The organism is Desulfotomaculum sp. OF05-3 (genome assembly GCF_003435535.1).
In the GTDB taxonomy this organism is placed as follows: Bacteria; Bacillota; Clostridia; order Lachnospirales; family Lachnospiraceae; genus Pilosibacter; species Pilosibacter fragilis.
Map to the genome: position 1 here is coordinate 1 of NZ_QWGO01000006.1, position 110,999 is coordinate 110,999.

133 protein-coding genes (1 of these 133 running past the window's edge) are annotated in these 110,999 nt (G+C 49.1%); 13 read left to right on the plus strand and 120 right to left on the minus strand.

The window, feature by feature from the left end; all coding sequences use genetic code 11:
- Window positions 1-31 precede the first annotated feature (31 nt).
- From DXA87_RS04680 to DXA87_RS04695, 4 genes are all read right to left on the minus strand, one after another.
- Window positions 32-2,593, minus strand: coding sequence for a glycyl radical protein (locus tag DXA87_RS04680; RefSeq protein ID WP_117469581.1), 2,562 nt, complete (start codon window positions 2,591-2,593; stop codon window positions 32-34).
- Between the two features lie 258 nt (window positions 2,594-2,851).
- Window positions 2,852-3,427: a DJ-1/PfpI family protein gene (locus tag DXA87_RS04685; protein WP_117469580.1), complete on the minus strand. Its 576-nt coding sequence runs from the start codon at window positions 3,425-3,427 to the stop codon at window positions 2,852-2,854.
- Complete coding sequence (gene eutP, locus DXA87_RS04690) at window positions 3,424-3,894, minus strand: EutP/PduV family microcompartment system protein (RefSeq protein WP_117469579.1); 471 nt, start codon at window positions 3,892-3,894, stop codon at window positions 3,424-3,426. Before eutP ends, DXA87_RS04685 begins: the two co-directional genes overlap by 4 nt.
- 49 nt (window positions 3,895-3,943) lie before the next feature.
- A complete protein-coding gene (locus DXA87_RS04695) occupies window positions 3,944-4,324 on the minus strand; it encodes a BMC domain-containing protein (protein ID WP_117469578.1) in 381 nt (126 codons plus the stop codon).
- Between the two features lie 351 nt (window positions 4,325-4,675).
- Here DXA87_RS04695 and DXA87_RS04700 point away from each other — a divergent pair, with 351 nt between their 5' ends.
- The 3 genes from DXA87_RS04700 to DXA87_RS04710 all read left to right on the plus strand — a co-directional run bounded on the left by DXA87_RS04700 (window position 4,676) and on the right by DXA87_RS04710 (window position 7,213).
- Complete coding sequence (locus tag DXA87_RS04700) at window positions 4,676-6,031, plus strand: 4Fe-4S dicluster domain-containing protein (RefSeq protein ID WP_117469577.1); 1,356 nt, start codon at window positions 4,676-4,678, stop codon at window positions 6,029-6,031.
- Window positions 6,028-6,573, plus strand: a complete 546-nt coding sequence (locus DXA87_RS04705; protein WP_117469576.1) for a BMC domain-containing protein — start codon at window positions 6,028-6,030, stop codon at window positions 6,571-6,573. The genes DXA87_RS04700 and DXA87_RS04705 overlap by 4 nt, the downstream gene beginning before the upstream one ends.
- A gap of 115 nt (window positions 6,574-6,688) precedes the next feature.
- The gene (locus tag DXA87_RS04710) at window positions 6,689-7,213 is read left to right on the plus strand and encodes a heme-binding protein (RefSeq protein ID WP_242992145.1); all 525 of its coding nucleotides are present in this window, start codon (window positions 6,689-6,691) and stop codon (window positions 7,211-7,213) included.
- A 360-nt stretch (window positions 7,214-7,573) separates the two neighbouring features.
- On the opposite strand, the gene DXA87_RS04715 is transcribed toward DXA87_RS04710, so the two are convergent.
- The 6 genes from DXA87_RS04715 to DXA87_RS04740 all read right to left on the minus strand — a co-directional run bounded on the left by DXA87_RS04715 (window position 7,574) and on the right by DXA87_RS04740 (window position 16,272).
- On the minus strand, window positions 7,574-9,727 hold the full coding sequence (locus DXA87_RS04715) for an ATP-binding protein (protein ID WP_117503434.1): 2,154 nt from the start codon (window positions 9,725-9,727) through the stop codon (window positions 7,574-7,576).
- A gap of 9 nt (window positions 9,728-9,736) precedes the next feature.
- The gene (locus DXA87_RS04720; RefSeq protein ID WP_117469574.1) at window positions 9,737-10,429 is read right to left on the minus strand and encodes a response regulator transcription factor; all 693 of its coding nucleotides are present in this window, start codon (window positions 10,427-10,429) and stop codon (window positions 9,737-9,739) included.
- A 102-nt stretch (window positions 10,430-10,531) separates the two neighbouring features.
- Window positions 10,532-11,833, minus strand: coding sequence for a citrate:proton symporter (locus DXA87_RS04725; RefSeq protein WP_117503435.1), 1,302 nt, complete (start codon window positions 11,831-11,833; stop codon window positions 10,532-10,534).
- Between the two features lie 96 nt (window positions 11,834-11,929).
- Window positions 11,930-13,114 carry a M20 family metallopeptidase gene (locus tag DXA87_RS04730; RefSeq protein ID WP_117503436.1) on the minus strand — a complete coding sequence of 395 codons (1,185 nt, stop codon included), beginning with the start codon at window positions 13,112-13,114 and terminating at the stop codon, window positions 11,930-11,932.
- Window positions 13,111-14,859 carry a M28 family peptidase gene (locus DXA87_RS04735; RefSeq protein ID WP_117503437.1) on the minus strand — a complete coding sequence of 583 codons (1,749 nt, stop codon included), beginning with the start codon at window positions 14,857-14,859 and terminating at the stop codon, window positions 13,111-13,113. The genes DXA87_RS04730 and DXA87_RS04735 overlap by 4 nt, the downstream gene beginning before the upstream one ends.
- Window positions 14,860-14,877: 18 nt before the next feature.
- Window positions 14,878-16,272, minus strand: a complete 1,395-nt coding sequence (locus tag DXA87_RS04740) for an AbgT family transporter (RefSeq protein ID WP_117503438.1) — start codon at window positions 16,270-16,272, stop codon at window positions 14,878-14,880.
- Between the two features lie 177 nt (window positions 16,273-16,449).
- Here DXA87_RS04740 and DXA87_RS04745 point away from each other — a divergent pair, with 177 nt between their 5' ends.
- Window positions 16,450-17,337 carry a LysR family transcriptional regulator gene (locus tag DXA87_RS04745; RefSeq protein ID WP_158553020.1) on the plus strand — a complete coding sequence of 296 codons (888 nt, stop codon included), beginning with the start codon at window positions 16,450-16,452 and terminating at the stop codon, window positions 17,335-17,337.
- 315 nt (window positions 17,338-17,652) lie between these two features.
- Here DXA87_RS04745 and DXA87_RS04750 read toward each other — a convergent pair whose 3' ends face one another.
- From DXA87_RS04750 to DXA87_RS04800, 11 genes are all read right to left on the minus strand, one after another.
- Entirely contained in the window at window positions 17,653-18,402 is a 750-nt protein-coding gene (locus DXA87_RS04750; protein ID WP_117503492.1) for a YoaK family protein, read from the minus strand.
- 155 nt (window positions 18,403-18,557) lie between these two features.
- Window positions 18,558-19,799 (minus strand): peptidase T, encoded by a 1,242-nt coding sequence (gene pepT / locus DXA87_RS04755; protein WP_117503440.1) that lies wholly within the window; start codon window positions 19,797-19,799, stop codon window positions 18,558-18,560.
- A gap of 164 nt (window positions 19,800-19,963) precedes the next feature.
- Window positions 19,964-20,839, minus strand: a complete 876-nt coding sequence (locus DXA87_RS04760) for a protease modulator HflC (protein ID WP_015554456.1) — start codon at window positions 20,837-20,839, stop codon at window positions 19,964-19,966.
- Complete coding sequence (hflK, locus tag DXA87_RS04765) at window positions 20,840-22,003, minus strand: FtsH protease activity modulator HflK (protein ID WP_117503441.1); 1,164 nt, start codon at window positions 22,001-22,003, stop codon at window positions 20,840-20,842.
- Window positions 22,000-22,557 (minus strand): Holliday junction resolvase RecU, encoded by a 558-nt coding sequence (locus tag DXA87_RS04770; protein WP_117503442.1) that lies wholly within the window; start codon window positions 22,555-22,557, stop codon window positions 22,000-22,002. Before DXA87_RS04770 ends, hflK begins: the two co-directional genes overlap by 4 nt.
- Window positions 22,558-22,657: 100 nt before the next feature.
- A complete protein-coding gene (locus DXA87_RS04775; RefSeq protein WP_117503443.1) occupies window positions 22,658-23,653 on the minus strand; it encodes an RluA family pseudouridine synthase in 996 nt (331 codons plus the stop codon).
- 11 nt (window positions 23,654-23,664) lie between these two features.
- Entirely contained in the window at window positions 23,665-24,237 is a 573-nt protein-coding gene (locus DXA87_RS04780) for an O-linked GlcNAc transferase-like protein (RefSeq protein ID WP_242998011.1), read from the minus strand.
- Window positions 24,238-24,298: 61 nt separating this feature from the next.
- Window positions 24,299-25,063, minus strand: coding sequence for an SDR family NAD(P)-dependent oxidoreductase (locus DXA87_RS04785; RefSeq protein ID WP_117503444.1), 765 nt, complete (start codon window positions 25,061-25,063; stop codon window positions 24,299-24,301).
- A gap of 77 nt (window positions 25,064-25,140) precedes the next feature.
- Window positions 25,141-27,111 carry a YgiQ family radical SAM protein gene (locus tag DXA87_RS04790; protein ID WP_117503445.1) on the minus strand — a complete coding sequence of 657 codons (1,971 nt, stop codon included), beginning with the start codon at window positions 27,109-27,111 and terminating at the stop codon, window positions 25,141-25,143.
- Window positions 27,112-27,169: 58 nt separating this feature from the next.
- Complete coding sequence (locus tag DXA87_RS04795) at window positions 27,170-27,826, minus strand: HAD family phosphatase (protein WP_117469564.1); 657 nt, start codon at window positions 27,824-27,826, stop codon at window positions 27,170-27,172.
- Window positions 27,823-28,569: a pseudouridine synthase gene (locus tag DXA87_RS04800; protein WP_343220151.1), complete on the minus strand. Its 747-nt coding sequence runs from the start codon at window positions 28,567-28,569 to the stop codon at window positions 27,823-27,825. The genes DXA87_RS04795 and DXA87_RS04800 overlap by 4 nt, the downstream gene beginning before the upstream one ends.
- Before the next feature lie 378 nt (window positions 28,570-28,947).
- On the opposite strand from DXA87_RS04800, the gene DXA87_RS04805 reads away from it, so the two are divergent.
- Window positions 28,948-30,015, plus strand: coding sequence for a hypothetical protein (locus DXA87_RS04805; RefSeq protein WP_117503446.1), 1,068 nt, complete (start codon window positions 28,948-28,950; stop codon window positions 30,013-30,015).
- Between the two features lie 43 nt (window positions 30,016-30,058).
- Here DXA87_RS04805 and DXA87_RS04810 read toward each other — a convergent pair whose 3' ends face one another.
- The 35 genes from DXA87_RS04810 to DXA87_RS04980 form a co-directional block, all read right to left on the minus strand.
- A complete protein-coding gene (locus DXA87_RS04810) occupies window positions 30,059-30,649 on the minus strand; it encodes a vacuolar family H+-ATPase subunit H (protein WP_117469561.1) in 591 nt (196 codons plus the stop codon).
- 21 nt (window positions 30,650-30,670) lie between these two features.
- Entirely contained in the window at window positions 30,671-31,168 is a 498-nt protein-coding gene (coaD, locus tag DXA87_RS04815) for a pantetheine-phosphate adenylyltransferase (protein ID WP_117503447.1), read from the minus strand.
- A gap of 114 nt (window positions 31,169-31,282) precedes the next feature.
- On the minus strand, window positions 31,283-31,843 hold the full coding sequence (rsmD, locus tag DXA87_RS04820; protein ID WP_117469560.1) for a 16S rRNA (guanine(966)-N(2))-methyltransferase RsmD: 561 nt from the start codon (window positions 31,841-31,843) through the stop codon (window positions 31,283-31,285).
- 246 nt (window positions 31,844-32,089) lie between these two features.
- Window positions 32,090-32,302: an alpha/beta-type small acid-soluble spore protein gene (locus DXA87_RS04825; protein ID WP_117469559.1), complete on the minus strand. Its 213-nt coding sequence runs from the start codon at window positions 32,300-32,302 to the stop codon at window positions 32,090-32,092.
- Between the two features lie 197 nt (window positions 32,303-32,499).
- Complete coding sequence (pgeF, locus tag DXA87_RS04830) at window positions 32,500-33,366, minus strand: peptidoglycan editing factor PgeF (RefSeq protein ID WP_117471780.1); 867 nt, start codon at window positions 33,364-33,366, stop codon at window positions 32,500-32,502.
- A 51-nt stretch (window positions 33,367-33,417) separates the two neighbouring features.
- Entirely contained in the window at window positions 33,418-33,771 is a 354-nt protein-coding gene (locus DXA87_RS04835) for a YraN family protein (RefSeq protein WP_117471779.1), read from the minus strand.
- Between the two features lie 96 nt (window positions 33,772-33,867).
- Entirely contained in the window at window positions 33,868-34,512 is a 645-nt protein-coding gene (locus DXA87_RS04840) for a ribonuclease HII (protein ID WP_117469556.1), read from the minus strand.
- Between the two features lie 137 nt (window positions 34,513-34,649).
- Window positions 34,650-35,513, minus strand: coding sequence for a ribosome biogenesis GTPase YlqF (ylqF, locus tag DXA87_RS04845; RefSeq protein WP_117469555.1), 864 nt, complete (start codon window positions 35,511-35,513; stop codon window positions 34,650-34,652).
- A 24-nt stretch (window positions 35,514-35,537) separates the two neighbouring features.
- Window positions 35,538-36,083, minus strand: a complete 546-nt coding sequence (gene lepB, locus DXA87_RS04850; protein WP_015554341.1) for a signal peptidase I — start codon at window positions 36,081-36,083, stop codon at window positions 35,538-35,540.
- Window positions 36,084-36,461: 378 nt separating this feature from the next.
- Entirely contained in the window at window positions 36,462-36,809 is a 348-nt protein-coding gene (gene rplS / locus DXA87_RS04855; protein WP_015554340.1) for a 50S ribosomal protein L19, read from the minus strand.
- Between the two features lie 390 nt (window positions 36,810-37,199).
- Window positions 37,200-38,006: a tRNA (guanosine(37)-N1)-methyltransferase TrmD gene (gene trmD, locus DXA87_RS04860; RefSeq protein ID WP_117471778.1), complete on the minus strand. Its 807-nt coding sequence runs from the start codon at window positions 38,004-38,006 to the stop codon at window positions 37,200-37,202.
- A gap of 11 nt (window positions 38,007-38,017) precedes the next feature.
- Window positions 38,018-38,533, minus strand: a complete 516-nt coding sequence (gene rimM, locus DXA87_RS04865) for a ribosome maturation factor RimM (protein ID WP_117503448.1) — start codon at window positions 38,531-38,533, stop codon at window positions 38,018-38,020.
- 65 nt (window positions 38,534-38,598) lie between these two features.
- Complete coding sequence (locus DXA87_RS04870; protein ID WP_015554337.1) at window positions 38,599-38,826, minus strand: KH domain-containing protein; 228 nt, start codon at window positions 38,824-38,826, stop codon at window positions 38,599-38,601.
- A 14-nt stretch (window positions 38,827-38,840) separates the two neighbouring features.
- Window positions 38,841-39,083, minus strand: coding sequence for a 30S ribosomal protein S16 (gene rpsP / locus DXA87_RS04875; RefSeq protein WP_015554336.1), 243 nt, complete (start codon window positions 39,081-39,083; stop codon window positions 38,841-38,843).
- Window positions 39,084-39,162: 79 nt separating this feature from the next.
- The gene (ffh, locus tag DXA87_RS04880; protein WP_117469553.1) at window positions 39,163-40,527 is read right to left on the minus strand and encodes a signal recognition particle protein; all 1,365 of its coding nucleotides are present in this window, start codon (window positions 40,525-40,527) and stop codon (window positions 39,163-39,165) included.
- Between the two features lie 18 nt (window positions 40,528-40,545).
- Window positions 40,546-40,887 (minus strand): YlxM family DNA-binding protein, encoded by a 342-nt coding sequence (gene ylxM, locus DXA87_RS04885; RefSeq protein ID WP_015554334.1) that lies wholly within the window; start codon window positions 40,885-40,887, stop codon window positions 40,546-40,548.
- Window positions 40,888-41,108: 221 nt separating this feature from the next.
- Window positions 41,109-41,528 carry a hypothetical protein gene (locus DXA87_RS04890; RefSeq protein WP_015554333.1) on the minus strand — a complete coding sequence of 140 codons (420 nt, stop codon included), beginning with the start codon at window positions 41,526-41,528 and terminating at the stop codon, window positions 41,109-41,111.
- 20 nt (window positions 41,529-41,548) lie between these two features.
- On the minus strand, window positions 41,549-41,776 hold the full coding sequence (locus DXA87_RS04895) for a hypothetical protein (protein WP_117469552.1): 228 nt from the start codon (window positions 41,774-41,776) through the stop codon (window positions 41,549-41,551).
- 22 nt (window positions 41,777-41,798) lie between these two features.
- Entirely contained in the window at window positions 41,799-42,767 is a 969-nt protein-coding gene (locus tag DXA87_RS04900) for a serine hydrolase (RefSeq protein ID WP_117469551.1), read from the minus strand.
- A complete protein-coding gene (locus DXA87_RS04905; RefSeq protein WP_021904367.1) occupies window positions 42,767-43,162 on the minus strand; it encodes a methylglyoxal synthase in 396 nt (131 codons plus the stop codon). Before DXA87_RS04905 ends, DXA87_RS04900 begins: the two co-directional genes overlap by 1 nt.
- An 11-nt stretch (window positions 43,163-43,173) precedes the next feature.
- Window positions 43,174-44,304, minus strand: a complete 1,131-nt coding sequence (locus DXA87_RS04910) for an FtsW/RodA/SpoVE family cell cycle protein (protein ID WP_117469550.1) — start codon at window positions 44,302-44,304, stop codon at window positions 43,174-43,176.
- A 3-nt stretch (window positions 44,305-44,307) separates the two neighbouring features.
- Window positions 44,308-44,592 carry a cell division topological specificity factor MinE gene (gene minE / locus DXA87_RS04915; protein WP_015554329.1) on the minus strand — a complete coding sequence of 95 codons (285 nt, stop codon included), beginning with the start codon at window positions 44,590-44,592 and terminating at the stop codon, window positions 44,308-44,310.
- Entirely contained in the window at window positions 44,593-45,384 is a 792-nt protein-coding gene (minD, locus tag DXA87_RS04920) for a septum site-determining protein MinD (RefSeq protein ID WP_117469549.1), read from the minus strand. It lies immediately after the preceding gene.
- A 213-nt stretch (window positions 45,385-45,597) separates the two neighbouring features.
- Window positions 45,598-46,263, minus strand: a complete 666-nt coding sequence (locus DXA87_RS04925) for a septum site-determining protein MinC (protein ID WP_117469548.1) — start codon at window positions 46,261-46,263, stop codon at window positions 45,598-45,600.
- Window positions 46,264-46,377: 114 nt separating this feature from the next.
- Window positions 46,378-49,257 (minus strand): penicillin-binding transpeptidase domain-containing protein, encoded by a 2,880-nt coding sequence (locus DXA87_RS04930; RefSeq protein ID WP_117503449.1) that lies wholly within the window; start codon window positions 49,255-49,257, stop codon window positions 46,378-46,380.
- Entirely contained in the window at window positions 49,250-49,780 is a 531-nt protein-coding gene (gene mreD, locus DXA87_RS04935) for a rod shape-determining protein MreD (RefSeq protein ID WP_021904363.1), read from the minus strand. The genes DXA87_RS04930 and mreD overlap by 8 nt, the downstream gene beginning before the upstream one ends.
- Window positions 49,773-50,618, minus strand: a complete 846-nt coding sequence (mreC, locus tag DXA87_RS04940; protein ID WP_015554325.1) for a rod shape-determining protein MreC — start codon at window positions 50,616-50,618, stop codon at window positions 49,773-49,775. Before mreC ends, mreD begins: the two co-directional genes overlap by 8 nt.
- Window positions 50,615-51,322, minus strand: coding sequence for a DNA repair protein RadC (gene radC, locus DXA87_RS04945; RefSeq protein ID WP_117503450.1), 708 nt, complete (start codon window positions 51,320-51,322; stop codon window positions 50,615-50,617). Before radC ends, mreC begins: the two co-directional genes overlap by 4 nt.
- A 59-nt stretch (window positions 51,323-51,381) precedes the next feature.
- Window positions 51,382-51,633, minus strand: a complete 252-nt coding sequence (locus tag DXA87_RS04950; protein WP_015554323.1) for a DUF4321 domain-containing protein — start codon at window positions 51,631-51,633, stop codon at window positions 51,382-51,384.
- A gap of 131 nt (window positions 51,634-51,764) precedes the next feature.
- Entirely contained in the window at window positions 51,765-53,045 is a 1,281-nt protein-coding gene (locus DXA87_RS04955; RefSeq protein ID WP_015554322.1) for a methionine gamma-lyase family protein, read from the minus strand.
- Window positions 53,033-54,010, minus strand: a complete 978-nt coding sequence (gene miaA / locus DXA87_RS04960) for a tRNA (adenosine(37)-N6)-dimethylallyltransferase MiaA (RefSeq protein WP_117471774.1) — start codon at window positions 54,008-54,010, stop codon at window positions 53,033-53,035. The genes DXA87_RS04955 and miaA overlap by 13 nt, the downstream gene beginning before the upstream one ends.
- The gene (gene mutL / locus DXA87_RS04965; RefSeq protein ID WP_117471773.1) at window positions 54,010-56,034 is read right to left on the minus strand and encodes a DNA mismatch repair endonuclease MutL; all 2,025 of its coding nucleotides are present in this window, start codon (window positions 56,032-56,034) and stop codon (window positions 54,010-54,012) included. Before mutL ends, miaA begins: the two co-directional genes overlap by 1 nt.
- A gap of 97 nt (window positions 56,035-56,131) precedes the next feature.
- Complete coding sequence (gene mutS / locus DXA87_RS04970) at window positions 56,132-58,765, minus strand: DNA mismatch repair protein MutS (protein WP_181968004.1); 2,634 nt, start codon at window positions 58,763-58,765, stop codon at window positions 56,132-56,134.
- Between the two features lie 91 nt (window positions 58,766-58,856).
- Complete coding sequence (miaB, locus tag DXA87_RS04975) at window positions 58,857-60,224, minus strand: tRNA (N6-isopentenyl adenosine(37)-C2)-methylthiotransferase MiaB (protein ID WP_348982205.1); 1,368 nt, start codon at window positions 60,222-60,224, stop codon at window positions 58,857-58,859.
- 150 nt (window positions 60,225-60,374) lie between these two features.
- A complete protein-coding gene (locus DXA87_RS04980; protein WP_022119794.1) occupies window positions 60,375-60,593 on the minus strand; it encodes a helix-turn-helix transcriptional regulator in 219 nt (72 codons plus the stop codon).
- A gap of 191 nt (window positions 60,594-60,784) precedes the next feature.
- Here DXA87_RS04980 and DXA87_RS04985 point away from each other — a divergent pair, with 191 nt between their 5' ends.
- The 4 genes from DXA87_RS04985 to DXA87_RS05000 all read left to right on the plus strand — a co-directional run bounded on the left by DXA87_RS04985 (window position 60,785) and on the right by DXA87_RS05000 (window position 62,213).
- The gene (locus DXA87_RS04985; RefSeq protein WP_117469634.1) at window positions 60,785-61,021 is read left to right on the plus strand and encodes a hypothetical protein; all 237 of its coding nucleotides are present in this window, start codon (window positions 60,785-60,787) and stop codon (window positions 61,019-61,021) included.
- Between the two features lie 151 nt (window positions 61,022-61,172).
- Complete coding sequence (locus DXA87_RS04990; protein WP_117469541.1) at window positions 61,173-61,625, plus strand: hypothetical protein; 453 nt, start codon at window positions 61,173-61,175, stop codon at window positions 61,623-61,625.
- 43 nt (window positions 61,626-61,668) lie between these two features.
- Window positions 61,669-61,893, plus strand: coding sequence for a hypothetical protein (locus tag DXA87_RS04995; RefSeq protein ID WP_117503452.1), 225 nt, complete (start codon window positions 61,669-61,671; stop codon window positions 61,891-61,893).
- 38 nt (window positions 61,894-61,931) lie between these two features.
- Window positions 61,932-62,213: a hypothetical protein gene (locus DXA87_RS05000; protein ID WP_117469540.1), complete on the plus strand. Its 282-nt coding sequence runs from the start codon at window positions 61,932-61,934 to the stop codon at window positions 62,211-62,213.
- 292 nt (window positions 62,214-62,505) lie between these two features.
- Here the strand turns inward: DXA87_RS05000 and DXA87_RS05005 are convergent, their stop codons facing one another.
- The 60 genes from DXA87_RS05005 to DXA87_RS17920 form a co-directional block, all read right to left on the minus strand.
- A complete protein-coding gene (locus tag DXA87_RS05005; RefSeq protein WP_117503454.1) occupies window positions 62,506-64,293 on the minus strand; it encodes a glucosaminidase domain-containing protein in 1,788 nt (595 codons plus the stop codon).
- A 3-nt stretch (window positions 64,294-64,296) separates the two neighbouring features.
- On the minus strand, window positions 64,297-64,620 hold the full coding sequence (locus tag DXA87_RS05010; RefSeq protein WP_022119801.1) for a hypothetical protein: 324 nt from the start codon (window positions 64,618-64,620) through the stop codon (window positions 64,297-64,299).
- A 37-nt stretch (window positions 64,621-64,657) separates the two neighbouring features.
- Window positions 64,658-64,921: a hemolysin XhlA family protein gene (locus DXA87_RS05015; RefSeq protein ID WP_117469537.1), complete on the minus strand. Its 264-nt coding sequence runs from the start codon at window positions 64,919-64,921 to the stop codon at window positions 64,658-64,660.
- A gap of 55 nt (window positions 64,922-64,976) precedes the next feature.
- Window positions 64,977-66,104, minus strand: coding sequence for a reverse transcriptase/maturase family protein (locus DXA87_RS05020; protein WP_117503455.1), 1,128 nt, complete (start codon window positions 66,102-66,104; stop codon window positions 64,977-64,979).
- Between the two features lie 843 nt (window positions 66,105-66,947).
- On the minus strand, window positions 66,948-68,009 hold the full coding sequence (locus tag DXA87_RS05030; protein WP_117503456.1) for a hypothetical protein: 1,062 nt from the start codon (window positions 68,007-68,009) through the stop codon (window positions 66,948-66,950).
- Window positions 68,002-68,361 carry a hypothetical protein gene (locus DXA87_RS05035; RefSeq protein ID WP_114002346.1) on the minus strand — a complete coding sequence of 120 codons (360 nt, stop codon included), beginning with the start codon at window positions 68,359-68,361 and terminating at the stop codon, window positions 68,002-68,004. The genes DXA87_RS05030 and DXA87_RS05035 overlap by 8 nt, the downstream gene beginning before the upstream one ends.
- On the minus strand, window positions 68,358-68,531 hold the full coding sequence (locus DXA87_RS18105; RefSeq protein WP_181824097.1) for a hypothetical protein: 174 nt from the start codon (window positions 68,529-68,531) through the stop codon (window positions 68,358-68,360). The genes DXA87_RS05035 and DXA87_RS18105 overlap by 4 nt, the downstream gene beginning before the upstream one ends.
- Window positions 68,531-69,022 (minus strand): hypothetical protein, encoded by a 492-nt coding sequence (locus tag DXA87_RS05040; protein WP_117469533.1) that lies wholly within the window; start codon window positions 69,020-69,022, stop codon window positions 68,531-68,533. Before DXA87_RS05040 ends, DXA87_RS18105 begins: the two co-directional genes overlap by 1 nt.
- A gap of 16 nt (window positions 69,023-69,038) precedes the next feature.
- A complete protein-coding gene (locus DXA87_RS05045) occupies window positions 69,039-69,371 on the minus strand; it encodes a hypothetical protein (protein WP_114002348.1) in 333 nt (110 codons plus the stop codon).
- 17 nt (window positions 69,372-69,388) lie between these two features.
- Window positions 69,389-70,246, minus strand: coding sequence for a phage tail protein (locus DXA87_RS05050; RefSeq protein WP_158553022.1), 858 nt, complete (start codon window positions 70,244-70,246; stop codon window positions 69,389-69,391).
- 40 nt (window positions 70,247-70,286) lie between these two features.
- Window positions 70,287-71,444, minus strand: a complete 1,158-nt coding sequence (locus tag DXA87_RS05055; protein ID WP_117503458.1) for a baseplate J/gp47 family protein — start codon at window positions 71,442-71,444, stop codon at window positions 70,287-70,289.
- The gene (locus tag DXA87_RS05060; RefSeq protein ID WP_022118182.1) at window positions 71,437-71,745 is read right to left on the minus strand and encodes a hypothetical protein; all 309 of its coding nucleotides are present in this window, start codon (window positions 71,743-71,745) and stop codon (window positions 71,437-71,439) included. The genes DXA87_RS05055 and DXA87_RS05060 overlap by 8 nt, the downstream gene beginning before the upstream one ends.
- Before the next feature lie 14 nt (window positions 71,746-71,759).
- Window positions 71,760-72,149: a phage tail protein gene (locus tag DXA87_RS05065; RefSeq protein WP_022118181.1), complete on the minus strand. Its 390-nt coding sequence runs from the start codon at window positions 72,147-72,149 to the stop codon at window positions 71,760-71,762.
- 17 nt (window positions 72,150-72,166) lie between these two features.
- A complete protein-coding gene (locus DXA87_RS05070) occupies window positions 72,167-72,658 on the minus strand; it encodes a hypothetical protein (protein ID WP_117503459.1) in 492 nt (163 codons plus the stop codon).
- Between the two features lie 12 nt (window positions 72,659-72,670).
- Window positions 72,671-73,936: a LysM peptidoglycan-binding domain-containing protein gene (locus DXA87_RS18345; RefSeq protein WP_242981986.1), complete on the minus strand. Its 1,266-nt coding sequence runs from the start codon at window positions 73,934-73,936 to the stop codon at window positions 72,671-72,673.
- A 3-nt stretch (window positions 73,937-73,939) separates the two neighbouring features.
- Window positions 73,940-74,149 (minus strand): tail protein X, encoded by a 210-nt coding sequence (locus tag DXA87_RS05080; protein WP_117469528.1) that lies wholly within the window; start codon window positions 74,147-74,149, stop codon window positions 73,940-73,942.
- Between the two features lie 15 nt (window positions 74,150-74,164).
- Entirely contained in the window at window positions 74,165-78,298 is a 4,134-nt protein-coding gene (locus DXA87_RS05085) for a phage tail tape measure protein (protein WP_117503460.1), read from the minus strand.
- A 129-nt stretch (window positions 78,299-78,427) separates the two neighbouring features.
- Window positions 78,428-78,832: a phage tail assembly protein gene (locus tag DXA87_RS05090; RefSeq protein WP_117503461.1), complete on the minus strand. Its 405-nt coding sequence runs from the start codon at window positions 78,830-78,832 to the stop codon at window positions 78,428-78,430.
- A gap of 19 nt (window positions 78,833-78,851) precedes the next feature.
- A complete protein-coding gene (locus DXA87_RS05095) occupies window positions 78,852-79,367 on the minus strand; it encodes a phage major tail tube protein (protein WP_117469526.1) in 516 nt (171 codons plus the stop codon).
- Window positions 79,367-80,839: a phage tail sheath family protein gene (locus tag DXA87_RS05100; RefSeq protein WP_117503462.1), complete on the minus strand. Its 1,473-nt coding sequence runs from the start codon at window positions 80,837-80,839 to the stop codon at window positions 79,367-79,369. Before DXA87_RS05100 ends, DXA87_RS05095 begins: the two co-directional genes overlap by 1 nt.
- A gap of 5 nt (window positions 80,840-80,844) precedes the next feature.
- A complete protein-coding gene (locus DXA87_RS05105) occupies window positions 80,845-81,108 on the minus strand; it encodes a hypothetical protein (RefSeq protein WP_022118240.1) in 264 nt (87 codons plus the stop codon).
- Window positions 81,101-81,568, minus strand: coding sequence for a hypothetical protein (locus DXA87_RS05110; RefSeq protein ID WP_117503463.1), 468 nt, complete (start codon window positions 81,566-81,568; stop codon window positions 81,101-81,103). The genes DXA87_RS05105 and DXA87_RS05110 overlap by 8 nt, the downstream gene beginning before the upstream one ends.
- 3 nt (window positions 81,569-81,571) lie before the next feature.
- Window positions 81,572-82,159, minus strand: coding sequence for a phage tail protein (locus DXA87_RS05115; RefSeq protein ID WP_022118238.1), 588 nt, complete (start codon window positions 82,157-82,159; stop codon window positions 81,572-81,574).
- Window positions 82,156-82,482, minus strand: coding sequence for a hypothetical protein (locus tag DXA87_RS05120; RefSeq protein WP_117503464.1), 327 nt, complete (start codon window positions 82,480-82,482; stop codon window positions 82,156-82,158). The genes DXA87_RS05115 and DXA87_RS05120 overlap by 4 nt, the downstream gene beginning before the upstream one ends.
- Window positions 82,483-82,493: 11 nt before the next feature.
- Window positions 82,494-82,892 (minus strand): hypothetical protein, encoded by a 399-nt coding sequence (locus DXA87_RS05125; protein WP_117469520.1) that lies wholly within the window; start codon window positions 82,890-82,892, stop codon window positions 82,494-82,496.
- An 18-nt stretch (window positions 82,893-82,910) separates the two neighbouring features.
- A complete protein-coding gene (locus DXA87_RS05130) occupies window positions 82,911-83,942 on the minus strand; it encodes a major capsid protein (RefSeq protein ID WP_117469519.1) in 1,032 nt (343 codons plus the stop codon).
- A 15-nt stretch (window positions 83,943-83,957) separates the two neighbouring features.
- The gene (locus DXA87_RS05135) at window positions 83,958-84,347 is read right to left on the minus strand and encodes a head decoration protein (protein ID WP_117469518.1); all 390 of its coding nucleotides are present in this window, start codon (window positions 84,345-84,347) and stop codon (window positions 83,958-83,960) included.
- A gap of 1 nt (window position 84,348) precedes the next feature.
- Window positions 84,349-85,575, minus strand: a complete 1,227-nt coding sequence (locus tag DXA87_RS05140; RefSeq protein WP_117503465.1) for a head maturation protease, ClpP-related — start codon at window positions 85,573-85,575, stop codon at window positions 84,349-84,351.
- Window positions 85,559-87,175, minus strand: coding sequence for a phage portal protein (locus DXA87_RS05145; RefSeq protein WP_117503466.1), 1,617 nt, complete (start codon window positions 87,173-87,175; stop codon window positions 85,559-85,561). Before DXA87_RS05145 ends, DXA87_RS05140 begins: the two co-directional genes overlap by 17 nt.
- A gap of 16 nt (window positions 87,176-87,191) precedes the next feature.
- Complete coding sequence (locus DXA87_RS05150; RefSeq protein WP_114002364.1) at window positions 87,192-87,431, minus strand: DUF6148 family protein; 240 nt, start codon at window positions 87,429-87,431, stop codon at window positions 87,192-87,194.
- A 13-nt stretch (window positions 87,432-87,444) separates the two neighbouring features.
- Window positions 87,445-89,298: a phage terminase large subunit family protein gene (locus DXA87_RS05155; protein ID WP_117469515.1), complete on the minus strand. Its 1,854-nt coding sequence runs from the start codon at window positions 89,296-89,298 to the stop codon at window positions 87,445-87,447.
- A complete protein-coding gene (locus tag DXA87_RS05160) occupies window positions 89,285-89,845 on the minus strand; it encodes a hypothetical protein (protein WP_117469514.1) in 561 nt (186 codons plus the stop codon). The genes DXA87_RS05155 and DXA87_RS05160 overlap by 14 nt, the downstream gene beginning before the upstream one ends.
- A 358-nt stretch (window positions 89,846-90,203) precedes the next feature.
- A complete protein-coding gene (locus DXA87_RS05165) occupies window positions 90,204-90,764 on the minus strand; it encodes a site-specific integrase (protein ID WP_114002367.1) in 561 nt (186 codons plus the stop codon).
- Between the two features lie 284 nt (window positions 90,765-91,048).
- Window positions 91,049-91,498 (minus strand): hypothetical protein, encoded by a 450-nt coding sequence (locus tag DXA87_RS05170; RefSeq protein WP_117503467.1) that lies wholly within the window; start codon window positions 91,496-91,498, stop codon window positions 91,049-91,051.
- Between the two features lie 115 nt (window positions 91,499-91,613).
- A complete protein-coding gene (locus DXA87_RS05175; RefSeq protein ID WP_114002369.1) occupies window positions 91,614-91,799 on the minus strand; it encodes a hypothetical protein in 186 nt (61 codons plus the stop codon).
- A complete protein-coding gene (locus tag DXA87_RS05180; RefSeq protein WP_147326518.1) occupies window positions 91,768-91,986 on the minus strand; it encodes a hypothetical protein in 219 nt (72 codons plus the stop codon). Before DXA87_RS05180 ends, DXA87_RS05175 begins: the two co-directional genes overlap by 32 nt.
- A 4-nt stretch (window positions 91,987-91,990) precedes the next feature.
- Window positions 91,991-92,545, minus strand: coding sequence for a hypothetical protein (locus DXA87_RS05185; protein WP_117503469.1), 555 nt, complete (start codon window positions 92,543-92,545; stop codon window positions 91,991-91,993).
- Window positions 92,542-92,817, minus strand: a complete 276-nt coding sequence (locus DXA87_RS05190) for a hypothetical protein (RefSeq protein WP_022118892.1) — start codon at window positions 92,815-92,817, stop codon at window positions 92,542-92,544. The genes DXA87_RS05185 and DXA87_RS05190 overlap by 4 nt, the downstream gene beginning before the upstream one ends.
- A gap of 3 nt (window positions 92,818-92,820) precedes the next feature.
- Entirely contained in the window at window positions 92,821-93,084 is a 264-nt protein-coding gene (locus DXA87_RS18350) for a DNA N-6-adenine-methyltransferase (protein ID WP_117503470.1), read from the minus strand.
- Complete coding sequence (locus DXA87_RS18355; RefSeq protein WP_117503471.1) at window positions 93,036-93,254, minus strand: DNA N-6-adenine-methyltransferase; 219 nt, start codon at window positions 93,252-93,254, stop codon at window positions 93,036-93,038. The genes DXA87_RS18350 and DXA87_RS18355 overlap by 49 nt, the downstream gene beginning before the upstream one ends.
- A 138-nt stretch (window positions 93,255-93,392) precedes the next feature.
- On the minus strand, window positions 93,393-93,581 hold the full coding sequence (locus DXA87_RS05205; RefSeq protein WP_117469507.1) for a hypothetical protein: 189 nt from the start codon (window positions 93,579-93,581) through the stop codon (window positions 93,393-93,395).
- Window positions 93,582-93,589: 8 nt separating this feature from the next.
- Complete coding sequence (locus tag DXA87_RS17910) at window positions 93,590-93,766, minus strand: hypothetical protein (RefSeq protein WP_158553023.1); 177 nt, start codon at window positions 93,764-93,766, stop codon at window positions 93,590-93,592.
- Window positions 93,763-94,578: a hypothetical protein gene (locus tag DXA87_RS05210; protein WP_117503472.1), complete on the minus strand. Its 816-nt coding sequence runs from the start codon at window positions 94,576-94,578 to the stop codon at window positions 93,763-93,765. Before DXA87_RS05210 ends, DXA87_RS17910 begins: the two co-directional genes overlap by 4 nt.
- On the minus strand, window positions 94,553-94,816 hold the full coding sequence (locus DXA87_RS05215) for a hypothetical protein (RefSeq protein WP_114002375.1): 264 nt from the start codon (window positions 94,814-94,816) through the stop codon (window positions 94,553-94,555). Before DXA87_RS05215 ends, DXA87_RS05210 begins: the two co-directional genes overlap by 26 nt.
- Window positions 94,817-94,832: 16 nt before the next feature.
- Complete coding sequence (locus DXA87_RS05220; protein ID WP_022118886.1) at window positions 94,833-95,027, minus strand: hypothetical protein; 195 nt, start codon at window positions 95,025-95,027, stop codon at window positions 94,833-94,835.
- Window positions 95,027-95,458, minus strand: a complete 432-nt coding sequence (locus DXA87_RS05225) for a single-stranded DNA-binding protein (protein ID WP_117469505.1) — start codon at window positions 95,456-95,458, stop codon at window positions 95,027-95,029. Before DXA87_RS05225 ends, DXA87_RS05220 begins: the two co-directional genes overlap by 1 nt.
- Window positions 95,455-96,072, minus strand: coding sequence for a hypothetical protein (locus DXA87_RS05230; protein WP_147238633.1), 618 nt, complete (start codon window positions 96,070-96,072; stop codon window positions 95,455-95,457). Before DXA87_RS05230 ends, DXA87_RS05225 begins: the two co-directional genes overlap by 4 nt.
- 25 nt (window positions 96,073-96,097) lie before the next feature.
- On the minus strand, window positions 96,098-96,790 hold the full coding sequence (locus tag DXA87_RS05235; RefSeq protein ID WP_117503473.1) for a DUF2786 domain-containing protein: 693 nt from the start codon (window positions 96,788-96,790) through the stop codon (window positions 96,098-96,100).
- Window positions 96,783-97,112, minus strand: coding sequence for a hypothetical protein (locus DXA87_RS05240; protein ID WP_114002379.1), 330 nt, complete (start codon window positions 97,110-97,112; stop codon window positions 96,783-96,785). Before DXA87_RS05240 ends, DXA87_RS05235 begins: the two co-directional genes overlap by 8 nt.
- Window positions 97,109-97,972 (minus strand): ATP-binding protein, encoded by an 864-nt coding sequence (locus DXA87_RS05245; protein WP_114002380.1) that lies wholly within the window; start codon window positions 97,970-97,972, stop codon window positions 97,109-97,111. Before DXA87_RS05245 ends, DXA87_RS05240 begins: the two co-directional genes overlap by 4 nt.
- On the minus strand, window positions 97,857-98,930 hold the full coding sequence (locus DXA87_RS05250) for a phage replisome organizer N-terminal domain-containing protein (RefSeq protein WP_117503474.1): 1,074 nt from the start codon (window positions 98,928-98,930) through the stop codon (window positions 97,857-97,859). The genes DXA87_RS05245 and DXA87_RS05250 overlap by 116 nt, the downstream gene beginning before the upstream one ends.
- A gap of 13 nt (window positions 98,931-98,943) precedes the next feature.
- Window positions 98,944-99,978, minus strand: a complete 1,035-nt coding sequence (locus DXA87_RS05255) for a hypothetical protein (protein ID WP_114002382.1) — start codon at window positions 99,976-99,978, stop codon at window positions 98,944-98,946.
- Between the two features lie 65 nt (window positions 99,979-100,043).
- Complete coding sequence (locus DXA87_RS05260) at window positions 100,044-100,301, minus strand: hypothetical protein (protein ID WP_117469500.1); 258 nt, start codon at window positions 100,299-100,301, stop codon at window positions 100,044-100,046.
- 104 nt (window positions 100,302-100,405) lie between these two features.
- Complete coding sequence (locus DXA87_RS17795; RefSeq protein WP_117787541.1) at window positions 100,406-100,636, minus strand: hypothetical protein; 231 nt, start codon at window positions 100,634-100,636, stop codon at window positions 100,406-100,408.
- Between the two features lie 102 nt (window positions 100,637-100,738).
- Window positions 100,739-100,912 (minus strand): hypothetical protein, encoded by a 174-nt coding sequence (locus DXA87_RS17915; RefSeq protein WP_158553024.1) that lies wholly within the window; start codon window positions 100,910-100,912, stop codon window positions 100,739-100,741.
- 12 nt (window positions 100,913-100,924) lie between these two features.
- Window positions 100,925-101,437 (minus strand): hypothetical protein, encoded by a 513-nt coding sequence (locus tag DXA87_RS05265; protein ID WP_117503475.1) that lies wholly within the window; start codon window positions 101,435-101,437, stop codon window positions 100,925-100,927.
- A gap of 63 nt (window positions 101,438-101,500) precedes the next feature.
- A complete protein-coding gene (locus DXA87_RS05270; protein WP_117503476.1) occupies window positions 101,501-102,472 on the minus strand; it encodes a hypothetical protein in 972 nt (323 codons plus the stop codon).
- On the minus strand, window positions 102,469-102,708 hold the full coding sequence (locus DXA87_RS05275; RefSeq protein ID WP_117503477.1) for a hypothetical protein: 240 nt from the start codon (window positions 102,706-102,708) through the stop codon (window positions 102,469-102,471). Before DXA87_RS05275 ends, DXA87_RS05270 begins: the two co-directional genes overlap by 4 nt.
- 4 nt (window positions 102,709-102,712) lie before the next feature.
- Entirely contained in the window at window positions 102,713-103,585 is an 873-nt protein-coding gene (locus DXA87_RS05280; RefSeq protein WP_117503478.1) for a hypothetical protein, read from the minus strand.
- Between the two features lie 84 nt (window positions 103,586-103,669).
- Window positions 103,670-103,834, minus strand: coding sequence for a hypothetical protein (locus tag DXA87_RS17920; protein ID WP_158553025.1), 165 nt, complete (start codon window positions 103,832-103,834; stop codon window positions 103,670-103,672).
- 109 nt (window positions 103,835-103,943) lie between these two features.
- Here DXA87_RS17920 and DXA87_RS17925 point away from each other — a divergent pair, with 109 nt between their 5' ends.
- The 4 genes from DXA87_RS17925 to DXA87_RS05295 all read left to right on the plus strand — a co-directional run bounded on the left by DXA87_RS17925 (window position 103,944) and on the right by DXA87_RS05295 (window position 107,592).
- Window positions 103,944-104,120, plus strand: coding sequence for a hypothetical protein (locus tag DXA87_RS17925; RefSeq protein WP_158553026.1), 177 nt, complete (start codon window positions 103,944-103,946; stop codon window positions 104,118-104,120).
- A gap of 211 nt (window positions 104,121-104,331) precedes the next feature.
- Window positions 104,332-104,784 (plus strand): helix-turn-helix transcriptional regulator, encoded by a 453-nt coding sequence (locus tag DXA87_RS05285; RefSeq protein ID WP_158553027.1) that lies wholly within the window; start codon window positions 104,332-104,334, stop codon window positions 104,782-104,784.
- Window positions 104,785-105,038: 254 nt separating this feature from the next.
- Window positions 105,039-105,398, plus strand: coding sequence for an SWIM zinc finger family protein (locus tag DXA87_RS05290; RefSeq protein WP_117503480.1), 360 nt, complete (start codon window positions 105,039-105,041; stop codon window positions 105,396-105,398).
- A gap of 187 nt (window positions 105,399-105,585) precedes the next feature.
- A complete protein-coding gene (locus tag DXA87_RS05295) occupies window positions 105,586-107,592 on the plus strand; it encodes a recombinase family protein (protein WP_117503481.1) in 2,007 nt (668 codons plus the stop codon).
- A gap of 30 nt (window positions 107,593-107,622) precedes the next feature.
- Here DXA87_RS05295 and DXA87_RS05300 read toward each other — a convergent pair whose 3' ends face one another.
- The 4 genes from DXA87_RS05300 to DXA87_RS05315 all read right to left on the minus strand — a co-directional run.
- A complete protein-coding gene (locus DXA87_RS05300; RefSeq protein WP_117503482.1) occupies window positions 107,623-108,363 on the minus strand; it encodes a hypothetical protein in 741 nt (246 codons plus the stop codon).
- A gap of 141 nt (window positions 108,364-108,504) precedes the next feature.
- On the minus strand, window positions 108,505-109,635 hold the full coding sequence (locus DXA87_RS05305; RefSeq protein ID WP_117503483.1) for a hypothetical protein: 1,131 nt from the start codon (window positions 109,633-109,635) through the stop codon (window positions 108,505-108,507).
- Between the two features lie 64 nt (window positions 109,636-109,699).
- Window positions 109,700-109,858: a hypothetical protein gene (locus DXA87_RS05310; protein WP_199537904.1), complete on the minus strand. Its 159-nt coding sequence runs from the start codon at window positions 109,856-109,858 to the stop codon at window positions 109,700-109,702.
- 334 nt (window positions 109,859-110,192) lie between these two features.
- Window positions 110,193-110,999, minus strand: partial view of a glutamate-5-semialdehyde dehydrogenase gene (locus DXA87_RS05315; protein WP_117503484.1) — the 3' portion only. The gene runs 435 nt beyond the window's last position; 807 of the gene's 1,242 nt are visible here — the last part of the coding sequence; the start codon falls outside the window, past its right edge; its stop codon occupies window positions 110,193-110,195.

The following is a 110,999-nucleotide window of genomic DNA, read 5'->3' on the forward strand; positions in this document are numbered from 1 at the left end:
TATATTATTTTATCTAGCACAACAGGTTAATTTAGAAGGACTGCTCGGTACGGCTGATGATATCGTCCTGAACTTCCTTTGCAAGTACGGTGAACTGTGCACTATAGCCTGCTACACGAACAACCAGATCCTTGTGCTCTTCCGGATGTCTCTGAGCTTCCAGAAGGGTCTCTTTATCGATAACGTTGAACTGTACGTGCATTCCTTTGTGATCAAAGTAGGTACGAACCACCGCTGCGAATCTCTTTAAGCCCTCATCGCCTGCCAGTGCGGACGGAAGGAACTTCTGATTGTAAAGAGTACCGTTGGAGTAGTTCTCATGGTCAAGCTTTGCAACGGACATAGCTGCTGCAGTAGGACCATTGGTATCTTTACCCTGTCTCGGGGAAACGCCGTCTGCTAACGGAGCATGAGCTAAACGTCCATCCGGAAGTGCTAATACATCTTTACCGAATAATACGTTTGCAGATACCGGATAGCATCCTGCCTGGAACTGACCGCCTCTCGGGTTCTTATATTTCTCAACCTCGTAGGAGTAGATCTGACCACATTTTCTAGCCAGCATATCTACTTCGTCATCATCATTACCGAACCACGGAGTGTTCTCCATAATTCTCTTGATCTTAGCGAACTGCTCATTGGACGGCGCCGGATTTCCTGCTGTGTAATTCGGTCTTCCGCTCTCCCATCCGCAGGTGCCTGTGCTTAACTGTGCCTGAAGCTCTGCAATGTTGATAGAACCGTTGTTGCTTAAGATTCTCTTCACTGCTTCGTAGATCTTCGCTTCATCATCAGCCGGAGCTGCTGCCGGAGCGCCTGCTGTGCAGCTGTAACCAAAGTTGTTAGCCAGAGCTTCTTTTAACTGCTCCATGGTAACTTCTTTATTCTCAAATACATGTTTCTTAATTGCGCAGATGGAGTCACCGGAGTCAGCAACACCAAATGCCTGCGGACCTGTGAAGTTATAGATAGCGCCGCCTTCCTGAACACTCTTACCTCTTCCGATACAGTCATCAACCAGAGCGGAAAGGAACGGAAGCGGAGCTCTCTCAGCATGAGCAAAGTCTACACAGTTGTCAGCCTCTGCCAGGTGGTATACGAAGTATTCCATCTGCTTCTTGTAAGCTGCAAAGATATCATCTACGCTGTGGAAGGAAGTCATATCACCGGTCTGCGGTCCTAACTGCTTGTCGCCGACTTTACCATTGTTCAGTGTGATCTCAAGAACCTTAGCAATGTTGAAGAATGCTGCGTCATGCCATCCCTCTGTCTTATGCGGGCACTGCGGCTCTACACAACCAATGATACAGTAACTTCTTGCATCTGCCAGGGAAACGCCTCTGTTGCAGAGTGCCGGAATGATAACTTCGTCATTGTACATAGCCGGAACACCAAGTCCTAAACGTGTAACCTCGCAAGCTCTGTATAAGAACTCGTCCGGTGTATTCTGATGAACACGGATGGAGAAGGACGGTGCCGGAAGTTTAACGTGAGCAACTGCCTCCATACACATATAGGAAACTTCGTTGGTAGCGTCAAGTCCGTCTTCGGTTTGACCACCTACGATGAGGTTCTGGAATACTGCGTATCCAGCGAATGCCTGAGCGGAGATTTCATCTCGTGTCTTGTTAACGTCGTTCAATTTAACCCAGATACAATCTACCAGTTCCTGAGCGAACTCTTTGGAAATAGATTTATCCATAGCCAGGTACGGATACATATACTGGTCAAAACGTCCCGGGGAAATGGAGTGGCCGTTTGCCTCAATCTGAAGAAGAATCTGTACGAACCAGAATGCCTGGCAAGCCTCGTAGAAGTTGGTTGCTCCTCTTTCCGGAACACGGTCACAGTTAGCTGCGATCTGAAGCAGCTCTGCTTTTCTTACCGGATCCGGACAGCCGGCTGCCATCTCTCTTGCCTTTGCTGCATAACGATGAGCAAAGTTGATAGCTGCGCTGTAGGTGATCACAATTGCTTCGTAGAAGTTTTTCTTCTTAATATACTCCGGATCCATCAGATCCATCTGATTCATAGCGTCGATAGCCTGTTTGATGATTCCGGTAAAACCGATCTTTAATACTTTGCCGTAATCAACACAAACATGACCAACGCCGCCGTAGAAGTAGTTTCCTACTGTGAATACGCCATTTGCGATACAGTCCTTGGTCTCCTGAGACATATAGGAATCTGCCAGTGCGCTGGTGGTTTTGCCTTCCCAATATTTGAAAGCTTCTCTTAACTCATTGGCGGTATCCTTCGGAATCTGGAACGGGTCAGCCATTCTGGTTCCCATGGTATCGAACTCTTTTTCAACCCAGTCATAGGAAAACTCCGGGCAGATTTCTGTAGAACGAAGGTTCTTGGTGATTGCTCCGACGATCAGCTCGTCCTCGTGGATCGTAATAGGAAGATTGTTAAAGATCTTCTCTGCAGCTTTCGCACGGCGCATGATCGGGGACAGACCTTCGGTCTCTTTGTAAGACTCCGTTACCAGAACTGCTCTCTCGGACTCTACATACGGAATCGCATCCACAATCGCTTTTTTAAGTCTCTTGACTCTGTCGGTCGGCTCTGAAAAACCTCTTGAAATCATAAGTATCCTCCTTAAAATTTATTGTATAGTTTGAGATTTTGTTAAATCTCTGACGCTCATATCCTTATCATACGATAAAACAGATAAAATGCACGAATACATATAAAACCGTTTCTATGTAAAATTCAGACATCCGTGTATTTTTTTATTACTATTTATAACTATTCAGCCATGCCGCAAAGTCACATACCGCTCTCACTTATATCCGTGCAGACAGGCCTTTTTATGGCGAATTAATTTCAACCGGCTGCAGGCATCCTATGAGAAAATCCGTACTCCCAGAAGCACTAAGAAGCTCTTAAGGATCTCCGGATTTCCCGGCCAAGCAGGAGATGTCGTAAGATTTCCATCTGTCACAGCCTCCCACGGCTCTTTCTCCACATAGATTCCTCCGGCCATCTCCACCTCCGGTTTTACTGCCGGATAAGCAGTTAATGTCTTTCCCTTTACCACACCGGCTGCAGTCAATATCTGGACGCCGTGACAGATCGCCGCCACCGGCTTTTGAAGCTCCATAAAATAACGTGTGATATCTAACACGCGGCCATCAAGCCGCAGATATTCCGGTGCTCTGCCGCCTGTCAGAAACAGCCCGTCATACTCTTCCAGACGCAGATACGCAAAGGACGCATTCAGTGTAAACTTATGTCCCGGCTTTTCTGTATAAGTCTGATCTCCTTCAAAATCGTGGATCGCCGTTTTTATGTTATCCCCTTTTTCCTTTTCCGGGCATACAACATCCACAGCAACCCCTGCCATCAAAAGAGCCTGATAGGGGACCATGACCTCATAATCCTCTGTGAAATCCCCAGCAATCATCAGTACCTTTTTCACTGTGTCTCATCTCCTCCTTTCTCCCATGGAAGCACATCCCCATCCTCTCTCAGATAGTCAAGAATATCTCCTACGCCTTCTCCATCAATGGAATTGACATAGAAGATCTTCTTGCACCCTGCAAGTTCCAGCCACATGGTTGCCAAATCAACCCGCGCATCTTCCCGGTCTATCTGAGTGACGATTCCTATCACGTCGCGGGTCGCTAAAGAGACGATATTGGGGCTGTAAAGAGAGTAGTCCTCCACCGCACTCATCAAAAGCCCTACCACATCCGCTTCATAGGAGTAGATCACCAGGGCCCTGGCTAAAGTTTTGTTCTCCGCATACTCCCCCGGTGTGTCAATAATCACATCATAATTGTTGATGTACTGGGTTTTATGATAAGTAATCTTTTTCCCCTTCATCGCCTGGGTAAGCGTCGTCTTTCCGGCTCCGCTTCTCCCTACCAGCATAATTTTTTTCACGTTTCCACCTCCGCAGGCAGGGATATTTCCTGTACACACCTAAGGCGTTTTATGCCTTCGTGATCGGGCAGACTGTAAATCCAAGTTCCCGTTTTGTGTACTCCAAAATTTTTTCAAATGCGATCGCCACATCTGAAATCGTCCCTGTGATGATCAGCGTTCCGCTGAAACGGTCAATAAAACCGATCTCGATCGCTGCAGCCTTAAGGGCCAGATCTGCGGTGATAATGGCTGTCTCGCTGGGTGTCTGGGTCAGAACACCGATCGCTGCCTTTTTGTAATCAATCCTCGGGTCCAGTCCAAGCTTTTTATAGATCACCGGATCCGGACTGGAAATAATATGAGCCATTGTGATCTGCTTGCCGGGAACGGATTCCTGGATGATCCGCATCAGATCATTCTGGCTTCCGTTCCATTCCTTGATCTCCATATAAAGCCTCTCCTCCTCTCCTTATATTCTCTGTTAAGAACATTTTCACTTCGATCCGCGGAATCACTTATCAGGTCCTGCATACGTCCCACGTACGTTCTATATAAGTCCTTCCTGTATACTCTATTTATTCTATCATGGGTCTCTGGCACCTTTTTTACAGGAATCAAACCTATTTTATGTATTTTTAAGACTTTCCAGCTCACTATTCTGTTTATCCTTATATTTCAATTTTACCTTTTTTTCGTTTTCCCTGTAAATTGCGCAAGGGTCTGCAGCCCCGTATAATAAACTTATATCAGACCGCCCTCCCGTTGTCTTTTACATGGCGGTCAGCAAGGAGGTTTTCCCATGACACTTCTAAAGCAGATTGAAGCTGCCGGAATTGTCGGCTGTGGAGGAGCAGGCTTCCCCACCCACAAAAAGCTGAACTGTAAAGTTGAATACCTGATCGTCAATGCTGCAGAATGTGAGCCTCTGCTGCGCACCGACCGTTGGCTTATGGTAAATAAGGCGGAAGAGATCGTGACCGCTGCAGCCATGACCGGTGCTATGACCGGCGCTGCCCACATCTACATCGCATTAAAGGAGACTTACGATGAAGAAATCAACGCACTTACGGAAGCGATCAAGAAGACTGCTTCCCCGGTTAAGCTCTTCCGGATGAAAAACTTCTACCCGGCAGGTGATGAGCAGATCATGGTATGCGATGTAACAGGAAGAACCGTTCCTCCATCCGGTATTCCTCTGGATGTTGGATGTGTAATTTCCAATACTGCTACCATGTATTCCATCTATCAGGCTTCCCGGGATCAGATCTTTACCCGCAAATACCTGACCATGACAGGCGCCGTGGCAAATCCGGTCATTGTTCATGCTCCGCTCGGCGCATCCTTTGCCGATTGCCTTGCCATGGCAGGCGGTACATCCCTTGAGGATTACCATGTACTGGTCGGCGGTCCTATGATGGGTAAGCTTTATACAAAAGAAGAAGCGAAAAATCTGGTCGTTACAAAAACCACCTCCGGATTTGTGGTGCTTCCGGAGGACACAGAGCTGATTCATAAAAAATCTGTTCCGGTTGCACTCTCATTAAAACTTGCTAAAACCAGCTGTATCCAGTGTTCCTACTGTACCCAGATGTGTCCGCGTTATCTCACCGGACATCCGTTAAAGCCTCACATGATCATGCGGAAACTGGCCTTCTGTGAGGATCCGGAAACACTTCTTTCCGATAAGGATGTGCAGCAGGCTATGATCTGCAGCGAATGTGGTTTATGTGAAAATTATGCCTGTCCGATGGGAATCTATCCGCGCCAGGTCAATCTCTACATGAAAGGGCTTCTCCGCAAACAGGGCTTCCGTTACCAGAAGCCGACCGAACCACTGCAGCAGCTTCCGGAGCGGGAATACCGCCGCGTTTCTTCCCACCGGATCGCTACAAGGCTCGGCGTGGATGCTTACTATGACTATAAGATCACAGAATGCCTCGAGCTTCAGCCTGAGCAGGTATCTATCCCACTGTCACAGCACATCGGAGCGCCATGCGTTCCTGTTGTTGTTGCCGGTCAGACCATATCCGAAGGAGCGCTTGTCGGTCAGATGCCTGAAAACAGCTTAGGCGCACGGATCCATGCAAGCATCGAAGGAATCGTTACAGAAGTAACGGATCGCTTTGTCGTAATTAAAAAAGGAGGCGGACAATGATTACCATAGGTTTTCTTGAATTAAACAGTATCTCGAAAGGAATTCTCGCTGCCGATGAAATGATCAAGGCAGCAGACATTGCTCTGATCGCCGCCCGTCCCAGCTGTCCGGGAAAGTACCAGATCTTAATTACCGGCGAAGTCTCTTCCGTAGAAGCGGCTCTTGACGCAGGTCAGGCTGCTTCGTCCTCAAATGTGATCGACCGCCTTATCCTGCCTAGGATCCATCCGCAGGTCGTTGAAGCCATCAATATGTCTTCTGCCCCGGAGCGGCTTCGTGCATTAGGGGTTATGGAGTTTTTCTCTGTCACAGCTGCCATTCTGGCTGCCGATGCTGCAGCGAAGGCTGCGGATGTGGATCTTCTGGAAATCCGGCTCGGAACCGGTATCGGGGGCAAGTCCTTTGTCACCATGACCGGTGATGTATCCGCTGTCACCGCCTCCGTGGATGCCGGAATAAAATCGGCAGAAGGCACCGGTATGGTCTTAGACAGTGTTGTCATTGCCCATCCGGATCCTGAATTATACAGACATCTGCTGTAATCATAAGTTCTTTCTCTTAGTCGGGGATCGACTCTAACCGTGACAAGTTTGTAACGCAATCGTAAGGTACGAAACCGTTACACACAATCTTTGAAATCGACAGGAGGTGTTTGATTTGAATGATTCTGATAAGCAATGTAGATTTGAAAATAGGATTCCTGGCATATCTGACAGCAACACAGATCTGAAGCTGTTTGCAAAAGCTATACTGAAAGCAGCCGGAAAAGAACGAATGTGCCTGGAGCAGGCGAAGCATCTCATTTTAGCCGGAGAGCAAAAAGCAATCCATATCGGCGTTCCCATGGTACTCGCCGTAGTGGATGAGGGAGGAAATCTGACTGCCCTGCACCGGATGGACGGAGCTCTTCTTGCAAGTCTTTCCATCGCTCAGGCAAAGGCCTTTACCGCTTTGGCTCTCCGGTCTCCTACAGGAGAATCCGCTGCCTCCGTTTTGCCCGGACAACCTCTGTATGGTCTCCAAAATACCCACCCAGGTCAATTTTGTCTCTTTGGCGGCGGCATTCCTTTATTCTCAGGAACGTGCTGCATCGGAGCCATCGGCGTATCCGGCGGCACCGTTGAACAGGATACAGCCGTTGCGGAAGCAATGACTCAGGCATATCAAGATGAACATATGTGAGACCCCATGAATGGTTCTAATCAGTGAAAGCTGACAGAAAATCGAGTAGGACGGGAGTGATTAGCTCCCGTCCTCTTACACCACTTATCCCGGCTTTGTGATTATCAGGAATTCTGGCGGAATACACCGTTTTTCTGTGAAAATATCTCAAAAAAGTCGGGATAATCTTTTACATCAAACCATAAAGCTTCTTAAGTGTTTCTTCATCATCTTTGAATGTGAAGTCGATCTGCGAGATGAGAATAGGGTTGAGGTCTGCGGTTGCCTTTTCGATTGCTTCCTTTTTCATTGAGGTGGGATACTTCCTGCAACGGAGTCAGGTCCTGCCGCTCCCGTTTTCCACAATGGATTCTTCTCTGTTTACCCTTCAAACATCTCCGCAAATTCCTCCGCAAACTCATCTTTCAGCATAAACCGGTCGATCATGCCGTTGTTCAGGTACCATTCGAAATCGGCTCCACCCTGTTCCGCGATCAGGATCAGACGGATCTCCGGATTGATGCGGCGGACCACCTCACACAGTTCGATTCCGTTCATGGTCGGCAGTGTGTACTCCGCGATCAGAAGATCATAGGCTGACGGATCTTTCTGGACCCGGTCAATAAGGGCCGCCGGGTGTGCGTACAGATCTACCGTCTTCTGACTGTGTGATACCGCTGCTTTCCATGTCTTTGCGGACTCTTCGCTGGAGACAATCGCGATCTTTTGGACATGCTTCAACCGTTTCCGGCCATCATCTTCTACCTCTGTGCTGTTCTGCGGGATCTCCAGGATAAATGTGGTTCCCTCGCCCGACTTACTCTCCACACGGATCGTTCCACCCACCGATGTCACCATATTCCGAACCACCGAAAGACCGAGTCCTGTACCCTGTCTCGATCCTTTTGTTGTGTAGAACGGTTCAAAGATCTTCTGCATGGCATCATCTCCGATTCCGCAGCCGGTATCAGATACCTGCAGGCGGATCGAATCGTTCCCTTTTGCCGCCAACCGGATCCACAACTCCTTTCTCTCGGTCTTTTCCATGGCCTGAAACGCGTTTTTGCAGAGATTCATCAAAATGTGCTCCGCCATCCGTCTGCGTCCTAACACATATAGCGGTTCCTCCGCGATCTCTGTTTTCAACGTGATCGCCGCCGGGGCAAGCTGTCGCACGATGGATACCGCATTCCTGACTTCTTCCGTAAAGTTCAGTGGTTCCAGCCGCACACCGGTATCCTGTCTGGAAAAGGCGAGCAGTTCTTTTGACAGATTCGATGCCTGATCCACCGACTTTGTGATCTCATGGATCATCTCCTGATTTTCGGAAGAGATGGATTCATCATTCTCAAGAAGCTCCGCATAGATCAGCACCGGTGTCAGATAATTGTTGAATTCATGTGCAATGTGGCTCGCCATCATTCCCAGCGACTGGATCCGTTGGTAATGTCGGATCTCGTTGTTTTTCTGGACCAGCATCTCCATTCCATGATTGATCTCTTTTAGATACGTGATCTCCTTTTGCTGGGATTCCGCCAGAAAACGGTTTCTCAGGAAAAATACCATGATCACCGCAAGGATCAGCATGTACAGGATCATCACGCCGATCAGCATGGTCATCATGCTCTCAAGCGGTCCCGAAAGTTCATGGACCGGCAGTGTGGAATTGACGATCCAGCGTTCTCCCTGAATCGAGATCGCCTGAAACGCAACGACGCGGCGGACTCTTTTTAATTCAGGATCATCCCATACATATGTATCGATCACACCGGTTCCGGAGTTCTCATTTTCCTGCCTCATGATCCAGGCATTCAGGCTGCTCATGTCAAGATATGGATACCTCTCAATACGTCCATCCACCGCTTCAAGACCGATCTGGTTCTTTACATGGTGCATGATGATGTTCATATTCTGGTCTTTGACGCTGGAATATCCGGCTTCTCCGATCTTTACCGGCGCGACGATCTTCTCATACAGCGCTCCAAGGTCCATGGCAAATGTGAGCATATAGACCTCAGATCCGACAGGGACATTCTTCTCAATATAAAGCTCATACCATCCCGTCTGATCCGATATTTCCTTTCCCGTGATCTCTGCAGGATGATTTCCGTCCTGCGAAGCCACTGCTTTCACTTCTCCGTCCGCAGATTCCCGAAACGTCTTTTTCCCCGGTTCATACCGGAATTTTGTTCCATCCGGTTCCGTTACAGTAATCCAGTTATAGACCCCTACATTTTCCTTTAAAAAGTAAGCTGTCCTCGCATTGATTCCGCCATACTCCGCCCAGACATTTTCCGGCATTCCTTCCTGGGAATAAAACAGGTCAATCTCCTCAAGCTGCTGTTCCATGTAGGAATTGAGGTTATTTCCGACGATTCCCGCCATGGTTAAAAGCTGACTTTCCTCCGTCCGGATCACCTGCTCCCGGTATTGACTGTAAAGCCGGGAACCTGCAAATATCACAACCACTGATAAAATGATCAACAGACTGACCGCCACCAGTCTTGATTTCCTTTTATTTAAAAATTCTTCCATTTTTTATTCCTACACATTCAGCATATATCCGATTCCACGTACCGTCTTCAGATACCGGGGCTGCTTCGGGTCATCCTCGATCTTGTTCCGGATCCGTTTCACATAGACGGTGATGGTATTGTCATCCACCACCGCCTCATTCCATACCTGGGTATAAAGCTGTTCCTTCGTAAACACCTGTCCCGGATGCTCCATCAAGAATCGGAACAGGGTCATCTCTCTGGCAGTAAAATTTAACGGCTCACCGTTTTTCAGGCACTCCATCTTTAAGGTATCTACCGTAAACGGACCCTTACGGATCCCGGTGTCTCCGGATGCTCCCTGGCTGTAGATCTGACTTCTGCGGATCAGCGCCTTTGCTGTCTGGATCAGGATCGCAGTATGAAACGGCTTTGTCAGATAACTGTCCGCGCCAAAGCCGAGCCCCAGCACCTGATCCATCTCATCGGATTTTCCCGACAGCATCATGACCGGCGTGTGGTCTCCAGCGGCGCGCATTGCCTGCAGCACATCATAACCACCCACATGTTCCATCATTACGTCCAGGATCACCAGATGGAACTGTTGTTTCTTTAAAAGCTCCAGAGCCTCACTTCCATCGGCTGCCTCCGTCACCTGCATTCCTTCACGGGTCAGGGCGGTCCGCACAGCCAGCCGGATCGCGCGCTCATCGTCCACCAGTAGGATTTTTTCTGTATTCATAAACTTTCTCCTGCATCATTTTTCTTTCATTATAGCAAAAAATCCTGTTCTGCGGTACAAGATCCGTACTGCAGAACAGGATTTTCATTCGTTATGTATCATTTAGATGGCAACAACGCCAAGAATCACACCGAATACCAGCATGATAAGGCTGATAATGTAGTACGGCGGAATGCTGAATTTCATATGATCTTTCAGCTCTGTTCCGGTCAGACCGATCGCAAGGTATGTTGCCGGTACTAACGGGCTTACCATTAACGCAAGGTTCTTACCGATCAGCATGGTCAGGGCAGTATTCAGGGAAGCCACGCCATAGGTTTCGCCTACCTGCATAACTAATGGCATGATGCCATAGAAGTATGCGTCTGTTCCAACACAGAGACCAAGCGGAAGCGCAAGAATACCAAAGATGATGTGAACGTACTTTCCAAGAGCTGCCGGAATGATCGCCATGATCGCATTTGCCATTGCTTCCAGCATACCGGTTCCGTCGAAGACACCTACCATAGCACCTGCGGCAAACAGTGTTGCGGAAATGATCAGGGCTGCCGGAGCATGCTTCTTGATCAGCTTGTCCTGAAGCTTCTGGTTCGGGTAGTTGACAGCCAGAAGGATGCAAAGACCAAGCATGAAGATTACATAGGATTTACCGATACCTGTGGATAACAGGGCAATCACACCTACTGTAAGTAAGAAGTTGAAGATCAGGTACGCGTTGGATTTTCTTAAATCAGCCGCCTCTTTCTTCTCTTTCTCGTCAGACTCCACCTCTACGCCTTTTCCAGCGCCGGCACCATGCCTGATCGCAAACATGCCGAGAAGTACAGCAAGAACGATGTTCATCATCAGGCCGACAACCTGAAGCGGGATCAGCATGTGCCATAACTCAGTGGCATCCATAGCGAGTACCGTAGCCGCTCTCGCTGTCGGACCGCCCCACGGAAGCAGGTTCATAACGCCCATGCAGGCACCTGTCAGGCAGAGAAGGATACGGGAGTCAATGTTCATCTTCTTATATACCGGATACATCGCCGGGATCGTAATGAGAACGGTGACAGCCGTAGTACCGTCCAGATGAGCGATCGTTGCGATCAGCGCTGTAACTACAGTGACCGCGATCACATTGTTTCCGGCTTTTTTTACCAGCCAGCCTACGATAACATCAAAGAGTCCGGTGTCTGCCAGAACACCAAAATAAATTACTGAAAAGATAAATAAGATACCATTGCTTGTGGTGGTTTTGATTCCATCCGCAATGAAGTCCATGACCTCTACCGGGGAGAAGCCAAGGATCAGGGCTGCAATGACCGGAATCACCGCAAGTACCACGATCGGAGACATTTTGCCCTTTAAGAGCAGTGCTACGATCGCAATGATCATCAGAAAACCAATAGCTGCTGTCATAATCATCTTCCTTTCTGGATATTTGTTAAATTCCTTACAGTTTCATATTTTACAGACAGCAGTTTAATTGTTCATGACTGGAAAATGACAATTTTGTCATATTTTTGCGGTTTCTTCCTGTTTCCGCTTCTGAAACTCCTCTTTGATCTGTTCCAAAAGCTCTGGTCTTTCAATCATGTCGATGCATGTTCCCGCAAGGATCTCCGAACCGGACCGGATCGCTTCATGAGCCCGCTCCGTCTTTCCCGCATCGAGATATTCCTGCGAATGCGCCGCGGTACCCTCTGGCACAAACGCTGTGCGGATGCAGCATCCGGGCACATCATACATAACATTTCCAAAGTCCGTGGATCCCGTCTTTTCACGCGGTCCGGCGAGCTGTGGTGCCTCGAATTTTCTTGCATTTTCCATGATCAGATCATTCAGGGTCAGGCACGGGATCTTTGCCTGAAACGGGTAGCTTCTCTCTATCTCACAGGTCGTTCCCGTCATCAGGCATGCCCCCTTTATAATGTCCTGAAATCTCGGAACGATGACCTTCTCTAAGTAATCCGTACTATAAGAGCGAAGTGTATACTCTGCCTTTGCCGTTCCCGGAACGATGTTCGATGGACCGCCGGCATCAAGGACCGTATAATGCATTCTGGAATCCTCAAGAACATGTTCCCTCATAAACTCGATCCCCTGAAAGGAAAGAAGCGCGGCATCAAAGGCGCTCTTCCCTTTGTGCGGGCTCATGGCGGCATGGGCCTCTACCCCATGGAAGGTAACGTAAAAGCACTCAAGGGCCATACAGCGGACATCGACGCAGGTATTGGGAGCTGCATGCATCATGAGCGCAAGATCAATATCCTGAAAGCATCCTTTCTCCTTCATAATGATCTTTCCGCCGACTGTCTCCTCCGCCGGTGTCCCATAGATCACGATCTTATAGGGCTGATCCTTACAGAGATCCCGAAGTGCCAGAGCAGCTCCGATCACAGACGGTCCCTGCATGTGATGACCGCAGGCATGACCGATCCCTTTCAGTGCATCGTACTCTGCCAGGAATCCAAAAGAAGGTCCTCCTTTTCCCTGTTCATAGACAGCACGGAAGGCGGTCGGAAGACCCGCGATCCCACGCTCGATCTGAAATCCCTTTTTCTCCAGATAATCTGTAAGGATCGCACTGGAGCGGACTTCCTCAAGCCCCGGCTCAGCCAGATCATAAATCCTGTCTGCCATTTGGGTAAGCTCTGCCATGTAAGGCGCAACGGCCTGCTTTATTGTTTCTTTTTTCATATCTCCATTCTCCTGTCACAATTTCGTGAAGATCCAAAGCGATCCGATCCATTCCTGAATTCCAAATCGATCTCTTTCAGCAGTTTTCTAAGCTCCGTCACCATCCGGTTTCTCTGTCTCACGAATGTTGTCTGATAGAACAGGCTCCAATCCGCGGGACTGTTTTCAGGGAGCGCCTTCGCGGAAGCTTTAAGAAGCTGAAGCGGACCATACGCAAAAGAAGTATCCTGTTCATACGCGGAGCCTGTGGAGTGCATAAGACGGCTGAAAACTCCTCCGACGAGACGGCAAAGGCGGTTATGTTCTTCGATCTTCTCCGTTCCCCATATATGTTCAAGCGTTTCACAACGATCAAGAACCTCTTTTAGAAGTGTTTCGATCTCATCCGCCGCCTGTTCATGCTCCTCTGAATTTTTTAACGTCTCAAAGTATGGGAGCCAGGTTTTTGCATAGCCGCGATAATCGGCAGGAAGCTTCTCCTTCGAGAGGAGTTCATACAGCAGAACGCCCACGACTCTCCCATCCCGCAAAAGCCCGTCAAGATCGATCTTGTCAAAGGTATCGTCGATCGTATGCCACCAGTACACGCCGGGACCCGGAGCATCCGAGTGTTTTCGTTCTTTTTTCGCCTCATAACGGGGATTGATGTGATATGGGATCTCTGCGCCCCAGAGCGACTGGTCCGCTCCCCGCCCGATACGCCCAAACATCATTTCCGCCGCCGGATCTACCTTCCGCACCTGCTCTTTCAGCCATTCCTCGCCCTCAAGCCCTGCTGTCCGGATCGCAAGCGTATGGTCTGCTCCTTTTGATCCCAGAAGATCAAGATTCAGGTGAGCGATGCAGTGCTCCTCAAGCTCATCCCAGTGGTAATCACAATACCAGGTGGATCCCATATAGCGCCCATTGGAATGTCCCGGCCACCAAGCGATCCGCAGGGAATAGAACATCTCATCCTGATGTTCTTTCATATAACGAGCAAGCTCCAGAGCCAGCGCATTTGCCGTGCAGTTGTCAAAAGCGCCACGATACCAGGTATCATAGTGACCGGAGAGCAGGACAAAATCCCTGCTCTTTCCGGGGATCTCGGCGATCGGCAGCGCGACGTTTTTTACGCATGTGTCCACCTCGCTGGAAAGCTGCGCAAAAAGCTGTTTTCCTTCTGCCTCATATATTTTCAACTTCCGGATCAGTTTCTCCCCGCAGGGCTTTGAGACGGCGACCACCGGCATCCGTAACTGGAACAGAGACGAGTCCATATCCGGAGTTCCCCAGACAGGACTTACCGTGTCCTCATGGACCGCATCCTCGTCGGAGGTCCAGATCTGGATCCACCCGGCCGCACCATGCTGCTCCAGCAATTTTGCGTAACGCTCATCAAACCCATACCCGAGGACAAGCTTTCCGGCAACCGTTTCCATAAACCGTTTCTGCTCTGAAAGGGAGACTTCTGTTTTTGTTCCGGGATCGTAGATCAGTGGAACCTCGATCATTTCTTTTGTGCTCTCCGAGAAAGATCTTGGACGGCATGGGAACTCCTCACCATCCGCGATAAGGACACTGCTCACCGGATTGCTCAGATAAGCCGGAAAATCCTCCTCATGGCAGGAGATCCCGGATTTTTCCAATACATCAAGAATATACCTGACCGCGCGATACGCCTCCGGTTCACCGGAAAGCTTGTCGAACGAACAAAGGTACTCCAGATGTTCTCTTAAACGCTCCTTCACTTCAAAATCCTGCATCTTCTCTTTTCCTCCGTCTTAATAGCCGATCATGAGTGCCCCCAGCATGAACAGACATCCGAAGAATGTCCAGATCAGGAATAACGGCATCATGAATTTTAACCATTTTACATACGGGATCTTCGAAACGACGAGATACCCCATCAGCGCAGAGGATGTCGGAAGAACAGAGTTTGAAAATCCGTCTCCGAGCTGGAACGCAAGAACGGCTGTCTGTCTCGTGATACCGATCAGATCCGCAACCGGTACCATAAGCGGCATGGTAACTGCGGCCTGTCCGGTACCGGAGGTGATCACACAGTTGACAAGGGACTGTGCGAGGAACATTCCGATGGCTTTTAAGGACTGCGGAAGAATGTTTACGATACTTGCGATCGCATGGACGATGGTGTCAAGGATCATTGCGTCAGATAAAGCAAGCTCAACACCGCGGGCAATACCGACGATCAAAGCTCCCACAACGATTCCCTTCGCTCCGTTTCCGAACGTAGCGGCGATCTTGTTTGGGCTATAGCGGTTCACGATACCGCAGAGCACACCCATCGCGATGAAGATCGCAGACATCTCCTCAAAGTACCAGCCGAGTTTACTGAGTCCATAGATCAGAACTGCAAAGCCTGCTACGATCACTGCCAGAGTCAGGCCATGGGTCAGGGTCATCGCTTCTTCCGTATCATCGAAAACAAATTCCTGATCATCCGGCTCTCCGTAAATGATGCTCTTTGTCGGGTCCGCTTTCACGCGCTTTGCGTACCAGGTAATGTAGACCGTATCGATCACCAGAAGAACTCCGAGAATAAAAATACGGTAACCCATACCGGAAAACATCGGGATCTCCGCAATATCCTGGGCAACACCGACATTGAAGGGATTCAGGATTCCGGCTGTAAATCCGGATGCGGCGCCCATAGCGATCATTGCGGTACCTGTCACTTTGTCAAGTCCCAGAGATGCCGCAAGGGCAATTCCGATCGGCACAAAGATCATGACCTCAGCAGACATTCCCATCGTTGTTCCAAAAACAGAAAATAACAGCAGAAATGCAGGGATCACAAAATACTCGCGGCCGCGGAAGGCTTTCGCCATCTTCTTACAGAGAACTGTGAGGATCCCTGTGGATGTGATGATCTCAAAAGAGCCGCCGATAATAAGGATAAACGTAACTGTGCTTGCCGCCTTTACGATCGCCCTGTAGATCAGTGCCGGAACGGTTAAAAAGCTTACCGGATGAGATTCGACATAATGGAAGCTCCCCGCTTCCACGAGGGTTCTGTTTGTCGCCTCATCCGTATACCGGGTATACTCTCCGGCAGGCACAACATAAGTGGCTGCGACTGCCAGAAGGATCAGCGCTACAAGGATCACAAATGTGTGCGGTGCCTGAAAAGGCTTTTTTTCTTTTAATGGTTTCATACTTTCAATCCTTCCTTGATTTGTTTTCTTTCTTAGACTATAATCAAGATATAAAATTAAAGCAAGTTTAATATTTTTATTGTTTTATTTAATATTATTTATTTTTATGCGTGATTACAAATATTTATTCAGGGAAAGGACCAGCGAAACGCCATGGATATGCGGGAACAGCTCTATATGCTCGAAATTGAAAAACACAGGGGAATTAAGGATGCGGCCCAGGCCCTGCACATCTCTCCGCCTGCACTCAGCATATTTTTAGGAAATCTTGAAGAACGCACCGGGACAAAATTTTTCGACCGGATCGGGAAACAGTTTGTCCCAACCGAGGCCGGAAAGATCTATTTGGAACATGCAAAAGAAATGATAAAAATAGAAGCCCATTATGAAAATGAGCTTCAAAAATACATGGGTGGCTCTTCGGGAACGATCCGTTTCGGAATCCATCCCAGAAGAACACTTTATCTTCTTGCGAAGGCACTGCCTGTTTTTTCCGCCCGCTATCCGGATGTGAAGCTGGTCCCATACGAGGAATCTACTGAGCAGATGATCCGGCATCTGCTTGCCGGAGAGCTTGATTTTGCCATCGTCAATGAATCCTCCAGCCATCCGCTGCTGGAATACTGTCCTCTCTATGAGGACTATATGGTCGCTGTTGTCTCCGCCGATCACCCACTGTGCGCGGGCGCGGCAAAGAAAAGCCGGAAAGATCCATGTCCAAGGATCGATCTCAAACAATTTAACGGGGAACGTTTTATCCTGCAAAAGCCGGAGCAGTCCTCCAGACACTACACAGACCTTGCCATTGCTTATGATCACGCTGAACCGGGACAGGTCTTTCTCCTTGAAAATCTTGAATCTGCCTGTCAGCTCGCAGCAGAAGGCTATGGAATCGCATTCAACTTCTACCAGTACATGAAAAATTTCCGCTATCCCAAGCCTGTCCGCTGCTTCCGGATTGGAAATCCAGCTGATACTACCAGCTACTCCATCGTTACGCTGAAAGGAAAACAGACACTTCCGGCGATGGAGGAGCTGATCCGGCTGCTGCAGGAGTCCGCGTGAGGGCTATTGATTGTTCATAAGCATAAAAGAGTGGATAGTGCCCCGTTCAACTACGGCAGGCAAAATGCCCAACACATAGCGGCTGCATCTATCCACTCATATTATAAGTATACGCAAAATAGCGGAGAATTGCAATGGGGGTATGGATTTTTTGATTCACGTGAAAATTTCAAAAGTAAATTCCGTTTACTATCATTCGCACATTCGTGTCTTTTTGTGTACCAGGAAATTTTTCGGCATTTCCCGATATACAAAACAGGCAGCCGACCCATCCCTGAATCAACTGCCCATTCCCGTTCATCAAATATCCAATTTTTAAATTTTCTTCTTCTCTTCCTTCTCCAAAATCTTCGCCTCTTCCATCATCTCTTCTGCCTCCTCCTCTGTCTCCTCCGGAGTCTCATCTTCTATCGGAAGTTCACCGATGCTGATAAAGATCCGCGCGACAGCAAGGGGAATAAAGCCTACGCAGGCACCGAGGGCGTTGCCGAAGGCAGCTACACCGGTGACACCAAGGAGGGCGCCGAGAAAGAACATAAGTACCGTGTTGCTGTAGAGCACGGCTTTTCTCTTAAATTCTTTATCTTTTGTCAACGCATACTGCGTCCAGCCGAGGACGGATTGTTTGAAGTTGTTTGTGATGAAGACCGTCGCGCTGTTGAAACCATCTGCGCCGGAATATACACCCCACTGGAATGCTGAACAGAAAAAGATCGGGTAAACACCCGCAATCGGCGAGAACCAATCCGGCAGCAGGGCCGTAAGTCCAAGACCGGCCGCATCCACCCAGATCGCCAGCTTCCGCATATGTAAGTTTGTATAGTTTGTCAGCATATAGGAAGCGATCACACCGCAGGCGAAGATCACCATCGCCAGAAGACGAAGTCCCAATTCCTCCCATTCCATAAATCGGACGTTCGAAGCCATCTCCATCAGGTTTCCTGTCTGTGCAGAGCCGAAGACTCCGACATGGGAAAGGATTGCATAACCGCCGAGGAAACCGCCCACAAAGGAAATATTCCAATGCAGGATCGCGTCCAGACGTCTTTGAATCATTTTTATCATAATCTGTACCGCCTTTCTGCGCATGATTATATCATGAATGCTCTGCCCCTTCAACATAAAGACATGTTCTAAATTGCGTTCATACATCCAAAAAAGCGGGAAGCGATATCCAGCGCCTCCCGCATTTTCTAAACAGCCATATCCTGATCCGGATTTTATGCCTGCTTCTCAACCTTCGTAAACTTTTCCGCGATCTTAAGAAGCAGCTCCACTGTCTTCTCCATGGACTGAATGCAGATGAACTCATACTTTCCATGATAGTTATGTCCGCCGGTACAGAGGTTCGGACATGGAAGTCCCATGTAGGAAAGCCTTGATCCATCCGTGCCTCCGCGGACCGGATTGATCGCCGGAGTCTCGATGCCAAGCTCCTTAAATGCCTCAGCAGCCACATCCATCAGGTACATATGCGGACGGATCTTCTCAGCCATATTGTAGTAGGTATCTGCGATCTCCACCTCGACGGTTCCCTCACCGTACTTCGCGTTCAGGAACTCGCCGATCTTCTTTCCGAGCGCTTTCCTCTCCTCAAACCGCGTCATATCATGGTCACGGACGATATAGTGGAGAGTTGTATTCTCCACATTTCCACCGATGTGGTTTAAGTGGAAAAATCCCTCGTACTTCTCAGTATACTGCGGCTTCTCGTTCTCCGGCAGCATCGACTGGAATTCCAGACCGATCAGGATCGAGTTTTTCATCTTGTTCTTTGCGCTTCCCGGATGAATGTTGCTTCCATGGATCGTGACTTTCATGGATGCCGCGTTAAAGGTCTCATACTCCATCTCGCCCCAGGCGCCGCCGTCAACAGTGTAAGCCACATCTGCGCCCCAGCCGGGAACATCAAAGAAGTCAACGCCGTGTCCGACTTCCTCGTCCGGTGTGAAAGCGATCTTGATGGTTCCGTGCGGGATCTCCGGATGTGTCAGAAGTGTCTCTGCCATGGTCATGATCTCGGCAATTCCCGCCTTGTCATCTGCACCTAACAGTGTCGTTCCGTCGGTGGTGATCAGATCCTGTCCCACATAGTTTTTTAAGAATGGGAACATCTTTGTTGTCATCTTCACTCCGAGCGCCTTATTTAAAGTGATATCCTTTCCGTCGTAGTGTTTGACGAGCTGCGGGCGGACATTCTCATCCGGACAATCCGGTGAAGTGTCCATATGCGCAAGGAAGCCGACAGTCTGGCAGTTATAATCCCCGTTTGCCGGAATCGTTCCGTACACGTAACCGTGCTCGCTCATGGAGACATCCTTCACCCCGATATTCTTTAACTGTTCGGACAGAAGCTTCGCCAGAGCGAACTGTTTTTGCGTACTCGGAACTGTTCCCGCATCCTCTGCGGACTGCGTATCGAATGCTACATACTTGAGGAAATAATCAACTACTTTTGACATAACCCTTCTCCTTTACCGTATCATTATTTATCAGACATCCACGACCTTTTTTACTGACCGCGGTTATGTCCCGCAGCAGCCTGCTTCGTCCGGATCGTTCCGGGTCCACAGCATTACTGCTTCACAGGAATTTTCCGCTGTTGCGGTTTTATCCTGGCCGTTCCTTAATAGTTTCCCCTGAGGATCTTCGCAAGCTCTGAATTTTCATCCAGAATGATCGTCTTATTGTCTCCCTTGAGACTCGCCTTTAGCGCGTCCAGACTGCGGATATAATTATAGTAATCGGCCTTTCCCTCGTCATTGTACGCGCCGGAAAGGATCCTCATATACTCTGCCTCGCCTTCCGCCCGGATCTTCTCCGCCTGGGCCTGCGCCTCGGAGATGATGATGGAGACCTCTTTATCCGTACTGTTCTTGATGACATTGGACTGGTACTCACCGTCTGCGATATATCCGGCAGCGATATTCTGCCGTTCGGAGATCATACGCTGGTAAACAGCCTCCTTGTTGGAATCCGGGAGGTCTAAAAGCTTCGTCTCCACCTTTTTTACCTTGATTCCGTAGCTGTCCAGAGAAGAACCGATCTTTTCTGTGATCATCTCTGCCAGCTTTCCGTCACGGCCGGAGATCACATCTGCCTGATCCGTGGAGGAAATGACATTTTTTACAGCATTATATACAACGACGGAAATTCGGCTTTCCGCATTTGCTTTGTTCGCTCCGAGTCTGGAAAGGTATGCCAGCGGATCTGTAACACTCCACAATGCAAAGGAATCCGTTACCATCACCTTTTTATCCCTTGTATTAACCTCACTCGGAATAAGGTCATAGATCATCTCATAATTAGGAATCGACTGTGTTGTCTGAAGAAACGGGATCTTAAAGCTGAGACCCGGCGTCTCGACCACCCGGACCACTTTTCCGAACTGGAGAATGAGCTTATACTCGTCATTGTATGTGCTCACCATACTTCCCTGAAGCAGAACAACGATCAGAAGAAGAACAACGATTCCTATGATTCTTTTTCCTGTCTTTTTCATTTAGTTCCCTCCTCCCGTCTGTGCTGCGCTGCCGGAAACTGCCTCTGAAAATGGTTCTAACGGCAGCAGCGTCTGTGTGCCGTTTCCGCCGGTGATGATGACCTTGAGATCCGGAAGAACTTCCTCCATAGTCTCATAGAACATACGCTTTTTTGTGATCAGCGGGTACTTCACATACTCCGCGTATGTGTCCTCGAAACGCGCCACCTGACCGTTTGCCTCGTTGATCCGCTGTTCCTTGTATGCCTCGGCATCCTGCAAAAGCTTATCGGCCTTTGCCTTCGCCTCCGGAATGTTCTCAGACTGATATTTCTTTGCGGAGTTGATCGCCGTCTCCATGCCCTGTTTCGCATCCTCAACCGCCTTGAACGCATTCGCCACATCATCTCTCGGCATTTCCGTATCCTGAATCGACACGTTGTAGATTCCATATCCGATATTTTCCTCGACAAGACGATTTGTGAGCTGCTCTTTGATCCGCTCCTGAATCTGAGTCTTTCCGGTAGTGATCACATCATCAACATTATAAACTCCGACGGTATCGCGGATGTAGCTCTGAGCCAGGTTCTTGATGATAGACTCGTACACACTTCTGTGGCGCACCGCCTGAACCGGATCTGTGACCATGTATTCCACATAGAAATCCACGTTTGTGAGATTGAAATCCTTTGTGATCATCAGGCTCTCGTTCTCGATGGATACCGGATTGTCTATGGAGGCGCCGTCCGCCCGGGCCGGGTCCGTCGTGTAGCCGATCTGCATACCCGTGATGGCTTTGGAAACCTTAGTCACGCGCTGGATCACCGGAATTTTAAAGTGAAGACCTGATGCCTCCTCCACCGACGGTTTTCCGAACGTGGTAACCACCGCCATCTCCTCCTCGGAAAGAGTATAGAAGCTGTCAAAGGAAAGCACTGCCGCCGCGAGGACGATCACAACCGCAGTCACCGCAAAACCTGTGTGCTTCGGAACCCGGATCCCCGGCCCCTTTTTCTTCTCCTTCTTCCCGGAGCCTTCCTCCGGCTGTTCGTACACCACGCGCTCTGCCTTATTTTCTTTCCGCTTCTTTGCCCCCGCAAATAGTTCGTCCAGTGTCCCATTCTGTTTTAACGCACGGAACACAAACGCCGCAATCACAACGAGCCATATGACCATTTCAATCATTCGCTGTCTCCTCCTTTTTCTTCCTTCCGGTCAAGATCCTGCTGGATCCCTTCCAGGTAATGGACATACATGTCCCGGTGGCTCCGGATCCTGTATGCTTCCGGCACCACTTCATCATAGGTAAAGCTTTTTCTTCCGCCCTCTTCCATCCGTTCCCAGAAACGGTTCACCGCATCAAAAGGAACATAATAGATCTCGTTCTCCGCTGTGAAGGAGAGGATAATGAAGGCAACTCCGCCCTGGGCTTCAAATTCCTTCATAAATGCGATCTGGTGCGGGTGGATGTTCTGAAGTGGGAACGTACTCACCGCACATTCCTTCGCGTCAAAGCAGACCGGAATCCCCTGAACCGCGCCGATATAGTCGACCGTACTTTTCATATCGAAGTACGCCAGCGTGATATGACGGCTCTTTTTGTCGATCTCGATGGGCGTGATCGGGGTCGGGATCTTCTGGATCAGGGCCAGCTTCTTTTCCCGGTAGCTGTCATTGGTCCGGTTGATCAGATCTTCCAACGTGGAACCACGAAGGCCCCTGGTTTTCCATGTTCCCATAGCTGTTCCTTATCATCAATGTAAATATTTTTGAATGATTTACATAAGTTTTTTATGTCAACCATTTGTTTGTCACATGCCTGTCCGGTGCTGCCAAGTTTTACAACCTGATCCCGGTCTCTTTCAGTACCGAACCGAAATATCCCGGCAGCGGCGCCTCAAACACCTTCATAGAAAGATAGGCAAACGGTTCCGCAAGTTTCGGAAACTCCAGACGGTAAGAATGTAAGAGCTGATACTTCACGGTCCGCCCTGATGGGTTGACTTTCGAAACTCCGCCGTACTTGAAATCCCCTACGATCGGATGCCCAAGAGATGCTAAATGGGCGCGGATCTGATGGGAACGTCCGGTCAGAAGTGTCACTCTGAGCAGCGTAAACCTTCCATCCGTTGCGATCGGCTCATATTTTGTCCGGATCCGTTTCGGCTCCTCGTCTCCGCCTTTTCCTTCAAATCGTTTTGCCTCCACATCCGTGAGGATCCGCACCTGATTCTTCTTCTCATCCTTTAAAAGCCAGCCGTCCACCGTCTTCACGTCCCGGATCTCGCCGGATACAAGACACTGATAATACTTATGGATCGAGCGGTCTTTAAACACGCCGGAAAGCATCTGAAGCCCCGCCAAAGATTTTCCTGCAGCCACGATACCGCTGGTATTCCGGTCCAGACGGTTGCAGACCGAAGGGCGGAACGCGCGGAGCCCGCTCTCCGTGAGCTTGCCGCTCCCCAAAAGATAATCGATCAGATACTCCACCAGAGATTCATCGGTCTCCTTAGCCTTCTGCGACAGCATACCCGCCGGTTTGTTGACCAGAATGATCTCGTCATCCTCATAGAGAATATCGAGATCTACTTTCTTTACCTCCTGCACCTGAACACTGGAAAATTTTTCGATGGTGTCCTCCGCAAGAAACAGCTTCACGACATCGCCCTCGGCGAGTTTTTCATTTCCCTCACACTTTTTCCCGTTCAGCGTGATGTTCTTCTTGCGCATCATCTTATAGAAAAAGCTCTTCGACGCCTCATTCATGTACTTCGCGAGAAATTTATCCAGGCGCTGTCCCGCCTCGTTCTTTTCAATCACGATCTCTCTCATTTTTTATTCCCCTACATGGAAAGACTCTTTAATAACTTTAAAACATGCGGAGCGCTTCCGTCATCCTCTTCCTCTGTGACGGTCTTAAGCTCAGAAAGCCTCCGTAGGAACTTTTTCTCCTCGTTCATGACCTTCGCATTTCCGTCCAGCTTCCAGCCCACCAGCATCTCGTTTAAGAATTTTTCCGCCTTCCTCCTGTCCACGTTTTTGTTCGGACAGTAGAGGTAGACCCCGGTCGGATGGACGACCGCAGCGTCCACCGGCATGATCAGGTCATTCGATGTAATGATCAGATCGTATAAGATCGGAAATTTCTCCTCGTATGGAACACACGCGTCGTGAAATTCCGCCGGGACCTCCGGGATCCTCGCTGCAACCACCAGTGGGGACGCGAGGTTTGCCATCGGCAGCACCGTGAGGATCGCACTGATCGTGACAAGATTTTTATAGATCTGCTCCGTGATAAAGTTTCTTAAAATAAGCTGCGCAACAATCGCCAGAATAAACAGTACCACAAAGAAAAGCTGACGTTTCTTGTGGGCGGTACGGTAACGGTAAGTTCCTTTTTCCAGTCGTAATTTCAAGTTTTTCCCTCTTTTCTGCTATACTTTGTAAATTTTCAGTGCTCTGTCCCGCAGTCGGAGGTTACCAGTTGATAAACCCCATCAGGATCTCATGCGGAACGATCCGGCAGAGAACATAGAATGCTTTCATCCACGGGCCATATACCGAGATCCGTTTGCCCTTCATACTGTCCAGGAGAGCTTTTTTCACTACTTTTTTCGGATCTGCCATCGTGAGTTTCTTGATAGGTGCAAGCTTTCCTCCATTGAGTGCGATCCCGAAAAACTCCGTCTCGACCGGTCCCGGACAAACCGCTGTCACATAGATCTCCCTCTTTTTTAACTCGGCAGCCAGAGCCCGGCTGTAGCTCAGCACAAAGGACTTTGACGCGGCATAGACCGCGAATCCCGGCTGCGGCATAAACGCCGCTGCGGAGGCAAACTGGATGATCCGGCTGTTCCTTGAGATATACGGAAGTACCATCTCCGTCACCGCCACCAGAGCTTCATCGTTTAACCGTACCATTCCGGTGGAAAGACCGCGCGAGATCGTTCCCGCGGCACCTGTCTTTCCGTATCCCGCGCCGTTTACAAGGATCTTCACATTCGGCTGTTCCTGCTCTAAAAGTCCGGAAAGCATGCGAAGGTCTTCCTCACTTGAAAGATCGAACGACAGGATCCGCAAGGACACAGGAACCTTTCCAACAAGTTCCTCCAAGCGGTCCTTTCGTCTGGCGATGACCCAGATCTCCTCCAGTGCCGCAAAATGATCCGCAAGGAGATACACCATCTCTCTTCCCATTCCCGACGACGCGCCGGTCACGATCGCAATCTTTTTTCCACTCATGAAATCTGCCTTTCTAAAAAACATGGTCGAGCTGTATCAATGCTCATCTTTTTACAGATCCGTGCAGGATAACGCCGTTATTTCTTTCGTCCTCCCTGCTTCGGCTTCGGTCTTCTCCCACCGGTCTGTCCGGCCATTCCCTTTGCTCTGCCGGATAAGACCTGGCGACCTTTTCCTTCCGTTTTCCCGTTCCCGGGCTTTTTTCCGGTCCTCGTTCCGACTTTTTTTCTATCTGCGATGTCCTTCGTCATCTTCCTTGGCTTGATCAGGCATTTCTGGTCAAATCCGATGAGATCCTCTCTTCCGGCCTTGATCAGTGCCTCTTTTACAAGATCATAGTTGTCCGGATTCCGGTACTGGATCAGGGCACGCTGCATCGCCTTCTCATGCGGGTTCGTCGGCACATAGACCGGTTCCATCGTCCGCGGATCCAGCCCTGTATAGTACATACATGTAGAGATCGTCGACGGTGTCGGGTAAAAATCCTGTACCTGCTCCGGCATGTATCCAAGATCCCTTAAGTGTTCCGCAAGCTCCACCGCCTCTTTCAAGGTGGAACCCGGGTGGGAGGACATCAGGTATGGAACGAGATACTGCTTTAAGCCCAGCTTCTCATTCATCTTTTTATATTCCTGAGCAAACTTCTCATAGACGGAATTCTCCGGCTTTCCGAGAAGTCTGAGCACCTGATCCGAGACATGTTCCGGGGCAACCTTCAGCTGTCCGCTGACATGGTACATGCAGAGTTCTCTTAAAAAATCCTTTTTCTTGTCCGCGAGAACATAGTCAAAACGGATGCCGGAACGGATAAATACCTTCTTCACCTTCGGCAGCGCCCGGAGTTTTCTTAAGAGGGCGATATAATCCGTATGATCCGCGATCAGGTTTTCGCACGGCTTCGGGAAGAGGCACTGTTTTCCAGGACATGCTCCGTATTTCAGCTGTTTTTTGCAGGCCGGAAAGCGGAAGTTCGCCGTCGGGCCGCCCACATCGTGGATGTATCCCTTAAAATCAGGTTCCTTTGTCAGGTATTTCGCCTCATCGATGATCGATTCGTGGCTTCGTACCTGAATAATACGCCCCTGATGGAACGTCAGCGCACAGAAGCTGCAGCCGCCGAAGCAGCCACGGTTGCTGATCAGGCTGAATTTCACCTCCGAGAACGCCGGGATCCCGCCTGCCGCATCGTAGGACGGATGCCACCGCCTCATATAAGGAAGTGCGTAGACATCATCCATCTCCTGAACAGAAAGCGGTTTTGCCGGTGGGTTCTGGACAACATAAAGGTTGTCCCGGTACTGCTCCACAAGACGTTTTCCCGAGAAGGCATCCGTATTTTTATACTGGATATTGAAGCTTTCCGCATAACGTCTCTTATCTGTTTTGATCTCATCATAGGACGGCAGGGTAACCGCATCGTATACGGAATCCAGACTGTCCGTCTTATAGACAGTTCCGTCGATAAATGTGATATCCTTCACATCAAGACCGGAGTTCAGCGCGTCCGCGATCTCAACGATAGACTTCTCGCCCATTCCGTAGGAGATCAGGTCTGCCTGGGAATCCACAAGAATCGAGTGCTTCACCTTGTTCGACCAGTAATCATAGTGGGCCAGGCGCCGTAAACTCGCCTCGATCCCGCCGATCACGATGGGAATATCCTTATAAACGGAACGGATCAGGTTGCAGTAGACCACTGCCGCGTAATCCGGCCGCTTTCCCATAACACCGCCCGGCGTGTAGGAATCCTTATCGCGGCGTCTCTTTGAGACGGAATAATGGTTTACCATGGAGTCCATATTTCCGGCGCTCACGAGGAAGCCGAGACGCGGTCTTCCGAGAACCTGGACGCTCTCTTTGTCCTTCCAGTCCGGCTGGGCGATGATCCCGACCTTGTATCCGTAGGATTCCAGCACACGGCTGATGATTGCGGAACCGAAGGACGGATGGTCCACATAGGCGTCTCCGCAAACATAGACGAAATCGCACTGGTCCCAGCCTCTTTTTTCCATATCTGCCCGGCATACCGGGAGAAAATCATGTATCATATGTTATGTCCTTATTCATTTTATCGTTGAACCGGCAAATGAGCCAATCTTATAAAAACTATAGTAATTCTCTGTAATCGGAGATCACCGCATCCGCAAGCGCTCTCTTCTCATCCATCAGATCTGCCGAAAAATCATCCTCCATGGCGATCACCGGCATCCCCGCCGCTTTGCCTGCCATGATCCCCGCCGGGATATCCTCAAACACGAGGCAGTTCTCCGGTTGCACACCAAGACGTTTTGCGACTTCGAGGTAGATATCCGGCTCCGGCTTTCCGTGAGCCACCTCACAGGCTGTCACCACCGCATCAAAGTATTCTTTCACCTTCAAAGATGTCAGGACCGCATCTACGATCTCGCTTCCGTTGCTGGTCCCGATTCCTGTGCGGATCCCGTTCTCCTTGCAGTATTTCAAAAATTCCAGCACACCCGGCTTCAAGGGTACTTCATGACGGTACTTGTCGATCGACATCCGGGTCCAGACTGCCTTAATCTCGTCAAGGCTTAACGGGAGATCAAACCGCTCCTTAAAATATACCGCCGTCTCCGAAAAGCTCATTCCCTCGATCGCTCTCTGGATATCGTCCGGGCATTCATAGCCGTAAGCTCCCAAAAATTCGATATCGATCGCCTCCCACATCCACATGGAATCCACCAGAGTCCCATCCAGATCAAAAAGCACCGCCTTTTTATTTTCCAAAAAATTCTTTATCATAAGTTTTCCAACAACTCCCGTTCTTTATCCGTCAGTTTCCGGTATTCCCCGGTCTTTAAAGCATCATCGAGCTTCAGCGGCCCCATAGACAAGCGTTTTAAGTGAAGCACCGGACAGCCGGTCTCCTCCATCATGCGCTTAACCTGATGGAATTTCCCCTCGTGAAGCGTGAGCCGCACGAGACTCTCCGCCGCTGTCCCCGTCTTCCGGTCCTCCGCTCTTCTCTCTAAGATCTCCAGCTCCGCAGGCATACAGGAAAGTCCGTCCGCAAGCGTCATTCCTTCCCGGAACTTATCTACCGCCTCATCTGGGACAAAGCCCTCGCATCTCGCCTCATACACCTTATCCACGTGATGTCCCGGTGAGAGAAGACGGTGGGCCAGCGCCCCATCGTTTGTGATGAGAAGCAGACCTTCTGTATCGATATCAAGACGGCCCACCGGGAACAGGTCTTTTCGGCTTTTTTCATCGATAAGATCCACCACGGTCTTTCTGCGGCGGTCCTCCGTCGCGGAGATCACGCCCTGAGGTTTATTTAAAAGGTAATATTCCAGTTCCACGTATTCTACCGGCGCATTGTCAAGACAGATCGTGTCTTCGCCTTTCTTTATCTTCGTCTCAGGCTTTTTTACAATCACACCGTTCACCGTGATCCGTCCTCTCCGAATCATCTCCTTGAGCTCCGTCCTCGTCCCTTTTCCCATATCAGCCAGATATTTATCCAACCGGATTGCTTTTTCCAAGTATTTCTCTCCTTCCGAATCCCGTGCTTTTCTGGTCCAGTCCGTATTCATTCTATTGGGAAATGCAGAATTCCCGGAAAATATGGACTTTTAAATAAAAAAGCACACTATCTTTATCATATCAAAATTCCGGTGAAAGTACAATGAAAATAATAGAAAGAGTTTATCTGGTGTTACAGTTCAGCCATGCGCTGGTTTGAATGAGAAAGTGTGTTGCAAGCTTGCTTGCATAAGCACTTTTTCATCCAAATCAGCATATGGTGGAACCACCAGGCTTCTTGTTTTCATGAATATGAAAACAAGAAGATGTAATGGCTGAACTGTAACTATCTGGGGCACCCGGTAAACCTGATCTAAATATCCTCATTAGGAGTATTTATGATAAAGACATCAATCCTGGCTCTTTTCTCCCTGCTTTTTATGATCTTTCACGCGGGCCTTGTGACAAAAGGTGCAGCAGCAGGACTTCTTTTGTGGTATTCTGCAGTGGTACCGGCGCTGTTTCCATTTATGGTTCTGTCCTCCATTCTCTCTGCCTCCGGCGGGATCTCCTGGCTTATGCAGCCGTTTACGGTGGTTTTCCGTTTCTGCGGGCTGTCAGCAGACGGATGGTATGTTCTCCTCACAGGGCTCCTCTGCGGCTGCCCTATGGGCGCAAAAACGTGCGCAGACTTTCTCGCGGAAAGGCGGCTCAGCTCCAGCGAGGCAAAGTTTCTCTTCGCCCTCTGTAATCACCCGAGTCCCATGTTTCTCGCAGGTTTCGTTTATCCCATGTTTGCCGCTCAGTTACCGCTTTTTTGCTTTGTCTTTGCCATTTACATGCCGCTCCTGCTGCTCGCTATCCCGGCACACTTCATTTATCACGCTCCTTTTAGTCCTGAATCCATCCCGGAAAATTCCGGTATTTCCCAACAACATCCAACTCCGAATTCCGCCAATGCGTTTTCTTCAAAGCACACACGATCAGATAAATCGTCCAGTTCTGCACTTTCCCTGGATGCCGCGATCCTGAATTCCGCAGAGATTCTTGTAAAGATCGGCGGCTACCTGATCTTTTATTCCATTTTGATCCTTGTGATCCGGAATACTCCTGAGATTCCAGCCCCAGCCCGTCTGTTTTTCTCTGGCGCAATGGAGATCACAACGGGGATCCGTACTGTCAGCGATTCTCTTACATATCCATATTCCGCTATCGCAGCTGCTGCCATATTCTCTTTCGGCGGCTTTTCCGCCATGTCGCAGACAAATGCAGTGATCCGGATACACCGATCCTCATCGGGATCCGCCGGCAGGACGATCTCCTGCGGCGGCCGGCAGAATTCTGTGCACGAAAAAACTGCCGGACTCTCCATCCGGCAGTATCTTCTCTGGAAAATTGCCCACGCCTCCCTGACAGCTGCCGTCATGGCAGTCCTCACCGGTGTTCTGCGTTTTTCCATATTTTAAATTCGTTTTGTTTCCATCAGCGATTCTGTACAGACTGACTGCATTAAGCGTTCTTACCATCGGTCTCCGGCGCAGCGTCTTCCTCTTTCTCTGTGATGATTCCGGAGGAAAGTTCCTTTCTGTTGGAGGAAACGATATCGTAGCTGGACTTCATGGAGTTCATGAACGCGTCGAAGCGGCCCTGGGCGCCTTCCATTGTGTGGTTCATAATTGTCTGAAGGCTCTTTAACATATCATCTGTGTACTGGATAGATCCCTGACGGACACTGTTTGCGTCAGCGACTGCGTTGTCAACGATAGTCTGGGCCTGGGCCTGGGCCTGCTCGATGATCTCATTTGCCTGGGCGTAAGCTCTCTGCATGATCTCGTGCTCGTTTACAAGCTCGTTTGTCTGGGCCGTTGCCTCTGCGAGCATTGCGTCTGCCTTGCTGTGGGCATCAGAGAGGATCGCATCCTGGTTGCTGATGATCTTCTGATACTGCTTGATCTCATCCGGGATTCTTAAGCGAAGCTCCACTAAAAGCTCGTCCAGCTCCTCTTTGTTTACGATGATCTTTGTTGTAGATAACGGCTGAAATTTACAGCTGTCGATATATTCCTCAATTTCATTGATTAACTGTTCAATTCTGCTCATGTCGTTTCCTTTTCCTTTCCCTTACACCTGACTGCCTTGTCTCTCACACAGTCTCTTATGTACTTCATCCGCCACATAAGGTGTTACAAAATTCGAAATATCCCCGCCGTAAGCCGCAACTTCCTTTACGGTACTGGAACTTAAGTACGCGTACTCAAGGCTCGTGGTCAGAAATACTGTGTCTATGCTGGTATCCATCACGCGGTTTAACTGGGCGATCTGGAGTTCATATTCGAAGTCAGTGATCGCGCGGAGTCCACGGACAACGGCGTTGGCGTTGCATTCCTTTGCAAAGTCAACGGTAAGTCCCGCAAAGCTCTTTACCTCCACGTTCGGAATGTCTTTTGTGACCTCTTCTAACATCTTAACACGTTCTTCCACAGAAAACAATGGCGTTTTCGCGCGATTATTGAGAACGCCGATGATCAGATGATCGAATAATTTTGATGCCCTCTTGATAACGTCGATATGTCCCAGTGTGACCGGGTCAAAACTTCCCGGATAGATTGCTGTCTTCATGATTTTTGTCTATGCCGCAGGCTGCTGCGGTTTATCTCCTCATTTTATGTGTTTTTTCTGGCTTTGTTCTGGCAATTTCCAGCCTGTGATCTGTCATTCGTACTGGTCACTTCATTACACTTTCTTAATCTTAAGGAAAACATGTTTATTCGTCTTATATTCTTTGATCTTCACGATCTCATACCCGAGTGCACCAGCCCAGGAAAAATCCACGTCAAGAGCTTCCTCAGCGATGATCAGCGTCTCTTCGTCCGCGAGACAGGTATCCTTTAATGCCTCAAGGACTTTTTTCGGAAGATCCATCCGGTACGGTGGATCCATAAAGATAAAGTCAAACGACTTTCCATCCCGGTCAAGTCTCCGAACTGCCTCTGTCACATCCGCAGACATGACCCTGGCCTTTTCTTCCAGGTGGGTTGTCTTTAAATTCTCCCGGATGCAGGAAATCTGTCCGTCACCCTTATCGACAAAGACCGCTTCCTTCGCCCCGCGGCTTAATGCCTCGATCCCGATCGCGCCGCTTCCCGCGAAAAGATCCAGGAATCTTGCCCCGTAAAGGTCATTCTGAAGCATATTGAACAGGGTCTCTTTTATCCGGTCCGTGGTGGGTCTTGTCTCCATTCCATCCACCGTCTTTAAAAGCAGCCGTCTCGCGCTGCCTGCAATCACTCTCATATTTCAACCTCTGAATACTGCAATTATTCGTAACTGTTCAGCAGGTCTGCGCACTTGCTGCGCTGACCGCAAGAAAGCATACCCATTATAATCGCATTTTTTCTATTATACAAGTATTTTTTGCTGTAACATACTCAGTTACTGTCTGCGCAAGGCGTGAACCGTGACACGGAAAAAGCCCTCACAGGGCAGATGGAACTGATGAGGTCCCGTCTTTCCTGCGAAGGCTTTCCGGATGCTCAGGCTTTATTTACCTGCCATCTTCTTTTCCTGCTCTTCGATCATCTTCTTGACCATATAGCCGCCGACGCTGCCGTTCTGGTAAGAAGTCAGATTGCCGTTGTAGCCGTTTGTGAGCGGTACTCCGAGCTCATCTGCGATCTCCATTTTGAATTTGTCCATCGCTTCCTTTGCTTCCGGAACTACTACACGGTTAGAAGAACTGCTTGTGTTAGACATAAGATACGCCTCCTTTTAGTGTAATGCCTTTTACTGCTTTCGCATCGGGCATGTTTGATGGTACGTTCCTAGTATGATCGTCCTGAAAAATAATACACTGGAAGGTTTTGTGTGAAATGTCGTTTTCTTGCAATTCAACCACTTCGTGCTGTCTGTCGGCTCTGCCTGCAATTCAATATCAGCGGCTTCGAGACTTTTTATCTCTCTTTAAGTGCAAGAAACGCGCAGAGATTCCCTCGTTTCTCCCCCATCGCCCTGTGGGAAAACAGCTTATCCGGGTTGCACTTTGTGCAGATATCTGTGACGGAAATATTCTTTGACGGCACTCCGGCTTCCATCAGGATTCGGCGATTTGCCTCCCAGAGATCCAGCTGACGCTTCCCGATCACGCCGCTCTTAGACGGGAAGACAATGTGTTCACAATCCTCTTTCGAAAATGCATCACGGAAGTTGTCCGCCACATCTTCCCCGACCTCATAACAGTCGCTGCAGATACTCGGTCCCACGCAGCAGATCAGGTCTTCCGGGACAGTTCCGTATTCCTGCTTCATCGCATGTATCATCTTTTCCCCCATGCGGTTCACGGTTCCTCGCCAGCCGGAATGTGCGAGACCAATGGCATGGTGTTTCGGATCTACAAAATATAACGGGACACAGTCCGCAAAAAATGTCACAAGCGTCACGCCCGGCATGTTCGTCAAAAGTCCGTCGATATCCCGGTAGTCCCGGTCCTTCACAACGCCTTTTCCGAGATCATCCGCGGAGACGACTCGGATATTTGTCGTGTGGGTCTGCCAGGTTAAGACCATTTTTTCCCGGTCTACACCGAGAGCCGCCGCCATCCTGCTGTAATTCTCCAGCACATGTTCCCGGTTATCACCGCGGGTAAAGGAAAAATTCATGGTCGAATACCAGCCCTCGCTGACACCGCCCATTCTCGTGGAGAACGCGTGAGTGACGATTCCCGTGGCATCAAGTACCGGAAATGTCAGATATGTGACACCGCTCTTTGTCACTTCTCTCATATGATCCGCCGCATCTGTTTTTCTGATCCACTGATTCATAAATTTTCCCCTTTCCGAGATATCTCATGCAAAAAACATAAGACTATTTCATTAAAAAGCGTTTCTGATATATGTGATCTCTTCCCCATCGATCCCCGCCGCATCAAACCGGCACGGAGTCTCCTCCGGAAATTGATGGGAAAACAGATAATACACCGCTGCATTCCGGATCCGCATGGCCTTCCTGTGGTCGATGGCTTCCAGTGAAAAACCAGCCGAGCCGCTGGCGCGGAATTTCACCTCGATAAACACGAAATATTTTCCATCCTTCGCGATAATATCGATCTCGCCCTGCTTGCAGCGGTAATTCCTCTCCAGGATCATAAATCCGTTCTGTTTTAAAAAGGCAGCGATCTTTTCTTCATAGATGCTGCCTGTTGCCCGATTATTCTTTGTCACGCTCATCCCCCGATTTATGACAATGCAGTCATACAGCTCATCTCCTGCAGCCGCATAAACATTTTTATTCTCTCTTTACACCTGATCCTCGAGCCTGCCAATTTATACGAATTTGGTAATAAACGTCCGTCTGTGGATCGGTGTCGGACCAAACTCCTTGAGCGCCGTGATATGCGCCGGAGTTCCGTATCCTTTATGCTTCGCGAAACCATACTCCGGATAATCTTTATCGTACTCCTCCATCATATGGTCCCTGGTCACCTTTGCGAGGATGCTGGCTGCCGCGATAGAAACGCTCTTCGCGTCGCCCTTGATGATCGGCACCTGGGGAATCGCAACGCCCGGGATCGTCACCGCGTCGTTTAAGAGGACCTGCGGCACCGGATCGAGCTTCGAGATGGCCTGTCGCATCGCCTCGTAGGTTGCCTGCAAGATGTTGATCTCATCAATCCGCTCCGGACCCACGATCCCCACCGACCAGGCGATGGCTTTCTCCTTGATCTCCAGGAATAGTTCCTCCCGTCGGCTCTCAGAGAGCTTCTTTGAGTCATTCAGATAAAGGATCTGGCAATCCTTCGGCAGAATCGCCGCACCGGCTGCTACAGGACCCGCAAGAGGTCCACGGCCTGCCTCATCGATTCCACAGATGAATGCGCAGTCCTCATACTGTCTCTCGAATTCCCGCATAAGAGAGAGACGTTCCAGTTCCTTCTCAAGTTTTTCTCCCGTCAGCACCCGTCTTGCCATATTCTGCCCAGCTCCTTATCCTCACATAATTTCTCTGCCTGCATGCGCAGCTTCTCCCCTTTCATTTCATCAAAACAGTCATCATCTGAATAATTCCGGGAAATATCTGCACACCTCTGCATTTTCAGAGTTTTATATTATTCCGCTTCTTCTTTCTTTTCCGGCATCTCCAGCGTAATCCTTCCAAGCTTTCCACCCCGGAATTCATCGAGCAGCAGTCTCGCAGCCTTCGTGAGATCATTCACCCCGCCTTTCGTCAGGCATGCGCGGGCTGCCGCGATCTCATCGAGAAGCTCATACGGCTTCTTTCCGTCCTCCTCGATTCCATAGCGCTCCTTTAAGAGTCCCGGAGTGATATTCCTAAGATAGTCCGCAAGCTCGGATGCCAGCTCATCTTTTTCCAGGATCTCATCGTTGATGGAACCTAAAAATGCCAGTAAAAGTCCCACTCTCTGGTCCTCAAATTTCGGCCATAAGATCCCTGGGGTGTCAAGAAGCTCCACCTGCTTGTTTAAGCGGATCCACTGGTTTCCTTTTGTGACGCCAGGCTTATTTCCGGTCTTCGCAGCCGCCTTTCCGGCAAAGCTGTTGATGAAGGTGGATTTTCCCACGTTCGGGATCCCCACCACCATGGCGCGCACCGGGCGGTTTAAGATTCCGCGTCTTCTGTCGCGCTCGATCTTCTCCTTACATGCCTCCTGGATCAGGGCATTCAATTGCTTTAAGGTTGCCTTCGCCCTCGCGTCGATCTTCATGACCTGGAAACCCTGACTCTCAAAGTAAGTGATCCACACCGCGTTTGCCTTCTCAGAAGCGAGATCTGCCTTGTTTAAAAGGATCACACGGCCTTTTCCAGCTGCGAGACTGTCAATATCCGGGTTGCGGCTGGCTAACGGCGCGCGCGCGTCCACGAGCTCGATCACGAGGTCTACAAGCTTCACGTCCTCTTTCATGGCGCGTTTCGCCTTTGTCATATGGCCTGGATACCACTGTATATTCATAGTAATTGTCTCCGTCCTTTCCTGCTACCGGACGAAACCAAGTCTGGAAAATGGCTGAAACCGCAGCCAGACGCGTCCGATGAGATTTTCCCGTTTTATATTTCCAATGCCGGAAAACCGGCTGTCTTCACTTGATTCCCGGTTGTCTCCCAGGAGAAAATATTCATCCTCCCCAAGCTCCACCGGATATTCGGCTGCCCCGGCGATCGTGGCCTCACCAAGACCGTCCTGCGCCTTTAAGAGTTCCCCATTGATATAGATGGACCCGTTTTTGATCTGGACCGTTTCCCCCGGAAGTCCGATGATCCGCTTGATTCCAGGCTGCTGCCCTTCCCGCTCAAACACAACGACATCAAGCCGGTTCGGTTTCCCGATATCGTAGGACAGGCGGTTCATCAATACCACATCTCCGGATTCCAGCACGGGCTTCATGGAACTTCCATTCATCTCAATCCTGCTTCCAAAACAAAACACAAGATAACACGCAAGGGCAACCATGACTGCGCAGTCGACCGCCCATTCCGTGAGCCGGTGAAGTCTGTTCGATTCCTTTTCCTCAAAAAATTCCATGGCGAGTCCCCCTCTCTGAAAGGCAATTGTTCCGTGACTAAGTCACTCCCACAATTGCCGCCAAAATTCGTAATCCGGGCTATCGCCCTGCTTACTTATATCGGCTTGGCTGTCAAATGTCTGCCCATCCTTGCGCGCAAGTACGCAGTCTGGTCATCCGCTTAACAACACTTTCATATAAAAAGAATGTGCCTTGGCACATTCTCGCGCCTCGCGCGGTCGCTTGCGACAATCTACATCTTCGCGCGAGTGCGCATCCTTGGCACGTTAGTGCCTTTTAATGTAACAGGGAATTCCTCGGAATTTCCTGTTACATTAAAAACAAAGGGACAATTTTCATTGCCCCTTTGATCTACTGACTCTCTGTACAGTTATGAATTATTTTACTAATTCTTTAACCTTTGCTGCCTTACCTACTCTTGTTCTTAAGTAGTAAAGTTTCGCACGACGAACTTTACCTCTTCTAACAACCTCAACGTTCTCAACAGACGGGGAATGAAGCGGCCATGTTTTCTCAACGCCGATACCGTTGGAGTTCTTTCTTACTGTGAAAGTCTCTCTAACGCCGCCGTTCTGTCTCTTGATAACTGTACCCTCGAAAACCTGGATTCTCTCACGGTTTCCCTCTTTGATCTTAGCGGATACTCTTACAGTGTCACCTACGTTGAAGCTCGGTACAGACTCTTTTAACTGTGCAGCTTCGATATTCTTGATAATGTCGTTCATTGATATGAACCTCCTTAAAGTATTCGATGTTCTTACCCGCATCATCTTTTCCTGCGGCAGCGGACCATCTCTTATGATTTAAGCCTCCGTATCGACAGGATTTCCCCGTCTTTCGGATACCACAGTTTTGTATTTTACCATACCGTCAGCCAAAATGCAAGCGGTTTTCTCAAAAATCGCACAATATTTGTTACAGTTCAGCCATGCGCTGGTTTGAATGAGAAAGTGTGTTGCAAGCTTGCTTGCATAAGCACTTTTTCATCCAAATCAGCATATGGTGGAACCACCAAGCTTCTTGTTTTCATGAATATGAAAACAAGAAGATGTAATGGCTGAACTGTAACCAATATTTGTGGAGCGAAAGTCTCATTTTTCCAGCTGCTGCACGGATCAGGCGGTCTCTTCCCCGTCATGTTCCGCCGATGCTTTCTCTTTATTTTTGACCTTCTGGGCGTTCTCCAATTCCTGCTGTCTCAACAGTTCGTCGAGAAACTTCTGCTCCTTCTTCGACAGGACCGCATCCTCAAGAAGCTCCGGCCGGTTCTTTAACGTTCGGATAATGGACTGTTCCCTGCGCCACTTCTCCACATTCGCGTGGTGGCCGGAAAGCAGGATATCCGGCACCTTTTTGCCCATGAATACTTCCGGACGGGTATACTGGGGATACTCCAGAAGATTATCATGGAACGTCTCAAACTCCGCAGATACGTTATTGTTCAGCACTCCCGGCACAAGTCTTGAGATGCAGTCGATCATCATCATCGCCGGCAGTTCACCGCCCGTAAGGACATAATCTCCTGCGGAGAGATAATCTGTAGCGATCATCTCGAGGACACGCTCATCCACGCCTTCATAATGGCCGCAGAGGAACACCAGATCTTCCTCCTTCGCAAGATCTTCCGCGATGCTCTGGTTGAAGGTCTGACCCTGCGGTGTCATATAGATCACACGTGGTTTCTTTCCGATCTTCTCCACAAGAGCCGCGTAAGCGCGGTAAATCGGCTCTGCCTGCATGACCATCCCGGCTCCTCCTCCGTATGGATAATCATCCACCTTGCCGTGGCGCTCCAGCGTATAATCACGGATGTTCACTGCCTCAAATGATACGATTCCCTTTGCAGCCGCGCGGCCGAGAATACTCGTCTCCAGACCGTTCATGATCATTTCCGGGAACAGGGTAAGTACATGAAAGTTCATCGATACCTCCCCTACAGATCGAGAAGTCCCGGGAGAACATGAACAAGCATTTCTTCCTTGTCGAGATCCACGTCCAGGATGCAGTTGCGGATCGCCGGGAGAAGAAGCTCTTTTCCCTCCGGTGTCTTCACGCAGTACACATCATTCGCTCCGGTCTCCATGACATCCGTCAAAGTTCCAAGTGTCTCTCCCTCGTCTGTGACAACGTTAAGTCCGATGAGGTCTGTGATAAAGAACTCATCCTCCTCCAGCGGGATCGCCTGATCTCTTGTAATAAGAAGATCCTTCTGACGCCAGCCTTCCACCTCGTTCATGGTGTCCACGCCATCAAATTTCAGGATGACCATATTTTTAAAGAATTTCACCTGACGAATCTTTAACTCCCGTGTCTCTCCTCTTCCGAGATCCAGAATCACTTTATCTAATTTTTTAAAGCGCATCACATCATCTGTGGTCGGATAGACCTTCACCTCGCCGCGCACGCCGTGCGGGGAGGTAATGACGCCTACGCGAAGATATTTTTCCATATTGTCTCCTTAATGACAGAAAGGGGACTGCAGCCGGGAAAAATCCTGTCCACAGTCCCTCACGATTACTGAATTTCAACAATCACTTTCTTATCCATCTTGGAAGAAGCTGCCTTCACAACGGAGCGGATGGCTTTCGCGATCCTTCCCTGCTTTCCGATCACCTTTCCCATATCGGTCGGGGCAACCTTAAGCTCAATGACGATCTCTTCTTCTTTTTCAGATTCCGTAACAACGACTTCATCTGGATTATCAACCAGCGCTTTGGCGATAACTTCTACCAATTCCTTCATTGAATCCACCTCGATTACTGGATACCGGCTGCCTTTAAGAGCTTAGCAACAGTCTCAGTCGGCTGAGCGCCTGTTCCTAACCACTTCTTAGCTGCTTCCTCGTCGAATTTGATGGTGCTCGGCTCTGTGTTCGGATCGTAGTATCCAACCTCTTCGATGAAGCGACCGTCTCTCGGGGAACGGGAATCTGCAACGATAATTCTATAGAAAGGAGCCTTCTTCTGACCCATTCTTCTTAATCTCATCTTAACTGCCATGACAATTTCACCTCCTTGGTTTTTTCGTTTATCAGCCATGCGGGAATCGCATTTGCCTTCTTATCATAAATTGCGGTATTTAGAAAGGTAATTTCATCTTTCCAAGCATCCCGCCCAGTCCGCCAAGCCCTTTCCGCTTGCCGCCTCCCATCATTCCGGGAAGCTGCTTCATAAGCTTTTTCGACTGTTCAAACTGTTTGACGATCCGGTTCACCTCGGCAATATCTACGCCGGCTCCCTTTGCAATCCTCTGTTTTCTCGACGGATTTAAGAGGGACGGATTCGCCCGCTCCCCCTTCGTCATAGAGAGAATGATCGCCTCCACTTTATCCATGGATCTCTCGTCTATTTCAACATTTCCCTTCATCTGAGACATTCCCGGCATCATGTTTAAGATGCTGTTCATGCCGCCCATTTTTTTGATCTGGCGCATCTGATCCAGGAAATCGTTAAAATCAAATTCTGCTTTGCGAAGTTTCTGGCTCATTTCTTTTGCCTTCTCTTCGCTCACCTCAAACTCGGCTTTCTCAATCAGGGAAAGGATATCACCCATTCCAAGGATTCTCGAAGCCATACGGTCCGGATAAAACTGTTCCAGATCGGAGAGCTTCTCGCCCATACCGACGTAGAGGATCGGTTTTCCCGTCACGGCACGGATCGATAACGCCGCACCGCCTCGTGTATCACCGTCAAGCTTTGTTAAGATTACGCCGTCGACGCCGATCTTATCATTGAAGCTTCCGGCTACATTTACTGCATCCTGACCGGTCATCGCGTCGACAACGAGGATCGTCTGGTCGACTTCAACGGCTTCCTTGATATTGACGAGCTCATCCATCATGGACTCGTCGATCTGAAGACGTCCTGCCGTATCGAGGAATACGAGATTCATGCCTTCTTTTCTGGCATGTTCCACAGCGGCTTTCGCGATATTCACCGGATTCTGGTTATCACCCATCGTGAAGACCGGAACTCCGACTTTCTCACCGTTTACCTGTAACTGTTTGATCGCAGCAGGACGGTAAACGTCGCAGGCCGCAAGGAGCGGCTTTCTGCCCTTCGCCTTAAACTTTCCGGCAAGCTTTGCCGTAGTCGTTGTCTTACCTGCACCCTGAAGTCCGATCATCATGATCACGGTGATCTCATTCTGGGGCTTTAAGGCAATCTCTGTGGTCTCGGAACCCATAAGCTTTACGAGCTCCTCATTTACGATTTTTATTACCATCTGTCCCGGAGTCAGGCTCTCTAAGACATCCTGTCCGATCGCACGCTCCTGTACAGAACTGATAAACTGTTTAACAACTTTAAAACTTACATCGGCTTCCAGGAGAGCCATCTTGACTTCCTTCAGGGCAGCTTTTACATCTGCCTCTGTCAGTCTTCCTTTGCCTCTTAAGTTTTTAAAGACATTCTGTAATTTATCGGCTAAACTTTCAAATGCCATGAAAACTCTCCCTCTGACTTACAGCTTCCCGATCTCTTCGGAAATCGCTTCGATCCTGTCGATCAGGGATCGGTCGCCGTCCTTTTTATATTGGCCAGCCAGTTCCTTAATCTCTTCTACCATTTTCTTTGTCTGGTTGAATTTCTCGACAAGCTTCAGTTTTTCCTCGTATCCGGAAAGAATCTTGTCACAGCGCTTCACCAAGTCATGCACGCCCTGTCTGCTGATTCCCTGTTCTTCGGCGATCTCGCTGAGGGACATGTCATTAAATACCACATCTTCATATACACGCCGCTGGTGCTCCGTTAAGAGCTCTCCATAGAAATCATACAGAAGACCCTGTGCTACAATTTTTTCCATATCAGGTCACCTTTGATATCATACTATAAACGGAGATGGTTGTCAAGTGTTTTTGCTTGACGTTTTATTTATTTTTAATTTTTCTTTTCAGACACCTGGCAATATATGTCCTCTGATCTGGAAATATCCCGTTAAACCGGGCCTTTCATTTTTCCATAAAACATAAACACCCGCCGTCAGGCAGGTGTTTATGTACTCTTATATAGGAAGGAGCGATTATTTTATAAAGCTACCAGTACCATATCTTTTGCAGATTCCGGAAGTTCTTCACCATCCATGGATACGCTTAATACAAAGTTTACATGGTATTTTGCACTGATCTGATCCAGTTCTGCGAGAGTTGCAGTGATATCTTCTCCCTCAAGACCAGCGAGCTTCAAGAAGCTGTCGAGATACATAGCCTCGAGGTCGTGATCCTGGGAAATAATTCCGCAGATGAAACCGATAAAGCCTTCAGCCGTACTTACAGAGAACTCCGCTACGTTGATTAAGCGGATCTTATTGTTAAGCTCGTACATATGTTTCGAGCTCTTATCAAGGTAAACGATTGAACCTTTTGCCTCTTTCACAGCTGTGTTAGCCATATCAAGTAAATATTTAGTTTTTCCTTTTCCCTTCCGTCCTGCGATGATCTGAACCATAATGCACTCCTCCTTGGATTTTATATATTTTGTATAAAAAATCTCTTGTTTGTAAATTTATTATAGACTATTTGCTGAAAATTTGCAACCATTATTTCTAAATTTCGAAATAATTTCATACAAAAGCAGAATGTACTTCCAACACCTGCAGAATCTGCCGCCGACAGTTCTTTACGGATGCCGGGAGCAAAAAACAGGACACGAAAGCCTCCGAATCCCCCGAAAACTTTCATATCCTGTTCATTCACGCTTTTTTCTTCCTGTTTTCCGCTATCGGTCGATCTTCTCAATGATCGTCGACATATCCGAATAGAGGGCATCGCGGCTGTCCGCGTGCATTACAACGGATGCGTACTCTTTTCCGTCCGCGTCCCTCTCCCCCATGATCAGGCAGTAGCCCGCCGCCTGGGTGGTTCCGGTCTTTCCGCCGAATACGGAGAGGCCCTCCGGCATCTCTTTCTTTCCGAGCATATAGTAGTTGCTGACACTCCAGGATGCGGTCTTGTCCGATCCGTCCGCCCCTTTATAGGTCCCCGTGTATGTCTTCGTCCCGATAATATCCCGGAACTTCTCATACTTTAACGCCTCATGGAACATCAAATAGAGATCATAGGCGGTCATATAGTGATCCGCATTCGTCAGACCGTTGGCATTCGCAAAATGCGTCCCTGTTGCACCGATCCGTACAGCCTCTTCATTCATCATCTTCACAAAGCCCTCGATGGATCCGCCCATGTGGACCGCGATAGCATTCGCCGCGTCGTTTCCAGATGGGATCAGAAGGCCGTAAAGAAGCTGCTCCAGTGTCAGCTTGTCTCCGGGAACGACTCCCGCCATGGAGGAACCGATCTCCGTGATCACCGACTCCTGGGGAACCGTCACCACATCATCAAGATTCCCATATTTTAAAGCAATAAGTGCCGTCATGACCTTTGTCGTGCTGGCAGGGTTTCTCCGTTCAAAGACATCCTGTGCGAAAACAGCATTTCCGCCGTCTAACGGAAACACTCCGGCAGACTCCGCTGTGAGCGTCTCATCCACGCTCGTTTCATCTGTCACTACCGCCAGATCTGCCGCAAATCCATCCGCCGTCCTTCCGCTTCCGGAGGCGGCAAACGTCCCGATCCTCTGATCCAGGGCGTAGGAGCTTCCTGCACCTGCGGACTTCGCGCAGCCAGACGCGCCAAGAACCAGGCAGAGTCCCACGATTCCCGGGATCCATCTTATCTTCTTTCCCATTACTTATACATCTCGCGCCATTCCAGATCGCCGCGGTCCAAGGCCTTGATCAGAAGTTCCGCCGTAGCGAGGTTTGTCGCTAACGGGACATTGTGGATATCGCAGAGTCTCACAGCCTTGTTGACATCCGGCTCATGGGACTTCGGGGACAGCGGATCTCTTAAGAAAATCACGAGATCCATATCGTTGTTCTCGATCTGTGCTCCCATCTGCTGCTCTCCGCCAAGATGCCCCGGCAGAAATTTATGGATATTTAAGTTTGTGACTTCCTCGATGAGTTTGCCGGTGGTTCCGGTCGCATAGAGGTTATGTTTACTTAAGATTCCCTTGTACGCAATACAGAAGTTCTGCATCAGTTTCTTTTTGGAATCATGAGCGATCAGTCCAACATTCATAACAATACCTCCTAGAATTCTAGTTTATTTTGCTGCAGTCCGACGTTTAAGAGAACGCCGATGCCGATATAAAGACTTACCAGAGAACTTACACCATAACTGATAAACGGAAGCGGAAGCCCGGTGTTCGGGAAAATTCCGGTGGCAACCGCAATGTTTGTAAATGCCTGGAATCCAACGAGAGCAGCTATTCCCGTACAGAGAAGCTTTCCAGTCAGGTCTCTCGTTCTCCCTGCCATTCGCAGGCATTCAAATACAAAGAGAAGATACAGGACCAGCACAAGCATGCAGCCCACAAAGCCCATCTCCTCGCCGATCACGGCGAAAATAAAATCGGTGTGTTCCTCCGATAAGAAATTTCCGTTCTTTACGGAAATGGCCGTTTCATTGAGCAGGCCCTTTCCATACAGCATTCCCGATCCGATGGCCATCTTTGAGTTATCCTGCTGGACATTCAGGTCCGCGTATTTTCCAGGATTGACGAAGGCAAGGATTCGGTTTACCTGGTATCCTGTCAGAAACGGCACAGCGCCCCGCTCGGCGAGAAATACCGTGAGGGCCAGCCCCGGGATCACGACGGCGGCAGCGCCGACGATCCATTTGTAGCTGAGTCCCGCGACAAAGATCAGGCATACGATGATAAACATGATAACGATACTCGTGGACAGATCCGGCTGCTTCATAATTAGAAGCAGCGGAACAGCAGCAAACGCTCCGACGATGATCAACGTGCGGAGATTATTGATCTTCTCCTGATTTCGCTGCAGAAACCAGGAGAAGAAAATGATCAGACCGATCTTAACAAATTCCGACGGCTGGAAACGTCCGATAACAGGAAGCGTGATCCAGCGTCTCGCACCAGTTCCGGCTCCTCCGAACTGTCCCGCAACGATGATCGCGAGAAGGATCGCCACACATCCAAGGTAGATCACGCCGGTGCAGCGCATCAGTTTGTGGTAATCTGTCAGAGCCAGGAAGAGCATGATCACCAGTCCGCCGAAAAGGCCGATCAACTGGCGGTTGATATAGCTTCTGTCTCCGTTTACCGCGCTGTTGATCACGAGAAGCCCGATGGCGTTTAATGCCAGGGCATAGAACAGCAGGCGGAAATTGAAGTTTTTAAAATTGTATTCTGAAAACATGTATTAAAATGTCCCCTTAACTAGCAGTTCACGAACCGGGATGCTGGCGTACAGGACAGGGAGCTTCTCTCCCACCCTTTTGTGGTCCATATGGATCACCTTGACCTCCAGCTGCTCCGGATCGATCATCATATATCTTGATATGACTTTTATCATGTCGTTTTTTAACATCTCGAGGATCTCCGGCGTACATCCGGCCCGGTCTGCGATCAGCAGAAATTCAAGCCGTTTTTTTGCTATGTTTCCGGAATTTCTTCCTGTCAGGATATGGAACAGCCTCTTCTTCATTTATGCCCGTTTTAAGAGACCGCTAAACATATGGAAGAATCCTTTATTTTTCTCAAGCCCCATAAGCGGCACCTCCTGACCAAGTATCCGCTTACAGATATTAAGATAAGCCTGTCCGGCAAAGGAATTCATTCCCACCAGAGGTTCCCCCTGGTTCGTGGAGATCACGATCTCCTCATCGTCCGGGATCGCGCCGAGGATTGGGATTCCGAGAATATCCGTCACGTCCTCCATTGACATCATATCCCCGCGCCGGACCATATCCATCCGGATCCGGTTTACGATGAGATCCATCTTTGAGATCTCATCTGCTTCCAGAAGACCGATGATCCGGTCAGCGTCACGAATTGCTGACACCTCGGGAGTCGTCACCACAAAGGCACGGTCCGCTCCGGCGATGGCATTCTTAAATCCCTGCTCGATTCCGGCAGGACAGTCTAACAGTACATAATCAAACTCTTCTCTCAGGTCATCCACCAGCTTTCGCATCTGGCCGGGAGTCACGGAAGACTTGTCCCTGGTCTGGGCGGACGGAAGTAAAAACAGGTTTGGATATCTTTTGTCTTTTATCAGTGCCTGCTTCAGACGGCAGTTTCCCTCCACGACGTCCACAAGGTTGTAGACGATGCGGTTCTCCAGTCCCATCACCACGTCGAGGTTTCTCAGACCGATATCTGTATCGATCAGAATTACTTTTTCCCCAAGCATGGCAAGTCCTGTACCGACATTCGCTGAGGTCGTCGTCTTGCCAACACCCCCTTTTCCGGATGTAACAACAATGACTTCACTCATAAGAATATCCTCCTGTATTCAGTTGTAATGTACCGCAGCGGTTCTATTATCTGAGAATGGCGCTGCCTGGACATAAATCCACAAAATATATTTTACATGAAAAAAGCAAAAAATTCCAGTAAAAAATAGAGTTTATAAAAAATTTACAGTTAAAGGTTGTCAAGCAACTAAACGGACTGCGTGCCTGCACGCAAGGACGGTTAGGCATTTGGCTTAAATAAAATTCAGTGCGCTCAGAAAGCTCTTCTTGATCGGCTCCTCTACAACTTTCCCGTTTTCAGACAGGATCATCATCGGCCCCCGTCCCAGGTGACGTCCGTTCCCGGCTTTTTTCAGGGAAAGCCCGGCGATCCGCACAGACATCGGTGCCATCTCGAAGGCGACGATCACCGCGTCCTCATTCCCGCAGACACCTGCGTAAGCCGCTCCGCGGAGCGCCCCTAAGACGACGATATTTCCTTTCGCGCTGACCTTCGCTCCCTTTTCCACGTCACCGATCACGACGATACTGGCTTCCGATTCCAGTTCATCCCCGTCCCGGAGATTTCCCTTGTAAAACTGTCCCGTGAGGGACGACAGCTCCATCAACCTCTCGTTCAGCGCTTTCTCACACTTCTTTGTCCTGTTTCCGTCCGTGTCGAGAAGACACAGCACCTCGATATCAGAATTATCCGTGATAGTCTGAACGACGCGGTACTCCTCCTCCGGTGTCAGATCCCGTCCTTCCAGTGTCAGTGTCATCTGGGCAGCTCCCCAGAATTTCGCCGTCGCCTTGAATTTCTTTGCGATTGCCTGAAGAACCTCATCAAAATCCAGGTCTTTCTCCAGATAGACCGTCATTCCCGCTTTATTTCCCTTGATTACGACAGCATCTTTCATCTTGAAATCCCCCTTTATGTAACTTCGGCAGGTAAACCAGACCGCCGGTCCGTCAACGCCTTACAGCCCGGCAGATTCGCCGGGCTGCAGCTTTTTGTTTGTGCAGTGCGTGGATTAGTCTCCGATCTCTACGTTCGAAGAGTTCAACGCACTGTTATTCAGAATGTAATTCAGGTCTGTATATCCGTAGTAGAAACGATATATATTTTTCGCGGCCGTCGCCGCGTTGGATGACGAATATCCATAGGGAATATTTACCGTCACCGCGATTTCGGGATTCTGGTATGGTGCAAAGGAAACGAAGAACGCATGGTTGATGCGGTGTCCGTTTTTGATCTCCTCGGCGGTACCTGTCTTGCCGGCGATATCCACCTCAAGATCGCTGAAGATCTTTCTCGCGGAACCGTCGGAGATAACCCGGCGCATACCGGTGTGGACCGCGTTCCATGTGGAATCCTTCACATCGATGACAGAGCGGACCTCCGGAGTGAAATCTTCTAAGAGATTTCCCTGAGAATCTGTCATCTTATCGAGAAGACTCAGTTTGAAGACTGTTCCCTTGTTGGCCACAGCCGTGATATATCTGGAAAGCTGGACGTTAGAGTAAGAGTTCTTACCCTGTCCGATGGAGGACGCCTCCGGCTTCTCCGTTGTCATCTGCGGCTCTCTCTCAGCGATCTCGATTCCAGATGTCTCATCCAGACCGAACAGTGACGCGTATTTCCGGATCTTCTCGATACCGAGCTCCGGTGAATAGTTGCCGTTCTCGTCCATGGAGAGACGGTGTCCCATCTCGGAGAAGAACACGTTGCAGGAGTTCTGGATACCGTGGACCACATCGAGAGGTCCATGCTGTCCCGGATAGATCCAACATCTCAACGCCGGTGAGATCTCCTTATAGATGCCGGTACAGTTCACCGTGTCGTTTAATCCGATGACTCCCTCCTCCAAAGCCGCTACCGCGATGATCGGTTTGAAGGTGGAACCCGGCGCTTTCTGTGCCTGAGTGGCATTGTTGAAGAGTGGCAGGGACTGGTCATTATTTAACTTATTGTAATACTCCGCATCCACAGTTCCGGAGAACTTGTTATTGTCGTAGCTCGGGTATGTCACCAGCGCCCCCACCTCACCGGTGTGGACGTCCGTGATGACCGCGCTGGCAGAACACGGATCCAGAGCCAGCTGGGCCGGTGTGATCTCGATATCGGAGATCTTCTTTCTGATAAACTGGAACGCGTACTCGTCTCCTCCCGCCTCCAGCATCCGGACTTCATTCTCGTCGTATGCCAGGATATTCTGGTCATAGAGGGCGAGGCAGAGTTCCTTTCCGGATACGGTGCCGTTGTTTACGAGATACCGGAAGATCTTCTTTGTGAAGGCCGCATCGTTCTGCAGGTCATCCAGCACATAATCCACGATGGTCCGGTAAATGCTGTCCGCGTCGGAATATCTGGACTCGATCTTTAACTTTGTCGTGTCGATCCAGCTCTCAGCGATTCCATCGTACAGGTAATCCCTGAGGCTGATGGAATCGTCTTTCCATGCCTTGTAGGTGTCGGACTCCTGGTCGATCTTATCCGTCTTGATGATCTGACGTTCGGAAAGCAGCGTGTAGATATACTGCATATAGGCAAACATATCTTCCGGCAGGTCCACCATCTTTCTTGCGGATCCGTCCGTGAGCTCGCTCCTGATCTGAGCCAGGATCTGCTCTCTCGACTGACTGTATTTCGCGTAAATATTTTTCTCTGTCTGGGATGCCTCCGGCGCGGAGAACGCAGAAAGGTCCAGAACATTGTTGTTGATCAGCTGATAGTAAACATCCTTCACCGGAATCGGGATATTCGCCGCTTTCTTGTAATCGTTGTCATCCAGGTCACGGTTTACAAGCTTGTCCGTGATGATACCGGCGAGCTGCTGTTCCAGAATATGGTACACACCGATCTGAAGATCACGGTCCAACGTCAGGTAGATGTCATGTCCGGCCTCCGGCTCCGTCCTCTTAACAACCTCCAGGATCCGTCCCATACTGTCCACATACATGGTCTGGGAACCTTTCTTGCCCTGAAGTTCCGTCTCCATGGACGCTTCAATTCCGGTCTTACCCACAAGGTCTGTCAGCTCGTAATCCGGGTTCGTCTCCCGCAGTTTTTCGAGCTCATCATCCCAGACTTTTCCGATATAGCCGATGATCGGCGCAAAATATACACTATCATTGTATACACGGATCGTAGATTCCTCGATTTCTGCACCCTTTAAGTTTCCGGAGTTTTCCAGGATATCCGTCATGGTCTCCTTGCTGACATCGGAGGCGATCGTCGTGGACTCATATTTCCGGTATGCAGTGAGTCCCATCGTGTAGCGGATGTTGATGATCCCGAGAGCTTCCTCGTCGGTGAACTCGATAGGAGCTCCGTTGTCATCCTTCAGCTGGTCAAGGCCGTAGTACTTCACCCTGTCGTCAAAGACTTCCCTCGCCGTCACATCGGAAGGATATTTTCCTTCCGCGTCATCCAGCTCGTCCGTCTTTTTTAATCCGTAGTAATCGCTCAGGAAACGTCTTCTTGCCGTCTCACTGGTTGTCGTGAAGATCATCTCGCCGGAGGAATCATATCCAATGGAAAAATCACCTTCCACGCTCTCGCCATGGCGGTTCAAAATCCGGACAAGCTCTAAAAGCATCCGGTTTCTGTCATTGGATCTCTTGTAATCTCCGTTATCCTGAAGCGTCACATTGTACGACAGTTTATTATATGCAAGAACATTCCCGTTTCTGTCATAAATATTTCCACGGGTACCGGTAAGACTGATCTTTTTCTCCGTCTTTGCCATATAGTTTTCCTGGAACTGCTCTCCCTCAATGATCTGCAGCTTGAACAGGCGCATGCCCAGGATCGCATAAAGGCCCACAAATACCACCGACAGGATCACAAGTCTTGACGACAGCAGCTTTTTCAAAAACTCTTTCAGGATCTCAGAAAAATCGTTAAACAATCGTTGTGTCTCTCCTTTTTTCCATCTCTTCCAGTTTGCGGCTGATATACAGGAACAGCCGGTACAGGATCAGTGTTGTCACAACGGTGAAGATCGTCTCCGGCAGGATAATATTGATAAAATAATAACCGAAATTCAATCTTCCCCGCACCAGAAAGCCGAATACATAAAGATAGAAATTATAAAATACTTCGTTCAGCGCCGAAAGCACCAGCGGCAGCGTAATATAGTCCTCATAATAGTATTTTGTACAGATTCCGTTTACATAGCCCATCCAGATAAAGACAAGCGTATGGAACCCCAAAGGACCTCCGGATGACAGATCCATCAAAAGTCCTACGATCAGACCGTAGCCCATCCCCCATGCGCTTCCCCTGATAAATCCAAAGGAGAACACCAGGATTACCATGAGGTTTGGGTATACCGCCAGGAACGGCAGCAGCGGAAAAATACACGTCTGCACGATAAATGCCAGAATCACCAGAACAAAGTTTACGATGATCCGTTTCATATTGCTATTCATTGATCTCCGGCCCCGCATCCTTTAAGTCTGTGATCACCAGGACCTCCTGAAGTCTGTCGAACCTCGCGGCAGGAATCAGGTATCCCGATTTTGTCAGGTTGTCATTGTAGTCTACCGTGATGTCCGTGGCATATCCCACTAGGATTCCCGGCAGGAACTTTCCGCTGATATTAGAGGTGACGATCATGTCGCCGTCCTTGATATCATCGTCCTTTTCCATGTAAGAAAGCTTTAAGCGGCCCTCTTTAAAGAGCTGCAGATCACCTGCCACGATGCAGGAGTCCCCGGACTGCTGTGCCATGGCACTCACACGGCTGGAATCATCAATGATGGAGCGGACCGTGGCGTAGTTCGCGCCCACGTCTGTGACGATGCCAACAAGACCGCCGCCTGCGATGACATTCATGTCCTCCTTGATTCCGTCATCAGACCCTTTGTCGATGCGAAATACGGAAAACCAGGAGCCGGAGTCCTTTGCGATGATCCGGGCACCGATCTTATGGTACTGCATGTACTCCTGATCCAGCTCGTAGAGGCTTCTTAAACGCTCTAACTCAAACTGTTCGGAGCGGAGTCTCGTGTTCTCTTCCGTCAGTTCATCCACTCTCGTCTTTAAGGTCTCATTCTCCGCCAGTGCCGTCTTAAGCTTTCCGACACTGCTCAGTTCATTGTAGAGGCCGCCGCCAACCCGGTTCACGCCGGACTGGATCGGCACCAGCACATAGCCTACCGCGGTTCTCAGCGGGTTTAAGATGCTTCCCTTGATGGTCGTGATTCCGATCATGCAGACGCAGAGAAGCGACAGTCCAAATAGAAAATATTTCGTATTGTTTTTCATGTTTCAAAAATTCCCCGTTCTCTAAGGCTCACATAGGAATTATCTCCGATAATGATATGGTCTAAAAGCGGGACTCCCATAAGACTCCCTGCTTCCCGGACCCGTTCTGTGAAGAGGCAGTCTTCCCGGCTGGGTGCCGGGTCCCCGCTGGGATGGTTGTGGAGCAGGATGATCCCGCAGGCCCTGAAGCGCAGCGCCTCGATATAGATCTCCCGCGGTGTCGCGCAGGATGCGTTCACCGTTCCCCTGGAGACTGTGATGTCCCTCAACAGAATATTTTTCGTGTTCAGGAGCAGAAGCTTTAAGTTCTCCTGCTCTAAATGGCGCATTTCCTCCATATAAAAAGCCGCCACTTTCGACGGTGCGTCAAAGACGATGGTCTTCTCCGATGCCGCCGCCTTCCAGATTCTGGCGGAGAGTTCTCCGATACAGGCAAGCTGGATCGCCTTCACCTCACCGACACCGCGGATCTCCTTATAGTCTTCCACTGTTCCATGGAGAAGTCCTGCGAGTCCCGGCGGATTTCCGGTATTTAAGATCTCCTCCGCCATGTCCCGCACCGGGATATTTTTCGTCCCGGAGCGCAGGATCACGGAGAGAAGTTCCGCGTCCGAGAGGGATACCGGACCTTTCTCCAGCACCTTCTCATAGGGGCGTTCTGAGATCGGAAGCCCCTTCATTGTCTTTCCATTTTTCTTTTCCATACTGACATTCCGCCTTTCCTGTCTCTCCAAGTACACGATACGGCAGATGTCCCCTTTTCCTACAGAAAATGGTAAATTAAAATTGCAATGATCACGCCGATGATGCTCGCCATCGTGATCCGGATGCTGAGTCCGAACGTGATCACGAGGATCCCGAGGTTAAGGATCAGTGGATCGTTAAGACCAAAGGATTCTCCAAAATTCAACCAGGAAAGTCCCGGCACCTTCGCTGTCATCTCCCCGATAAAGCCTCCCAAAACGATTCCGGAAAGCAGAAGGAGAAGCAGCGCCCAGGAACTTTTACTCTTCATACTGTTTCATTCCTCTCGATCGCTGGAACTGCGCATGATCGTCAGTCCCGGCGGCTGTTTGTTTCGCCTATGCAGGAAATTTTAGCATATTTCACGCCCAAAAACAATGAGTTAAGAAAAAGTTCACACTCTTACAGTGTCACGATCCCTGCATCCACTAACTTCTGAAGGGACATTAAGATACCGAGCTTCGCATGATACCATGTGAGTCCGCCCTGGAAGTATACCGCGTACGGCGGCTTGATCGGACCGTCTGCGGAAAGTTCGATTGAGGACCCCTGAACGAACGCTCCTGCTGCCATGATGACATCAGAATCGTATCCCGGCATCGCCCACGGCTCCGGAGTCACGAAGCTGTCCACCGGCGCTGCCGCCTGGATGCCCTCGCAGAACTTGATGACGCCTTCCGGTGTTCCGAAGGTGATGGCCTGGATGATATCGTGACGACTCTCAGTGCCGTTCGGAACGACGCCGAAGCCCAGCTTCTCGTACACGTTTGCTGCGAAAATCGCGCCCTTTAATGCACCCGCAACAACGGTCGGAGACAGGAAAAGTCCCTGGTAGAGAGACTGGCTGACACCGAGGCTGGCACCAACCTCTTTTCCGAGACCCGGAGCTGTCAGGCGGTATGCCGCCCGCTCCACGCAGTCCCTGCGTCCGACGATATAGCCGCCGATCGGGGCAAGTCCGCCGCCCGGGTTCTTAATTAAGGAACCGACGATCATGTCCGCTCCCACATCTGTCGGCTCCATCTCCTCCACGAACTCGCCGTAGCAGTTATCTACCATGCAGATCACATCCGGCTTGATAGACTTGATAAAGGAGATCAGCTCGCCGATACGCTTTACGGATAAGGTTGGTCTTGTGGCATATCCCTTGGAGCGCTGGATCTCGATGAGTTTTGTTCGCTCATTGATAGCTTTTTTGATGTTCTCAAAGTCGAAATCACCGTTCGGAAGAAGATCCACCTGGCTGTAGGTAATGCCGAACTCCTTTAAGGAACCGACAGAATCACGGATTCCGATGACTTCCTCTAAAGTATCGTACGGTTTTCCTACCGGGGAAAGGATCTCATCACCCGGGCGGAGATTTCCGGAAAGAGCAATGGTAAGCGCATGGGTTCCGGAGATCAGCTGTGGGCGGACAAGGGCGTCCTCGCCGTGGAATGCCTTCGCATAGACTTCCTCCAACGTGTCACGTCCAAGGTCATTGTAGCCGTATCCCGTAGTTCCGGCGAAATGGATATCGCTGACTCTCGCCTCCTGCATGGCTTTAATGACCTTTAACTGATTGTATTCTGCTGTCTTATCGATGGCCTCGAAACGGTCGTGCAGGCTTTTCTCGATCTCTCTTCCATAATTTAAAACCTTCTCAGAGATTCCAAGCTCTCCGTACATCTTTATAAGTTCCATGATTTCTCCTTTTTTCTAACTGCCATAATGTTTCTTTCGCGCAGATCCTCAAGCATCCACACGAGGATCTTTTCTCTATCAAAATCAAAGTTTCCCTGATCCACCCAGGTAACTTCTTTTTCTCTCTTAAACCAGGTGAGCTGGCGCTTCGCGAAGTGTCTGGTGTCGCGCTTAATGATGTAGACCGCCTCATCTAAGGAGATCGTTCCATCCAGGGCATCCAGGATCTCTTTGTATCCAAGCCCCTGCATGGACACCATATCTCTCGTGCAGCCCATCTCCTTCAACTTTTCCACTTCCGCCAGCAGGCCGTTCTTCATCATGAGATCCACCCGCAGGTCGATCCTCTGATACAGGCGTTCGCGATCCATGTTCAGTACATAGTAAGCGAAGTTGTATGGCGATTCTTTCTGCCGCTCCGCCTCGTTATGTTCGGATATCTTTGTCCCGGTTTTCTTGTAAAACTCCAGGGCGCGGATTACACGCTTCACGTTGTTCTCGTGGATCGCCTCTGCGGACTCCGGGTCCACTTCCTTTAACATATCGTGAAGGCAGGACGCGCCTTTTTCTGCCGCCAGGCACTCCAATTCTTCCCTGTATCCCGTATCACTGTCATTTTCCGTAAAATCGATATCGTTCACCAGTGCCTGGATATAAAAGCCGGTGCCTCCAGCGATGATCGGGATATGTCCGGCGGCGTAGATCTCCTCCATGGCCTGCTTTGCGAGTCTCTGGAAAACGACCACGTTAAATTCATCCCACGGATCCAGAACATCGATCAGGTGATGTCTGACACCGTCCATCTCCTCCTTCGTCACCTTTGCGGAACCGATATCCATGTGGCGGTACACCTGCATGGAATCGGCACTGATGATCTCGCCGCCGACCTTTTTCGCGAGTTCCACCGACAGGGCGGTCTTTCCGGACGCCGTCGGCCCGGTGATTATGATCAAAGGCTTTTTCATTATATGATCCTCTTGAATTTCTTTTCCATCTCATATTTGCTGATCGCGACGATCGTCGGTCTTCCGTGCGGGCAGTTATATGGATTCTCCAGTTTTAACAGTTCATCGATGAGCTTATCCGCTTCGGCGAAGGACAGCTCGTTGTTTCCCTTTACCGCCGCCTTGCAGGACATGGTGGCGATCCGGTCGTAGATGGACTCCACATTCTTTCCCATACTCTCATCGGAGAGTCCGTCGATGAGTTCCATCAGAAGGTCCTTTTTCGCCAGGGAGAACAGATTGTCCGGCACCGCCCGCACCGCGTACTCGTTTCCGCCGAAAGGCTCGATCTCGAAGCCGATGTCCGTAAACACCTTCATGTGGCGTTTTAAGAGATCCGCCTCCTGTAAGGAAAGTGTCAGGATGATCGGCGGGCTCACGAGCTGGGAGGTGTATTCCCTCGTCTTTAGGGACGCGAAGTTCTTCTCGAAGAGGACCTTCTCGTGGGCGGCATGCTGGTCAATAATGTAGAGACTGCCGTCGTACTCCACAAGCCAGTAAGTTTCGAAGACCTGGCCGATCAGACGGTGGCGCTTTCTCGCGGTTTCCGAGAGAAGGCGGTTGTCGAACATTTCCATCTGCTTAGGAAGCGCTTCCTTCTCTGCCAGAGGTGCTTCTTTCTCAGCCGGGACCGCTTTCTTCGCAGCCAAAGCCGCACCTGTCGTCTCCGGAGCTTTCTCTTCCAAAGCCGCAGGCATCGCTGCCGCTCCTGTCTCGTTTGGCTGCTGTGCCTGTGCGCGTTCCGGCGGCAGTTCCCTTGTCAGCGGTTTCGGCGGCAGGATCCATTCGCTCTTCTGCTTCTTCTCCCCGTAGGCCGGTCGTTCCTCGCGGATGCCCATGGCTTCCATGCGCCGGTGCTCAAAAGGTTCCGGACCGCGGGCGTTCTTTACGGGCTCACTCATCCCGCTTCCCGGGATCGGATTTCCCGCCGCGGCAGTCTCTTTTTTCTCAAGCTCGCGCTCTTCCCGCTCCGACATGAGGCTCACGTTCGGAATCAATTCTTTCCCGGAAAGGGCGTCCACCACCGCCTGGCAGATCACCCGGTACATGTTCTCGCCGTCCTTGAAGCGAAGCTCCATCTTTGACGGATGTACGTTCACATCGATAAACTCCGGCTCCACGGTGAGGTGCAGCAGCGTGAAGGGATATTTGTGCTGCATCATATAGCTCTTGTACCCGTCCTCGATGGCCTTGGACACGAGTCCGCTCTTAATGTACCGCCCGTTGATGAAATAATTCTCAAAATTTCTGTTTCCCCGGGCGATCACCGGCTTTCCGATAAATCCGGAGATCTTCACGATTCCGTTTGACACCTCCACCGGGAGAAGGTTTGCCGCGATCTCCCGCCCGTAGACGGTGTAGATAATGTCTTTCAGGTTGTGATTCCCCGAGGTGTGGAGACGGCTCTGGTTATTCACGATAAGCCGGATGGAGATCTCTGGGTGGGACAGGGCGATCTTTTCCACGAGATCTGTCACGTGTGCCCCTTCCGTGGTCTCCGTCTTCAAAAATTTCCGTCTGGCAGGTGTGTTGAAAAAGAGGTTCCTGGAGATAAATGTGGTTCCGTCCGGCGCGCCGATCTCCTCAAGGCCTTTCTCCTCGCCGCCTTCGATCCTGTATCTGGATCCCGTGAGGCTGCCAGAGGTCTTTGTGATCAGTTCCACCTGAGAGACGGCCGCGATACTGGAAAGTGCCTCGCCACGGAATCCAAGGGAAGAGACCGTGAGCAGATCTTCCGCTGTCCGGATCTTACTGGTGGAGTGGCGAAGAAACGCTAACGGAAGCTCTTCCTTCTTGATCCCGCATCCATTGTCCGTGATCCGGATAAACCCGATGCCGCCCTGACGGATCTCCACGGTGATCGCCGTGGAACCGGCATCAATGGCGTTTTCCATTAACTCTTTCACCACGGAAGCAGGCCGCTCCACAACCTCTCCCGCAGCGATCTGGTTGATCGTACTCTGATCCAGCACCTGAATCGGCATAGTCTCTCTCCCTCTCTTTCATATTTTACCCTCGCCGGTATTTGTCTTTCACGCCGTTTCATGCGAAACCCCGCACCCACAAGGTTTTTTCGTATCATTACTGCCAGCGGTTCTTAAGCTTCGTCTGCAGTCTGTACAGCGTATTCAAGGCATCGATCGGGGTCATGCTGGAAAGCTCCAGATCCCCGAGTTCTTTTATGATATCGTCGTCCTTCACCGTGTCAAAGATGGACATCTGGTTGAGATCCACCTCGTCCGGCTTCGCCACCGCCTTGTGCTGCGGGGACGCACTCATCTGGGCGATCTCCTTTGCCTGGGCCGTGATGTCGGCGCTGGCAAGCTCCTCCACGAGTTCCTTCGCACGGGCGATGACCGGCTCCGGTACTCCCGCAAGCTTCGCTACCTGGATTCCGTAACTCTTGTCTGCTCCGCCCTTTACAATCTTTCTGAGGAACACGATATCGTCCCCCTGTTCCTTAACGGCGATACAGTAGTTGTTAACTCCGCTTATGGTTCCCTCAAGTTCCGTGAGCTCATGGTAATGAGTCGCAAACAATGTCTTCGCGCCGAGGATCTTCGGGTTGCTGATGTGCTCGATGACCGCCCAGGCAATGGACAGGCCATCGAAGGTACTCGTACCTCGGCCGATCTCATCGAGGACAAGAAGACTGTTCTTTGTGGCGTTTCTCAGGATATTCGCCACCTCTGTCATCTCAACCATAAACGTACTCTGGCCGGAAGCCAGGTCATCGGAGGCGCCGACTCTCGTAAAGATCCTGTCGCAGATTCCAATGTTAGCCTCGTCTGCCGGGACAAAGCTTCCGATCTGTGCCATGAGGACGATGAGGGCTGTCTGTCTCATATAGGTGGACTTACCGGCCATGTTCGGTCCCGTGATGACGGAGATCCTGTTCTTTCCATTGTCCAGATATGTATCGTTTGCGACAAACAGACTGTCCTTGATCATCTTCTCAACCACCGGATGGCGTCCGTTCTTGATGTTGATAACGCCTTTTTCGTTGATCTTCGGCTTCACATAGTTATTTCTCATGGACACCGTGGACAGGGATGTGAACACGTCAATGCCCGCAATAGCCTTCGCGGTACTCTGGATCCGCAGGACTTCCGCCGCGATCTGATCACGCACGTCGCAGAACAGGTCATACTCTAAGGTGTAGAGGCGGTCCTCCGCGCCCATGATGATGTCTTCCAGCTCTTTCAGGCGGTCTGTGGTGTACCGCTCTGCGTTTGTCAGCGTCTGTTTACGGATAAAGTACTCCGGAACTAAGTCCTTGAAGGAGTTCGTCACCTCAAAATAGTAGCCGAACACCTTGTTGTACTTGATCTTCAGATTTTTAATCCCTGTCTTTTCCTTCTCCTCCGTCTCAAGATCCGCCAGCCATGCCTTCCCCTCAGTCTTCGCCTTCCGGTACTTGTCGGCTTCCTCGCTGTATCCGTCCTTGATGATGTTTCCCTCGCGGACCGTGATCGGCGGCTCGTCGACAATGGAGCGGTCGATCAGCTCATAGAGGTCCCGGAGCGGGTCCAGGTCCTCATTCATCTTTTTTAAGAGCTCGCAGGAGAATTCTCCGAGAATATCTTTGATATACGGCAGCATCTCCAGGGAATTCTTAAAGGAGAGAAGGTCTCTCGGGTTCGCTGTCTTGTAGCTGATCCGGCCCATGAGACGTTCCAGGTCATAGACAGAATTTAAGTATTCCCGGATCTCCTCCCTGGAAATATAGTTCATGTTCAGTTCCTCGATGGCCTGCTGACGGCGCTCGATCTCCTCTTTATCGATCAGCGGCTGTTCAATAAAAGAACGGAGAAGTCTCGCTCCCATGGCCGTCTTTGTCTTATCGAGAACCCAGAGCAGGGATCCGCGCTTCTGTTTTTCCCTTAAGGTCTCAACTAACTCCAGATTTCGTCTCGTGGAGGTGTCGATCATCATGAACTGACCTGTCGTATACGGTGTGATCTTCGTCAGATGGGACAGGTCATTCTTCTGCGTCTCATAGAGGTACTGAAGAACAGCACCGGAGGCGATCATTCCGTTCTCGTAGTCGCCCAGGCCCAGTCCTTCCAGACTCATCACATGGAAGTGCTCTTTTAAGATCTTTCTGCAGTCATCGTCCGAGAAAAACCTGTTTTCCAGGGCGGTCACGGCAAAATGATACCGTTCTTTTAACTCATCCATGTCCAGCCCGGACATAAAGAGTGCCTCGTTGCACACGAGCTCCGACGGTGTGAACTTATTGATCTCATCAAGCAGTGCCCGCTCGCTCGTCACTTCTGTAACAAAAAAATCGCCGGTCGTAATGTCGACCGTCGCAATTCCGTAATTGTTTCCAGTATACACAACCGCCATCAGGTAGTTGTTCTTTGTCTCATCCAGGGCCTGGGAGCTCGTGATGGTTCCCGGTGTCACAACGCGGATGACTTCGCGCTTTACGAGGCCCTTTGCGAGCTTCGGGTCCTCCATCTGCTCCGCGATAGCGACCTTATAGCCTTTCTGGACAAGTCTCGTGAGATAACCTTCCACCGCGTGGAATGGCACACCGCACATCGGTGCCCGCTCTTCCAGGCCGCAGTCCTTTCCCGTCAGTGTCAGTTCCAGTTCTCTTGAAACCGTCTTGGCATCCTCAAAAAACATCTCGTAGAAATCACCCAACCGGTAAAAAAGGATACAGTCCGGATACTGTTTTTTTGTTTCGAGATAATGTGTCATCATTGGTGAAATCTGTCCCACGTCTTTTCTCCTATTCCTTAACATGCCCACAGCGCCCGAAGCACTCGGCTCCGGGCGTCACATGTGTTTCATCTTATTTTACAAGAGATCCCATATAGTAGAATCCCTTTGCCTCGTCTAAGGAGACATCAACGATCTTTCCGATCAGAGATGCGTCTCCAGCGAAATGTACGACTGTGTTGTTGGAAAGTCTTCCTGTCACAAAGCCTGCCTCGTGCGTATCGATCTCCTCCACAAGGACTTTTTGTACTGTTCCCTCGTGGCGCTTTACGACCTCAGCCGCGATGTCCTGGACCTCCTTGAGCAGGCGGTCGAAACGGTTCTTTACCACGTCCTCCGGAACCTGGTTTGGCATAGCAGCCGCCGGTGTTCCGGTACGTTTGGAGTAGATGAAGGTGAAAGCACTGTCGTAACGCACTTTTCTCACCACATCCATGGTCTCCTCGAAGTCCTCCTCTGTCTCTCCCGGGAATCCCACGATGATATCGGTGGTCAGGGAAATATCCGGCATCGCCGCACGGAGCTTCTCCACCAGGGCGAGGTACTGTTCCTTCGAGTATTTGCGGTTCATTCTCTTCAAGATCTCACTGCTGCCAGACTGAAGCGGAAGATGCAAATGGCTGCAGATCTTTTTGGAATTCTTCATGGTCTCGATGAGTTCATCGGAGAGATCCTTCGGATGGGAAGTCATGAAGCGGATCCGCTCAAGTCCCTCGATCTTTTCCACTCTTCTAAGGAGCTCCGCAAACGTGATTGGCTGTTCCAGGTTCTTTCCGTAGGAGTTGACGTTCTGTCCCAGAAGCATGACTTCCACGACACCGTCAGCTACAAGACCCTCGATCTCCTTGATAATATCTTCCGGCTCCCTGCTTCTCTCGCGTCCACGCACATACGGCACGATGCAGTAGCTGCAGAAGTTGTTGCAGCCGAACATGATGTTGACACCAGATTTGAACGGATACTTTCTCTCGATCGGGAGTTCCTCCACGATCTCGTTTGTTCCTTCCCATACATCGACCACCATCTTCTTCTCCATGAAGCGCTCGTAGAGCAGCTCCGCAAGCTTGAAGATATTGTGGGTTCCGAAGATCAGATCCACATGGCGGTAGCTCTTCTTGATCTTTGCGACTACCTCCGGCTCCTGCATCATGCAGCCGCAGAGGGCGATCATCATATCCGGGTTCTTTCTCTTTACACCGCTTAAATATCCAAGGCGGCCATAAACCTTTAAGTTCGCGTTCTCACGAACGGTGCATGTATTGTAGAGGACGAAATCTGAATTCTCATCGGTTCCCTCCTCATAACCGGCTTCCTTTAAGATTCCAAGGAGTTTTTCGGAGTCTCTGGCATTCATCTGGCACCCGAATGTTTGAGTAAAAAAGGTCATGGGACGTCCTAGTTCGGCGGACTTCCGCTTCACGTAGTCCCTGGCTTTTGCCATGAAATAGAACTGTCTGTTCGGTTCGAATTCTGGCGCCTGGGCGTCGATGTTTACCAGATCCAGACTAATTTCTTTCAGCCTTTCAGCCGGAACTTCGCGCAAATCTATTTTATTATACATAAACTTTTCCTTTCATGTCTTACTTTTTCGTTAAATTTCATCGCCTGTTTGTTTGTCTACAAATACAATTTTCAATTCGCAACCCAGGACGCCGGCGATCTCCGCAAGTTCGGATTCTTTAAAATTGCACCGCGTCATTTTGTTGGAAAAATTCTGTCGCGTCTGGTTTGTTCCTTCTGCCAGGTCGCCCATTGTCATATTTCGCCGGCCGGCCAGGAAGCGGATCTTTTCCGCCGTGTTCATATCCATTCGATCAACCCCTTTCTGTTGTGTATGTTATTTTACTTTATACACTTTAGAATGTCAAGTTGAAAATATTTCTTTATCTTTTAATCTTTTTCTTTACATTTATACTTGACATTTTACACTATATAGTGTATTATAATATCATAAAGCAAAGGAAATAAACATCCAGTAGAAAGGTTAAAATGGTGATAGATATGGAAATCAGAAGACTTAAAAATACAAAATTCGGAACAAACAAGATTGCTAGAGTCGTTACCGGTTGGGCGCTCTATGAAGCCGGTAAGGGTTGGATCGCTTTCAGTCACGACCGCGACCAGTTCGGGATCCTGGTTCCTTATATTCCGTGTGGTGGAAAGAAGGCGCTTCAATCCATCCTAGACGCCGGCGGCTTCGTCAGCTTCGACGGTATGGAGTATGTCACCGAATTATAAAGGGCCGGAAGGCCCTTTTATTTTACGCTTTTTCGTGTATTATAGAAAATATTTCTTTCTGTTTTTAATCATTTTCTTTACATTTGTTCTTGACATATTACACTTTATAGTGTATAATGTAAACATAAGATAAAGAAAAGAGGTAATCAAAATGCTAGATAAAAACGGAATGGAAATCAAAACAGGGATGGTCGTAGAAATCAAGGACGCCTTCTTCAAAAATGATAACGGGCTTTACTTTGTGGAACACTCCGCCGGGGATCCTGACTGGTGCGGCTCCGATCATAGTCTTCGTAAGATTTCAAAGCGTGGCAAAATCAGCCAGGCGAAACACAATCTTTGTTTCTGGCCGATCGGAATTTTCATCAGCGACCGATTCAAGGCCGCCGAAGCGCGAACATGGAATAAAGAACACGCGACAATCGAAATCAGAACCGAAATCGACCGTTCAGAAGTTGCCGCCTACTTTAACCAGATGGCCGAAGATCTCACCGATCGGATCCAACGCGAAGCCTGGGACTATGGCGAAGAAAGCCAGACCGTGAAGACATCAACCGCAATTCAGAAACATTATAGACAAGTAGCGTCGGAAATATTGGCATAATAGGAACAGGGCGGCCGGCATGGTCGCCCGGAAAGGAAGAATCATGGAATGGAAAGAAGCATTTGACGCCGCCGTTGGAAAGACGGTGGGCGCGTATGAGAAGATGGAAGAAGCGTTCCTGTCTGGTAGTAAGGAAGACTTCGAACACTGGCACGCTGAATATTGTCGGTATATCGACGTATTTACAGAAGCGACCGGAATCCCAGAATCGCAATTCATTGAAATTGTGGACGACGCCGTCCTGAAAAAGAAAGAACAGAATAAATAAACATGGGCGGCCACGGCGGCCGCCGGAAAGGTGATAACATGAAAGATACATATTTTGATAATGTGAAGGTTAGACTATTTACAGATTGTAGTAACGTGAACAACTATGAAGAACAGAAGGATCTTGAAAGAAACCGCGTAAATTATGGGTGCGCGATTTCCTGGGCGCAAGTAATGCGTGATTTCGGCCATGACGTGGATCTTCCCGTTTATGATAGCGACGGATTTTTGAGGATCGCGAAAATCGTGATTGACGGTGAAGTTTATGTTGACTTCGAAGCTACAAAGAAGGAAATTGAAAATCAGAGTAAATCAGAATAAATCAGAGTTTGTCAGAGAATATCAGAATATATCCCACGAACGCATAAAAGCCCCGGAAATGGATTTTCCGGGGCTTATTGTGTATTTGTCCACTTACGGCATTAAAACGCAAATCTGGGCGGCTGGCGCGTTCAGACGGGCATTTCCGCGCCGCCTGTTCTGCCTGGGAATTGGTCGGGGATTTTGTTTCCCCCTTATACCCCCTTCCCTTGCGCCCATTGTATCATACATTTTATAAACTGTAAAGTGTAAGTTGTAAATATTTGTTATAAATTCAAAATTTTAAAGTGTATTACACCCGTGAGCCGAATTCGTCGTCAAGAGCGATCCAGCCGTCTTCGTTCGTCGCGTAGGACTTCAACAGGCCCCACAACTTCGCGCCTGGGCCTTCCTTCGTCTTTACGATGGTAAAGGATCCGACGCCAGTGTGTACCGCCTGACCGTTCTTCTTGTGGTAGTCGTAAGTTGTGCCAGGGCCTTTTCTGATCCGCAAATCAGGAATCTTCACGCGGAACACGAAGGATTCATTCGCGGCGGCAACGCAAGGATAAATTTCTTTTCCTGAATTGTCGAAGACTTTGTAACCGCTATTCTGTTTACAAAGTTCGATTGCGTTTTCCTTCTGCTTGAAGGCGCCGATCTGAGTGTCGGCCTTGTCCCAGGACTTACGAACGCGGAAATATCCGGTTCCGGCGGTGCTTTCCTTCTGTTCCTGGGTAGCCTTGAAGGAAACATAATCCGGGATCGTGGTAATGAACAGGCCGCTTTTCAGCTTATACCATTTTTCATCGGCGGAGATTCCGACGACGGTAAACACGCCTTCGTGTACAATCTGATCGACGGCGGCCGTGTAGCTAGGCGCCTTTCGGATATTCAGGCCGTCTTCGCCCTTGTAGATAACCGTAACAGTTCCATTCAGGGCGTTAATCTTCTGGTTGCTCTTGTCGTCGCTGGTGTTATCTACCGGCGCGGAAGGAACGGTTGTGACGGTCTGGCCGGACATTGCCTTTTTGACATCCTTTCGGAACTGATTCATTGTCAGACCGTATTTGTTCCAGATATGTTCGGGATCGCCGTGATTCGAAGCGATTCCCTTCGCGTGGCCTTCGCGGTGGCTCATTAAAACATTGCTGTTTTCAGGATTGAAGCCGTATTTCTTGCAGATGTACGCGAAGAACTGGACAGCGTTCGCGTAGGTTGCCAGGACATGGGCCTTCGTGTTGCTTCCGTCGCCTGTTTCAATCCAGGAAGAACCGCCCGTGTACTTAATAGTCGCCGGTTCTGTCATTTCAATGCTGATAAGCGAATTGTTTCCGCTTCCGTTCGAACCGGATCCGCAATGCCAGGCGCGGAAGTTCCACGGTAAAAGCTGTAAAACGACCGCGGCTTTTCCGACGACCGCATGGACACACGCGCCCGTTGAAACGGAAAAATTATTCGCGATAACCTTCGGATCTGGCTGTGGACAACCGATACTGTGAAGCATACCGCCGCCCGGTGTAATTCTGCGGCCGTCCTTATAACAAGGGCTGTTTGTTAAAAGATTTTCTTTGATTTCAATACTCATTTTGTCTTCACTCTCCTTTACATCGTACTTGTGAAGTTCCCATCGTTCAATGATGGAACAGATCTTTTCAACGTATGTTACGTCAGTGGCGTAGCCGCCGTTTTTGATGATCTGGATCGCCTTTCTGTAATCTGTTTCGCCCGAAAGTCCTTCATACCGCTTTGCGGCTCCTTTCATGGCGCCCAGCAAGTAAAGCGAATGATCGTTTATACTGGCCTGAATGTCCGGGTATGCGCGGAAATCGGCAACGACGGAATATTCTTCGCCGTTCTTCTTCTGTTCTTTTGTGGTCTTCGTGTATTTCGAAGTACCGTCCCAGACGCTTTTCCAGGTGTTCCCACTTAAAGAACACTTCATTCCGAAAAGGTTGTTTGCGTTCACGGCTAGGTCAGTAGAGCCGTAACCGCTTTCTAAAATTGCCTGTGCCATTGTTACGGAAGCAAGTATTCCGCTTGCTTCCGCGTCTTTCATGGCATACGGCGCGATTTTGATAACAAAATCTTTTTCCGACATTGATTAGTCCTTCTTTCTGTAAAATCTGGCCCAGATCTCAAATAAATAGTCCCAGCCCTTACAACACACGATCGCCACGATGAACGCCGCGAAAATGACGGCTACCAGGTAATACCACACGAACGCGATTGACGCGTAAGACAAGTAAGCAAAGAAGCCGATCACGCAAATTACAAGGGACAGAATAAGAACCTGGAACTTTGTCGGGATCTTGTCCAGGAAGCCGATCCCCTTTGTAAACTCTGTGATAACCGAAATCAATGTACAGATTGCGGCCACAATCAGGATGATTTTTGAAGCGTTTTCAATGATAAATTCAATGTTCATGTTGTTTTCTCCCTTCTGGTGTAAAAATAGTTTTCAGTTATAATCCGAAGCCGGTTCGAACAATGGTTGTTAAAAGCCCGATGGCCGCGACGATAATAGCCGCCACAACAGTTCGGAAAAGCCATTTATTCGATTCGGTGAGATCTGCGACGGTCTTCTGGACGTCTTCAAGATCGCTTTTGATTCGAAGAATTTCTTTTTCGTTTTCATAGGTCTTGATTTTGGCGTTGTTGTAACCGTCAAGTTTTCCTTCGATCTTGATAAGTCGATCAAGAACTTCTCTTTCAAATTCTGCTTCCATACCGTGAACCCCCTTTCCTGATTATTAGACAAAAATAACCTGGTAAAATGCCAGGCTATGAATTGTTATCTGGAACCCGGAAAGAAAATTCGTCGATAATCTTTCGGAGAAGGTTTCCGGCCGTGAAGTGGCTTATCAGACCGAAATAACTTTGCATGGTGTTGTTGACTTTCTCCCATGTAAGCCGGCCCATTTCAAACATTTTCTGAATGAACCGGATCCGGCGATACATTCTTTGTCGTGTCGATTTTCGAACACGGATTGTCAGCGGCGTAATAAGGGCGCCGACAAATGTTACCGGAAGATAAGCCGGTCGGATTGATGTCTTGTTATTTAATTCAAGGTGCAATTCCTCATTCAGAAATCTTTCGATTTCATCCCTTACCGCGAACGCCTTTTCCTTACTGTCAAAAAGTGCGATCACGTCGTCTACAAACCGAATATATTTTTCGATATGAAGAACGTGTTTACAAAACTGATCCAATTCGTTCAAGTAAATGTTCGCGAACATTTGACTTGTCAGGTTTCCGATCGGCATACCGCGATTGTATAACCAGTCTTCTTGTTTGCACAACTCCGGCTGGACGCCGGAAGGAAGGCCGAAGGCGGTATGTTCGCAATTTATCAGTTTATCCAGGTCGCGAAGAATCAGTTCGTCCTTGATGTGCTTTTTCAAGATCTTCATAAGGATTTCGTGATCGACGCGGTAAAAGTATTTTGCAATGTCAAGTTTTAAGACGTACCAGTGTTTCGGACTCCGGTTGACCTTCCGAAGCCAGATCTGTAACTGTTTTCTTGCCTTGACGGTTCCCTTACCCTTCCGGCAACCGTAACTATGCGTTATATACTGCCGGTCAAATAAAGGGTTTAGTTTCTGGTAATACGCCCATTGAACGACACGATCCCGGTACTGTAAAGCCATGATAATTCGGGGTTTCGGCTCATAAATCTGTTTCATGCGGTACTTACCGACACGATAGGACGATTCAAGCGGATTCCCTGGGATCCCGTCTTTCGGGTAGTATGTTAGTCGATTCGTGAGATCAATGATTTCTTCTTCCCTATGCGCGGAGAATTTCAAGTTTTCGTCGCGGTTGTGCTTGCCCTGGGAAGCGTTGCGATCCGCTTCAAGTAGGTTCGACGGGTCGATGATTTCTTCGTGCGTAATGTCGAAAGTCTTCATTGTGGTTAATTCCTTTCGTTGGAATTGTGCGCCCTTGCTTTCGGCGTGGGCGCGGCGCTGATCGTTACGCCCTTCACTGGCTTTCGCCAGGTACTAACCGCATTATCAGCAAATTTAATTTCTCCGGCGCTATGGCCGGAACTGAAACAGATCCCTTTTCCCTTTCTTGCACTGTGAAAAGTCCGTAAACTTTCCCGTCTGGCTAAAAGGATAAGCGGAGAAGAAGCCGATGTTCGTCCTGACGTTCGAACGTGGGTTGTTCAAGTTCAACGCGGAAGGGCCAGCGTTCGAAGTGTTGTTGTAACTGCCAGAGACAATCGGCAAGCGTTTTTGACCTGTTCCCTCTGCCGGAAATTATTTTCCGGCGGTTGTGCTGGTTTCCTTTTGTGATCGGATCCAGCCGCCGAGTAGCCGCCCGATTTCACATAACTTTTCTGAAACCAGTATGTAACGCTTTTCGTCTACAAATTTCATGTCATACGACAAATCATTGAACATTCGCAATAATTCAAGCTGAACGTCCGCGTCTTGAAGTGTCGTTTTCTTGAAATACTTCTTTTGTGCCGTGATTATAAGAATCAGGAATTGAAACAGACACTTTTTATAGTCCGCCACAAACCCCAGCTTTTCACTTCTGGGATATTTCACAAAAGAAGTGTACAGATATTTCATAAGGTCTTTTGACCTTTGAAGAATTATCAGGCCGCTTCGTTGTTCCCGTCCTTCGTCGGTTTCGGGATTTCCCGGCGCCCCGTATCTTCGCATATTTCCCATTGTTGCAATCCTTTCTTGTGTCTCAAAAATATAGGGGCTACTATCGTAGCCCCAAACAGAACACGGCTATCAGATTGCAGATTCCAACTCCATAAAAGCGGAGAAGAAGCCGAGGTGCGCCCCGACGTGCGAACGTGGGCGGTCCAAGCCCAACGCGGAAGGGCCAGCGTCCGAAGCGGAGTTGTAACCGCCAGAGACAAGCGGCAAGTGCTCGTCTTCGTTGTTGATCCAAAAAGCGCCGGTATGTGTGACGCCGCTTACCGGTGCAAGGAATAATTCCTTCAAGATCTCCGGGATCGTTGTCACGCCGGTTCCGGCCACAAGATTTCCGAAGTTTGCCGTGTAGGTACTGCCGGCCGCGCCGGTATCGGTTGCGATCTTGAAATCCTTTGTATATTTCAAGGTGCCAGGTGTTCCAGGCTCTACCAGGCTACCATTCGGAAGAATGGCCTTCCAATATGTGGACGCGGCAAGGTGTGAAACCTGTTTTGCGGCCAGGTTGCCGACGAAGATCTGGATTTCGCCTTTGTAAATTCTAAGGCCGGACATCCATTTCCAGACGTCACCCACGTAGTCGGCGATACCGTTTCGCGTTCCGTCATGGAACCAGGTCGCCGGGCCGGATCCGGTCGCGGTTCTGGTTGTTCTTGTTCCGCCCGATCCGTCGCTTTCGGTTGCGGTTGTCTCGCCCACCTCATAGGTGTATGTGTGGTGTTTTCCGTACTGGGTGTTGCCGCGCGGAATAAAACCGGATTTATAGATCAAATGGTTAATGACCGCACGTTCCGGGATTGACGCTAAATGCCAGCCCGTTCCCTTCGCATTACAAGCCGCGTGTGACGCGTCGTAATTGATGGACGCTTTCGGATCCACCAGCGGCCAGGAATAGGCCAGACCGTCCACAATACAGTTAATAAATTTGCTGAAAAAGAAGCGCTTGTATTCCACATCGTCAACCACAAAGGCCGAATGTGTCTTTTCGCTTCCACCGTCGAATAACTGGGCGTTTGTGCGCTTATTAAACGGGATCATAAAGGACGGAAGGCCCTTGACGTCCGAAATAATAGTGCAACCGCCGCCAGTCAATCCTTCCGTGGCGAATTTCAGGCTGTCAAACTGGTAATTATTCATAGATTACACCTTCTTTCAGCGCGAACAGTGTCAAGGTCACGTTGTCCATAGAGAACGGAACCGGATCGCGCTTGATAATTGTTTTCTGGCTGTTTTCTGTTTCTTCGGAATAGTCCGGGTTCGGGATTTCTTCTTCTGTGTAGGCTCTGGCCGGAATGTCCACCTGTGCCACATAAAGAAGACCGACACCGGTTTCCAGGTTGCCGGCCATATCCGAAGTAATGTCGATATGGACGTCGTTGTCGGCTTCGTATTTTTTCAGATTCAGCATGATCTGATCGCCGACGTTCAGCCAGGTTTTCGTTGTGGAATAGGAAATCTTCTGGCCTTCGTTTGCTTCGATAATTTTCATCGTCTCATTCCCACCTCTCTTTTTACATCATTCATTCGCGCGTTGATTTCTTCCGCGTATTCGCGATTCTGGGCGGCTGAATTGCCTTCGTGGCCGCCACCGAAGGCGCGTAACATCGCGGATTCCTGGGCGCGTCTTTCGTCTGATTTAATAATTACATTTGCTGGCATTAGTACAGTCCCCCGATCACATGAAGTTTTAATGTTACATTTTTGGCGCTACCATAGTAACGCACCTTAAAGGCGTTCAGGGCCTTGTCGAATACTTCTGCATACTCGACCGGGCCGTCCGCTTCCGTGACCTCAATATCGACCTTGTAATCGGTCTTATTGACAATCTTCGGAAGGGTGATCGTCTTCGCGGAATTGGTCGCCGGATATTTCAGCGAATTTGTGAGTGTCGCCGTTAATATCTGGCCGCGAAGATCGTCAACTGATTCCTGGATAAGTCGAAGGTGAATGGCGTTCGTGGCCGCGATCAGGTTTCCTTCCAGGATCCCCATGTCTTCGTTTCCGAAGTTGGTCGCGCTCTGCTGTGTGCCTTTCTGGTGGATCTCACCAGGGGCCGGCGTCCATTCTTTCACACCGTTTCCCAGATCCACGACGGAAACCCGTCTAGGGTACTGGACAATTCGGTCTTTCCAAAAAACCGGAATATACATCTTTTATCGCTCCTTTCTACTCATTCCCCGAAGACTGTACAATTTTGATCGTATAACGATACATGACGCCTTCGTCGAATTCCTCTTTGTTCAGGCTTTCGTTACCGCCGGCCCATAAGAAGCCGCCGCGATGATAGAAGCGAATTCCTGTAATAGAATCCGGGGCGTTATGATCGAACATAACATAGATCGCGATCCGGCCATCGGATAAAGTTTCCACATGGTCGATCGGAATTTTTGTCCAGGTATTCCCGGAACGGTATTCCGCGTAAGCGACAACCTTTTTCAAATATTCCTTCACGTCGTCGATTGCTTCGTCCGTTAAAGGAATATAATTTCCTTCTGTCATGCTGTTTCGATCTCCTTTCATTCTTCGTCCGCGGCGTATTTCTCCGCGGTGCTGTCATAATATAAGTTAAGTCCTTCACTTTCAGGCGCGACGGAAACGCCGCTTTCCGCCAGCGCAAGACCAGTCGCCGGATCTGGATAAGAACCGGTTTCCTGGTCGCTGTCCGTCGGATAAACGATTGTCTGTCCGTCGGTGGCGCCTTCAAGATCGACTGTAACTTCGGATAAATGCAAGCCGGTTGAAATGTCCGGCGTGGTTCCGGCTGGCGTGTACTCTGCGAACGCTTCTTCTCCCTCTGCTTCAAGTGAAAGCTGAACTTCGGTCGGGATAAATCCAACCGCGGCCGCCGGATATGTGCCACACTCGAAATCACCACAAAAGGTATAGAAAAACGTCTGGTACTCTGATCTATCGAAAAATTTAAGCGTGATCCCGTTCTGAAAAGCCATGTAATCGAAACGGGAACGCGCATTTTTAACTTTATTCAAATAATTCAGAAATTCTTTTATGGAAGTCTGCGTCACTTCCGTTCCGACTGCAATTCGGAAATGGAAAGGCGCTCCGGCGTATGTGTACCATTCTTCGACCGACGTGTTATTGTCGCCGAACACGGTGTCGATCATTTCTGTCATGGCCTGGCTGGTTCCTAGTTTCATGTACCAGTAAATCGAATTTCGGATCAGACTTCTTTTGATTTCCGGCGAAAGCGACGTGTTATAAAACAGAACACGGCTTTCAACTGCCAGGAAGTCCAGCTTGTCGTCTTCGACCTTATCCAGATCTGCCCAGATATACACCCGGCGCAACCGTTCCATGAATTTCTTTTTCTGAATATCAAACACCCGGCACGAAGCCAGGCGTTCAGGTGTCTTCATTTCTGCCGGAAGCGCGTCTTCTGTCCGGTAATCGTGAAGGCTAATCATTTTCAACGCCCCCGTAAACGAATTCGATCGTTCTTTCCTGGGCGACGGATGTTTCCGGGACAACCTGGAACGCCGGGGATTCGATAACGACGCGCTTTCCGCCGGCGGCTCTGACAAATTCTGTCAGGGTGTCCGGGTTAATGTCCCGGCCGATCTTTGTTTTTTGCCACTCGATATATGTATCTTTTGCGGCTTCGATCGCGCTCTTAATGGCCGCCAGATTGTTAATGTCACTTCGGCCAATATAATAAGTCGCCTTAATATCGTATTTCACAACGTCAGGCGGCGCGATCTGGTCTTTATCTGTAAGTGGAATAATCGGGTTGTTTTTCAAATATGCCAGACAGCCGTTGCAAAATGTCTGTTTTGGCAATTCTCCGCCGTTCAGAAGAATTCGGATGTCAACAACCGCGTCTTCCGGCTCGTAAATCTTCACATCCTCGATCGCCGCCGAATTGTACTGTTTCACCCAGTATTCGTAAGCGTCAGACGGGCCGGCTGTGGAATAGGACGACGGCGCCAGGAAAATTCGTTCACGGAAGTTTTCTTCTGTTTCTTCTCCGGCTCCGCCTTCCGATTTCGTTATATTTGTAACTTCGGCCACATAAGGAACCGGATCGACCAGGGTTTCAATCTGGCCGACAATATAATCATTTCCGACCGTTCCGACCGTTTCACACGTACAATCGACGTCGATATGATCCGCGCCGGCCGTGACCTCTGCGAAGTCGTCGGTTGCGAAATAAATTCCGTCCCCGGCGGTGACTCTGGTTCCGGCCGGGATATAAACCACTTCACGGCGGATTTCAGACAAAATAAAACGAACCGTTGTGACTGACGCCTTTGGTTCGTTGATAAAGGTCTTTTTCATAGATCCTAAATGTTTCAGGAAATCGCCGGTTGAATATTTCAAAAGGTTCTGTTTTGCCGCAAAGTCAAGTTGTTTATACATCTGGAACCACTGGCCGGCTTCAATCTTTAACTGAATGTATTCTTTATCGCCTGGGCGAAGGATCTTTTTCTTCCCGGTTTCCTGTTCATATTCATTTTGCCAGTTTGTAATATTTTCATTCAAGATCTGATCGAATGTAATGTCGTCTATGAACGATACGTCGGGAAGATCATATAGTTTCTGGATTTCATCAGCCATTATATACAAGCACCACCTTCGGAATTAAATTTCCGTTTCCATTTGCTTCGAACCGGACTTCATCGACCGAAACGCGGTCTTCGAATTCTTCGACAACTTCGATCGCTGAAATGGTATAAAGGTTCTGGGCCTGGTAGGCCGGCGCCGATATAACATCAGGATCAATCCCGACTTCCCGGTTCATCGGAATAGTGCCTTTTAAAACGGATAAAATAAAAGACACCTTTTCCATGATTTCTTGACGAAGGGAAAGTTCCACTTCGCTATTCATTACAATTTGTACGCCGTCAATTTCAATCATCGTTCGCGCCCCCCCTAATAGTATTCCGTGGCCGTTACGGCGATTTCGACAGAAACAAGTTCGCCGCGGTTCCACACTTCCTTAAAGTTTGCGTCGATGGAATCAACCGTCCACTTTCCGCCGCCGATCTTGTGGCCGCCAATTACTAGCGGACAAACTTTTCCACTTTCACAATACTTTATCAGTTTGTCCTTCATAATACGGGGCCGTACACCGTGACCGGCGCGGATCTTCATTGTGAACGACACGCCTTCGTTGTTCGGGCCGATGAATTCCCGTTCCGATTTCTTCCGGTAACGGCTGTGTTCGGAATAGTTCGCGGAAGCGGCCTGTTTGAAATCATTGAAATTACAGATTTTCTTGTCGCTGGTTTCGAAGATAATGTCCCCGAAATATCCGATCATTTACACCACCGTCCTTCCTATGTCGGATAACTGCCGGAAACGGTCAGGTTGCCACCCACATGGACGTTTCCGGTCGTGCTGATTGATTTTGCTGAAATGCTCCCGGCGCTGATCCTGCCAGTTACGGTTGCATTGCCGCCGACTGCCAGATTCCCGGAAACATTCAATTCTTCGACGTTCACGCTATCCGATACCACATCAAGGCGTTTCGCCTTCTTGTCGTACCGGATATAACTTCCGTCCCCGAAATCTTTTCGCCAGATCCCGGCGACGCCTTCCGGCGGCCGGTTTCCTTCTGCATACGGCGGCGGAAGAATCACGCCGCGCGTTCCGCCGTTTTCCAGGTGTACCACATATACAAGGGTTTCAACCGGTGGCGGATCAAATTCATTTGAGAAAAACGGCATATAAGGCGAAACGGCATTGTCACGGTCTTTATAGACGACCTGGGCCGTCCCGTCCGTGTAGTTAATCGCCGAAATATAGCCAACTCTTATAATATCGCTCATGTGTCCCCCTTTTTATCCTGGAATCGTCAGGACTGTTCCCGGCCAGATCCAGTGACCGTTGCTTGACGATGATTTTCCGTGTGATTTTGCGGCCGATTCGATGGTCGATTTATTTGTGTTATAAATCTGCATATACTTAGCACCGGATCCCAGGAATTTTGTTGAAATTCTCCACAAGGTATCGCCGCTTACAATGGTATAGGTCTTCGCCTTCGTGGAACTGCTGGCGGCTTTCTTTGTGGTGTTCCCGGACTCCACGGTCGCAACTGTGACGCCGTTTACAATCACGCATAGGTGCATATCAAGGCTTACGGTATAACCGCCGCTGGCGTCCTTTGTGTGTGTCACGGTGTCAATGTAATATTTCCCGTCCAGCTTGCCGAAGCCGGACATTTTTATATTTTTACAAGCGATATACTTCACATCGCCCCTTGTTTTCACGTTAATAGACTGGCATTTCCTGTTATGCTCTAACAGTTTCGCCTTCGCCTTGATTTCCGCGTCTTGAAGGCTTTCCGCGGTTTCGTTCAGTTTCAGGATCCTTGATCCGTTCCTCATCATAAATTTATATTTCAGCGTCTTGTTTTTCTTAGAATCTGTATAGCAGATCTGAACGCCGTCATATAGTCGCGTCATGCTCTTAGTGGCCGACCAGGAAGAACATTTTGACCGGTCAAGTGAAAGACTGGCCGCCTTCTTTTCATAGTCCGTCTGATCGAATACAACCATTTTCCGGTTATATAATTTCATAGCCAGGTTATAAGACGCGCAAAGGCTGAAAGCGAATTCAACGTCCGTCTGGTCGGATTGCTCCATTTCGTCGATCGAATAGTCCTGGCCGGAGAAATACAAGCCGATCTTTGCCGTTGCGGCAATGCTCGAAAGAATTCCTTTGACCGATGTTTTCTTCCAGGTCTTCGATTTCTTCGTGACGTTGAAATCCGTGTTGATCGGTGTCGCTATGCCCCCGATCGTGGCAATTTGCGGCGGCCCGGAATATCCCAGGTCGTCAATCAGGAAATAACCACAATTCAGGCTTCGATTGTCGCCTTCTTTGTTCCAGTTCGTTGTCTTGATGGTAGCTTCCACATAGTCGCCCTGAATAGGGATCCAGCCGCCCCACCAGACGCCGCTTCGGTTGTTTAATTTCAAGGAAACAGTGTCGGCCGTACCGCTCGCGTTGTCCACATACTCGAAGCCTTCTGTATAATCGGTTATTTTCTTTGTGATGTCCTTTCCGTTGTATTTCACGGAAACGTAAGACTGTCGCGCTTGCATGGCTTACACTCTCCATTCTGGAAGGTCTTCGTCGCTTTCTTCCGGCAACTCCGGGATATAAACCGGAGTGCCATCGGAAAACACGGAAATGTCCAGAAGGTGGGGATTGCTGTCCATCAGTAAGCCGATGTATTTCACGTCGCCATAAAAAGCGTAGGCGATAGAGTCCCACATATCGCCAGAAACGGTTGTGTAGTATCTTTTTTCGTCCATATCATGGCCCCTTCTTTATGCGAATGAAGTCCTTTCCTTCCCCTTCTTCCATCTGTCCATCATTTCATTAAACTTCTGCTGTGACATTTCAAGGGCTTCGTTCACATCTTCCTTGCTTGCGTTGCCCTGGATCACAACCGAAGGCGAATAGACAAATTTCGAACTATCCGTTGAAGAATTATCTTCCTTCGTTCTGTTGGTTGTGTTACTGGTTGTCACGTTGTTGTAAAGCTGTTTCGTGACTGATTCCGCCGGCTGGCCGTTGCTCTGAATTCCGACAAGCTGTTTCATTCTGTCGAAAACAGAAGCCGCGCCGTCATTCTGGTTGCCCTGGACGACTCCGGCGACGATGGATTTCATATTCGACCACAATTCAGCCAGCGGAAGAACCGCTTCTTTGCCGGCTTCTCCGCCGCCCAAAAGGTTGTTTCCACTTGCCCCGAAGATGGTCGGTTTGTTTAAAATACCACCGTTTTTATACCAACTGATCCCGAAATGGGGAACAGAAGGCGGATTGATTGAAAAACCGCCCGAAATAGAAACGTGCGGAAGTTTCAGCTTTGGAAGGCTCCAGGAAAAGTTGAATTTGCTTTTTAATGCGCCGATCGCGTTTGATACGGCGTTTTTCGCTGATTCCATCTTTCCACTGATCGCCGACACGATATTCCCAAAAATGCTTGTGACCGTGTTCTTCGCGGCTGATAAGCCGGAAGAAAAGGCCGAACGGATTCCAGATAATGCCGACGACACATTTGCCTTCGCTGTGTTTATTTTGTTGCTCATAGTTGCCCGGACATTTTCAAACGCCGAACTTGTAGCAGACGACACCGCCGACCAGGCCGCCGAAGCGGTTGACCGGATGGACGAAGTAACCGAAGAAACGGTCGCTTTCGCGGCGTTAATCTTGTTTGAGATATAACCCGTCGTCGTTGTCCAGGCTGAATTTGTCGCGGATGATACCGCCGACCAGGCCGCCGAAGCGGTTGATCGAATGGATGAAGCGACCGAAGAAACGGTCGCTTTCGCGGCGTTGATCTTGTTCGAAATATAGCCGCTTGCCGCCGTCCAGGCCGTGTTTGTTGCCGACGATACCGCCGACCAGGCCGAACTTGTGGCTGATTTTACGGACGACCAGGCCGCCGAAGCGGTTGATTTGATCATCGAAGTCACGGACGAAACAACCTGTTTCGCGCCGTTAATTTTTTCGGAAATATAACCGGTTGCCGCCGTCCAGGCTGAACTTGTGGCTGATTTCACCGCCGACCAAGCCGAACCCGTGGCTGATTTTACGGACGACCAGGCGCCCGAAACCGCGTTTACGATCGGAGAAAGGAAAGACGAAATCGTGTCTTTGACCTTCTGAATTCCGTCCGAAACGGTTGTTTTGATAAACTCCCAGGCTGAAAGGATCGTGTCCTTGCAGTTCTGCCAGATAAACTGGAACGGAAGCGTGATAATCTGAAAAGCGGCCGAAATGATTTCGCCGATCAGCATAACCCCGACTTTCACGATGTTTTTTATCGTTGTCCAGGCTTCACTTACCTTTTCGGAAATCTGCGACCAGATTTTGGAGAATTTCTCCTTGATCGCGGTCAATTTTCCGCCTGTTAATTTATCTATGAAGGTATATCCGGCCGTATAGTAGCCTTTTACGCCCTCGATTGCCGCCGCGGCGATTCCCTTAATTCCGCCGCCGTGTTCCTCATACGCGGACTTGATATTCGATAACTTTTCAGAAATCGTATCTTTAGCCGCTTGCATGATGGATCCGGCTGTTTTTTTGATGGACGAAAACGCGTCTGAAACCTTATTTTTGATTACAGATAGCTTTCCGCCTGTCGCTGTGTCAATCGCATTAAAAGCACCCACGACAACGCCTTTCAGCGCGTTCAGGGGCGCAAGTGTCAGCGAAGACAGGGCGCGAAATGCACCCGAAAAGATATTTTTCAATCCATCAAGGGCTTTCGACCAGTCGCCCGTGAAGACGCCGCTAATAAACTGAACGACACCCTGGAAGACCTGTTTCACGCCCGAAAAGATATTTGTGATCGTCTGTTTCCAGCTTTCGAATACAGACGAAAGGAACGCAAAAGCAACCGGGAATTTGTCTGCGAATTCCTGAATTGCGGCCGAAGCCTTTTCTTTCAGGTTGTTAAATACGCCGACGATCCAGTCGCCCAACTGTGACGCCTTTTCTTTCACGGTGTCCCAGTTTTTATATAGCAACACGCCGATCGCAATAACCGCCGCGATTGCCACACATGCAAGTCCAATCGGACTTGTTAGAAATGCGAAAGCCACGCCCAGCGCCGAAGTAACGGCCGTTCCGACCGCACAAATCGCGTTCCAGGCTGTCAAGGCCGCCGTCTGCGCCCATGTGGCCGCTGTGCTGATTCCCTTAACAACTGCGTCCTTTGCGTATAATGCGTAGAGATAGGCCGTTTCCAGCCTGTCCTTTGCTTTCAACGCAAGGTTCACGATCATAGCTTTCTTTTCCGCGCCAAACACTACCACAAGGGCCTTGACGGCTTTTACCGTGTTCATAGTGTCCTTTGCGAATTCAACCATCTTCACCGCCGCAACTGCTCCGGCGATTCCGGTAATAATCGGGATAAGAAGTCCCCATTCATCTAACTTCTGATAAACTGTCGCCGCGGCCCCGATAACTTTCATCATGGCCCCGATAACGGCCGGGATTGCGACCGTTGCAATTTGGGAAATGGCCGGTTTCACTATCTCCCATGCCTGGAACAATTTGTCTTTCAGATCCAGGGCGACCGCGATCACTTTGTCGATCGCTGGCTTGTTTTCTTCAATTTTCGCCTTGATATTCTCGAAGGCCGTGATTCCCGTATCACGTAAAAAAATAAATGCGTCCGTGGCTTTCGTGCGAATTTCGTCAAAAGCTGGCTTCGCCTGGTTAAAGGCCGCGATTGCTTTCTTCGCGAAATTCTCCGCCGCCGGAACGACTGTGTTATAAAATGACTGTGCAACGCCGACCGCGCGGTCAGTAATCGACGGGATCACATCAGCAACCCCTTTGATTGCGTCCTTTGCAAGTGGCGCGAATACCTCGCACAATCGAATTTTAGCGTCATCGACCGCCGAACCAAAAATCGCCATTGCGCCCGGTAACGTGTCCGTCATGGTATCGGCCATTGCGTCCAGGGCGCCGTCGGAATTCTCGAAGGCTTCTGTTAGCTGTGTCCAGGTGGACGCGGCCCCGTCTGCGCCTTCTGCGACGCCTTCCAACAAATAGCCGAACTGGGTATAATAGTTCGTGCCGGCGATTGCCGCCATGTAGTTGTTTTTCTGTTCCTGGGACAATCCAGACATCGCGCCGTTTAATTCCACAAGAATATCTTGCATATTCCGCATTGCGCCGGAACTATCGTAAATAGAAACGCCCAGTTCCTTAAATGCTTTCTGCGCGACGTCTTTCGTTGTCATTCGAACCAGCATAGAGTTCAAAGCCGTTCCGGCTTCCGCTCCCTTGATACCATTGTTCGCAAGGATACCCAGGGCCGCGGCGGTCTGCTTGTAGTCCATGCCGGCCGATTTTGCGGCGCCACCACAACCGATCATCGCTTCCATTAAGGCTTGCGCGGTTGTGTTCGATTTGTTATTCGCCTGGACAGCGACGTTCAAGTAATTTGTCAGATCGTCAACGCCCAGGCCCAACGCACTCATTGAGTCAGTTACCAAGTCCGAACAGGTGGCTAGATCCATCGAAGTAGCTTCCGACAAGCGAAGAACCGGTTCCAGCGCCGAAATAGAATCATTCACGTTCCAGCCGGCCAAACTCATATAACCTAATGCCTGGGCGGCTTCCGTGGCTGTCTTAGTCGTGCGTTTTCCCATCTCCTGGGCCGCCGTTTGAAGCTGTTTATATTCATCTTCGGTCGCTCCGGCAATACCGGCCGTTTCGGCCATTGCCTGGTTAAATTCCGAATATGTGTCCACCGCGTCTTTGACAAAATCGCCAATTTTTACGGCCGCGAAGGCGGCTGTTGCTATCTTCGCGGCCGTTTTTGCGGCTTTTCCGATTGAATCTAATTTGTTATTAACTCCACTAACCGATTTCGTGAGTGAACTTTGGATTTTTCCACCGATTTCAAGCGCCAGTTCGTAGCTTGTTTTCTTTGCCAATTTCGCTCACTTCCTTTGCTATGTCGATATACTCGTCAAGCGGAAGATCTGTGAAAAAATCTATTCCGGTGTTTGTTGCCATCGCAAGATGGACGGCCGTTTTTTGAATGTCGGCCCCGGAATCGTGCCTTACTCGTCTTTGTATAAAAAACCCACAACGGCGTTTTTAATCTTCTGGATCTCTGCGGCCGGAAGATCTTCGAAAAACTCCGCCGGAAGTCCGGTCACTTTGGTAGCGACGATCTTCGCGTATGTGGTTGTGCTTTCAGGTACGAAGCTAGATACACCGGTCTTGTTGAAAGCCTTTTCGATGGCCGTCAATGTACGTCCGGTCAGATCTTCCAGCCCGTGAAGATCTAATTCTGTGAACGTGTAGTCCTCGAATTTGTAGGGCTTTCTGAATTTGACGATCAGCTCGTCTTCTTCTTCCTTCTTCGGAAGAAGGGTGTCGGCGATTTCCTCGTTTGCCGGAACGACTGCGATTTCATCGCCGCCGATCATGTCTTCTCTTTTCTGCTCTTTGTTCTCTGTCATTGCTTATTTCCTCTCTTTCCTAGATCTGGCTTCTTACTTTCTGCAAACGATCAACGCCGTTCAGCTTCCAGATCATATTGTATTTATCAAGTTCCAGGACGGTAGTTCCAGCGATAGCGATCTTGCAGTAAGTAACTTCACGAGTGACTTTCGGTTCGCCCTTGCCGCCCTTTTTTAAGGATCCCAGGTCAAACGCCTTGACTTTTCCCTTTGTCGTTACGACAAGGCTTTCAAAGTCGTTTGTCTGGGTTGCGGTATTTAATACCTGCATAGATCCGCGGTAAGTAATCTGTCCGGTCTGGGTGATGAAATCGAAATATTCGCGGCTGATATTGCCGAAAGTTGTTTCAGTTTCCAAGGAACCGAAAGCGCCTTCGATCGCTTCTTCGATTTCGCCGGCGATTCCGGCCCCGTCGATGGTTTCCGTCATAGATTCGAAGTTCGGAAGCGTTACTTCGTTGGAAACTCCGACGTACTTGTGGCCGGCTCCGTAACTGTTGAAATTGTTTAAGACTGTCGGAATCTTATAGCCCATTATTCTCCACCCCCTTCAAGCGCGTTCTGTGTAATGGTAGGATCAAATTCAAAGACGTTTTCAATGTCTTCCGCCGGTATATAGCCGCCGATTCTTGTACGGAACTTAATGTGTCCGCCCAGGATATTCGCGATCGGATTTTCTTCGTGATCGAATACAATTTCGCCGCCGGCGATGTCGTCGGATCCCTGAAGGCCGTTCAACTGCATATTAAAGCCGGAAACAACCTCGTCGATCAGACGGTAATTCGTCAAGTCGTCCACATCCCGGAAGAATGTAAGTTTGAAATTGTTTTCAATGTAGTCGAAAATTGTTACAATGTTGATCCAACGGTCAATCGGATCCGTGGAAGACGGATAAACCGCGGTATTATTGCCCCAGTTCTTCCAGCCGTTCATATTGATAGCGGTAACGACTCCACAAGCGTTACAATAATCGTTTGCTTCGTCCATATCTGGAAGAACTTCGGAACCGTCCGCAAGACACAAGCCAGTGATCTTCGCGTCCTTGTTGGACGGGGAACGGGACGGAATACCGTTATTATTTGCGGCTAAATACTGTAAATTTGCCGCCATCATGGCTGAATAGTACAGTTTATAGTCGCCAACCTTTGCCATCGGCCACATAGCAATTTCGCCGCGGCTGGAAATAGCGTTGTTGTCCTTGAATTCCTTCACCTTGTCAATGGAATCCGCCTTTCCCTCTGCGGAATCGACATCCATCACCACTTTTCCGGTGAAAAGGCTAGAAATAGAAGTCGCTTTCGCGTCCAAGGCCAATGCAACGGCTGGAACGTGCGACCAGCCAGGGGCCAGAAGTAAAGAAGGTACATATCCGTATTTCGGATAAACCATGTTTACCAGTTCCAGGCCGGTTTTCTTCTTTGTGGCCATGTCAATGGAACCGATCACGTCTTCATAAGTCACCGCGGAAGGATCTAACTGAACAAAGGACGCTTTCAGGCTCTTTTCTGATTTTGCCGCGCCGGTCTTCACGATGGAAACTGTCACGGTTCCGTCAGAAGTGAAAGAAGCGACATAATCTTCATCGGCCTTGTAGGTCGTTGTTCCGCCTTCGTTTGCGATATTTAACTGATCCAGAAGGATTCCTTCTTCATCAATTACAATCTTTCCACCTTCAACCGTGTAGGTTTTTGAAACGGACGCCTTAACGTGTTTCTTCGGATCCAGGACGTTAATCAGGATCAGCGGCGCAACTGCAAAAATGTTGAATGACGCGTAAATACTCTGACAAAGTGTGTAGTTCTCGAAGTCGGTACAATAGCCAAGGGCGGTTACTGCGTCTTCTTTTTTCAAGCACGCGAACGGTTTGTTCACTGTGTCGTAAGGATCGGCGGCCAGGTTGACCGGCGCGGTTCCGACTACACACTGAATACAGCCGTCAGAAGTGACCGGAATTGAAATCGCGGTCGCCTGACGGCTGGTTCTAATACCATGTTTGTAATTAGACATTGCTTTTACTCTCCTTTCAGGATATTTTCAATCTCACTTCTGGAAATGGCGGCGATCTTGTCATACGCTACTGCTTCGGCCGTTCCTTCCGTGTCGATTGCTTTCTTTGTTTCCACTGTTTCAGCCAGCGGAACGATCAGGTTTTTAATAATAGGCTTTTTCTCTGCCAGTTTGGACAGGTTCGCCGGAAGTCCGTTTTCAAAAACAGATCCGTTTCTTGCTACTCCGCGCAAAGTAGGCCCCATGTACATAACTTTTTTATTAGTCATATTCTGTCTCCTTTATCATCGGTTTGTTTACCGCCCATAAAGTCGTCATACCGCCGAAAAACTTCGGCCAGGTGTCGTCTTCCTGGAACTTCTTTGAAACCGGTAATTGAATTCTGAAACGGTCTGCAATCAGCCGTTTCTTCAAAAATCGTTCTGAAATCAGGTTCAGAACATTTGCAACGTCAAAATGGCCTTGCCGGTTCTCGTTTTTGTCGTTCAGACCGACCAGGAAGTAAATCGAACAAATATTGTCGCCTTCTTCTTCCTGGATCACTTCTTCATCAAGGCACACCAGCACATAAGGAAATTGATCTTCGTCATTTTTCCCTTTCTTCGCCGGTAAATTCTGCGGATATACATTGAATTTCACGGGTTCCCCGTTGTTTAATGTGGTGTAGCCTTTTAGAACGTCCTTCACTTCATCGACAAGGGCTTTTTGTAAAAAAATGTCTGTCTGCATTTCTTACCCCTTCCGTAACAGGTTCGCGATTTCTGCGTCAATTCGCTTTTGAAGCGTTTCGTTCGCGTCGTCGTTAATAGCCTTCATAATTTTTTCATTTTTTATCATCTGCGGAACAGACGGGCCGTATAACTGCTTGATCGGAAGGCTTCGGCCGCTGGTACGTGTAAAAACGCCCTTGTGACCGGATTTCATAATCGCGATAAACGACTTCGGATCGCCGTCTAATGGCTTTACGCCGCCGGCTTTCTCGACTCCGGCCTTGTAGACCTTTGGTGATCTGTTTTTTCCGCGATAACGGACGGGCGTTCCGGGACTTACCTTGAATTTCGAAAGTGCGATCCCGGTTCCGTTCGAAATAACCGCGGCTTTCAGGCTGGATTTTGTCGCTTTTGTGACTGTGATTGTTTTCTTTACGTCGCCACTGGAAACGAAATACTTCCCCGAAGTTTCCTTCGCCATGTTCTTTTTGGCGTTGGTAGTCGCGCGATTGATCGCCCTGGCAACGACCAGCGGTGCCTTCGATTTCAGATTTCCCAGACGCTTTTCGACGTCTTCAATTCCTGTGACTTCGATTTTCTGGACGATCAATCCTGGTTCCCCGTTAAAATAATGGTATAGCCGCCGAAATCCTCTTTTACATCAGAAATCGGGTACATTTCGCCGTCAAATTCCATGTGCTGGCCGGCGACCAGCTCATAATCCAGGTCTTTTTTCTGCACGAAAAACAGAATGTCGTCCGTGAAGATTCCGCGTGTCTCAACGGTTTTTCCCATGCTCAACTCGATAATGCGATCATTATCCAGGACAATAGGAACTTCTTTCCCGTCGATCATGTGGGTTTCTGCGAATTCATCCATGTTGAAGAAAACACTGTCAAGGTCTTTTTCAAGCTGTTCTTTAAACGACTTCATGGCTTCGGCCCTTACTCCGCGTCGGCGTCGGCTTCTTTTTCTTCCTGGAAATTGATTACTTCATCGGCCAGATCGCCCACTTTTCTTTCCTCGTAATCGTTTCCCAGGTCAAGGCCGATTGAAAGCGCGTAAGTGTAAAGTTCCTTCTTTGTGCGAATCTTCCTTACTTCATCGGCGCTTTTATAGCCGCCAGGGGCCAGTTCGTCGAACATATCGCCGTCGGCCCTGTCCTCGTCGTCTTCCTCGATTTCATCGGCGGCGGCCACGCGCTCGTCGATCTCCACTAACTCGATGAATTTTCTTTTTTTCAGAAAATCCATGTCGATTTTTGACATATTGGTCGGAAGAATGGATCCAGGCGCATAAACCTTGCCATTTGTCTGGACTTCAACTTTTGTTCTGTATGCCATCTGTTGACACTCCCTTCATTAAGATCTGTTTACATAGATAACCGCCCAGGACTCCACATCGAACGGACGCGGAAGCGGTCTGGAAGTCAGGCGAAGCATTTTGACCTCGTTTTTCTCGTCGGCGTACTGCTTCGGAACAAGGCGCCCTTCGTAAGTCTGGAACTTTTTGTCTTCCATCTGGGTAACTGCTCCATACTCGATCTGACCTTCGCCGTCGGAATGGCCCATCAGGACGGTTCCGTCCGGGATCATTGCTTCATCCTCGCCCTCGTCATTCAAAAACCACTCGTCGTAGGTATAAATATCAAGGTCAAGTTCTGCGATACGGCCGTAAAAAGTAAGGGCCGGATCCACGACACGCGGTTCGATCACGATGTTCTTCATATTCAGCATATTCATAGCTTTTTCGACGAACGGGTTCGTTGTGAACTTCTCGATCACGTCAGAAGAAAAGATCGCAATGTCCGGGGCCTTGCCGGTTGCCTTAATGATTTTCTTTCGGATCTGGCGAAGGGTAGGAAGCGGATTGACGGTCGCAAGCGCCCAGTCCTGATCGGATCCCAGAACGGTAATGTTTGAAAATCCGAAATCGACCTGAACGTCAACGCCTTCTTCCTCGTCCACCACGTCGATTTTTCCTTCATAGAGGATCTGGCGACACATCCACTCTTTTCTTCTTGCGATTGCTTCTTCAAGGTCTGTCATGTCCTTAGAAAGAAGTTCGTCCTCGCGTTCTTCCGGTGTCCTCTGGCTGTAAACATTTTCACCGATTGCGCGGTTGGAAACATCATCGACAGTCAACGGTCTTTCCGGTGCGATCTTCGGTGTGGTGAAACTGTTAGTGTGGAAGCCCTGGCGTGTGATTACTTTTCCGCCGACTCTAGGGCTTACCAGCGGCGCCATGACGCGTTTTCCTTTTCTCACGTCAAATTCTACCTTTTCGGTGACGTGGGTTTCCTCGCCAGGGAAAAAGGTTTTCTGTAAAAATGTGCGGACGGGCGGCGTCTGGTCGATCGCGTCCATCATTTCACGGGTTGTATAATCAGGCATTGTCTTCTTACCCCCTTATTCGTATTTCTGGACGTTTGCAAGGTGGATCCCGATTCCTTTCAACTCGTCCTCGTAAGTGTCGATAGTTGCGTCAGCCTTAACCGCAACGGCGCCGCGGTTGAAATGGCCGGTAATATAGCATACTGCCGGAATATTGTCGCCTTCGGCGGCGGATCCGGTGTCCGTGTCGTCGGTAAGAATACCGAACGCCTTCATTGTCACGGAAGAAACCGTTGTTCCGGCGATATAGCCGTTCTTGTCAGTTCCCTTCACGATTACGGTTCCACGTTTCAATACTCCCTGGCCGCGTTTCAGGCCGATTCCCCCTGTCAGGATCGGGAAATCAGGGGAAACGATCAGCGCGTCCGGTGTGAATGTGCCTTCGTTTTTGTTGAATAACTGCATATTATTTCCCCCTTCTCTTGTCGCCCTTTAAGGCGTTGACTAAACCGCCGACTTTGGCTTCTCTCTGTTCGGCCTTCTGCTGGCTTCCGCCGTCATTTCCAACATTCGGAACGGTTCCAACGCTTCCAGCGCCGGAGTTTGCCAGATCGTCGGTAAGGTTGTTTAATGTTTTCTGTCCGGCCTGGTTGTTTGCACGTAACTGTGCAAGGGCCAGATCTGCGGCGGAAAGTGGTTCTTCGTACTTCGCTTTCATCAAAACGTCGTTCGGAATACCGTTCGCGATAGAATCAATGTCTTTGAGTCTGTCACGTTCTGCCTTGATTGCTTCTTCCACGATCTGATTTACAAAATCGGGATAAGCTGTTCTTAACTGTGCGGCGTCCTGGATAGCCGGCGCCGCCGTTGCTGGTGTCATTCCCATTTCACTATTTCCTTTCTGTGTTGTTGGTGTATTTGAAAAAGTTCCGGTTTCTTTCTGCGGCGTTTTAGAAAGATTCTGAACCTTCTTCCGAACTTCATCGGGCGCGAATGTATTTACAAAATTCTTGAAATTATATCCGATCCCGTTCGCTGTCAGGACATTCTTGTCCGTGTAGGAATTCTGAAAACTGTCTTCGATCAGTTCATCGCAAAAACCATTGTCGATCGCTTCCTGGCCGACGTACCAGCTTTCATTGTTCATCAATTCTTTGATTTCATCGTCCGTCTTTCCCAGGCGGTCGCGATATACGGACATAATGCTTTCTTTTACCTTGTCCGTAACTTCTGCCAGCTTTGCCAACTGCGCGGATGTATAAGATCCGTAAAGTGTTACGCTGGGATTGTGGGCCATCAGGACGCCGTTCTTTGCGATCCGGCGTGTACTGGCGGCCTGAAGGATAATCGTCGCCGCGCTGGCGCAAAGACCGATCACGGTCGCCGTGATTGTCGCTTTACTCTGAATCAGGGCGGTATAAATGGCATTTGCCGCGAATACATCGCCGCCGCCCGACTGGATCAGGACGTTAATGTTCTTCTTGTCGCCCAGGGCCTTTAATTCATTGATGAAATTCCGGTATGTGACGCAATCGTCACTCCACCAATCTTCTTCGGACGAAATTGTCCCGAATAACTGTAATTCCGCACTGTCGCCGCCGGAATCAACGAAATTCCAGAATTTGTTGTTCGCCTGGGAAGCTGTGGCCGGAACGGCGTTCGTAAACCGGGCCGGTTTAGTCTTCTTCTCCATCTTCCTTTTTCTCCTTTTCTGTGATTGTTTCCGCGCTCTGAACTGATACAAGGCCGGCTTCCTTCATCATTTCGCCTTCCCTTGCAAGTTGCGCGATGTTTGCTTCGAAGTCGCCGCCGGTCAGTTCGACGGTTTCCTTCTGCCTGGTTGAAAGTCCGACGCTGATTCTCTTTTCTGCCGCCGTGACTTCCTTCACTGGATCAATCATTCCCTGGCTAGGCCCGTTCCACTGTGCGCCGCAATAGGCTTTTTTAATCATCGGATCCAGGAAAAAACCGGGCGCTTTCAGGCGTCCGGTTGCGATTGCTTCCGTCAGGAATATTTCATAAATCGGCTGGCATAAATCAGCCGCTAACCAGGTTCTTTTCATTCGAAACGCCTTCCAGGCTTCCAGAAGTGCCGCCCTGGAAGCGGAATAGCTGGAAGTAAAGGATTTCGTCAGAAGTTCAACCGGAATTTCAAGCGCGGCCCCGACATACTTCGCAAGGGCTGTCACGAAGGCGTCGAAATTCGTTGATGGTCGTTTCGCGTCCGCAATCTCGACCTTTTCGCCTGGATTTAAGACGTTCACCATGCCAGGGCCTAGTTCATAGCTTGTCGGATCACTGGAAACACTGTCTTCGTCATCCACAACGCCGCCGAACCCGATGTCTGACGTTCCGTTCTCTGACGTAATGAAGACGGTAAAAAATCCATTGATAACGGCCGCCATCATTTCGGCTTCACTGTACCGCGTCAACTGCTTCAACGCTTCGATAACCGGCGCCAGATACGGGACGCCGCGGTACTGTTCCGCGCGTTCCGTCTCGTAAATCATAAGCACGTTCGGGGATCCGGTCTTATCTCCGAAAGCTTTTACCCTTGTCCATTTCTTTTCCGCCCGAAGTGTGCTGTTCGGGTAGGTGCTACAAATGTGATAGGCGACGATTTTCCCGGAATCATCCACTTCCACGCCGTTGTAAATCCGGTTGTGGGTGTTCGGATCCGTGGCGTGCAAATACACGCTGTTTCCGGTCTGGTGCGGCGTGCTTATGCGATCCGCTTCGATCAGGTGAATTCGTAGGCCATACGGGTAAAATTTATAGGGCTTGTCGTACTCTAAAAGGACGCAAGCGTCGCCATTCATCAGCCAGGACATGCACGCGACCTGTTGGATCTCGTAAAAATTGTTTACCCTGGTAGAATCGCAAAACTTTGAGTCCGCCCACAAGGCGAATTCGCGTTCCGCGTCCTTCTGCCAGCGCTCTTTTTCCTGACGGCTCATTCCCAGATAGTCGCCGTCGATCGTGCTTTTCAACTGTAAGCCCTGGCCGACGATGTTTGTTCGGTTTGTCTTAATGGCCGACACCGCCAGGGGCGCGGACATATAAAGGCTTCGGGATCTCTGCCGCAAGGTTGGAAGGTTCTTGTCGATGTCTTCCTGTGGTGTCTTGCTGTTTGCCAGCCATCCACGCATAGAATTTTTATTTCTGGAAGCGCCCGACTCGTCATACCCGGAATTTTGAAAGGAACGGATCATTTGCAGTTTGAACCGGTCTTGTGTCCGGCGGAGTGCCGCGGATGGGTTGACAATCTCGACCGCTTTGTCGAAAATATTCAATTTTGCACCGCCTTTCTCAAATATCCCGTGGAATAAAACGACCGGCGAAATTCCTTCCGCCGGCTTCCAACTGTTCAACCTGTTTTTCTATGTCTTTGATCGTTGCCCGGATCGTGGATAAGTCCGCACGTTTCAGGCTTTTTGTTCCGATCACGTATTCCTGGTTTAATAAAACGGCTTCTTCTGCTTCATAGTACAGATTTAAGCGCTTTTTCAGTCTTTCCAGGCGTTCCTGTTTCACTCTACTTAACGCCATCTTATCAACCCCCTTATAACTGGACGCCGCGGCTTGCGACGCCTGTTTTTTTGGTAGCCTTCTTTTTCGGCTGTTTTTTCATGTAGTTTATACCGGCCTTGATTTTTCCTTCCAGAACGTCCCAGTTCGGACGAAGGATTTCCGCGGCCGCGGTGGAATAGTTGCGAAGATCCAGCGGTTCGTTTCTGGTTCCCGATTTCTTCACCCACTTAATGACCGGGCGGCCGTCCTTAATGTGAACGACGCGCTGTTCGCTGTTAATTCCCTTGATATAGGTTTCGTTATAGCCGCGATCAGCGTTAATCGGAAAATGGCAATAGCCCGGCCCTTCGTCAACCGTGTTTAATCTCGTCATAAGGATTTCTTTTCCACTGTCAACGCCCAGGATAAAGACCTTCACTTTGTACTGGTTGTTTGTCGATACCTTGTGGATCAGCGGTATTCCAGGGCCGCCCATTCCTTTAATTCCATAAATGCGCTTGCCCTTGCGTTCCATTTTTTTCAGCCATTTATAACACTGTGTTGTGAAATGGCCGCCGGTATCAATGCAAGTACACGCCAGAAGAAGGGACGTTCCGCTTGCGAAGTACAATTCCCGGTCAAGGTATTCTTCCAGGCGATCCCAGGTTTCGTCTTTTTCCAGGTCGCCGAAGATCTTTTCATACCGGATCCCCCATGACTCATAGCCGCGGCCCCATCCGGTGATCTCCACTTCGAAACGGTCGTCCTGGACATCGACGCCGGCTGTCAGAAGAAGAACGCCGTCCGGGATTTCTGCTTCGTAGCGTTCCCGGCGTGAAAGAAGGGAATCGTCGTCGGCGCTCTTGCCGCGTTCTTCCCAGGTTTCGCCCAGGCTGGTATTGATAAAGGTCTTCATTTTGTTTATGTCGCCGTTTTCCTTCAATTCTTTGTTTGCTTCCTGGAAGTCCCGAATAATTTCTTCCCAGTGTTTCCAGGGCGACGCTAATTCGTTTAAGTGAAACGACCTTTTCCGGCGACGATCCGGGAATTTTGCGATATATTTTCCGGTCTGCTGTTTCCAGTCCATTTCGGAAATGTGTTCACCACAAAATGAACATTCCATTGTTGCGTCGGAAAAATGGATCCGCCCCCATTCGTAAGGTTGGAACCGACCGCAACACGGGCAAGGAACGCACCATTCTTCCTGTGAACCGGAAAGAAATTCCTTTTCAATCTGGCTTTCGCCCTTGATTGTAGGTGTCGAAACCTTGATTTTCTTTCGATTCCAGAAGGTATTTGTTCGTTTTTCCGCTAATTTGATCGGATTTCCTTCACCGCCGGCGCTGGCCGGGTATCTGTCCGTCTCGTCCATCAGGACAATTCGGATCGGACGGGACGCCAGGGACGCCGGGGAATTCGCGCCGGCCATTGTGATATGACCGCCCGGAAATTTCTTGTGAAGAATTGTGTTCCCGGAATCCCTGGATTTTGAATCCTTCACTTTGTCCGTTAATGCCGGCGTGTCGCGGATCATCGGAGCCAGTCTGTCCTTCGAAAAGGCTTGCGCCATGTCAAGGGTAGGCTGAACAACCAGGATCGGCGCCGGATCGTAGTCAACATAATAACCGATCGTGTTCAAAATCAATTCTGTTTTTCCGACCTGGGCCGAAGACATGATAACCACTTCTTCACACGCCGGATCGTTTACCGCGTCCAGAATTTCGCGCTGATATGGGGCGCGGTCTGTGTTCCACTGTCCGGGTTCCGCGGCGGACTCTGCCGAAAGTTTTCTGTACCGGTCGGCCCACTGGCTAACTGTCAGGATCGGGGGCGGCGCCACAATCTGGGCGATCTCGCGGAACAATTTCACCGTTTTAAAGTCGATTTGAAGGTCAGATTTGTTCATCGTCTTCACCTTCCACGTATTCGTCACTATAAAAATCAGCCGGATTGTAGTCTTTTAATTCGTTCAGCGCTTCCGTGACTTCCGACGTCAGACGTTCCTTGATGTAACCGGCGTCGCGGTCTTCCAGGACTGGGGCGACTTTGGCCGGAATGTTCATCATTCTTGTTTTGAAGGACGATAACATATCGGTCATAACATGGCGAACGTCGTCCGCCTTGTGAAGCTCTCCCTTCATGGTCTGCAATTTCATTTCTGAAATATGGCGTTTGACTCTTTCGTGAAGGGCTTTTTCTTCTTCGAAGTTCAGTTCACCGTCTGGATTGTCGCTGTCGTTGCTATCAACGGCCAGTTTCAGCGAAAGAATATAGTTCTTCAAGGAATCGACCAGGTTATAACGGCCCTTCGCCGCCCGGACGATGATTCCTTCTTCTGCCATCTGGCGGATCCTTCGGTCGGTGACTCCGAAAATATTCCCCAGGACGGCCGCTGATACGGTCAGGCTGTCTATATCCGTGACTTTCGCTGATTCTGTTTCCTGTTTTGCCATACCTGGCCCCCTTTCTGCCGTCCGAAACGGAAACGGCAACTTTCGTTATTTTCTTTCTGTATCTGGGAAGATTTTGGGCCTCGTAGACCCGCAACAAAATTTTGGCCGGCGGAAGAACCTAAAAATTTTTCGGGATTTTTTCTCGAAAAATTGTCATGGCCGGTCGCTCCGTCGGTCGCTCCCCTCTCTTGTCATATCTTACTATTGTGTCAAATGGTCGGCGGACGTCCGCTTTCATTATAGTGCGAACAAAAGGCTACACCGTCACTTGTCACGCGCCCGTTGTGTCAAGTACAGGGCAAAAAGAAAAAGAGCTTCCCATTCTTCGCGCGTCTTCAAGGCGTGTCTGGGTGTTCTTTTATTTGCGGCCATGCTTGAAGGTCAGGCCCTTAATCAGTTTGTCTTTGTTGTCCTGGTTGATCCCGATGTACCGAAGTGTGACGCTTATGTCTGCATGATTGAAGATCTCTTTCAGTGTCACGGCGTCGTGTGTCTGCTGGTACATATGATAGCCGAACGTCTTCCGTAAGGTGTGCGTTCCTATGCTGTCCAGGCCAAACTTCCGGCCGGCCGCCGATAATATGTTATAGGCTTGCTGGCGTGTGATTGCTTTGTTCTGATAGTTCGGAGAACGGAACAGATATTCAAAGTCACGCTTCCCGGAAATATATTCGTCGATAACTGGCCGTAACTCTGAGTTTATCGGGAAACGCTTTTCCTTCCCGGTTTTCTTCTCTCGAATATAAACCGCGTCTTTCCCCTTTACATCGCGCACGCGAAATTTTAGGATGTCAGAAATTCGAAGGCCCGTATAAATTCCGAACATAAAAAGGACGTAATCTCTTTCGTTGTTCGATTTCAGATAGTCGGCCAGATCCATAACAAGATCCATGTCTCGGATCGGTTCGACCGTGTTCATCGTTTACGCCCCCTTTCTTTTTCAGGCATGAAAAAAGCGCCGCATTTCTGCGACGCCTTTTCGAAGGTCTTATTGATCCACTTATCAACATACACATTATAGCACACGGGAACACGACATTTCCACGACATCTTTTACGACATTTTTACGACATAAAACACGACATGAAATACGACATTGTATTTTTACACTTCCCCGTGTATTTACTGGGTTTTTCGAACTTTCGGTCTTTCAAAAACCGGTTCAAATTTTTGAAAAATTTTCGTTTCAAAAAATTTTCATTTTCAGATCAAGCCACGGTCTTTCATGTCCCCTTCGATCCGCTGTTCCTGGCGGACGGACAGACCGATTTTTTCGGCGGTTCTTTGCTGTGTTTCTTTCAAAATCACGCGGTTGTAATAGATTTTTTCTTCGTATCCGGTCAGACTCGAATAAATCTTTTGCACGCGCTTTTTGCTCCGGCGAAGTTCCTTCCGTTCCTCTGTCAGTGTTCGGATGTTCGCTTCGTCGCGCTGGATCAGTTCCAGCCCTTCCAGAAAAGAAATGTGAGTGCTAGGCGAAGACTCTTTCGAATAGTCAATTCCACCAACGCCAGAAGGGCCATTCCACCCACACATTTTTTTGATCTTGTCAATCGACCTTCTGTGATTTTTGATTCGCTCATTACACAACATAATTTGAAGGTCAATGTCTCTAAAAAGGTTCCTTTCGTTGTTATTAGACGGTTTCGCCATTAGACTTCCCCTTGCAATCACGGCCGCTTCGTGCTATGATTATTAAAGGTTTTGTGGGCGGAGAAGTCGGAAACGGCGTTCCGTCCTTTTATTTTACAACAAACTTTTTGTCAAATCAACCGTTTTCATAATCTTTCACCACTTCCAGCCACAAGCCCCGTTTTCCGTCCTTGTAGTAAAGAAAATCAGTGTAGATCCCGGCTTTCAGAAGTTCTTCGGACGTCCTGATCGCGTCGTCCGCGTCCCGACATTTTATCGTGTCGCCGACTTTAAGTTCCGGCTGATTCTTCGTCCTGGACATTCTTTTCTTCCCCTTTCCATTCCTTGATCCCAAAACTGCTATTATAACCGGCGTCTTTCAGGATTTTTCGGACTTTTTCAAATTCTTTCTTTGTGAAATTCTCAACCCTGGCAATCACGACCGAATTTTCGACTTTCGCTTTATATCCGGCCGCGGTCAGTAATTGAACCGCTTCTTCTTTGCTCATTTTCTCACCTTTCTTGTACACATGAAATATAATTCCCGTCGGCGTCCTGGTAGATCTCCACCGGGAAGGCCAGGGCTTCGATAACTCCGATCAGCTTCGCGTCTTTTGGAATATCCTTCGTTTCCACCGGATAAGAATTCAAATAAGCCGTTTCAAGTTCTGGATCGTTATCATTTAGCGGTGTCGGCTTGAAATCTTCGGTTTCATTCGTGTTTTCCTGGTTCTTTTTCCTTCTTGCCATCTTGTAAGCCCCCCCCTTCTTTACATTCACATAGCCAAACGAACCGCCAGACAGGAAAAAGGCCCTTCCGGCCGTTTCGTCCATGTCCCCGTTGTCAATATGGCTTTGATAACAGGCGGCCGCCCGTTCCCTGGCTCCGCGGTCGCCGTATGCGTTGACGTGCCAGCCGGCGCCGCAAATATTACAGTAAATCACTTCGTCGATTTTTACCGGGTGTCTTTCCCGGTAATGCTTTTCGATTGCGATCCGGTCTGTCGAATTCTTTCCACAAACCGGACAGCAATAATATTTTACACTCCGGGATCTCTGGCGGCTCATTCCAGGTCAACCCCCAGTTCAACAATCCTTTTATTGTTCTTAATGTCCATCGTTTCGATCTGCTTCTTCCAAACCGCGCCGTAAATCTGAAAATCCTTTTTCAAGGTCAGAAAATAACGCTTGTGCGGATCGCGTAAATGAAGTTTTATAAGGCTGTCCATCAGGTGATCGGTGACGCCTTTGTCTATGACTGTTATATCAATTCTGGCCGCGGCCCGATTGAATTCCCGGCAAATTATGACATATTCCGGGCGTTTATTTTTCTTTCCCATGCTCTAGTTTCCTTTCTGGCCGTAAACGACGACCATTGACGGAAAAGGGGCGCTGTTTTTACTATCGCCGAATTTCAGGCGACCACGTATGAAGCGAATTTCCGCTTTGTGGTATATGTAATCGTGGAACCATTTTGTATCGGTTCGCGCTGGTAATAACATAACGACAAGGTTTCCGTGATCCTCATTCGTGCGAAAGGCTTTTTCCACCCATTTTCCTATTTCCCGGCCATACGGGGGATTGCAAAATACCCTATGCCCCCCCATTCTTTCAAAAGGCCATTGTCGGCGATGGTATAATATTTTTCGCACTTATGGTTAAATTCATCAGCACACGGATCCAGGTCGAAATGAAATTCCTTGTCAAGTTCAGCAAAGAACGCCTTCGGTGTAGCCCATGCGTCCGTTTTGCTGGAAAACATAACATTTGTGTTCATTCATTCTTTCCTTTCGTGTTCATGCTATCGGGAAGCCATTCGGGGAAGTCGTAAATTGACATCTGGCCGTCACATTCGTAATCATCCAGGATCCCCGAAAGCTTCGTTTCTGTGTCTTTTTCTCCTGGCTTCCGGCCGTTACTCGACATTCGACCGGTCGAAGGTTGTAAACGACGTCTGGCCGTTCTCGCGGACTGCTTCGGTTCCGACGACGATTTCCAGTTCAACCGGTTCATTCTTTACCAGGTCAAAAACAACAAGTGCCTGTCCCTGTTCCACCGCGTAGGTGATCCCGGTCGCCTGGCTGGCTTCGGTCATAAGGGACATAAATTTATTTATTCTTTCCTGTTGATTTTCCATTTCTTTTCCTTTCTGGTCTTCAAGATCCATTCTTCTTGTTCCCGATCTTCGTCCTTCTTTTCATCGTCGCTTTTGCACGACGCGGCCGCGGCCAGTGCGAAGATAAACGCCAGGAATACCACGGCGGCGGCCATTATAACCAGGGCTTTCATTTCGCGTCCCCTTCCTGGATAAGCTGTTCGCCGTCGTAAGTGTAAACATCCGCGGCCGGGATCGTGTAAAAATTCGGGTAAAAATTATATTTCTGGATCCACTCCTGGAAGACAGCTTCAAGGCCGCTTTCCAGTTCTTCGATCTGTTCCCTTGTGGCGTCGTCCAGGTAATCGTCGGCCCACTCGCCGCCCTCGTCCTGGGCCTGGCACTGAACCGCTTCGATCACGTCGTAACCAGAATTTGAAAGCGACGGACGATAAAATTCACACTGGCCGACGAAGATCTTATTCGGAATTCCTCTTTTCGGTGGACATTTCTTGAATTCCTCAAATTCCGCGATCGCGTCCTTCAAGGCTTCTTTCGTGTTGTTATAGGTGGCTCCGTAAGTCTCGCCATCGAAGCTATACGCGACCAGGTTCGCCGTGTATTCCTGAATATAACACCAGCTTTGCGGCGGTCTGGTAATTCCGGCCGTGTCAATCTTGAACGCCTGGTCGAATTCAACCGGTGTTCCTTCCTGGACGTGCCAGCCATAAAGACAAGTATCGGTTTTTCCGTTGGCCCCGTTTGCGTATTCGAATAATTCGCCAGGTTCCAGGCCGGAACATTCCGAAAGTTCCTTGTAATCGTTGGTTTTCTTGATATAGTCACAAGTAAACGCGCCCATGATTCCGCGGCCGGTCACATAGCAGACCACCCGGAAGGGATATTCAATCCCCTTCGGTCTGTTCTTGCGAATTTCCAGTTCTTTTTCGTTGGAAAGAATTTTCTTCCACCACTTTTCCTTAATGCTTATCAGGACTGTTTTCACTCTCAAACGCTCCTTTCTGGATAAATCCCTTAATTTCTTCGATACACTCCGGGCAAAAATCTTTTACCGTGTATCTGTTCAAAAAGTCGAAAAGGCCACAAAACAGGCCAGCTTTCTTTGGCTCCTGGCTTTCCTTCTTTCTCTCTGCTCTGGCCGAAACGATTTTGACTGTCTTTGAATTCACTTCGTCGAATGTCTTTCCGCACCGGTCGCAAACACAAGTTGTTTTTACCATCATCCTTTTTCCTTCCTGGCTATTTGTAAATTATGCCGGTGTGCTTATTCTTGAAGCCGATCCGGCCGTGGATCTCATAGCCTTGTAAATCTGCAATTTTCTTGAATATCTCCACAAGATCGGTCACTTCCTGCGGCTGTTTATCTGTTTTTCGGATCGCGCGTTCCGCCGTAACGTCACGATAACCGGAACCGTTGTATTTCAGGTCGTCCATTAACGGAACGGGAATTCCCCGTCCCCTTCCGGGATGTCCATAAACGAACTATTTTCCGGCGCCGGCGGTGGAACCTGTTCGTTTTCCCTGGTCTGTCTTCGTGTTTCTTCCTCTGCCTTCGTTTCGGCGAAGTTAATTTCATAGACGCGGACGGTCTTTGTATAGATTTTTCTTCCGCCAGGCTCCGTATAATGCCCGGATTCCAAACGGCCGACAATCTCGACCTTCTTGTCTTTTCTTAAAAAGTTTTTCGCGAATTCCGCGTTATGTCCGGTACACTTGCAGTCGATAAAATCGACCGCCTGGCCGCCGTCCGGGATTTTACCGTCCCGGACACACATAATCGTAAATGTGGCAAATACGGCGCGATCGCTGTCATATTTCAGAACCGGATTGTCCGTAAGTCTGCCAGATCCCAGCCATTTGTTCATTTGTTCTTTCTCCCCTTTCCTTTTCGTCTCATTGGTTTGTGGTGCATTTTCAGCCAATTATTCGGCATTTCCCGATAGTCGATCGGTTTGTCCATGACCTTTCCGACCGCGGCGGATAATTCAAGCAATGCTTCCGCGGCCGCTTCGCAACCCATGCCGAAGCCCTTCAAAACTGTGTTAATGTTTCGAAGGCCAGCCTGGCGTTCGATCAGATTCGCTATGTAGCGTTGGAATGTTTCATCCGGCGGCAAGTGCCGCGCGATTTCCCTTGTCAGGTCTTCCGGCAAATAGAAGACGATCGCGCCGTAATGCTCCGAAAGGGCTATCACGTAAACCGTGAACAGGTCAAGGCCGACTTCGTAGGCGAATAACAGGTTCGCTTCGCCGACCGTGTGGGTTTCCTTGCCGAACTGAAATTCAATCCGGTTAATAGCTTCGTAGATCTCCGCTTCCGGGTTAGTTTCTTTCAACGGCTTTGAAGATAAAAATTTTCTTTCCCTTGCTGTACTTTGCAAGTTTTTTTCGCTTTCTTTCGGCGTCTTTTTCTGTTCCCCGGATAATCGCTCTTTCCTCGCCTTCCACAATGATAAAATACTTTTCTTTACATTCCACAAAATTCATTCAACCACCTTCCCGTTTCTATTCTGCCAGGCGTTCCTTGTCCCCGGCGTTCTGAAAATTCTTCCCGTCGATATAGCCATACTGGCGAAGAAGATCGTGTTCGCGGCTTCTTTCAAATTCCCGGTTCTGGTATTCTTCCATTCCTGGGATTTCATCAACGAACGCGTTTACTTCTGCCGGAACCAGGCAAGCCAGGGCGAAGGTTTCGCTTTGTTTCTTCTGGTCTTCGAAATTCTGGTGAAGTCCGGCGTTAAAGCCTTCGACGTAGTTCATTTTTTCATTCCGGCCAAACTCCCGGCCGGCTTCTGCATAAATCGCCCGAAGCGTCGCCATTCTCCGGCGGATCACTTTCACGGCGTAATTGAAAATGTTAATGCTGATCTGCGCGTCTTCGTCGAACCCATAAAATTTAAGCCGGAACGCTCCGCCGGATCCGCGTCTTGACGAAATAACCGCCCGACACCTGAAATTTCCGGCAATCAGGCTCCCAAGATCAACCACCCAGTCGTCGCGGAACGACGGTGACGTGTAGGACACGACCGGACGTTCCTTCGCCTTGTCCGGGTTGATCTGGCTCATTTCGATTTCATATTTTGCCATTAACTCTTGTGCTTTTAACATGGCGGCCTTCGCTTCGTTCTCATTGTCTGAACTGGATAAGGCGATCAGCTTTTCGATCTTGTCAATGATCTTGTTATCTGCTTCATTCATGTTCTTTCCCTTTCTCGAATTTAACGACGACCGCTTTGTCGTCGATGTAGTAATCAGCCGTTATTTTCCGGCTGTTCACGCCGTACATTTCAACGATTTCTGGTATATTATCGTTCACGGCGTCGAATTCAAGCCCGTGTTCCCGGCACTGGGCGACCGCGCTTTCCAGCGCTTCCCCGACGCGGCACGTCCACAAAATAACCTTGTGGCCGCCAGTCCGAAGATCTGAAAGCCAGTTCATCAGGGCTTCGTTCGGTTCCCCGACTTCCGGCCACTTTCCGGCACTGGATAACACGCCGTCGAAGTCAACCGCTATAATCACGCCCCCAGAAGACGATCCAGAAGGTCGTCGTTCTCCTTCCTGGCGATTGCGGTTCTGATTGATTCGTCCGGGAACTGCACCGGCAACGCCATTTTGATAATTCGGTTTATGATTCTGTCGTCGAAATTCAATTCTTCCATGCGGCAATTACTTGTAAAAATTGTCACGCGTTTTTCGATCATGCGGCCGTTTAAGATATTATAAAAACGCTCATTGATCCATGGTTTCACGGCTTCGACGCCGATGTCGTCGATCACCAGGACGGGAACCGAAACGATTTCCTGGATCAATTTCTGTTCGGTTTCTTCGTTCTTCCATTCGCCGCCCCAGGTTGCTTTTATCTGATCCAGAATTTGAATTGTGGTCGCGAACTTTGCCGCGATGATCTTTTTCTGGATCAGGTCGTTTGCAATGGACACGGCCAGCCTGGTTTTACCGGATCCCTTTGTCTGCGAATAAAAATATAAGCCTTTGCCGGTTTCCCGGATCTCGTCGAACTGTTCCACGTACCGGGAAGCGATAACCTTCGCCATCTGGGCCAGTTCGCGATTCTCCTTCGTGCTATAACAGTCGGTTTTGAAATTCTCGACCGTGTGGCCTTCAAATTCCTTCGGGATAGTGGCGAAGGACAGCTTTCTTTCGATTGCCTGGCGTTCGAAGATTCCGCATTTGCACCGGCGACAAAATTCGTACCCGTCCGGGCCTGTCACCATTTCCCAGCCGCTATCATGGCAAATCGGGCAATTATATTTCGGTGTCTGATCGTCCGGCGTTTCTTCGGAACCGTTCAAGCGCCGCGCTCGTCGTGCCATCAGGTCGGGAAACATTTTGTTCATTGTCTCCTGGATTGATTCTTCCATTTGCGGATCCCCCTTTGTTTTGATATGTGCCTTCAAGCGTCTTCAAGGCGTTTGTTTTATTTATCAGCCAGTCGAAGGAACAACCGTTCCATTTCCCATTTCTGCCGGAAAGAAAGTCGCTGTTCTGTGCCGCCTGGAAAATGATGTGTAATTTTTTTTCGGGTTCCAGCCCCGGAAAGATTTTCAGTTTATCCAGTTCTTTCACCAGGGAACGGATCTTCGCCTTCCTGGTATCATTCAATCCGCGGATTCCCGGAAGGGCTGGACAGGTATTTCGAAAGTCTTCCACGATCAGGTCATAAGATAACCGATCCGTTTTCTTCTGTTTTTCCGGTTCGCGGTCAGGAACTTCGGATTTTTTTTCCGAAGTTTCGACTATATCTTCGTTAGAAGATATATTATATATATCTATATTCTTATTCTTATTCTGTTCCGTGATTTCACGGTTTGTCACGCGTGATGTAACGTGACGCGTCACGCCGTCGGTCACGATTTCAGTTTCTTCTTTTGGCAAAACCGCCGGTTTTTCCTGGGGTTCTGACTTTTCTTCCGGCTGTGACATTCCCAGAAGGGCGCGTTTCTTTTCGCGCTGTCTCTGCTGTCTGATCCGGTTTTGTTCTCTGATTCTCTCCATACCTTCGCTGTTCTGATTCGCTTCGAAGTTGGTTATGTAGATCCCTTTTTCGGTTCTCTCGATCATGTGGAACTTCTCGAAGGTCGTAAGGGCCAGGCGGACGGTTGCCAGCGGCTTATTAAAAATAGTCGCCAGCATTTCGTCAGAATATGGGAATTCGTCTTCAATCAAGACAAGGCCCTTCGCGTTGCATTTACCAGCAAGCGCAAGAATACGGATCCACACGACCAGGATCGCGTCGCCTTCCGGCATAGATTGAATGATTTTGATTTTATCGTCGTCAAACATATCTACACGAAGTTTGATCCAGTTAATTTCCGCCATAAAAACACCGCCTTTATAAATACTTGCTCATAATGTCCCGTTTTGATTTCGGTTTCGGGGCTTCCGCCGCCTTCTTCGGCGGTTCCAGATCGTCCAGGAAGTTAATTGATTTCTTCATCCGGGTTTCTCTGGTTGCTGTCAGGTTCTTTTCGATCACCTCTTTGTTTTCATCCACTTTTTTATACACAATATCCAGACGTGATTGTGGATAAGTCAGCCCCGAAATACAACAAATTGTGATTCCTTCGTCATTGAAGGTCTGGAAGGTGTCGATCGGGGTTCCGATCGCTTTTTCCAGTTCCGGCATGGTTACACCGTCCGACAATGACGCTGTGATGTATTTAACGGCTCTGTCGCCCTCGATAGGGGCGTAAGGGTTATCTTGTATAGCCTTAATCGTTTCGGCGCTGTTTTGGGCCTTTCTGGACGTCACAAGGGCCATTCCGTGGGCGCTCAGTGTCTCCATGATTTCGGCCTTGTCAATATTGCCCTTCACGCTCTTGTGTTTCTCCGGCACTTCCAGGAACGAACAGAAGTCGTCCACGAAGGAAGTATTGATTGACAATTTTTCCGCCCGGTCGTTGTCCAGGATGAAGCAAGCGGCCGTTCCGGCGATTTCTGTCAACTCCGAAAAACAGTCGTAAGAATTGATATGTGCCTTCACGCTTTCATTCTGCCCCGGAACAATCGTGATCGCTCCGATGGCGCGGCCTTCGTCGATTAAAAGGTCAATCAACATCGGGCCGGCTCCTGAACCGGTTCCGCCGCCGCTGGCGAAGATAACGAACGTCAGATCCGCCTTGATTTTGGTTTCGATCTCTGCCGCGATACGGTCGAAGTCGTCAATCACAAGCTGTTTCGCCTTCCGGCGGTTCTTATTGCAACCTTCGCCGCCCGGAATGTGGTATTTGTATTTTGCGTGTTCCAGGGTGTCAAGGTCTTCCTGGGACGTGTTGATGTAAAGGACATTAAAGCCCCGATCTTCGAAAAGCTGTCCAATGTTGCCGCCGGCCTGGCCGACCGCTACAAAAGCAATTTTATTTTTCATGTTCTGATTCTCCCTTCGTGGTATTATCGGACGTTTTCCGTCCGGTTGTCGTTTCTGTTCTGGCGTCACTTCGTTTCATGCTTCGCCCCTTCCAGGAATTCCCGTCCGGTGTCCGTGATGAAGAACGTGTCCGCCCGGCCTTCTTTCAAGCCGCGGCCGATATATCCGGCGTCTTCGAATTCCTTGATTTTTTTGAAGATTGTGTTCGGCTTATAACCGAATTCTTCTGTGTCGGAAATCTCCTGAACCGACATCGAAGATAATTTGTTCGTCGCCCCATTCTGGGAAAGGATCGACAAAACGATAAAGCCTAGTCTGTTCAAAGTTTCACCGCCTTTTTCTCTGATTTACTCTGATAAACTCTGATAAACTCTGATAAACTCTGATAAAGTCGGATTTACTCTGATAAACTCTGATTTGTTTTGATTTAATCTTCCAGCGGCCGCGGCTGTCCGCGTTCCGCGACGACTTCTTCGAAAGTTCTATCGCCTAACATTCGTTTACCTTCCACGCGCCCACATTTCGGACACTTGCCGTTTGAAATGCACGAAAGGAACGTGAAACCACAAGTACAATAGACTTTCCAGAACGGATCCGTTGCTTTTGTGATTCCGTCTATGTAATACGGGGCTTCCCTTGTATTTCTAACGATTGACATTTCTTCACGTTTCCCCTATAATTATTAAAGGCTGTGTCCAAAACGCGGCCAACATCGGGCGCAACGTGTCAGGGTTCCAATCTTTGACGTTGCGCCTTTGCTTTATGCTGAATTTCTCGCCCCGATCGCGCGGTCTGTCATAATGCCGATTGTCAGGGTGTCCAGGGTTTCCGAAAGTGCGGCGTCAAGCTCCTTCGACGTTTTGATTCCGAAACCCTCTAAAATGCTTTTCAAGTTCTCAACCTGGCCGTTCTGGCCTTCGTTTGTTTTCTTCATACTCTCACCGCCTTAATAGTATTCATCCGGGGCCGTAACGTGGAACCAGACGTTCGTTCCGTTCTGCCGCCAGTCAACGCGAAGATATTCAAATTCCTTCGTGACCGTTTTGTCGATGTCAGCTTCGGTTCTGTCGTCGTCCAGGTACTTTTTGAACTTCCTTGTCCGGCCGTTGGCTTTTAAGATGATCCATTCGCGCCCTATCTGCCAGCGAATATTTTTCTGAATTTCTTCGTCCCATTCCGGGAAAGAACAATACTGATATTCGCGGACGAAATGAACCGTTTTCGGGTACATTGTAATCTTTGTGTTCATTCCGACGCTGTTCATGTACTTTACGCAATGGGCGGCGAACAGTTCTTTCTGATCGGGTGTAAGATCTTCATATCCAGGCGTTTTTGTGATGTCGAAGCCGTGAATAAAAAGAATGTCTTCGGCGGCGCGTAAACAGTAATCAGAACGGCCGCGCGTTTCGTATAATCTGCATACACCTTTGTATGATGTGTTGATCGTTGGTTTATACATGGTTCCACCTTTCCGGCCCTTACGGGCCAATTAACGCGCTATCGCGCGGAATACAGATTTCAGTTATCGGATAACAGGTTCCCCTAAACAAGCGGAGAAGAAGCCGAGGTCCGACCCGACGCTCGAACGTGGGTTGTACAAGGTCAACGCGGAAGGGCCAGCGCCCGAAGCGCTGCCGTAACCGCCAGAGACGTAACACACCGCTTCGTCCAGGCTTGCGTCAGCCGCGAACCAGGCGTCGTCTTTGTCCATTCCTTCGGTGATGATTCCTAAGTCTTTTAAGATCTCCGGGATCTTGTCCGCCGGAAGATCCACAACCACGTCGCGACGTCTCACCGCGTCCCAGCCTTCCACTTCGCCGGTCGTTGTAATCGTCAAGCTGTCTTCGCCTGGCCCAATCTTTACCGGATCCGGGAACGGAAGATCGTCAATGTGAACTTCCTTGAATTCCTGGCTTCCTTCGGAAAGATCGGCTTCCGCGTGTGCCGCGTCGTTGTCTGGCATATACTGGAAGACGCCATTCTTCAAGCGCATACCAGCGATCATTTTCCAAACCAGGCCGACCACATCAGCGACGCCCGTTTCTTTGTTCCCGTTATGGAACCAGGAAGCCGGGCCGGATCCGGTCAGTGTCCGCCAGGTGTTCGGGACTTTGATTCCGACTTCGGTTTCGTCATTGTGATAGTGGCCTTTCCAGGTGTTTCCGTGGACATCCGGGTTCGTGTGCTTTCTTAACCAGTTCCATTCGATGGCGGTCATTAAGTGCCAGCCAGCGCCCTTCTTTCTGCAAGCCGCGATCGCGTCGTCCATGTTGATAGATACCTTCGGATCCATCAGCGGCAACGAATACGCGCGGCCGTTCTGGACGCAATTCACGAAGCGGCTAAGATATACGGCGTCATACTCAACACCACGCACGAAGAACATTCTGTCGGCTTCTTCCGGCGTCTTCGCCGTGTTCTCAACCTTTAACATGATGGACGGAATCCCCATGTCGTCATACTTCAAAACAACGCTTTCCTTTGTGTTACTCATTCGCTTATTTCCTCGCTTTCCTTTTTGTCGAACATTCCCAGGCGTGCGCCCAACTCGACGCAACCCAGAACAATTTGTGTCAGGTCTTTTCCAGATACGCCGACCATTTCGAAACTTAATGTCGCTTCGCCGTTTGGTTCGTCTTTGATCTTACAAAAGAAACCCTTTTCGACGGTTTCGCTTGTGCCATCGGTGTAGTTGAAAACAAAACTTTTGATTTCCTTTTCCTGTGCCATGTGCTTATTTCCTTTCTATCTTCACCGCATAGCCGCGGCGTTTTAACTCAATCACAAGATCTTTTGTCTTTTCAGCTTCCAGTTTTTCCAGGTGGGACATATACTTTTTATAACCTTCTGATCGTGTCGGATCCTTCATCCGGTGAAGATTGTCTTCCGGCGTAAGGTCGAACAGTTCCCAACAAGAAATGACGCGTGTGTCCTTTTTGTTCAAAATAACAATCCAGTTCATGTTGAGATCGTAATATACCCGGCCGCGATATACCCGGCCGTCGTACCGGTAACGGAAGTATTTAATGTCGCCGTTGTGAATTTCTTTTCCGTCGCGATCTAGGCCGTACTGGCCTTCGTGGCCTTGCCCGTCCAGTGCGTGAAGGTCGAAATTCATGTCAGTTTGTGGATAGTGGCACGATTCAACGTATCGCGCTTTTACCCATTCTTCTGCGGTCTTTGTCTTTATGCTGGATTTGTCTTCGACTTCCACAAGGGATTTTATTTTCTTGACGATCAGGTTCATATATTTTTCATATTGAAGCCCGATCAGGTACGGCATTTTCCGTCGCTTATCAAAATCATAAAAACCGCCGTGTGGGTTTTCGTGAACAACGTCCTGATAGAAAACAATTTCGAAGCCGGCCGGGAACCGTTGGGCCTTGAATTTCAAATCCCTTCTGATCCCTTCGATGTAATTCCTTCGAATTATCTTCGAAACACTTTCGTCGTGGTGTACGTCGAAGCCTTCGTCTTTCAGCATATTAAGGATTTTCCAAAAATACGCGTCGTGGACGAATTTCTGGTTCCGTCGCCATACGCCCGAAGGTCGTTCGGTTTCGTTATTGAACCGGAACATTGTGTCATAGATTCTAAAGTTATCCATATTCAATTTTCCCTTTCGCTTATTTCCAACATCTGCCGCCGATTGCAGTCGGCTTCCTGGCTATATGTCGAAGTGCTGGCGGCCTTATCTGGCCGCCGTTGCGGTCTGTTTCTCTTGCAGTTCCAGGCCGATCAGAATTCCCTGGATCAGAATTTTCTTGTCCTGGGAAAGTGACATCATGGAACGAATGAAGTTCTTGTCTTCCTTGCGAACCATCGTGACGTTTTTGTCTGTGGTGGTATTTGCCATAAATACGGCCCCCTTTCTGATTGATTTTCGAAGTCTTCCCCTTTATAATGAACCTATCAGGGCCAGCCCACCCGGCCCCGATCTAGTTCATAGGAAAGGGGGCTTCGAAATGATTTACGTCATTCCGAAAGAAGAAGGCTTTCTTGAAGTGAAGCCTGGCGATTACATCTGTAACAACTGTAACGAACACATTCAGAATGTAAAACCAGTTTCAGAAGATAGCCGCTTCGGTTATCTGAAACCGTGTGAAAAGTGCGGTTGCACTTATTTCTATGGGTTCAAGTAATCAGAAAGCCCTTCTTCATTCAGCGCGTCGTCCGTGTCACCGGGCGGCGCCTTTTTAGTTCCTCAACCGTTTTGTTTTGGTTGATAAGCCAAGTATAACGGCTTTAATTTGGTTTGTCAACCATTTTTACAAAAAATATAAAAATATTTTGGTTGACGAACCAAACAAACAGTGATATTATATGCTCATAAAAGCGAAAGGGGGTGTCACGATGAACGAAAGAATCCGTTGTTTGCGTGAAGAATTAGGGCTTTCACGCGCGGCCTTCGGCCAAAGAATAGGAGTAAGTGGCGACGTTATTAACAATCTGGAACGTGGTCGTGTTGAGATAAAAGAACCTATGATAAAATTGATCTGTTCTGAATTTTCTATAAATGAAGACTGGTTGAGAGCCGGAATCGGCGAAATGAAAGTGAAAAGTCCAACCGATACAATGGAACAATTAAAAAAGGAATTCGGGCTTGATGATTTCAGTTATAATCTGGTTTATCAGTATTTGAAATTAGACACTGAACAGCGCCAGACGGTACGGGATTTCTTTTATAACGTGGTAGAAACCGGAGTAATGGACGAAGACTTGTTCGGCGATGTGCCGAAGACACCGGAAGACTTGGAAAAGGAATTTCCGCCAGTCGAACCAGAACGGAACAAAGAAACGGGCTAGGTGTAAAACCACCCGGCCTTTACTTAAAAAGCTACCAGATCAACAAGTATATCTTCGTCCTTCCGTTAAACCTTAAATTATAATACATTGCTTGACAACTTGCGTAATATATCGCGTAGACGCGACGACTCTTGTACTCTATGTATTTAATTTTCTTCATTAGCACCACCCCTTTTCCTGAAAAGGCCGGGCTAAGTCATTATAAGTTTAACGGAATCGAAGGTATAGCGGCAAATTATGGAAGGGGTGATTGAATGATCGTGAAGATCGCCGTCGGTGCTGTGGTCGTCTTTCTGGCCGTGTGGGCCTGGAAGATCCACATATACTTAAAATGGCAAAAAAGAAAGGAACGCGACGAAGCGCCGTTTCACCGGTGGGCCGATGAAGTCCACCAGCGACCGGGCCAGAAAGAAAAACTTCGCCAGGCAAAAGAAGAAGACATTTCAGTTCACTTTGAAAGTGAAAAGAAGTGTTTCGCCAGGATGAAGGCGCCGGACGACCAGGAAGAAGTCTGGTGTGGCCTGGGAATGTGCCAGTGTGGCACGTTCAATGCCGATCATTTACCTTGTAAGCACATTTACAAGCTGGCCTTAATTAAAGGGCTGATTCAGTAGTTTTATAATAAAATAAAAACAGCCGGTCAACGACTGCAATCACTGACCGGCTTTAATACCAGGCAACCGAAAAAAGGTCTTCTGATATTGGAAATAAGCACCCTATATTATAGCAAAGAAGGCCAGGAAAATCAATCGGCTTTCTTTTTTATACCCTTTTTTCGGCGCCTGGGGAAAGGGGCTTTTCATGGCTTATGTCAGGAATAAGAAAAAGATCCTGAAATTCTGGTCGAAAAAGAAAGCGGCTCTGTATGTCCGCGTCTCGACCAGGTATCAGGTTGATAAAGACAGTCTTCCTTTTCAGCGCAAAAAATTAAAGGAATACTGTAAATTTTTAGGGATTGAAGATTTTGTGATTTTTGAAGACGACGGATATTCGGCTAAGAATACCGATCGGCCGCATTTTCAAGAAATGATGTCGCGTGTCAGGGACGGGGAATTTTCCCATTTGATCGTCTGGAAGGTGGATCGCGTATCCCGAAATCTTCTGGACTTCGCGGCGATGTATCAGGAATTGAAAGACCACAAGGTCACTTTTATTTCGATGAATGAACAGTTCGACACTTCGACCGCCATCGGCGAAGCTATGTTGAAAATTATTCTGATTTTCGCTGAACTTGAACGGAACATGACTTCCGAACGTGTAACCGGAATCATGCTGGATCGCGCGGAACAGGGCTTGTGGAACGGCGCACGTATGCCGGTCGGCTATCGTTGGAACCCGGAAATCAAATTCCCGGAACCGGATCCAGAGGAAACGAAGATCGTTCAATTCATTTTCGACGAATACGAACGGGTTCGTTCCACGACGAAGATCGCCCGGTATCTGAACCACAATCAGATCGCGTCGAAGCGTGGCGGCCAGTGGACTTCGAAGCTGATCCGCGATATTATCCGAAGCCCGTTCTATATCGGGACGTATCGGTATAATTTGCGTGAGTCCGGTCGCGGCCCATTGAAGCCGGAAAGTGAATGGATTGTCCGGGAAAATAATCACCCGGCCATTATCACAAAGGAACAGTTCGACCGTTGCAACGCGATAATGGACGAAAACGGAACCAGCCGCGACACGTCCGAACTTCGGGCCAGGAAGTACGTTCACACCTTTTCCGGTCGGCTGGTGTGCGGCAAGTGCGGCGCGAATATGATCGCGTCGAAGGATAGAGCCAGGGCGAACGGCTGGCGGCCGTCAATGTACCGTTGCGCCCAGCGGTCGCGAATGATGGATTGCGACAACTCAAAGACAGTAAACGAAAGCTATATCGGCCCGTTTATCTTTAATTATGTGGCGAACCTGGCGCGGATCCAGAAGAATTTTAAGAACATTAAAACCCTGGAACAGTTGGAAAAGGAACTGTTGAAAGGGCCAGAATTCGAAAATATGAAGGTCAGCAAAGAAAGCCTTCGCCGGACGTTCGACGCCCTGGCCTTCCAGGAAGTCGGGAAAGGCGCGTATCTGCCGGACATTGACATTTCAGACGGCGACGACGATTACACGGCGGCCGAACAGCTTTCCATTCTGAAACGCGAACTTGACAAGTGCAAGACCGCGATCGACCGGTTGACGGATCTTTATCTTTACGATCCTGATTCCATGACGAAAGAAGAATTCGCGAAGAAGAAAAGGGATCTTGTGAATAAGATCGCCGGATATGAAAAACAGATTGAAGCCAGCCAGGCGACGGGCGACAAGGACGATCTGGCCGACCTGGAATTCATCAGGAAGGCGTCGGCGTTCCTGGTCGCTCAAAGGATCGTTTCGAAGAAACACGTCGATTATATCCAGATGGCCCTTGACCTGGACAACGAAATTCTGAAAGATTTTGTCGATCAGGTAATCGACCGGATCGAAATTCTGGAAGGCCGCGTCCAGTCGATCCGGTTCGTGAACGGTCTTGTCCATGAATTCACATATTCAACCCCGGCGGATCTTCCGGTCTGTCAGAAGTGCGGCGGCCATATTGGTTCGACGTGCGGATGTCGGACAAGAACCTTCGATTTTGCCGGCAAGCCATACCGCCGGATCAAGGTCGGAGATCCAGGCGACAAGTTCCACGGCGTCGCCGGTGCTGTGTGTCCTGAATGTTCCGCCCAGGCCGGCCGCTGGCACCATTGGAAATGCGGAATTGAACGGTGTCCGATCTGCGGCGAACAGTTAATCGCTTGCGAGCATGGGCCGAATGGGAAAGACTAGAAAGAAAGCCGCCTTCGGGCGGCTCTTTCTTTACATCGGATTGATAAGCGTCCGAAAATGGAAACACTGAATATTATATCCACCAGCACCGATTGTCTGGACTTTTGCTGTGCCTTTTTCGCCGATAACTATACCATCAAGATTTCCTTTCGGAGAAACTCGAAGTTTACTGGCGTCGGTTATCTTTCCGACAATTTCGTTTGTCCGTTCGATAATATCATCATACTTTCGAATTCTTTCCTGGGTAAGATCTTTCACCATTGTTTCGCGCCACGGAAGGGAACCGTGATCGAACTGTGTAACGTGCGCCCATGCCGCGCGGAAATCTCTTTTCATTTTGTCGTGTTCTTTTCTGTCTGCTTTTCTTTCTTCTGGTGTCTGATTGCTTCTGTTGTTAAAGCGCTGGCAATACTCCCGATCTTTTCGAAAATATTCTTCCCGGGCGGCCTGGTATTTTGGATATTCCGAATCGAAATATTCAATACAGTTTTGCAACCATTTGTCCAGGAAGTCGTTGATCGCTTTAACATTTCTACTTCCGGCCTTTTCTTGTTCTTTTGCAAGCTGATTTTCGTATTTTTGAAGGTTTGCCTTCGCTTCTTCAAGATCGCGAACCGTGTATCGAAGGTCATAATCACTATAACAATACGGGTTGTTTTCTTCATAGTTGGAAGCCTTAGCAATTTCAATTCTTTCTAGCTTCTTATTCAGTTTTTCGATTTTGGTTTTTGCGCCGTCAACTCTTTTTTGAATAAATTCTATACTAGCCATGTGCTTATTTCCTTTCCTTGTGTGTTCCTTTGTTATGGCTATATAATACACTATAAAGTGTAATATGTCAAGTATTTATTATACATTTTCTTTACTTTTTACACTATAAAGTGAAAAGCCGCCATTTCTGGCGGCTTCGGTTCATTCGTGTTCAAGATATTCTTTAATTCCTGGAAGTGTGCGTTCGTTGAATCTTATCATGTGGTCGAAAGCGGTGTCGATCTGGCGTTTCGTTGGTCGTCTGTCGGCTCTGTAATCAAAGAATACGCTTCCGCCCGGATCTGGGTTCCGAATGATCGCCCATCCGTCAGAATATAATTTGTCCAGGGCTTCGTCGAAATCATAAAACTTTCTTTCCCTGGCCTTTAAAATATAATGTGCTTTCGTATGATGTCCGGCGAACGAACAACTGTAATAATTGCCGGAAGGATCTATCAATCCATATTCGGAAAGGAAATCGTCCGGGGATGTGGTTCTATTCAACTGATCGGAATTCGGTTTTTCTTCTGTCTGTTCCTGGCGCTCCTGGTTAATTTCTTTCATGGCCGCGTCATACTTCATATTGCGGTGTATGATTTCTTTCGCCTTCTCGCCGGTGGCGAACCCATTATTTACAAGCGATTTCAAGTGATTTTTTAACAGCGCGAACAACTTTTCTTCGTTCTGATCTGTTACCGGGCCGCCAATTAGTTCATAGACAAGTTTCGGCCGCTCAATTAAATAAAGGCCATTATCCAGATACTTTCGTTCCTTTTCGTCCCAGAATCCAGGAAGAAGGCGGCTGGCATGATACCATAAATTTTCGGAAGAATAGGCCCACAATCTGACTTCCTGATATGGCGTCAAGTGGCGGCCGAAGGCTTCCTGAACGTCCCGTTCATCGTCGAAAACCAGATTGTCAACCGGTTTGTATTCATTTATATTTTTGTCACAAGAATACGGATCCAGATAGGCCAGCGGCCGGCGTTGAATGTCTTCTTCGATTTTTCGGATCATTTCTTTTTTCTGGTACTCTTTGAATTTATCCGCAAGCGGTCGGATCCGTTCGCCATCCTCGACAAGTTCAAGTTCATTCACACCGACAAGGATCTTCCGGCCTTCCAGAATTTCAACGACAATTTTCTTCTTTTCTTCTTCGGATATTTCGTCCGTCATAAGACAGGAAAGAAGAAGTTCTTCGCACTTCTCATATTCGCGGTTTTCGTCCCAGAACCAGGATCGGGCCAGGTGACACACAAATTCGCCCTGAATTTTGAAGGATAATTCTTTCATTTTTCACTTTTCCTTTCTTCGGAAAAGCCTTGTATTTTCAAATAGATTGCAACGTCTTGTTTTCTTAAACAGTCGGACACCCGAAGGTGTTGATAAAACAGGTGAGCGGACGGCCTTTTTTCGCGCTCTCCGCCTCCACGAGCTTCTTCACCTGTTCCATAAAGTACTGCTGTCTCGCAGGTTCCTCTGTCGGGGCACCTGTGATAATATTTTTATCTGTCATTCTGATATTTCTCCAACTATTTTTATAAACCTTTATGTCCAGCCGTTCTCTTTTTGGCATAAACGTCCCTGGCTGAACTGTCCCGAATGATTATACCCAAGATTCCCCGAAAATGCAACCTTGTTGTTTTGTAGCTATTCAGTACCTTCATAGTTACGTGCAAAAATCCATTCCAGATCAGCTTCGCTGATGGGATTTTTGCCTTCCAGCCTATGTTTTCTTACGGTCAGCGCAGCAAGTGCGCAGACCTACTGAACAGTTACGTTGTTTTTTACTTCTCCGCCCATGACCAACGTCAGCGGAAATCCGCCGGAATGCTTTACAGCCTGTATTTCTATTTGCGGATCTGTCCATCCCCGTAAATAATATACTTCGTGGATGTCAGCGCCAGAAGTCCCATCGGTCCTCTCGCATGGAGCTTCTGGGTGCTGATACCGATCTCAGCGCCGAAGCCGAACTCAAATCCGTCAGTAAATCTCGTGGAGGCATTGACATAAACTGCCGCCGCATCCACCTCATTTAAGAATTTCTGGGCGTTCTCGTAGTCCTTTGTCACGATGGCCTCGGAATGTCCCGTATTGTACCGGTTGATATGGGCGATAGCCTCATCCACGGAGTCCACGATCTTGCAGGAAAGAATATAATCCAGGTACTCTTTTCCCCAGTCTTCCTCTGTAGCCGCCGTAAATTCCGGCACGATGGAGCGGGCCCCCTCGTCAGCGCGTATCTCCACGTTTTTCTCATCGAGACGCTTTTTCATCAGCGGCAGGAATTCCTTTGCGATCTTTCTATGTACCAAGGTGGATTCGCAGGCGTTGCAGACACCGATCCTCTGGGTCTTCGCATTAAAGATGATATCTAACGCCATATCGAAATCCGCGCTCTCGTCCACATAGATATGACAGTTTCCGGTACCCGTCTCGATCACCGGAACCGTGCTGTTCTCCACAACGGTACGGATCAGACCTGCCCCGCCTCTCGGGATCAGGACATCGAGATATCCGTTCATCCGCATGAACTCTCTCGCGGTCTCATGGCTTGTGTCCTCAATCAGGGAGATGGCATCCTCCGGGATTCCTTCCTTCTTTAAACCATTCCTGATCGCTGTGACGATGGCTTTGTTGGATTCCAGCGCGTCGCT

What these genes read in the sequence shown, in the direction of transcription:
- DXA87_RS04680 (WP_117469581.1), bottom strand. Translation starts at nt 2,593, where the DNA reads ATGATTTCAAGAGGTTTTTCAGAGCCGACCGACAGAGTCAAGAGACTT.
- DXA87_RS04695 (WP_117469578.1), bottom strand. Translation starts at nt 4,324, where the DNA reads ATGGAGATCAAGGAATGGAACGGAAGCCAGAATGATCTGATGCGGATC.
- DXA87_RS04700 (WP_117469577.1), top strand. Translation starts at nt 4,676, where the DNA reads ATGACACTTCTAAAGCAGATTGAAGCTGCCGGAATTGTCGGCTGTGGA.
- DXA87_RS04705 (WP_117469576.1), top strand. Translation starts at nt 6,028, where the DNA reads ATGATTACCATAGGTTTTCTTGAATTAAACAGTATCTCGAAAGGAATT.
- DXA87_RS04715 (WP_117503434.1), bottom strand. Translation starts at nt 9,727, where the DNA reads ATGGAAGAATTTTTAAATAAAAGGAAATCAAGACTGGTGGCGGTCAGT.
- DXA87_RS04720 (WP_117469574.1), bottom strand. Translation starts at nt 10,429, where the DNA reads ATGAATACAGAAAAAATCCTACTGGTGGACGATGAGCGCGCGATCCGG.
- DXA87_RS04725 (WP_117503435.1), bottom strand. Translation starts at nt 11,833, where the DNA reads ATGACAGCAGCTATTGGTTTTCTGATGATCATTGCGATCGTAGCACTG.
- DXA87_RS04730 (WP_117503436.1), bottom strand. Translation starts at nt 13,114, where the DNA reads ATGAAAAAAGAAACAATAAAGCAGGCCGTTGCGCCTTACATGGCAGAG.
- DXA87_RS04735 (WP_117503437.1), bottom strand. Translation starts at nt 14,859, where the DNA reads ATGCAGGATTTTGAAGTGAAGGAGCGTTTAAGAGAACATCTGGAGTAC.
- DXA87_RS04740 (WP_117503438.1), bottom strand. Translation starts at nt 16,272, where the DNA reads ATGAAACCATTAAAAGAAAAAAAGCCTTTTCAGGCACCGCACACATTT.
- DXA87_RS04745 (WP_158553020.1), top strand. Translation starts at nt 16,450, where the DNA reads ATGCTCGAAATTGAAAAACACAGGGGAATTAAGGATGCGGCCCAGGCC.
- DXA87_RS04750 (WP_117503492.1), bottom strand. Translation starts at nt 18,402, where the DNA reads ATGATAAAAATGATTCAAAGACGTCTGGACGCGATCCTGCATTGGAAT.
- pepT (WP_117503440.1), bottom strand. Translation starts at nt 19,799, where the DNA reads ATGTCAAAAGTAGTTGATTATTTCCTCAAGTATGTAGCATTCGATACG.
- DXA87_RS04760 (WP_015554456.1), bottom strand. Translation starts at nt 20,839, where the DNA reads ATGAAAAAGACAGGAAAAAGAATCATAGGAATCGTTGTTCTTCTTCTG.
- hflK (WP_117503441.1), bottom strand. Translation starts at nt 22,003, where the DNA reads ATGATTGAAATGGTCATATGGCTCGTTGTGATTGCGGCGTTTGTGTTC.
- DXA87_RS04770 (WP_117503442.1), bottom strand. Translation starts at nt 22,557, where the DNA reads ATGGGAACATGGAAAACCAGGGGCCTTCGTGGTTCCACGTTGGAAGAT.
- DXA87_RS04775 (WP_117503443.1), bottom strand. Translation starts at nt 23,653, where the DNA reads ATGAGAGAGATCGTGATTGAAAAGAACGAGGCGGGACAGCGCCTGGAT.
- DXA87_RS04785 (WP_117503444.1), bottom strand. Translation starts at nt 25,063, where the DNA reads ATGAGTGGAAAAAAGATTGCGATCGTGACCGGCGCGTCGTCGGGAATG.
- DXA87_RS04790 (WP_117503445.1), bottom strand. Translation starts at nt 27,111, where the DNA reads ATGATACATGATTTTCTCCCGGTATGCCGGGCAGATATGGAAAAAAGA.
- DXA87_RS04795 (WP_117469564.1), bottom strand. Translation starts at nt 27,826, where the DNA reads ATGATAAAGAATTTTTTGGAAAATAAAAAGGCGGTGCTTTTTGATCTG.
- DXA87_RS04805 (WP_117503446.1), top strand. Translation starts at nt 28,948, where the DNA reads ATGATAAAGACATCAATCCTGGCTCTTTTCTCCCTGCTTTTTATGATC.
- DXA87_RS04810 (WP_117469561.1), bottom strand. Translation starts at nt 30,649, where the DNA reads ATGAGCAGAATTGAACAGTTAATCAATGAAATTGAGGAATATATCGAC.
- coaD (WP_117503447.1), bottom strand. Translation starts at nt 31,168, where the DNA reads ATGAAGACAGCAATCTATCCGGGAAGTTTTGACCCGGTCACACTGGGA.
- rsmD (WP_117469560.1), bottom strand. Translation starts at nt 31,843, where the DNA reads ATGAGAGTGATTGCAGGCAGCGCGAGACGGCTGCTTTTAAAGACGGTG.
- DXA87_RS04825 (WP_117469559.1), bottom strand. Translation starts at nt 32,302, where the DNA reads ATGTCTAACACAAGCAGTTCTTCTAACCGTGTAGTAGTTCCGGAAGCA.
- pgeF (WP_117471780.1), bottom strand. Translation starts at nt 33,366, where the DNA reads ATGAATCAGTGGATCAGAAAAACAGATGCGGCGGATCATATGAGAGAA.
- DXA87_RS04835 (WP_117471779.1), bottom strand. Translation starts at nt 33,771, where the DNA reads ATGAGCGTGACAAAGAATAATCGGGCAACAGGCAGCATCTATGAAGAA.
- DXA87_RS04840 (WP_117469556.1), bottom strand. Translation starts at nt 34,512, where the DNA reads ATGGCAAGACGGGTGCTGACGGGAGAAAAACTTGAGAAGGAACTGGAA.
- ylqF (WP_117469555.1), bottom strand. Translation starts at nt 35,513, where the DNA reads ATGAATATACAGTGGTATCCAGGCCATATGACAAAGGCGAAACGCGCC.
- lepB (WP_015554341.1), bottom strand. Translation starts at nt 36,083, where the DNA reads ATGGAATTTTTTGAGGAAAAGGAATCGAACAGACTTCACCGGCTCACG.
- rplS (WP_015554340.1), bottom strand. Translation starts at nt 36,809, where the DNA reads ATGAACGACATTATCAAGAATATCGAAGCTGCACAGTTAAAAGAGTCT.
- trmD (WP_117471778.1), bottom strand. Translation starts at nt 38,006, where the DNA reads ATGAACTTTCATGTACTTACCCTGTTCCCGGAAATGATCATGAACGGT.
- rimM (WP_117503448.1), bottom strand. Translation starts at nt 38,533, where the DNA reads ATGGAAAAATATCTTCGCGTAGGCGTCATTACCTCCCCGCACGGCGTG.
- DXA87_RS04870 (WP_015554337.1), bottom strand. Translation starts at nt 38,826, where the DNA reads ATGAAGGAATTGGTAGAAGTTATCGCCAAAGCGCTGGTTGATAATCCA.
- rpsP (WP_015554336.1), bottom strand. Translation starts at nt 39,083, where the DNA reads ATGGCAGTTAAGATGAGATTAAGAAGAATGGGTCAGAAGAAGGCTCCT.
- ffh (WP_117469553.1), bottom strand. Translation starts at nt 40,527, where the DNA reads ATGGCATTTGAAAGTTTAGCCGATAAATTACAGAATGTCTTTAAAAAC.
- ylxM (WP_015554334.1), bottom strand. Translation starts at nt 40,887, where the DNA reads ATGGAAAAAATTGTAGCACAGGGTCTTCTGTATGATTTCTATGGAGAG.
- DXA87_RS04890 (WP_015554333.1), bottom strand. Translation starts at nt 41,528, where the DNA reads ATGGTTCAGATCATCGCAGGACGGAAGGGAAAAGGAAAAACTAAATAT.
- DXA87_RS04900 (WP_117469551.1), bottom strand. Translation starts at nt 42,767, where the DNA reads ATGGGAAAGAAGATAAGATGGATCCCGGGAATCGTGGGACTCTGCCTG.
- DXA87_RS04905 (WP_021904367.1), bottom strand. Translation starts at nt 43,162, where the DNA reads ATGAATGTTGGACTGATCGCTCATGATTCCAAAAAGAAACTGATGCAG.
- DXA87_RS04910 (WP_117469550.1), bottom strand. Translation starts at nt 44,304, where the DNA reads ATGTTTTCAGAATACAATTTTAAAAACTTCAATTTCCGCCTGCTGTTC.
- minE (WP_015554329.1), bottom strand. Translation starts at nt 44,592, where the DNA reads ATGAAGAAGAGGCTGTTCCATATCCTGACAGGAAGAAATTCCGGAAAC.
- minD (WP_117469549.1), bottom strand. Translation starts at nt 45,384, where the DNA reads ATGAGTGAAGTCATTGTTGTTACATCCGGAAAAGGGGGTGTTGGCAAG.
- DXA87_RS04925 (WP_117469548.1), bottom strand. Translation starts at nt 46,263, where the DNA reads ATGAAAGATGCTGTCGTAATCAAGGGAAATAAAGCGGGAATGACGGTC.
- mreD (WP_021904363.1), bottom strand. Translation starts at nt 49,780, where the DNA reads ATGAATAGCAATATGAAACGGATCATCGTAAACTTTGTTCTGGTGATT.
- mreC (WP_015554325.1), bottom strand. Translation starts at nt 50,618, where the DNA reads ATGAAAAACAATACGAAATATTTTCTATTTGGACTGTCGCTTCTCTGC.
- radC (WP_117503450.1), bottom strand. Translation starts at nt 51,322, where the DNA reads ATGGAAAAGAAAAATGGAAAGACAATGAAGGGGCTTCCGATCTCAGAA.
- DXA87_RS04950 (WP_015554323.1), bottom strand. Translation starts at nt 51,633, where the DNA reads ATGAAGAGTAAAAGTTCCTGGGCGCTGCTTCTCCTTCTGCTTTCCGGA.
- DXA87_RS04955 (WP_015554322.1), bottom strand. Translation starts at nt 53,045, where the DNA reads ATGGAACTTATAAAGATGTACGGAGAGCTTGGAATCTCTGAGAAGGTT.
- miaA (WP_117471774.1), bottom strand. Translation starts at nt 54,010, where the DNA reads ATGAAAAAGCCTTTGATCATAATCACCGGGCCGACGGCGTCCGGAAAG.
- mutL (WP_117471773.1), bottom strand. Translation starts at nt 56,034, where the DNA reads ATGCCGATTCAGGTGCTGGATCAGAGTACGATCAACCAGATCGCTGCG.
- mutS (WP_181968004.1), bottom strand. Translation starts at nt 58,765, where the DNA reads ATGATGACACATTATCTCGAAACAAAAAAACAGTATCCGGACTGTATC.
- miaB (WP_348982205.1), bottom strand. Translation starts at nt 60,224, where the DNA reads ATGGCAAAAGCCAGGGACTACGTGAAGCGGAAGTCCGCCGAACTAGGA.
- DXA87_RS04980 (WP_022119794.1), bottom strand. Translation starts at nt 60,593, where the DNA reads ATGGATATGAACACGGCGGAAAAGATCCGCTTCCTGGCCGGCCGGCGA.
- DXA87_RS04985 (WP_117469634.1), top strand. Translation starts at nt 60,785, where the DNA reads ATGGAAATCAGAAGACTTAAAAATACAAAATTCGGAACAAACAAGATT.
- DXA87_RS04990 (WP_117469541.1), top strand. Translation starts at nt 61,173, where the DNA reads ATGCTAGATAAAAACGGAATGGAAATCAAAACAGGGATGGTCGTAGAA.
- DXA87_RS04995 (WP_117503452.1), top strand. Translation starts at nt 61,669, where the DNA reads ATGGAATGGAAAGAAGCATTTGACGCCGCCGTTGGAAAGACGGTGGGC.
- DXA87_RS05000 (WP_117469540.1), top strand. Translation starts at nt 61,932, where the DNA reads ATGAAAGATACATATTTTGATAATGTGAAGGTTAGACTATTTACAGAT.
- DXA87_RS05005 (WP_117503454.1), bottom strand. Translation starts at nt 64,293, where the DNA reads ATGTCGGAAAAAGATTTTGTTATCAAAATCGCGCCGTATGCCATGAAA.
- DXA87_RS05010 (WP_022119801.1), bottom strand. Translation starts at nt 64,620, where the DNA reads ATGAACATTGAATTTATCATTGAAAACGCTTCAAAAATCATCCTGATT.
- DXA87_RS05015 (WP_117469537.1), bottom strand. Translation starts at nt 64,921, where the DNA reads ATGGAAGCAGAATTTGAAAGAGAAGTTCTTGATCGACTTATCAAGATC.
- DXA87_RS05020 (WP_117503455.1), bottom strand. Translation starts at nt 66,104, where the DNA reads ATGAAGACTTTCGACATTACGCACGAAGAAATCATCGACCCGTCGAAC.
- DXA87_RS05030 (WP_117503456.1), bottom strand. Translation starts at nt 68,009, where the DNA reads ATGAATAATTACCAGTTTGACAGCCTGAAATTCGCCACGGAAGGATTG.
- DXA87_RS05035 (WP_114002346.1), bottom strand. Translation starts at nt 68,361, where the DNA reads ATGAAAATTATCGAAGCAAACGAAGGCCAGAAGATTTCCTATTCCACA.
- DXA87_RS18105 (WP_181824097.1), bottom strand. Translation starts at nt 68,531, where the DNA reads ATGCCAGCAAATGTAATTATTAAATCAGACGAAAGACGCGCCCAGGAA.
- DXA87_RS05040 (WP_117469533.1), bottom strand. Translation starts at nt 69,022, where the DNA reads ATGTATATTCCGGTTTTTTGGAAAGACCGAATTGTCCAGTACCCTAGA.
- DXA87_RS05045 (WP_114002348.1), bottom strand. Translation starts at nt 69,371, where the DNA reads ATGACAGAAGGAAATTATATTCCTTTAACGGACGAAGCAATCGACGAC.
- DXA87_RS05050 (WP_158553022.1), bottom strand. Translation starts at nt 70,246, where the DNA reads ATGAAGACACCTGAACGCCTGGCTTCGTGCCGGGTGTTTGATATTCAG.
- DXA87_RS05055 (WP_117503458.1), bottom strand. Translation starts at nt 71,444, where the DNA reads ATGGCTGATGAAATCCAGAAACTATATGATCTTCCCGACGTATCGTTC.
- DXA87_RS05060 (WP_022118182.1), bottom strand. Translation starts at nt 71,745, where the DNA reads ATGATTGAAATTGACGGCGTACAAATTGTAATGAATAGCGAAGTGGAA.
- DXA87_RS05065 (WP_022118181.1), bottom strand. Translation starts at nt 72,149, where the DNA reads ATGATCGGATATTTCGGGGACATTATCTTCGAAACCAGCGACAAGAAA.
- DXA87_RS05070 (WP_117503459.1), bottom strand. Translation starts at nt 72,658, where the DNA reads ATGAGCGATATTATAAGAGTTGGCTATATTTCGGCGATTAACTACACG.
- DXA87_RS18345 (WP_242981986.1), bottom strand. Translation starts at nt 73,936, where the DNA reads ATGCAAGCGCGACAGTCTTACGTTTCCGTGAAATACAACGGAAAGGAC.
- DXA87_RS05080 (WP_117469528.1), bottom strand. Translation starts at nt 74,149, where the DNA reads ATGGACGAAAAAAGATACTACACAACCGTTTCTGGCGATATGTGGGAC.
- DXA87_RS05090 (WP_117503461.1), bottom strand. Translation starts at nt 78,832, where the DNA reads ATGACAGAGAACAAAGAGCAGAAAAGAGAAGACATGATCGGCGGCGAT.
- DXA87_RS05095 (WP_117469526.1), bottom strand. Translation starts at nt 79,367, where the DNA reads ATGGGCTATAAGATTCCGACAGTCTTAAACAATTTCAACAGTTACGGA.
- DXA87_RS05100 (WP_117503462.1), bottom strand. Translation starts at nt 80,839, where the DNA reads ATGTCTAATTACAAACATGGTATTAGAACCAGCCGTCAGGCGACCGCG.
- DXA87_RS05105 (WP_022118240.1), bottom strand. Translation starts at nt 81,108, where the DNA reads ATGACTAATAAAAAAGTTATGTACATGGGGCCTACTTTGCGCGGAGTA.
- DXA87_RS05110 (WP_117503463.1), bottom strand. Translation starts at nt 81,568, where the DNA reads ATGCAGACAGACATTTTTTTACAAAAAGCCCTTGTCGATGAAGTGAAG.
- DXA87_RS05120 (WP_117503464.1), bottom strand. Translation starts at nt 82,482, where the DNA reads ATGAAGTCGTTTAAAGAACAGCTTGAAAAAGACCTTGACAGTGTTTTC.
- DXA87_RS05125 (WP_117469520.1), bottom strand. Translation starts at nt 82,892, where the DNA reads ATGGCATACAGAACAAAAGTTGAAGTCCAGACAAATGGCAAGGTTTAT.
- DXA87_RS05130 (WP_117469519.1), bottom strand. Translation starts at nt 83,942, where the DNA reads ATGCCTGATTATACAACCCGTGAAATGATGGACGCGATCGACCAGACG.
- DXA87_RS05135 (WP_117469518.1), bottom strand. Translation starts at nt 84,347, where the DNA reads ATGCAGTTATTCAACAAAAACGAAGGCACATTCACACCGGACGCGCTG.
- DXA87_RS05140 (WP_117503465.1), bottom strand. Translation starts at nt 85,575, where the DNA reads ATGGAGAAGAAGACTAAACCGGCCCGGTTTACGAACGCCGTTCCGGCC.
- DXA87_RS05150 (WP_114002364.1), bottom strand. Translation starts at nt 87,431, where the DNA reads ATGGCGTTAAGTAGAGTGAAACAGGAACGCCTGGAAAGACTGAAAAAG.
- DXA87_RS05155 (WP_117469515.1), bottom strand. Translation starts at nt 89,298, where the DNA reads ATGAACAAATCTGACCTTCAAATCGACTTTAAAACGGTGAAATTGTTC.
- DXA87_RS05160 (WP_117469514.1), bottom strand. Translation starts at nt 89,845, where the DNA reads ATGGCAAAACAGGAAACAGAATCAGCGAAAGTCACGGATATAGACAGC.
- DXA87_RS05165 (WP_114002367.1), bottom strand. Translation starts at nt 90,764, where the DNA reads ATGAACACGGTCGAACCGATCCGAGACATGGATCTTGTTATGGATCTG.
- DXA87_RS05170 (WP_117503467.1), bottom strand. Translation starts at nt 91,498, where the DNA reads ATGGCGAAACCGTCTAATAACAACGAAAGGAACCTTTTTAGAGACATT.
- DXA87_RS05175 (WP_114002369.1), bottom strand. Translation starts at nt 91,799, where the DNA reads ATGTCCAGGACGAAGAATCAGCCGGAACTTAAAGTCGGCGACACGATA.
- DXA87_RS05180 (WP_147326518.1), bottom strand. Translation starts at nt 91,986, where the DNA reads ATGAGCAAAGAAGAAGCGGTTCAATTACTGACCGCGGCCGGATATAAA.
- DXA87_RS05185 (WP_117503469.1), bottom strand. Translation starts at nt 92,545, where the DNA reads ATGAGCCGCCAGAGATCCCGGAGTGTAAAATATTATTGCTGTCCGGTT.
- DXA87_RS05190 (WP_022118892.1), bottom strand. Translation starts at nt 92,817, where the DNA reads ATGGGAAAGAAAAATAAACGCCCGGAATATGTCATAATTTGCCGGGAA.
- DXA87_RS18350 (WP_117503470.1), bottom strand. Translation starts at nt 93,084, where the DNA reads ATGGGGGGGCATAGGGTATTTTGCAATCCCCCGTATGGCCGGGAAATA.
- DXA87_RS18355 (WP_117503471.1), bottom strand. Translation starts at nt 93,254, where the DNA reads ATGAACACAAATGTTATGTTTTCCAGCAAAACGGACGCATGGGCTACA.
- DXA87_RS05205 (WP_117469507.1), bottom strand. Translation starts at nt 93,581, where the DNA reads ATGTCCCTTATGACCGAAGCCAGCCAGGCGACCGGGATCACCTACGCG.
- DXA87_RS17910 (WP_158553023.1), bottom strand. Translation starts at nt 93,766, where the DNA reads ATGAAAGCCCTGGTTATAATGGCCGCCGCCGTGGTATTCCTGGCGTTT.
- DXA87_RS05215 (WP_114002375.1), bottom strand. Translation starts at nt 94,816, where the DNA reads ATGATGGTAAAAACAACTTGTGTTTGCGACCGGTGCGGAAAGACATTC.
- DXA87_RS05220 (WP_022118886.1), bottom strand. Translation starts at nt 95,027, where the DNA reads ATGGACGACCTGAAATACAACGGTTCCGGTTATCGTGACGTTACGGCG.
- DXA87_RS05225 (WP_117469505.1), bottom strand. Translation starts at nt 95,458, where the DNA reads ATGAACAAATGGCTGGGATCTGGCAGACTTACGGACAATCCGGTTCTG.
- DXA87_RS05235 (WP_117503473.1), bottom strand. Translation starts at nt 96,790, where the DNA reads ATGAATGAAGCAGATAACAAGATCATTGACAAGATCGAAAAGCTGATC.
- DXA87_RS05245 (WP_114002380.1), bottom strand. Translation starts at nt 97,972, where the DNA reads ATGGAAGAATCAATCCAGGAGACAATGAACAAAATGTTTCCCGACCTG.
- DXA87_RS05250 (WP_117503474.1), bottom strand. Translation starts at nt 98,930, where the DNA reads ATGGCGGAAATTAACTGGATCAAACTTCGTGTAGATATGTTTGACGAC.
- DXA87_RS05255 (WP_114002382.1), bottom strand. Translation starts at nt 99,978, where the DNA reads ATGAAAAATAAAATTGCTTTTGTAGCGGTCGGCCAGGCCGGCGGCAAC.
- DXA87_RS17795 (WP_117787541.1), bottom strand. Translation starts at nt 100,636, where the DNA reads ATGTCAATCGTTAGAAATACAAGGGAAGCCCCGTATTACATAGACGGA.
- DXA87_RS17915 (WP_158553024.1), bottom strand. Translation starts at nt 100,912, where the DNA reads ATGAAGAAAACAAACGAAGGCCAGAACGGCCAGGTTGAGAACTTGAAA.
- DXA87_RS05265 (WP_117503475.1), bottom strand. Translation starts at nt 101,437, where the DNA reads ATGTATAAACCAACGATCAACACATCATACAAAGGTGTATGCAGATTA.
- DXA87_RS05270 (WP_117503476.1), bottom strand. Translation starts at nt 102,472, where the DNA reads ATGAGTAACACAAAGGAAAGCGTTGTTTTGAAGTATGACGACATGGGG.
- DXA87_RS05275 (WP_117503477.1), bottom strand. Translation starts at nt 102,708, where the DNA reads ATGGCACAGGAAAAGGAAATCAAAAGTTTTGTTTTCAACTACACCGAT.
- DXA87_RS05280 (WP_117503478.1), bottom strand. Translation starts at nt 103,585, where the DNA reads ATGGATAACTTTAGAATCTATGACACAATGTTCCGGTTCAATAACGAA.
- DXA87_RS17920 (WP_158553025.1), bottom strand. Translation starts at nt 103,834, where the DNA reads ATGGCAAATACCACCACAGACAAAAACGTCACGATGGTTCGCAAGGAA.
- DXA87_RS17925 (WP_158553026.1), top strand. Translation starts at nt 103,944, where the DNA reads ATGATTTACGTCATTCCGAAAGAAGAAGGCTTTCTTGAAGTGAAGCCT.
- DXA87_RS05285 (WP_158553027.1), top strand. Translation starts at nt 104,332, where the DNA reads ATGAACGAAAGAATCCGTTGTTTGCGTGAAGAATTAGGGCTTTCACGC.
- DXA87_RS05290 (WP_117503480.1), top strand. Translation starts at nt 105,039, where the DNA reads ATGATCGTGAAGATCGCCGTCGGTGCTGTGGTCGTCTTTCTGGCCGTG.
- DXA87_RS05295 (WP_117503481.1), top strand. Translation starts at nt 105,586, where the DNA reads ATGGCTTATGTCAGGAATAAGAAAAAGATCCTGAAATTCTGGTCGAAA.
- DXA87_RS05300 (WP_117503482.1), bottom strand. Translation starts at nt 108,363, where the DNA reads ATGGCTAGTATAGAATTTATTCAAAAAAGAGTTGACGGCGCAAAAACC.
- DXA87_RS05305 (WP_117503483.1), bottom strand. Translation starts at nt 109,635, where the DNA reads ATGAAAGAATTATCCTTCAAAATTCAGGGCGAATTTGTGTGTCACCTG.
- DXA87_RS05310 (WP_199537904.1), bottom strand. Translation starts at nt 109,858, where the DNA reads ATGACAGATAAAAATATTATCACAGGTGCCCCGACAGAGGAACCTGCG.